Below are 110,016 nucleotides of genomic sequence, written 5' to 3'. Positions count from 1 at the left end.
TAAGCGGGGAGGGTAAAAAACGCAGGCAAGAAAAAAGGGCTTACCTTGCGGTAAGCCCTTTTTAGTACTTGGTGGCTACACAGGGACTTGAACCCCGGACCCCAGCATTATGAATGCTATGCTCTAACCAACTGAGCTATGTAGCCAAGTGGCGCGCATTATTCGCCTGAAACGGATTTGTGTCAACACTCTTTTTCAAAAAAATTAACGCGCGATCAACCGCTTAGCCGTAAACCGGCTCAGAAGTCGTATTTGAACGTGGTCATCAGGTTACGCGGCGCCCCGTAGTTGCCGTACGACGACGCCATGGAGTAATACTCGCGGTCGAAGACGTTGTTGAGGTTGAGCGTGGCGCTGAGGTTTTCGCTGATGTTGTAGCGCGCCATCAGGTTGACCAGTGCGTAGCTGCCCTGGTCGAAGCTGTGCAGGTCCGTGCCAACCTTGCTTTGCCAGTTGACGCCGCCACCCACGGTGACCTTGTCGAGCACCCCGGGCAGGCGGTAGCTGGTGAAGGTCTTGAGGCTGTGGCGCGGGTACACAGTGGCAATGCGCTCATCCTGGTTGTCGGTGGTCAGGGTGTAGGTGTATCCGGCCGACACCTGCCAGCCTTCGGCCAGCTCGCCGTTGAGCTCCATCTCCAGCCCTTTGGAGGTGGTGTCCTGCTTGGCATCATAGACGTTGTCGTGCAACCAGATCGCCAGGTTGTCCTGTTCGAGTTTGAACAGCGCCAGGCTCGAGCTCAGCTTGCCGTCGAAATGGCTGCCCTTGACGCCCATTTCGTAGCCGACGCCCTGCATCGGATCGAGCGGCTTGTTGTTCTCGTCGGTGACCCAAGAGGCTTGCGGGTTGAAGATCTTGGTATAGCTGGCATACAGCGCCCAGGTTTCATCAAGGTCGTAGACCACCCCGGCATAAGGGATGAAGACCCCCGTTTCCTTGCGATTGACCTCGGTTTTTTCGCCGCCGTAAGGGCGATCTTCGGTGTCACGCTTCCAGTCGATCACCCGGCTGCCGAGTATCAGGTTGAGGTCGTCGGTCAGGTGCAGGCGCGAGGTGAGGTAGGCGGCGTACTGGGTTTCTTCCATCGAGGATTTGCCGCTGATGGTCCAGTCCGGCTTGGGCTGCTTGCCGTCCCAGTCGAAGATGTTGTCGACCGACGCGCCGGGCGTTGCGTTGTAGTCATAGCGCCAGCCGCCCCAACTCGGTACGTTTTCGTTGTACTTGGACAGGGTCACGCCGCCGATCAGTTCATGCTCGCGACCGAACAGGCTGAACGGGCCGGTCAGGTACAGGTCCAGGTTGTCCTGGCGCGGTGTGCCGGAAAACCGCGTCGGCAACTGGCTCAGGCCGCTGCCGTCGGGCTGCAGGTCGCCCATGAGGAAGCCGAACACTTCGTCGAACTTGTTCTCGGAATGGCTGTACTCGATCTTGCCGCTCCAGCCGTTGCCCAGTTGCTGCTCGACCGAAGCGAAATAACTGGTCTGTTCATGGTCGTTGTAGGACCAGTCCGGAGCCATGTTGATCGAACGCTTGAGGTTGCTGCGTTCGCCGGTGCTGAAGCGGGTTGGCAAGCCAGTACGCAGCGGCGAGTCGACGTCAGTGCGTTGGTAGCTGAAGCCCATAGTCAGCAGGGTGTCTTCGCTCAGGTCGAACTCGGTGATGCCATAGAGCAGCTGGCTTTCCAGCTTGTAGCGGTCAACCCAGGCGCCTTCGGTCTTGTAGTCGGCGACCAGGCGGCCACGCACGTTGCCGCTTTCGGTCAGCGGCCCGGAGACGTCGAAGCCTGTGCCATAGCGGTCCCAGGTGCCCGCCGAGCCGGTGACGCTGGCCTGGCCCTCGGCGGTCGGCCGTTTGCGGATCAGGTTGATGGTCGCCGACGGGTTGCCCATGCCGCTGATCAGGCCGCTGGCGCCGCGCACGATCTCGATGCGGTCGTACATCGCCATGCTCTGGGTGTAGTTGTCCATCCGCGTGACGGTCGGCACGCCGTCGATCTCGTAGTTCTGGATGACAAAGCCGCGCGAGTAGTAGCTGTCGGTCTCGGCACCCAGGCCGTCGCGTACGACAATCACTCCGGGGGTCGCTTCCAGGGCATCGCTGAGGTTGGTCAGGCGCTGGTCATCCAGGCGCTGGCGGGTCATCACGGTCAGCGACTGCGGGGTTTCCTGCGGGGTGAGGTTGAGTCGCGTCGAGCTGCTGGAGGAGTAGGTGGTGTACAGCCCGGTGCCTTCGGTGGTGGAGCCCGGCGCCTTGCCGGAAATGCTCACGGCATCCAGTTGCAGGGCGCTACCCAGTTCCATCGGCAGGTCGATGACAAAGCTGCTGGTGTTCGGCTGGCTCAGGCGTGCATTGCTGCCGGCGGTCAGGGCCTGCAGCGCCTGGGTCGGGCTCATGCGCCCCTTGGCGCCGGGGGACGAACGCCCGCTCAGTTGGTTGGCGTCGTAGATCACCTGTAGCCCGGTCTGGGCGCTGAACTGGTCCAGGGCATCGGCCAGGGGCTGCGCCGGGATGTTGAAGTCCTGCGACTGGGCCTGGGTCTGGGCAGACTCGGCGGCCTGCACCGGCAGGCCCAGGGTTACGGAAAACAGGCTGGCCGCCAGGATGGCGCGGGCCAGCGGTTGACGACGGAATACGAAATCGCGTGGGTACTGCATGTGTCCTCCCCCAGAGAATACAAACGATAATGCTTCTTATGTGGAGGTGTGACGCAGCAGAAGCGGCAATTACCGCACGCGTGGCAAATAATTTTTTATAGGCTTAGCGCACGATGATCCATTGTCCGGCCAGGTTGCTCACGCTCAGGTTCTGATTGCGTGCCAGGGCATCGATGGCACTACCGGCCTGGTCGAGGTTGAAGCTGCCGCTGACCGAGCGTCGGCCAACCTGTTCATCGATGTACAGCAGGCGGCTGCCCTGGTACTCGGCAAGCTGTTCCAGGACCTGGCGCAACGGCACCTCGCGGACCCGAAGTTGCCCCTCGCGCCAGGCCAGCAGGCGTTCGGCATCGACCTTCTCGACCTGATCCAGGCGGCTGCCGCTGAGGGTCACGCGTTCACCGGGAGCGAGCATGCGTTTGTCGCCGGCGCTGCTGACCTCGACCTTGCCCTTGAGCAGCACCACTTCATCGTGATCGCGGCCACGGCTGACCGAGAACCGCGTACCCAGCACCTGGACCTGGGCATCATCGATGTCGACGATGAAAGGCCGGCCATCGTGGGTGACCTCGATGAACATTTGCCCTTGCACCAGGCGCAGCGTGCGCACCGGGCCGCGCAGGTCGACATCGACGGCGCTGGCGCTGTCGAGGGTCAGCCGCGAGCCATCGGCCAGCTGGATCTGCCGGCGTTCGCCAACGGCGGTGGCGACATCGCTGTTCAGGCGCTGCAGCAACGGCAGTTGCAGCATTACCAGGCCGCTGATCAGCAAGACGCTGGCCGCCACTGCCCAGCCGCCCCAGGAGCGAGGCGCGGCGCGGCGTTCGAGCTTGTGCAGGCGCCGTGCCGGCAGCTCCAGCTGTTGCCAGAACAACTCGACCTCGGCAAAGGTCCGGGCGTTTTCGGGCGTCTGGCGCCAGTGCTCGAAGGCCTGGCGCTGTTCGAGGCTGAGGTCGTCGGCGCGTAGCCGGGTGAACCAGTCCAGGGCTTGCTGTTCCCGGTCGCCAGGTTCGTTCGGATGGGTGGAGGTTGGCGATGGGTTCATGGCAGGTCAGTCTTGTTTCGGTTATGCAGGGCAGCCGCGGCGCAATGGCTCAGGGCTTTGTTCAGATGACGCTCGACCGCGCGCGGGTCGAGCCCCAGGCGCGCGCCGATGTCCTTGTAGCTTAATTGCTCGACCCGGGCGAGCAAAAACACCTCGCGGGTCGGCGAGGGCAGGCCGTCGATCAGCCGTTCGAGATGGTCAAGGGTGTTTCCGGCCACGGCACTGCGCTCGGGTGAGGTTTCGTTGAGCAGTTGCTCCAGCGCCTGCTCGTCATTGACCCCGCGTACCTGGCTGCGCCGAGCATGGTCGATGCTCAGGTTGTTGGCGATGCGGTACAAAAAGGCCCGCAGGTTGCCAACCTCGCCACGCTCACTGTGCATCAACCGGACGAAGGCGTCCTGCAGCAGGTCGCGGGCGGTTTCCCGACAACGCACGCGGCGGGTCAGGAAGGCCAGCAGTTCACTGCGGTGATGCTGATAGAGCAGCGACAGGCTGCGATTGTCCTGGTCATCGGACATGGTGTGTGCGGGCCTCGGATAGGCAGGCAGTGGAGTCTGTGAAAACGCCGTCGATGCTAACGTTATTGAGAATTATTAACAAGTACGTCAAAAGCACGTTGGTCGAAAAGAATAGTGCGCTTGCTAACGATTTCTGGATAATTGGATCCCGCCCACCGGATGGAAGCTTTTGTCATGGCTGTGAGCAGTGCCTCGTCCACTTCAACCGCAAGCGCCGCGCCTGCCCAGAGCAGCCCGCTGGTGATGCGCATCATCGCTGCCTGTGCCCTGGCGCACTTGATCAACGACCTGATCCAGTCGGTGCTGCCGTCGATCTATCCGCTGCTCAAGGCCAACTACGGCCTGACCTTCACCCAGGTCGGGATGATCACTTTGACCTTCCAGATCACCGCCTCGTTGCTGCAGCCGTGGGTCGGCTTCTACACCGACCGCAAGCCGATGCCGAACCTGCTGCCGCTGGGCACCCTGTGCACCCTGGTGGGCATTGTCATGCTCGCTTATGTCGGTAGCTTCCCGATGATACTGCTGGCCGCGGCGCTGGTGGGCATCGGCTCGTCGACCTTCCACCCGGAAACTTCGCGTATCGCCCGGCTGGCTTCAGGCGGGCGCTTTGGCCTGGCGCAATCGAGCTTCCAGGTCGGCGGCAACGCCGGCTCCGCCTTCGGCCCGTTGCTGGCGGCGGCGATCATCATTCCCTTCGGCCAGGGCAATGTGGTGTGGTTCGGTCTGTTTGCGGTCTGCGCCGTGCTGGTCACCTATGGCCTGAGCCGCTGGTACCGGGAACACCTGAACCTGTTCAAGGCCAAGCAGGGCCAGCGCGCCACCCATGGCCTTTCCCGCCAGCGGGTGATCGGTGCCCTGGTGGTGCTGGGGCTGCTGGTGTTCTCCAAGTACTTCTACATGTCCAGCTTCACCAGCTACTTCACCTTCTACCTGATCGAGAAGTTCGATCTCTCGGTGGCCAGCTCGCAGCTGCATTTGTTTCTGTTCCTCGGCGCGGTAGCGGCCGGGACCTTCTTCGGCGGACCGATCGGTGACCGCATTGGGCGCAAGGCGGTGATCTGGTTCTCGATCCTCGGCGTGGCGCCGTTCACCCTGTTGCTGCCGTATGTCGACCTGTTCTGGACCAGCGTGCTCAGTGTGATCATCGGCTTCATCCTCGCTTCGGCGTTCTCGGCCATTGTCGTGTATGCCCAGGAACTGGTGCCGGGCAACGTCGGCATGATCGCCGGGATCTTCTTCGGCCTGATGTTCGGTTTTGGCGGCATCGGTGCGGCGGCGCTGGGTTATCTGGCCGACCTCAAGGGCATCGAGTACGTCTACAGCCTGTGCTCGTACCTGCCGCTGTTCGGCCTGCTGGCGATCCTCCTGCCGGCCACCGCCAAGCGCTGAGGCCGTTCAGCGATGCCGGTGGGCGCAGCTCATCGGCTGCCCGGCCAACTCGCCGATCAGCGCCGCCAGGCGTTCGGCCTCGGCGCGGTTCAGGCGGTCGCTGCGCAGTACTTGCTCGCCAACGCTGAAGCTGAAGTCCCAGTTCAGGTCCATCAGGTAACAGGCGCTGCCATCGACCGGGTTGAGCCATGTCGTGTGCGGCGCTTGGATGGCGTCGTCCATGAACTGCATGAAGGTTTCCTCGTCCACCTGCGCTTGCTGGTACTGCGCGGGCAGGGTGAAGTTCTCGCCCGCGCAGACGAACGGCTGGCCGCGCTCGAATTCAAACAGGCGCACGACCTGCTCAGGGTCAGGCTCGATCCCTAGACGCTGGAACAGCTCGGCACTCGGCCGGTACAGCGGGCTGCACCAGAGGCTGGCGTCGCTGTCGCCGGTTTCATCCACGGCATCGGCCGCGGCGGACTCCAGCCAGCCCAGCGCCAGCAGCTGTCGCTCCAGGGCTTTCCAGTCCGCTGCGGGCAGGTGGCGATAGCGGGGGAAAATGAACTGATGATGCTCGGACATGCGCTGAACCTCTTCCATGATGGCGCGAGAGTAGCACGGCGAGATTGACGTCTGGCCCGGGCTTCACCTAGAGTGCCGACCTTCCTTTTTGCCTGTAGTCGACCCATGAACCGCTTTTCCCGTCCACGCGCCATCCAGCCGGCTGTTATCCAGGCCGTTGTGTGCGACTGGCCGTGTGACACGGTGCTCAAGCGTCGGCGCAGCGTGTTGTTCGCCTTTACCTTCTCGCCTCACCGTCACACCTCCTGACCTGGCAGCTGTATGCCCGGCATTTTGCCGTGGCTGGCGCGCCTGTATGCGAATCTTTTTACGGTCATGTATGCGCCTGCGCAGGTGCGATGTCGCGCCTGTGCCGGTGGGTTTGGAGTGGTAATGAATACGCGTTTGTTGCTCGGCTTGTTGTTTGCGGTTTCGGTGGTCGGTTTCAGCCTCGGGGCGAGTTTGCCGCTGGTGTCCCTGCGTTTACTCGACGCCGGTGCCAGCACTTTGCAGATCGGTATCGTCTCGGCGATTCCGGCGGCGGGGATGATGCTTTCGGCGTTCATGGTCGATGCCTGTTGCCGGCACCTGACCCGGCGCACCATCTACCTGCTGTGCTTCGGCCTGTGCACCCTGAGTATCGGCCTGCTCGAATGGGGCTTCTCCTCGATCTACCTGCTCGGCCTGTTGCGCCTGGGCCTGGGTATCGGCATGGGTATCGCGATCATCCTCGGTGAGTCGTGGGTCAACGAGCTGAGCCCGGAGCACAACCGCGGCAAGATCATGGCCCTGTACGCCACGGCCTTCACCGGTTTCCAGATGCTCGGCCCGGCGATGCTGGCGTTGGTCGGGGCGCAGAGCACCTGGGTGACCACGGTGGTGACTGGCTGCTACGGCCTGGCCCTGCTGTGCATCGTGCTGACGGTGCCCAATGACCATGTCGAGCATGGCGAGGAGGGCGGCAAGAGCTTTTCCCTGGCGGGCTTTTTCCGCGTCGCGCCGGCCCTGTGCATGGGCGTGCTGTTCTTCTCGTTCTTCGATGCGGTGATTCTCTCGCTGCTGCCGGTGTATGCCACCAACCACGCATACGCGGTGGGTGTAGCGGCGTTGATGGTGACGGTGATCCTGACCGGCGACATGCTCTTCCAGTTGCCGATCGGTTGGCTGGCCGACCGCTGCGAGCGCACCACCGTGCACCTGGTGTGCGGCGTGGTGGCAATGCTGATCGGCCTGGCGCTGCCGTGGCTGATCGGCATGCAATGGTTGCTGTGGCCGGCGCTGGTGGTGCTCGGCGCGGTGGCGGGCGGGGTCTATACCCTGGCGCTGGTGCTGATCGGTCAGCAGTTCAAGGGCCAGGACCTGGTCACCGCCAATGCCAGCGTTGGTTTGCTCTGGGGTGTCGGTAGCCTGCTCGGCCCGCTGCTCAGCGGCGCGGCCATGGATGTCGCCCCCCATGGCCTGCCGATGGCGTTGACGGCCATGGCTGCGCTGTTCGTGGTGTTCGCCCGCAGCGCCCGGCGTCGGGCCTTCCGGGCAGCGGGGGCCCTTTAGAAGAGCTCGGGCACCAGGCGCGAGGTGTAGTTGGCGCTTTTGTAACGGCCGATTTTACCGCGCTTGGGCAGCTCGATCTTTTGCTTGTGGGTGATGTCCTCGTAGGGAACCTGCTTGAGGAAGTGGCTGAGGATGTTCAGCCGCACCCGTCGCTTGTCCTCTGAACGTGCCACGTACCAGGGCGCCCACGAGGTATCGGAGGCGGCAAACATGTCATCGCGGGCGCGGGTGTAATCGTCCCAGCGGGTGAAGGACTTGAGGTCCATGGGCGTCAGCTTCCAGATCTTGCGGCCATCGGTGATGCGTTCCTTCAGGCGCCGCTCTTGCTCCTGAGGGCTGACCTCCAGCCAGTACTTGATGAGGATGATCCCGGACTCGACCAGCATTTTTTCGAAGGACGGTACTACCGAGAGGAATTTTTTCGATTGCTCTTCGGTACAAAAGCCCATCACCCGCTCGACGCCGGCGCGGTTGTACCAGCTGCGATCGAAGATCACCACTTCGCCCGCCGAGGGCATGTGCTGGATGTAGCGCTGGGCGTACATTTGGCTTTTTTCACGCTCGGTGGGCGCGGGCAGCGCCACGACCCGAAACACCCGCGGGCTGACGCGCTCGGTCAGGGCCTTGATGGTGCCGCCCTTGCCGGCGCCATCGCGGCCCTCGAAGACGATGCAGACCTTCAACCCCTTGGCCACCACCCACTGCTGCAGTTTGACCAGTTCGATGTGCAGGGCCTTGAGTTGCTGCTCGTAGTCCTTGCGTTGCAGACGTTCGCTGCTGCTTTGCTTTTCCTTCTTTTTGGCCATGCGCCGATACCTGCTCAGTGGAGGAGGGTTGCTTGAAAACGAGCTTGAGTATAGACATGGCTTGCCGGCGCCGCTGTCGGCAGCAGTGGCTTGCGCGGGCAAAGAAAAACCCCTTGAGGCGAGGCCTCAAGGGGTTTCGGATGCATCAGGATGCTGGGTCAGACGTTGAAACGTAAGTCTGAGCTACAGGTCCCGTTCTGCAAGGGGTCTGTGCGCCATCCCGCAGAATATAGTCACCCTCGTATACACTTTGGCTTTTGCTACCCTCTTCGCAGCTCTAGAAGCCAGGCTGGTACCGCGTCCTTCATCGAGAGAGCGAATCACGGATTTTCGAGAAGTGAAAATAATAAAATGAGACTCCGTGACTTGGGAATGACCGCTGCTGACACTGCATGCAACTGATAAAGCGCAGAGGTAGTCATGCAGATCATTCGCCGGAAAGCCGTTTGCAAAAAGCTAGGGGGCATCAACCCTTCAACACTTTGGCGTCTCGAGCGTAACGACCCTTCATTCCCACCATCGGTGCAATTAAGCGGCGGGATAGTAGGCTGGTTCGAGCATGATCTTGATCATTGGCTCGAATCCAAAGCAACCAAACGGCCCCCGATAGCCGAATCCGCCGCTCGGCAGAATCCCTGAATGCAGAAGCCCGCTTTGGCGAGCGGGCTTCTGGTGACTACAGCAGGGGTGTGTCGCATTCTTCAGCTTGGCGGCTGAAGAACCACAAAACGATGCAACTGTCGACAAGTTAGCATCCTAGCTCCCATCCCTGCTGTTCGCAAGTAGGTGTGCTCTGACGCACAAGAGGCGAGTGTGCCCGATGGGAAATTCAATAAAATTCAATCCGATGTCTCATCGTTATAACGGTGGAAGCAATACGTGTGCACTGAATCGGATTAGACAGATTGCTCAGTACAAGCCGGGGTGCGTTGGAGGTGAGGGATGACCTACCGCAAAGCTGTCCGGCTTTTACCTTCCAATCCGCATTCTGCGCTGCGCTGCCCCGCGCGCCCTATGCCTGCCCAGTACGCAGCCCCTCGGCACCTCTCCGATCAGCAGCTCAAGAATCCGCTCATCCGTTCAGCCTACGAGCGTCTTAGCAACATGGTCGGCTACCGAGGTCAGTACCTGCGTCGGCTTGATACGGTGCACGGTGATCGACGTACCCGTGTTGAGAAATTTCAAGTGATCGAACGAGTAGCAGAGCAGTTGCTGGTGCGCTTGGACTTGGCCACCGGGATACTGGGATACATCGATCCTGAAGCTGGGCGATATGTGCTCAACACCCAACGCAAAATTGCCGAAGACTCCGAAGGCGTCTCAGCCCCGGTGCTGTGCCGGCTGTTCAAGACCCTCGACGATGCCGGCTACGTCTACCGTCGAATTGAGCGAATCCGCCTTGATGAAAAAGACGAAGGTGGCTTGCACTTGGTGCGCACACGCGTGCTTATCCGCTTCACCAAACTCTTCTGGAAAGACCTTGGGTTACTGCATGTGTTTGAGCGTGTGCAGAACTCCGCGCGTAAACGTCGCCAGGTTCAATTGAATGTGATTGGCCAGCGCCGTCTTGACGACATGGAGCGCCATTCGAAGGAGCTGCTGCGTCGTGAAGTGTCCCGTAATCGTTGGCGTGCCAAGGAAAGCCGCGAATCAGACGACCTGCCGGCATCAGTGAGACGACCCTCAGATGAGGGGCCATCGAGGCCGCAGGCGGTGACTGGTAACCAGGTTACTGACAGGTTGAGCAAGCTGCTGGCCAACGTCGCTGTCAAGGCGTCAGGCTAAGGCCCAAAACTACCCTCCCTCTCCTTTTTTCTATATCCGCTCACGCGGAGGCCGCTTCACGCCTGTGATTTGTGCGTGTCCAAGGGGTAGTTGGTCAGCTCTCGAAAAACCACCGATTCGCTGGCGGAGCCGACATTTTTGGTGCCGTTTCTAGAGTCTCTCGAGGGGCCCGGCCGAAGCTTTTAAATAAATGAAATTTTATATCCCTTTCAGTTTCCCCCTACGGGTAAAAACAGAGCTTTACGAGGTGTACCTCAGATAGCGCCCGTGCAAAGTCGTGCCTCCGGCACGGCACGGTAAAGAACATGGGGCTACTCGCCCCAAACTCCGGCAGAGGCCTGCGGCCGCTGACTGGAAGCAAACCGACTAGCGCGTAACAGCCTGTCTAAGCGGCTCAGGGCGATAGAGCTGCCCTGTCCTGGCCTCCGGCCACCCTGCGGGCGCTAAGACCCGGATAAATCGCCCCAGGACGGCAAGCCGCCCCGCGCCTCAACCGGGCGCGTGTGCGCGCAGGCTCATTTGATGGATAGAAACGCGAATGCTGTCATGTGCCTTCGGTGAAGGCATTGATTTTTAGGTTTCCGACCAGATCCCAAACCCTTGCTATGAGGGGAGCCCCCAGAATTCGAAAAAAATCGTACGCTAAGGCTCTTCAGGCAGACTACCGGCCTTGCCACCAGACGTAATCGCCGAACACGATGGTGGGCCCTTCCACTGCGCAGCAGCGGTTCCGCCGAACCTCTTGGCATATGTAAGTAACTGCTTGTTGAGGTCATTGGCATATGGTGCATAGTGCGCTTCGCGGTGACAACACGGGCACAGGGCCACGCAGTTGTATACACGGTCTGACTTCTCGGCCCCTAAGATGTGATGAACATCCAGGAAGCCAGGGAAGTCCCGGCGCTTGCCACAATCCTCACGCTCACACGCAAACCCGGCCCTTTCGAGTACGGCTCGACGTACGTGGGGGTCGCGACGAACCTCCGAGCGAAGCACGGGCGCGCGCTCGCCTTCATCCCGGCCCAGAGACGAGTAGTCCGGAGCCGGGCAGTCGTCGTAGGTATCGTCGACTACTACCGACTCCACCACATGGGGAATGAGCGTGGCTAAGTCGATCACACCCGGCCACTGCCACAGTGCATCGGCCACCTCGTGTCCATCAGGTGTCCGGTCATCCTGTAACCACAGAGTCGGGCTGGTACCGTTCTGAGCGTGATTCTTCTTGGCCCGCCCCTTCAACTCACGGCGTTGTAGGTCATCGCTGACCTCGCGCTGGCGGTTCCAGATGGCATGGAGGCTTTCGATAGGAATGAGCGCGGCAAAGATAATTGCGCCTTCGTCACGCTGCACGAGCAAATTGTGAGTGAGCCCGCGCTTCGTATCTCGCGATGTGATGTGCTCCAGCGTCGCATCCCATCCACCTTGCCGCAGGTGCGCCGCCAACTGAGCCGCTGCGTATTTCTTCTCGTTGGGATTTCGTCCATCGCGCCGCCAGCACAGCCGGACGCGCATGCTCAGTATCTGACTATCAGGAGTACGGATACTGATGAACTGCTGAGTGGCCACGCCCGTTTGAATTCGCTTGTCGGCAATAACAACGTAACCTCGATCATTCAGGAATGGCGCTAGTGCATCCCTGGATAGTTTTTCGGCAGCATGACTTTCTGGCCCCCGGAAAAGGCGATCTCCTTTCGACATTTTGACACCCCTGCTGTTGATCTATGACGAAGCCATGCCAGGTTTGGGCCGCTAGCCCGCTCAGCCATACCCAGCACGCGCATCGGCGATGTATTGCAGGGCGTCGGCTTTGCGCTCAGCCGAGCAGTCGGCGTGCTTCACCAGCGTTTCACAGAAGCCATAGTCTGTATTGACCAGAGCGCGCAGCAGACCCGTGCACAAAAGAACTTCATCGTCGTAATCGTCCTGCAACTGCTGATTCTGCGCTTTCAACTCGCTAATACGTGCTTCAAGCTGTTCAGAGTGGTTCTCGATATCGGCCATGTCGTGGGATTCCTTTCATTACTACACGTTGGCTGCGAACATATTGACCGATTCAGTATAGGCCACAGCCCGCGGGCTTTCGGGAGCCAGACGGATAGAGGTGGGTAAGCTCTAAATCTGGCGCGCCACTAGAGTTCGAAACCTTAGCGTATGATTTTTTCCGAATTCTGTAGGCGCCCCAATGAAGCCATTTTCACGAGTAGCGGCTGGTGGACGCAGTGCTTCTGGATTTTCAGTTGAGCCGGACAGCGAAGCCGGGATAGCGAAGCATTCCCGGCTTTGTCGTCCGGCCGACAACGAGCGAGCGAGGCGTCAGTTGCGATCGGAAGTCAGGCACAAGGAATTATTTGCGTTTCAGCGTGGATAACCAGGTTGAAAAAAACATTGCAATTGTCCTATTCGATTCAGCCAGATAAGCCTCCGCTCGGCTTCCTTAGCGGTTTTCTTACGGTCCCAAATTGATCAAGTCGGGTCGATCACATGGTGAGCTACCCTTAGCTCACATTTGAGCGCTATCGATCAAGGTGTAGTGGTCTAATGATTCCGGACACCCATTTAGGCGAGAATGCTCGCCACAGAGAGGTGTCTGATGACCAAGCAACGCCGTACCTTTACGCCCGAGTTCAAGCGAGAAGCCGCCAGCCTGGTGCTCGATCAGGGCTACAGCCATATCGAAGCAGCTCGCTCACTAGGGTTGGTTGAGTCTGCCCTGCGCCGCTGGGTCAACCAGCTCCAGCAAGAACGAGGCGGTGTCACTCCGACCAGTAAGGCGCTCACGCCCGAGCAGCAAAAAATCCAGGAGCTGGAAGCTCGGATCAATCGGCTGGAACGGGAAAAAACTATATTAAAAAAGGCCACCGCGCTCTTGATGGCCGAGGAACACGAGCGTTCGCGTTAATCGATCAGCTCCGCTCTGAAGAGCCTGTTGATCTGTTGTGCTCGGTATTTGAAGTCACCCGATCTTGCTACTACGCGCACTGCCGAAAACGGCGAACTCCCGACGTTGAGCGGCTGGTTTTACGCAGCCGTGTAAACGAATTGTTCACCCAAAGCCGCAGTGCCGCAGGCAGTCGAAGCATCATGTTCATGATGCGCGAGGACGGCATAGAAATCGGGCGTTTCAAGGTGCGCAAGCTGATGAGCGAAATGAAGTTGATCAGCAAGCAACCCGGCTCACATGCCTACAAAAAGGCGACGGTCGAGCGGCCGGATATTCCGAACGTGCTGGATCGAGCGTTCAGCGTATCGGCACCCAATGAGGTCTGGTGTGGTGACATCACGTATGTCTGGGCTCAAGGTCGCTGGCACTATTTGGCGGCTGTGATTGATCTGTTCGCCCGCCGCGTGGTGGGCTGGGCGTTTTCATCGAAGCCCGATGCCGACTTGGTGATCAAGGCCTTGGACATGGCCTATGAACAGCGTGGTCGGCCACAGAGTGTGCTGTTTCACAGCGATCAAGGCAGCCAATACGGCAGCCGAAGCTTCCGCCAGCGACTGTGGCGTTATCGCTTCACACAGAGCATGAGTCGGCGCGGAAACTGCCACGACAATGCGCCGATGGAAAGGTTGTTTCGCAGTCTGAAAACAGAATGGGTACCGAGCGTGGGCTACATGAGCGCTACGCTGGCACAGCAGGATATCGGCCGGTTTTTGATGCAGCGCTACAACTGGCAACGGCCACATCAATTTAACAGCGGGCTGGCGCCCGCTGTGGCCGAGGAGAAACTTAACGCAGTGTCCGGGATTAGTTGACCACTACAGCTCTCAGGGTCGCGACAGCTAATTCGAATACTGCCGACATCGTGCGTTTAGCTTCCGCCGCAACGGATGGTGCGCCACGCCTAACCGTCCTGTTAAGAATGTCTAAAACGTGCGCCGGCTTGATAGTCCGCACAGGGAGTTTTCCAATTGATGGAAACACAACTCTTTTGAGCATCCCTAGGCGACGTGTTTTCGTCACAGGCTCCCAGTCTTTCAATGCGAGCCATTCCGAGGCGACTGATTCGAACGTATTCGAGGCATCAAGCTCTCGCGTAATTTTCTCCAATTGCCGATTCTGTACTGGGCTAATTCCCTGTCTGACTAGCCTGCGAGCCTCGTCGCATTTCTCGCGAGCATTTGCCAGCGAGATACTAGGGTAGTCGCCTAGAGCGAACCAGGAGGCCTTTCCACTCAGTTTGAATCGGTAACGCCAAGCGCGCACGCCGTTCGGTTTCACCTCTAGGTAAAGGCCTCTAGCATCGTTGATGCGGTACAGCTTGGCTTTGGGCTTGGCAGCCCGGCAGTGAGCGTCCGTAAGCATCCAGGCACTGTCCCTTTCCGGAAAATTGCCATCGTATACACCTAATCGAGGGCTGTCCAAGAACCGTATACACCGGTGTAGTCGTTTTTTTGTGCATGCTGCTGCAATCTCATGCATGCCATAGAAACACGAAAGCCCCCATATATGGGGGCTTTCGGGATGATTAAAGGACTGTCTCGCAACCCTAAGCAATCACCTGCAATGCCAGCTACAATTTAGACGTTGAAGCGGAAGTGCATCACGTCACCGTCCTTGACGATGTAGTCCTTGCCTTCCAGACGCCATTTGCCAGCTTCTTTGGCGCCGCTTTCACCCTTGTACTGGATGAAGTCGTCATAGGCGACCACTTCGGCGCGGATGAAGCCTTTCTCGAAGTCGGTGTGAATCACGCCGGCCGCTTGCGGGGCGGTGGCGCCGACGCGCACGGTCCAGGCGCGGACTTCCTGCACGCCGGCAGTGAAGTAGGTCTGCAGGTTGAGCAGCGAGTAACCGGCGCGGATCACGCGATTCAGGCCTGGCTCTTCGAGGCCCAGGGCTTCGAGGAACATGTCTTTCTCTTCACCGTCGTCGAGCTCGGCGATCTCTGCCTCGATCTTGTTGCACACCGGCACCACGATCGCGCCTTCTTCTTCGGCGATGGCGCGGACCACGTCCAGGTGCGGGTTGTTGTCGAAGCCGTCTTCGGCAACGTTGGCGATGTACATCACAGGCTTGCTGGTCAGCAGGTGGAAGCCGCGAACCAGGGCCTTCTCGTCGTCTGCCATGTTCTTCATCAGGCTGCGCGCAGGCTTGCCTTCGGTGAAGTGCGGGATCAGTTTTTCGAGGATGGCTTTCTGCGCCAGGGCGTCCTTGTCACCGCCCTTGGCGTTGCGCGCGACTTTCTGCAGTTGCTTCTCGCAGCTGTCGAGGTCGGCGAAGATCAGTTCCAGGTCGATGATCTCGATGTCGCGCTTGGGATCGACGCTGTTGGAGACGTGAATCACGTTCTCGTCTTCGAAGCAGCGCACCACGTGGGCGATGGCGTCGGTCTCGCGGATGTTGGCGAGGAACTTGTTGCCCAGGCCTTCACCTTTCGAGGCGCCGGCAACCAGGCCGGCGATGTCGACGAATTCCATGGTGGTCGGCAGCACGCGGTTCGGCTTGACGATGGCCGCCAGGGCGTCCAGACGTGCATCGGGCATTGGCACGATGCCGCTGTTCGGCTCGATGGTGCAGAACGGGAAGTTCTCAGCGGCGATGCCGGATTTGGTCAAGGCGTTGAACAGGGTGGACTTGCCGACGTTGGGCAGGCCGACGATGCCGCAATTGAAACCCATGGTGAATCCCTCTTCGTGGAGTCAGGCCTTTTGGCTGTGCAGCTCTCTCATCGCACGCGTCCAGTCGCCGGCGAGGATGTCCGGCAGCACGCCGAGGGCAAAATCGATACTGGCGTCCAGCTTCTCCTGCTCGGCGCGTGGCGCCTTGCCGAGGACGAAACCGGAGACCCTGCTGCTGTCACCCGGGTGGCCGATGCCAAGCCGCAGACGGTGAAAGTCATTCTGGTTGCCGAGCTGGGCGATGATGTCGCGCAGCCCGTTGTGCCCGCCGTGGCCGCCGCCCTTCTTGAGCTTGGCGACGCCGGGAGGCAGGTCGAGTTCGTCGTGGGCCACCAGGATGGCATCTGGCGGGATGCGGAAAAAATTCGCCAGTGCAGCAACGGCTTGGCCGCTGCGGTTCATGTAGGTGGTCGGAATCAGCAGACGAACGTCGTTGCCCTGATGGCTGAATTTAGCCGTCAGGCCGAAATACTTGCGGTCGGCGGTCAGGTTGACGCGCTGGGCGCTGGCAATGCGTTCTACGAAAAGAGCCCCTGCGTTATGCCGGGTCTGTTCGTATTCGGGGCCGGGGTTTCCCAGGCCGACGATCAGTTGGATGGCGGTCACGTCAGGGGCTCTTCCTTGGAGTTGTGGGTTACAGCGCTGGGCACTGTAACCCGGTCAACGCCGGCGTGCTGAGTAGATTACTCGGCAGCGCCTTCTGCAGCTTCAGGCGCAACACGCGGAGCGTGAACGTTGGCAACAGCCAGGTCGTTACCGTGAGCCAGAGCGACGAACTCAACGCCTTTCGGAGCTTTGAGGTCCGACAGGTGGACGATCGCGCCGACTTCGGCGTTGGCCAGGTCGACTTCGATGAACTCAGGCAGGTCTTTGGCTTCGCAGGAAACTTCGATCTCGTTGACAACGTGGGAGATCTCGCCGCCTTTCTTGACCGGAGCTTCTTCGTTGATGAAGTGCACTGGTACTTTGGCGGTCAGTTTCTGGCCAGCAACAACGCGGACGAAGTCAGCGTGCAGGATGAATTGCTTGGCTGGGTGACGCTGCATCGCTTTAACAACGACGTTTTCTTTCTTGCCGTCGATGTTCAGTTCGATAACGTGGCTATAAGCAGCTTCGTTTTCGAACAGCTTGGCGATTTCCTTGGCCACGATGGTCAGGGATTGAGCTTCTTTGTCACCACCGTAAACAACGGCAGGGATCTGGGCGGCGAGACGACGCAGGCGGCGGCTCGCACCTTTCCCCAGGTCGGTACGCGCTTGGGCGTTCAGAGTGAAATCAGTCATTTTGTATCTCCAAAATAGCCATCTCCCGCAGGCGTTTGCGACCAGCGCCAAACGGGGTGGGCAAAAAAGCCCCGCCCCAACAACCAGTGTTGGGGCGGGGCGCTTTTCGTCAACGAGAGATTCGCGAGGGTAAAACCCTCAGCGGAACATCGCGCTGATCGATTCTTCATTGCTGATGCGGCGAACCGCCTCGGCAACAACCGGTGCGATATCCAGTTGACGGATACGGTCACAGGCTTGTGCTGCAGCGGACAGCGGGATGGTGTTGGTCACCACCAGTGCGTCCAGCACGGAGTTCTCGATATTCTCGATCGCCCGACCCGACAGGACAGGGTGCGTGCAGTAGGCGTAAACCTTGGCAGCGCCGTGTTCTTTCAGGGCTTTGGCCGCGTGGCACAGGGTGCCGGCGGTGTCGACCATGTCGTCGACGAGAATACAGGTACGTCCTTCGACGTCGCCAATGATATGCATCACTTCGGAGTGATTGGCCTTTTCACGGCGTTTGTCGATGATACCCAGATCAACGCCCAGGGACTTGGCAACAGCACGTGCACGCACGACGCCGCCGATGTCCGGGGACACGATCATGAGGTTCTCGAAACGCTGGTCTTCGATGTCATCCACCAGAACGGGGGAGCCGTAGATGTTATCTACCGGAATATCGAAGAAACCCTGGATCTGGTCAGCGTGCAGGTCGACGGTGAGAACACGGTCGATACCTACGACGGTGAGCATGTCAGCGACGACTTTGGCGCTGATAGCTACACGCGCCGAACGCGGACGGCGATCCTGGCGGGCATATCCGAAGTAAGGAATCACGGCAGTGATTCGGGAAGCTGAGGAGCGGCGGAAGGCATCGGCCATCACTACCAGTTCCATCAGATTATCGTTGGTTGGCGCGCAAGTCGGCTGAATGATGAAAACGTCCTTACCACGAACATTTTCATTAATCTCAGTGCTGATTTCGCCGTCGGAGAACTTTCCGACAGAAACATCACCCAGTGGGATATGCAGCTGACGTACGACACGCCGAGCCAGATCGGGGTTAGCGTTCCCCGTAAAGACCATCATCTTGGACACGCGCAGTACCTGAAGGCTGAGGGTATACCTGGATGAGTATAAGGAAAATGGCAGGGGCGGCTGGATTCGAACCAACGCATGGCAGGATCAAAACCTGCTGCCTTACCGCTTGGCGACGCCCCTGTATCTGTTGCTGCGAGTACCTGGTACTCGATTCCTAGAGCAGACTCTGCAGCTTGCGATGCAACATCGAAACGTTGCTTCCCTTAGCTACAAACCCTGTTTGGGTCTCTGCAAGAAGGGCCAAAACTTTATCAGCTTCAGCTTTGTTTGGGAAGGCCCCAAACACACAACTTCCAGTGCCGGTAAGCCGAGCGTCAGTGAATTCGTTTAACAAATTCAACGATTTGCGTACCTCTGGGTAACGCTGCTCTACCACCGGTTGGCAGTCATTTCGACTGTTTCCCTTGGGAACGGGGCGCATCTTAAGGGGCAAGGAATCACGTGTCAACAGCGGATCTGAAAAAATTTCTGCTGTGCTAACAAATACTTGCGGGACCAGCACAACGTACCAGGGCTCTTCGGGGTCGACCGGGGTCAGCTTCTCGCCCACGCCCTCGGCGAACGCCGCATGGCCGCGCACGAAAACCGGCACGTCGGCGCCCAGGCTCAGACCCAGTTCGGCCAGTTGGTCTTCGCTCAAGCCCAGTTGCCACAAATGGTTGAGACCGAGCAGGGTGGTGGCGGCGTCGGAGCTGCCACCGCCAATGCCGCCGCCCATGGGCAGGATCTTTTTCAGCCAGATATCCACGCCCTGGCTGCAGCCGGTCAGGGCCTTGAGCTTGCGCGCGGCCTTGACGATCAGGTTGTTGTCATGGGGAATGTTGTCGATCTCGCTGAGCAGGCGAACTTCACCGTCTTCGCGCAGGGCGAAGGACAGTTCGTCGGCGTGGTCGAGAAACTGGAACAGGGTTTCCAGCTCATGGTAGCCGTCAGGGCGGCGACCCAGAATGTGCAGCATCAGGTTGAGCTTGGCCGGTGCCGGCAGGGTCAGGGTTGCAGTGTTCATAGATCAGTGGCCCAGTCGCCGAGGTTGCCAGTCCTTGACCACCAGGGTCACGTCGAGGTTTTGCCCGTGCAGCTTGATGCGTTCGGGCAGCCAGTAGCCGTTCTGTTCAGCGTAGCTCAGGTACTGCACGTCCCAGCCATCCTGCTTGAGGCTGGCCAGGCGGCTGTCGCCATCGAGGGTCAGCTGGCTCTTGCTGTCGGGGGCGGGCAGGCCGCGAATCCACCAGACCAGGTGCGAAACCGGCAGCTCCCAGCCCAGTTGTTCTTCGAGCAGGGCTTCCGGGCTTTGCGCCTCGAAGCGACCCTGGTTGGCGACTTCGAGGGTGACGCCGCCGGGGCGCCCGGTCAGGCGTGCGGCGCCCCGACCCAGCGGGCCGGACAGGCGGATGTCGTAGTAATCCTGGCGTTGCAGCCAGAACAGCGTGCCGCTGCCGGAGTCTTTCGGCGCGCGGATACCGACCTTGCCGTTGATCTGCCAGCCATCGAGGGTGCTCAGTTGTTGCTTGTGCTCGCGCCACAGTTGGGGGCTCCCTTCGCCCCGCAGGGCCTCGCGGGAGCCGAAGCCGGCACAGCCGGCAAGCAGGGCGATCAGGCAGAAGGTGATGCAGTGGCGCAAAAACATAGGCTTATAGAGTCTCGGATCCGGTCAGGCGCAGGACGGTCTTGCGCAGGATAGGGCTGTCGGGCTGGGCTTCGAAGCCTTTGGCCCAGACTTGGCGGGCTTCGCGGCGCTTGCCGTTGGCCCAGAGCACTTCACCCAGGTGGGCGGCGACTTCGTGGTCGGGGAAGCGTTCGAGGGCCTGGCGCAGCAGGCGTTCGGCTTCATCGAGGTTGCCCATGCGGTAGTTGACCCAGCCGAGGCTGTCGAGCACCGCCGGATCGTCCGGGGTGATCTGGTGTGCCTTGTCGATCAGGGTCTTGGCTTCAGCGTAACGGCTGGTGCGGTCGGCCAGGGTGTAGCCCAGGGCGTTGAGGGCCATGGCGTTTTCCGGCTCGCGGCTGATGATGCTGCGCAGGTCTTTTTCCATCTGTGCCAGGTCGTTGCGTTTTTCCGCCAGCATGGCGCGGGTGTACAGCAGGTTCAGGTCGTCCGGGTATTGCTTGATCGCTTGCTGCAGCACCTGCTCGGCTTGGGCATTCTTGTCATTGCTGCCCAAGGCTTCGGCTTCGATCAGGTACAACTGGATGGCGTAGTCGGGCTGGGCGTCACGGGCTGCGGCCAAGCGCCGCGAAGCTTCGCTGCTGCGGCCATTGGCGATAAGGATATCGGCCTGGCGCAGCTGCGCCGGCAGGTAGTCGGTGCCGGGGCCGACCAGGGCATATTCGTTCAGGGCGCTTTCGGGGTCGTTGCGCTCCTCGTGGATGCGGCCCAGGTTCAGGTGCGCGGCATCGACATGGCTGTCGCGGGCGATCAGCTCTTCGAGGTAGCCGGCGCCTTCGTCCCAGTCCTTGGTTTCCAGGCTGACCAGGGCCAGCGAGTAACGCAGCTCGTCGTCATCCGGGTACTGCTGGACCAGGCTGACGAACTCGGCCTTGGCATCGGCCAGGCGATCTTGCTCAACCAGCATGCGCGCGTAGGTCAGGCGCAGGCGCTTGTCGTCGGGGTACTGGCGAATGGTTTTTTGCAGCAACGGCAGGGCTTCCTTGCCGCGGTCCAGGCCTTGCAGCAGGCGGGCGCGCAGCAACACCGGGGCAATCTCGCCAGCCTCGGGCGGGTGCGCTTCGAGCAGGTCGAGGGCGGCCTGGGCCTTGCCGTCCTGTTGCAGCAGCAGGGCCTTGCCGAACACCAGTTGACCGTTGTCGGGGTATTTCACCAGCAAGCGGTCGAAGCTGTTTTGCAAACCGGCGCGGGTGTCCGGGTCGGTTTCGAGCGCCGACAGGGCGAGGAAATCGAAGTGCGTGTCGCCCTGGCCCTGGAGGACTTTCTCCATGAACGCCATCGACTCGTCATAGCGACCGCCACGGGCCAGCTGTATGGCAGCGGCGCGCTGGGCGTCGAGGTTGTCCGGATCGTTTTTCGCCCAGATCAGCGAGGTGTCCAGCGCGGCCTGGTCGGCGCCGAGGTATTCGGCGATGCGGTAGGCGCGCTCGGAAATGCCCGGGTCCTGGGTCTTGATCGCCTGGCTGACATAGTTGTCCAGGGCGATATCGAAGCGATCGCGCTGGCCGGCAAGTTCTGCGCTCAGCAGGCTGTACACGGTGTCCTGGCTGAACGACCCGTAGACGATAGGCTTGGCCGGTTGCACCGGGGCGGCATCTGCAGGCGCCTTGGCATCCGGTGAATCCGGGGCCAGGGTCTGACAGCCCTGGAGCAAGGCAAGGGCAAGGAGCAACGCGTAGGATCTATTCATAATCGGGATTTGGGCGGCTTACCAGCGGTCGGATCATCATGACACAAGCGCCGGGGCAAACCCATAAGCGAAGGTCTCGGTAGGGGTAGACTATAGAGACAATAGCGAGCGGTGGTTGTTCTGCGCTCTGCGAAGTAGGACAATTATCGGCTTCTCGTCACAATCAGCGACCTTGCATGGCCTTTCTTGCCCTCGGTATCAACCATAAGACTGCCTCGGTAGACGTACGCGAGCGCGTGGCGTTTACCCCTGAGCAGTTGGTGGACGCCTTGCAGCAGCTCTGCCGACTGACCGCCAGCCGCGAAGCCGCGATCCTTTCGACCTGCAACCGCAGCGAGCTTTATATAGAGCAGGACCACCTGGCTGCAGAGAGCATCCTGCGCTGGCTGGCCGAATATCATCAGCTGAGCCTGGATGAACTGCGCGCCAGTGCCTACATCCATGAAGATCACGATGCCGTGCGGCACATGATGCGGGTGGCCTCGGGCCTCGACTCGCTGGTGCTGGGTGAGCCGCAGATCCTCGGGCAGATGAAATCGGCCTACGCCGTGGCCCGCGAAGCCGGCACCATCGGCCCGCTGCTCGGGCGCCTGTTCCAGGCCACCTTCAGCGCCGCCAAGCAGGTGCGTACCGATACCGCCATCGGTGAAAACCCGGTGTCGGTGGCCTTTGCCGCCGTGAGCCTGGCCAAGCAGATCTTCAGTGACCTGGGCCGCAGCCAGGCGCTGCTGATCGGCGCCGGTGAAACCATTACCCTGGTGGCCCGTCACCTGCACGAGCAGGGCGTGCGGCGCATCGTCGTCGCCAACCGGACCCTGGAGCGCGCCAGCACCCTGGCCGAACAGTTCGGCGCCCATGCGGTGCTGCTGGCCGACATTCCCCAGGAGCTGGTCAACAGCGATATCGTCATCAGTTCCACCGCCAGCCAGTTGCCGATCCTCGGCAAGGGCGCGGTGGAAAGCGCCCTGAAACAGCGCCGGCACAAGCCGATCTTCATGGTCGACATCGCTGTGCCGAGGGATATAGAACCGCAGGTTGGCGAGCTCGATGACGTGTACCTGTACACCGTCGATGACCTGCACGAAGTGGTCGCCGAGAACCTCAAGAGCCGCCAGGGCGCTGCCCAGGCCGCCGAAGAACTGGTTTCGGTGGGCGCCGAAGATTTCATGCTGCGCCTGCGCGAGCTGGCGGCGGTGGATGTACTCAAGGCTTACCGTCAGCAGAGCGAACGCTTGCGCGACGAAGAGCTGCAAAAGGCCCAGCGCCTGCTGGCCAATGGCGCCAGTGCCGACGACGTGCTGGTGCAACTGGCCCGTGGCTTGACCAACAAACTGCTGCATGCGCCCAGCGTGCAGCTGAAAAAGCTCTCTGCCGAAGGCCGCCTCGATGCGCTGGCCATGGCCCAGGAACTCTTTGCCCTCTCCGAGGGTTCGACGGATAAAACCCCGCAATGAAAGCGTCGCTGCTCAATAAACTGGACACGCTCCAGGACCGTTTCGAGGAACTGACCGCCCTGCTGGGCGATGCCGAGGTCATTTGCGACCAGACTCGCTTTCGCGCCTATTCCCGTGAATATGCCGAAGTCGAGCCGGTAGCCGTTGCCTACGCGCAGTGGCGCAAGGTCCAGGATGACCTGGCCGGTGCCCAGGCGTTGCTCAAGGACAGCGACCCGGACCTGCGCGAAATGGCGGTGGACGAAGTGCGCGAAGCCAAGGAGCAACTGGCGCTGCTGGAAAACCAGCTGCAGCGTATGCTGCTGCCCAAGGATCCCAACGACGGGCGCAACGTGTTCCTGGAAATCCGCGCCGGTACCGGCGGTGATGAAGCGGCGATCTTCTCCGGCGACCTGTTCCGCATGTATTCGCGTTACGCTGAGAAACGCGGCTGGCGCCTGGAGATTCTCTCGGAGAACGAAGGCGAGCACGGCGGCTACAAGGAAATCATTGCTCGGGTCGAAGGCGACAGCGTTTACAGCAAGCTGAAGTTCGAGTCCGGCGCCCACCGCGTCCAGCGTGTGCCCGAGACCGAGTCCCAGGGCCGTATCCACACCTCGGCCTGCACCGTGGCGGTGCTGCCGGAGCCTGATGAGCAGGTGGCGATCGAGATCAACCCGGCGGACTTGCGTGTCGACACCTACCGCGCCTCCGGTGCCGGTGGTCAGCACATCAACAAGACTGACTCGGCGATCCGCATCACCCACTTGCCCACGGGCATCGTCGTCGAGTGCCAGGAAGAACGTTCCCAGCACAAGAACCGGGCCCGGGCGATGTCCTGGCTGTCGGCCAAGCTCAACGACATCCAGACCAGCGCGGCGCAGAATGCCATGGCCAGCGAGCGCAAGCTGCTGGTTGGCTCGGGTGATCGTTCCGAACGAATTCGTACCTACAACTATCCACAGGGGCGGGTGACCGATCACCGTATCAACCTGACCCTGTATTCCCTGGATGACGTTCTGGCCGGTGGGGTGGACGCGGTAATCGAGCCGTTGCTGGCCGAGTACCAGGCGGATCAACTGGCTGCACTGGGTGAGTAAATGACGATTATTGCCAGCTTGCTCCGCGGTGCGCAGCTGCCAGATTCGCCGACGGCGCGTCTGGATATCGAACTGCTGTTGGCTGCGGCCATCGGCAAGTCGCGCAGCTACCTGCACACCTGGCCGGAGCGTATTGTCACCAGCGAAGCGGCGCTGACCTTTGCCGACTACCTGCAACGCCGCCGCGCCGGCGAGCCGGTGGCCTACATTCTGGGGCAGCAGGGGTTCTGGAACCTCGACCTGGAGGTGGCCCCGCATACCTTGATCCCGCGGCCAGAAACCGAACTGCTGGTCGAAACCGCCCTGCGGTTGCTGCCGGCCAGCGCCGTCAAGTTGCTCGACCTGGGCACCGGCACCGGCGCGATTGCCCTGGCCCTGGCCAGTGAACGTCCGCTGTGGCAGGTCACCGCCGTCGACCGCGTGCTCGAAGCCGTGGCTTTGGCCGAGCGCAACCGCCAGCGCCTGCAACTGAACAATGTCACAGTGCGCAGCAGCCACTGGTTCGATGCCCTGGCCGGCGAGCGCTTTGAGCTGATCATCAGCAACCCGCCGTACATTGCTGCCGCCGACCCGCACCTGGTGGCTGGTGATGTGCGCTTTGAGCCAAGCAGTGCGCTGGTCTCCGGCGCAGACGGGCTGGACGATCTGCGCAGCATCGTCAGCCAGTCGCCGGAGCACCTGCTGCCCGCTGGCTGGCTGCTGCTCGAGCACGGTTATGACCAGGCCGCCGCCGTGCGCGAGCTGCTGGCCAAACATGATTTCGAGCAGATCGAAAGCCGCCTCGACCTCAACGGCCACGAGCGCATCACCCTGGGACGGCTGTCGTGCTGACCGACCAGGAGCTGTTGCGCTACAGCCGGCAGATCCTCCTGGCGCAGGTGGACATCGACGGTCAGCTACGCCTGAAAAACAGCCGGGCGTTGATCGTCGGTCTCGGTGGCCTCGGTTCGCCAGTGGCGCTGTACCTGGCAGCGGCCGGTGTCGGCGAGCTGCACCTGGCCGATTTCGACACGGTGGACGTCACCAACCTGCAGCGCCAGGTATTGCACGACAGTGCCTCGGTAGGCCTGAGCAAGGTCGATTCGGCGATTGCCCGCCTCACGGCGATCAACCCTGAAATCACCCTGCAGGCCCATCGCAGTGCCCTCGATGAAGACTCCCTGGCCGAAGCGGTCAAGGCCGTGGACCTGGTGCTGGATTGCTCGGACAACTTCGCCACCCGCGAAGCGGTCAATGCTGCCTGTGTCGCCCACGGCAAGCCGCTGGTCAGCGGCGCGGCCATTCGCCTGGAAGGGCAGTTGTCGGTGTTCGACCCGCGTCTTGCGCATAGCCCCTGCTATCACTGCCTATACGGGCATGGCAGCGAAGCCGAGCTGACCTGCAGCGAAGCCGGTGTCCTCGGCCCGCTGGTCGGGCTGGTCGGCAGCCTGCAAGCACTTGAGGCGCTGAAGCTGCTGGCCGGTTTCGGTGAGCCGCTGGTAGGGCGCTTGCTGCTGATCGATGCCCTCGGTAGTCGCTTCCGTGAGCTGCGGGTCAAGCGTGACCCGGGCTGCAGCGTGTGTGGCAAGCATCATGGCTGACGTTGCGGCGGCGCCGGTCGGCGTTTTCGATTCCGGAGTCGGCGGCCTGTCGGTGCTGGCCGAGATCCAGCGCCTGCTGCCCAACGAGTCGCTGCTGTACGTCGGCGACTGCGGGTACATTCCCTATGGCGAGAAGTCGCCGGAGTTCATCCGTCAGCGCTGCCGGATGGTCGCCGAGTTCTTCCGTGCACAAGGCGCCAAGGCCATGGTCCTGGCCTGTAATACTGCGACAGTGGCGGCGGTGGCTGATTTGCGCGAACAGTATCCGCGCTGGCCGATAGTAGGGATGGAGCCGGCGGTAAAACCCGCCGCGGCGGCAACCCGCAGCGGTGTCGTCGGAGTGCTGGCCACCACCGGTACCTTGCAGAGCGCCAAATTCGTCGCCTTGCTCGATCGCTTTGCCAATGACGTGCGCGTCGTCACCCAGCCCTGCCCGGGCCTGGTGGAGTGTATCGAGGCGGGCGACCTGAACAGCCCGGTAGTGCGCGAGATGCTGCAAGGCTATGTAACCCCCTTGCTCGATGCTGGTTGCGACACCCTGATCCTGGGCTGCACCCATTACCCCTTCCTCAAGCCTTTGCTGGCGCAAATGATCCCGGCCTCGGTAGCCATCATCGATACCGGCGCTGCGGTCGCCCGGCAGTTGCAGCGCTTGCTGGGTGAGCGTGAACTTCTGGCCGCCGGGCCGGCGCGTGATGCGCAATTCTGGACCAGTGCCAGCCCCGAACATTTGCGAAACATCCTTCCAATGTTGTGGAATAAGTCTGACAGTGTGCGAAGCTTCCCAATGTGAAAAAAGTGTGAAAAGCACTCAACATTGACTGAACTAACGCAACGCTGTCGATTTCTATTTATTGTCTGGTGAGACAGAAAAACCAACAACAGCATTAGGAAAAAGGACGTTTCTCATGAAGAAACTGCTTTGCTTGGCTGCGCTTGCAGCCGTAACCCTGGGGCAATCTTTTACAACTCAAGCGGCGGACGTGTCGTTCTCGGTCGGGCAGACCGGCGACTCGACCATGACCTATCGCCTCGGTCTGCAATCGAACTGGGATGCTAGCTGGTGGCAAACCAGCGTAGGCCGTATCACCGGCTATTGGGATGGTGCCTACACCTTTTGGGATGGCGACGAGACAGCAAGTAACCACAGCCTGTCATTTGCGCCGGTGTTCGTTTACGAGTTCGCCGGTGAGTCGGTCAAACCTTATATCGAAGCCGGAATTGGTGTCGCCGCGTTCTCCAGTACCGAAGTCGAGAGCAGCAAGCTGGGCTCTTCTTTCCAGTTCGAAGACCGTATCGGCTTTGGTCTGCGCTTCGCTGGCGGACATGAAGTTGGCGTGCGCGCGATCCACTATTCCAACGCCGGGCTGAAAACGCCCAACGATGGGGTGGAAAGTTACTCGCTGCATTACCGCATGCCGCTCTGATCCTGCATCAAGCCCTGTGCTTTACACAGGGCTTGCAGGTTGTTCGGGCAGTGGCCAGAGGCTGTTGAGATTGAGGGCTTCGAGCAGAAGCTCAGGGGCACGCTCTGGCAGTCGCTGGATGATCACATCCGCGGCGCTTTGCGGCGTCCACTGTTCAGGCCGGACCTGAACCGCCACCAGCGGCATTTTCAACGCCTGGGGCGCGACCACGGTCAAGGCGATGCCTTTGCTCTCCAGCATCTGTCGCTCAGCGCGAAACACCTGTGCCAGGTTGTTGTCCGGCGTTGCCGGTTGGCTTGGCTCATAAAGTTGCAGCGCCGAATAGCGGCTGAGCACCGCCAGGACTTGCGGCGCCTGGCCTTTTTCCAATAACGGCACAGCAACGTTCAGGCAGTGGATCGAGGCGCTCAGATTGCTGCTGGCGATGGCTTCGAAAATTGCCGTCGGCGGGAGGCTGGCGTCCAGGTAATCGCAGGTGCCGGCATTCACCAGCAGGCAATCGAGGGCGCCCCAGTGAGCCTGGAGTTGCTGGCCGGCTTGCACCGCCTGCACGCCATCATCCAGATTGCCGTCAAGCAACAACAACTGCTCGGGGTTGAGCTGCGACAGTCCCTTCAATTCAGGCGATGCGCGTCCGCTGGCAGCGACTTTCCAGCCTTGCTCAAGCAGTTGCTGCACCAACGCAAGGCCCAGGCCGCTGCCTGCGCCGGTGACCCACACCTTACGCGCGATGGGTTCGCTCACCTTACTGCCCTCTCTTCCTGCCGCGTGGGTAAATTCTTGAATGCATCCAACGCACGTTGGCGACTGCTGCCGAGGTCCACAATGGGCTGTGGATAAAGAATAGAAGCAAAAAGATCGTCAGTAATCACTGGGTTGTGGATTTTTTTTTCATCCAGTTCCGCCAGTTCCGGCAGCCATTGCCGAATGAAGCTACCGCCTTCATCGAAGCGTTGCGACTGGCTGAGCGGATTGAAAATACGAAAGTACGGCGCGGCATCGGTACCGGTTGATGCGCTCCATTGCCAGCCGCCGTTGTTGGCGGCCAGATCACCATCGATCAGGTGGCGCATGAAGAAGCGCTCGCCTTCGCGCCAGTCTATCAGCAGGTTCTTGGTCAGGAACATGGCGACGATCATGCGCAGACGGTTGTGCATCCAGCCGGTGGCGAGCAATTGGCGCATGGCCGCATCGATGATCGGGATACCGGTCTGCCCTTGCTGCCAGGCCTCGAGTTCGTCCGGCGCATGGCGCCAGGGCAGGGCTTCGGTTTCCCGGCGGAAGGCACGGTGCATCGAAACCCGCGGGTAGCCAGCCAGAATGTGCTTGTAGAACTCCCGCCAGAGCAGCTCGTTGATCCAGGTCACCAGGCCGCGGTTGCCACTGTCGAACTCGCCGAAGTTGTGGTTTAGCGCGGCATGCAGGCACTGGCGCGGCGAGATCACCCCGGCTGCCAGGTAGGCTGACAACTGGCTGGTACCGGCGACTGCGGGGAAGTCACGCTGCACCTGGTAGTCTTCGGCGCATTCGTCGATGAAGCGTTGCAGGCGGCGCTGTGCTTCTTCTTCACCCGCTGGCCAGTGCGCGCGCAAGGACTGTGTGGGTGCCTTGAAACCGGCAACTTCATCAGGCACCGGGTCGCTGGCGACCGTTGTCGACGATTGCGCCTTGATCACGTTGGCCAGGGGCGGCAAGCCCAGGTGCAGGCGCTCGTAGCAGACCTTGCGGAACTGGCTGAAGACCTGAAAGTAGCCGCCGCTGCGGGTCAGGATGCTGCCGGGCCTGAACAGCAACTGGTCGAGATAGCCGTGCACGGCGATGCCTTGCTGACCAAGGGCGGTCTGTACCGCCTGGTCGCGGGTGCTCTCATTGGCGCCATATTCCTCGTTGAAATGCACCGCCTGGACCTGATGCTCACGGCACAGTTTCAGCAGGGTCTGCGGCGCCTGTTGCCAGGTGTCGGCGTGGCGGATCAACAGGGGAATGTTCAATTGCGCCAGCGCTGTGCTCAGGCTTTGCAGGTTGCGCAACCAGAAGTCGACCTTGCATGGCGCATCGTCATGACTCTGCCACTGTCCGGGGCTGATCAGCCACACCGCCAGGGTCGGGCCGCGTTCGCAGGCCGCTGCCAGTGCAGTGTTGTCGAGTACGCGCAGGTCGCTGCGCAGCCAGATCAGTTGCATGGTGTTCCTTTACCGTTGACGGTGGTGTTCAGGCGTGCGCCCACTGAGTTGTTGCAGGCAGTGCAGCGCCGCCTGGGGCGAGTCGAGGGCAAACAGCGTCTCGTCCGTCCAGGCCTGCAGGGCATGCTTATGAATGCTGACTGCGCGGCCACACAGGAGTTTCGGAATTTCGACGTTGGCCAGGTTGCGTTGCAATCGACTGATGTCGAGTGACTTGTCGAGGCTCAGCAGCAACGCCCATGGCTGCAGTTGGGCGACCGCCAGGCTCAGCTCGTTGCCGGGCGGCGGCCAGTCGAACACCTGCACCGGATACCCGGCATTGCTCGCCAGCCAAGCGCACAGCCACAGCCGTGGATCGAAGGCCAGGTCCGAGCCGTTGACCAGCAGCAACGGGGCGCCGCCAAGTTGATGGTTGTTGTGGTAGATCCGCGTGCCCAGTTTGCTGCGCAGCCAGGAATGAAAGAACACTTGCTCAAGGCCCGCGGCAAACTGGCCCTGCCAGCGCAGTTCCAGATCGGCAAGCAACGGCATCAACAGCTGTTCGCAGAGCGTTGCCGCCGGGTATAGGGTCATGGCCTGGTTCAGCTGTTGCTCAAGCCGGCGCTCGGCGAGGGCGGCGATTGCGTCCTTGAGTTGCTCGCGCAGGTTTTGCCAGTCACTGCCCGGCGACTGCGCTTCACAGGGTGGGGTCTCCAGCAAGGTTTTGACCTGGCTGACCGCAGCGCCGCGGTTGAGCCAGGTGAGAATCTGCTGGATACACTGGACGTTTTCCTGGCTGTAGAGGCGATGGCCCTTACCGGTGCGCTGCGGCACGATCAAACCGTAACGGCGTTCCCAGGCGCGCAGGGTGACCGGGTTGACTCCGGTCAGGCGTGTCACCTCGCGGATCGGCAGCAGGGCTTCAGATGGCATTGCGCAGACTCAGGTTTTCCGGGTGCGGTTGCAGGTACACCTGCTGCGCCAGATACGGGTCGGGGTGGTTGCGCAAGTGATGCTTGAGCAGGGTCAGTGGCACCACCAGCGGCACTACCCCAGCATGGTACTGAGCGATCAGTTGCTGGATTTCCTGCTTGTCGTCGCGGCTCAGGGCATCGCGCAGGTAACCGCTCAGGTGCAGCAGCACGTTGCTGTGCGTGCCGCGGCTGGCGCAGCGACGCAGGGCCTGCATCAGCTGGCTGAAATAATGCGGGGCGAGTACTTCGGGGTCGTCGTCACGGCTCATGCTACCCAACAGCTTGCCCAGGGTCTTGTATTGCTGCGGGTTGTGCGCCATCAGCTGATATTTGTAGCGGGCATGAAAAGTGATCAGGGCGCCGCGACTGATCCCATTGGCAATCACCTGTTGCCAGTCGGCGTAGGCGTACACCCGGGTGATGAAGTTCTCGCGCAACACCGGATCACAGAGCCGGCCATCTTCCTCCACTGGCAGGTCGCGCCGTTGTTCACAGAATGCGGCGGCGAACAGCCCACGGCCGCCTTCACGCGCCGGGTAGCCATTGGCCTGGTAGACCTTGACCCGCTCCAGGCCGCAGGAGGGTGATTTGTGCATGAAGATGTAGCCGCAGATGTCGTCGAGGTCCTTGGCCATCTGCTGACCATAGGCGCGCAGCGGGCCGGACAAATCCAGGCCGGGGTCGCGACTGCAGACGGCCTGCGGGTCGGCAGGGTCGCCAACCAGGCGAATAGGTGCACGCGGCACGCCCAGGCCGATGGCGACCTCTGGGCAGACCGGGACGAAATCGAAATGTTCGCTGAGGATCTCGTTGCACAGCCGCGAGGCTTTGTGGCCGCCGTTGAAGCGTACCTCTTGACCGATCAGGCAGGCGCTGACAGCGATGCGGGGTTTGCGCGGCAGGTCACGAGCGTCCATGAACAGATCCTGAAAAAAGATTGTACAAAAATATAATTATGTACAGGTAAATCCCATCATAGAGATAAACCTATGCAAGTCAAATTACTTGTACAGCCTTTGTGCAGGGTGTCGAAAAACGTCGGGAGGGGCTGGCCAGAAGCGGCCCCAGAAGGTGTTACTCCAGGTGTTCCAGCAGGCGTCGGGCAGCTTCCTGGCCGCTGAGCCAGGCGCCTTCGACCCGGCCGGACAGGCACCAGTCGCCGCAGGCATACAAACCCAGATCAGCGTCGGCCAAGGCGCCCCATTCGTGGTTGCTGGCCGGGCGGGCATAGAGCCAGCGGTGGGCGAGGGAGAAGTTCGGCGCCGGCACCACGCAGCCGACCAATTCGGCGAAGTCGCCCCATAGCTGTTCGATCACGGCCTCCTTGGCCAGGTCGATGTGTTGCTTGCTCCAGCTGGAGGTGGCATGCAGTACCCAGGTGTCCATGTGCTCATCGCGTCCGGGTTTGCTGCGGTTGCGTGCCATCCAGTCGAGGGCACTGCCTTGCACGAAACAGCCCTGCATCGGGGTGTCGAGCGGGGTGTCGAAGGCCAGGGCAATCGCCCAGGTCGGGTCCATCTGGACACCGGCGGCCGCTGCGGCGAGCTTGGGCGCAGAGGCCAGCAGCGGGGTTGCCTGGGGCGCCGGAACCGCCACCACCACCCGACTGAAAGGGCCATGGCTGCAACCGTCGGTGTCCTGCAGGTGCCAGTACTTCTGGCCGCGATAGACCTCGGCGATGCGGCAACTGAAATTCACCGTGACATCCTTGAGCAGGCCGCGGGTAATGGCGCTCATGCGCGGTACGCCGACCCAGCGCGTCTGTTCGTCGGGGGAGGGGCTGAGCACGCCATCCTGATACTGGTACAGCTGCGGCTTCCACTCGGCTGCCCAGCCAGCGGCCACCCATTGCTGGAGCTGGTCGACGAAGCGCCGGTCGCGGGCAGTGAAGTACTGGGCGCCAAGATCAAGGGCACCTGCATCGCTGCGCTTGCTGGCCATGCGCCCGCCGCTGCCGTGGCCCTTGTCGAACAAGTGAACGGTCTGCCCGGCCTTTTGCAACGCCTGGGCGGCGGACAGGCCGGCGATACCGGCCCCGATGATGGCAATTGGTACAGTCATGATGGCCTCTTCGAACCTGATGGTTGCAGACTACGCTGCTCGGCAAACCTGTACAATGCATGAATCTTGTATAAGATGATTCCGCTCGTTACCACAGGTTGGCCTATGTTTATCCGAGAGCGATCGGTCAAAAAAGTGCCTTGTTGTTAAAAATAGACCACTGGCGCGCCATGTGAGGACACAGCCATGCATATATTGCTGACCGGCGGTACCGGGTTGATCGGCCAACACCTGTGTCAGCACTGGCTGGCCCAGGGGCATCGGTTGACGGTCTGGAGTCGACGCCCTGAGCAGGTGGGCAGGTTATGTGGTGCTGGCGTGCGCGGCATTGCCCGTCTCGATGAGCTGGACGATGACGATAGCGTGGATGCGCTGATCAACCTGGCCGGTGCGCCGATCGCCGATCGGCCCTGGAGCTCCAGCCGTCGCGCCTTGCTCTGGGCCAGCCGTATCACCTTGACCGAGCAACTGCTGGCGTGGCTGGAGAGGCGCCAGCAGCGCCCCGAGGTGCTGATCTCGGGCTCGGCGGTAGGCTGGTATGGCGATGGTGGCGAGCGTGAACTCACCGAAGCCTCGCAGCCGGTCAAGGAGGATTTTGCCAGTCAGCTGTGCATCGCCTGGGAAGAAACTGCCATGGCCGCGCAGCCGCTGGGGATCCGTGTGGTGCTGGTGCGTACCGGCCTGGTGCTGTCGAGCGAGGGCGGCTTTTTGTCGCGCCTGCGCCTGCCGTTCAAACTGGGGCTGGGCGGGCCTATCGGCGATGGTCGCCAGTGGATGCCGTGGATCCATATACACGACCAGATCGCCCTGATTGATTTTCTCTTGCAGCACAAGGATGCCAGCGGTCCTTATAATGCCTGCGCCCCGGAGCCGGTGCGCAACCGCGAGTTTGCCAGGCGTCTGGGCCGGGCCATGCATCGCCCGGCGTTCATGCCGCTGCCGGCGCTGGTGCTCAAGGCCGGGCTTGGCGAGTTGTCGACCCTGCTGCTGGGTGGGCAACGGGCGCGGCCGGTACGTTTGCTGGCTGCCGGTTTCACCTTCCGCTTCAATGATCTGCAATCGGCCCTGGATGAACTGTCCAGCCGCCTCTGAAATAGGACGTTGCATGACCGATCACGCTTTGCTGCTGGTCAACCTGGGTTCACCGGCCTCCACCTCTGTCGCCGACGTGCGCCGGTACCTCAATCAGTTTCTCATGGACCCCTATGTCATCGACCTGCCGTGGCCGGTGCGGCGTTTGCTGGTATCGCTGATCCTGATCAAGCGCCCGGAGCAGTCGGCCCACGCCTATGCCTCGATCTGGTGGGACGAGGGCTCGCCGCTGGTGGTGCTGACCCGCCGCCTGCAGGCAGCCATGCGCGAGCAGTGGAGCCACGGTCCGGTGGAAATCGCCATGCGCTACGGCGAGCCTTCGTTGCCGACGGTACTGGCGCGCCTGGCCAGCCAAGGCGTGAAGAAGGTCACCCTGGCGCCGCTGTACCCACAGTTTGCCGACAGCACGGTGACCACGGTCATCGAACAGGCCAGGCAAGTGATTGCCGAGCAGAAGCTGCCGCTCGAGATGGCGATTCTGCCGCCGTTCTACGACAAGCCTGAATACATCGATGCCCTGGTGGCCAGCGCGCAGCCTTATCTGCAGGAGGATTACGATCACCTGCTGCTGAGCTTCCATGGCCTGCCCGAGCGGCACCTGAAAAAACTCGACCCCACCGGCAAGCATTGCTTGCAGGACGCTGATTGCTGCCGTGACGCGTCGCCCGAGATGCTTGCAGTCTGCTATCGCGGCCAGTGCCTGCGCACCGCTCAGGCGTTCGCGAAAAAAATGGGCATCCCCGATGGCAAGTGGTCGGTGTCGTTTCAGTCACGGCTGGGGCGGGCGAAGTGGATCGAGCCCTACACCGAAACCCGGCTGGATGAACTGGGCAAGTCAGGCGTGAAAAAGCTGCTGGTGATGTGCCCGGCGTTTGTCGCCGACTGCATCGAGACCCTGGAGGAGATCGGTGATCGTGGGCGTGAGCAGTTTGTCGAGGCGGGTGGCGAGGAGTTGGTGCTGGTGCCGTGCCTGAATGATCACCCGCAATGGGTGCAGGCGTTGAAGGGGATGTGCGAAAAGGCTTGAGTGCCTCATCGCGGGGCAAGCCCGCTCCTACAGTAGGAGCGGGCTTGCCCCGTGATGGATTTCAGATCAAGGCAACTGATCGTCCAGCGCCTTGTTCTTCCAGCTGTCGTTACCCGGCAGCAGCAGGTTCAGCGCGATAGCCACCACGGCGCACAGGGCGATGCCCTTCAGGCCCCAGTCATCCGGGCCGGTGCCGCTACCGATCAGCACGCCGCCGATACCGAACACCAGGGTCACCGAAACGATCACCAGGTTGCGCGCCTCGCTGAGGTCGATCTTGTGCCGGATCATGGTGTTCATGCCCACCGCCGCGATCGAGCCGAACAGCAGGCAGAGGATGCCGCCCATTACCGGTACCGGAATGCTTTGCAGCAGCGCGCCGAACTTGCCGATGAAGGCCAGGGTGATGGCAAAGACTGCCGCCCAGGTCATGATCTTCGGGTTGTAGTTCTTGGTCAGCATCACCGCGCCGGTCACTTCGGCGTAGGTGGTGTTGGGCGGCCCGCCGAACAGGCCGGCGGTGGTGGTGGCGATGCCGTCACCGAGCAGGGTGCGGTGCAGGCCAGGCTTTTTCAGGTAGTCGCGGCCAGTCACGCTGCCTACCGCAATCACCCCGCCGATGTGCTCGATCGCAGGCGCCAGGGCTACCGGTACGATGAACAGGATCGCCTGCCAGTTGAACGCTGGCGCGGTGAAGTGCGGCAGGGCCAGCCAGGGGGCGGCGGCGATCTTGGCGGTGTCGACCACACCAAAGTAGAACGACAGGGCAAAGCCTACCAGCACGCCGGCGATGATTGGCACCAGGCGGAAGATGCCTTTGCCGAATACCGCGACGATCAGGGTGGTCAGCAGCGCCGGCATGGAGATCATCATGGCGGTGCTGTAAGGCAGCAACTCGGCGCCGTCACCGGCCTTGCCCATGGCCATGTTGGCGGCAATCGGCGCCATGGCCAGGCCGATGGAGATGATCACCGGGCCGATCACTACCGGTGGCAGCAGGCGGTCGATAAAGCCGGTGCCTTTGATTTTCACCGCAAGGCCGAGGAAGGTGTAGACGAAGCCTGCCGCCATGACCCCGCCCATGGTTTCGGCCAGGCCGAACTGGCCCTTGGCGAGGATGATCGGGGTAATGAAGGCAAAGCTCGAAGCCAGGAACACCGGCACCTGACGGCCGGTAACCACCTGAAACAGCAGAGTTCCCAAACCCGCAGTGAACAGCGCGACGTTGGGGTCGAGGCCGGTAATCAGCGGCATCAATACCAGCGCGCCGAAGGCGACGAAGAGCATCTGCGCGCCGGAGACGACCTGGCGCCAGAGCGGGTCGTTGAACTCATCCTGCATGTTCAGGCGTCCTTCTGCTTGGTACCGAAGATCTTGTCACCGGCATCGCCCAGGCCTGGGATGATGTAGCCGTGCTCGTTCAGGCGCTCGTCGATCGAGGCGGTGTAGATCTGGACATCCGGGTGCGCTTTCTCGACCACGCTGATGCCTTCCGGTGCGGCGACCAGTACCATGGCGCGAATGTCCTTGCAGCCGGCTTTCTTGAGCAGGTCGATCGTTGCAACCATCGACGCGCCGGTGGCCAGCATCGGGTCGATGATCAGCGCCAGACGCTCGTTGATTTCCGGTGCCAGTTTTTCCAGGTAGGTGTGCGCTTCGAGGGTTTCCTCGTTGCGGGCGACGCCCACGGCGCTGACCTTGGCGCCCGGAATCAGGCTGAGCACGCCGTCGAGCATGCCGATGCCGGCGCGCAGGATCGGTACTACAGTGATCTTCTTGCCAGCGATTTTCTCGACCTGGACCTTGCCGCACCAGCCATCGATTTCATAGCTTTCCAGGGGCAGGTCTTTGGTCGCTTCGTAGGTCAGGAGCGTGCCGACTTCCTGGGCGAGCTCGCGAAAGTTCTTGGTGCTGATATCGGCACGGCGCATCAGGCCGAGCTTGTGGCGGATCAGCGGATGGCGGATCTCACGGGTAGGCATAAGGAAAAGCTCCGGGGGGGGGCGGGCAAAAAAACCGCGCTAGATTAATCTATTCAGCCATGCATGTCCTCAGGCTTACTGGACGTTAGTCCAGAAATGCTTGATCTGACGCGATTGGATGCGTACCTTTGCCCGCTTTTCTCAATTGCCGCCCCTTGGAGAGCGCCATGTCCGCCGATCTCGAGCACATCCGTCAAGTCATGCGCGAGGCTGACTGCCTGCACACCGAAGCCGAAGTCGAGGCAGCCATCGCCCGCGTGGGCGCGCAGATCACCGAAGTGCTGGCCGACAGCAACCCGGTGGTGTTCTGCGTGATGAACGGCGGCCTGATCTTCGCCGGCAAACTGCTGACCCATCTGCAATTCCCGCTGGAATCTTCCTATCTGCACGCCACCCGCTACCGCAACCAGACCAGTGGCGGCGACCTGTTCTGGAAGGCCAAGCCGGAAGTCTCGTTCATTGATCGCGATGTGCTGATCATCGACGACATTCTTGACGAAGGTCATACCCTCAGCGCAATTATCGATTTCTGCAAACATGCCGGTGCCCGCGCCGTGCATACTGCCGTGCTGATCGACAAGGACCATGACCGCAAGGCCAGCGCCGACCTCAAGGCCGATTTCTGCGGCCTGAGCTGTGTTGACCGTTATGTGTTCGGTTACGGCATGGACTACAAAGGTTACTGGCGCAACGCCAATGGTATTTACGCCGTCAAAGGTCTCTGACGTCCAGCAGTGGGGCAAGTCGACCCGGCTTGCCCGGTGAGCGCAACCCCATGCTAGAGTGCCAGGCTGCCCCCAAGGAGCCTGTCATGCGAGCACTTTTCCCCCTGTTGTTCCTGCTGAGCCTGCCGCTGGCCGCAGCGCCCCTGCACAGCCAGTTCCTGCCGCCCGATGACCTTGGGGTGCGCAAGGAAACTGCCGATTCGCAGCAGTTGCTGCAGGTCACCAGCTACTCGGTGGTGGTGGGCAATCAGCGCCAGTCCAACCAGCAACCGATCCCCGTCACTTCGCCGTTGATCCTGCGCCTCAAGGGCAAGCCGCTGAGCAAGGGCGCGACCATCAGCCAGGTATTGATCAGCTTCGATGCCGAAAGCAAAAGCCTGAAAAAGCCGGTGTTCGACGACAAAAGCAAGACCCTGACGCTCAACTATCCGCTGGCCCAGTACCGGGTGATGCTCGATCTGTTGCGCAACGATACCGTCTATGTGCAGTTCCTCAGTTACCCCAATGGCCATATCTGGGCCGATCTGCACACCGGCAGCGTACGCGCGCGTTGAGTGCCGGCGCTGCCCGGGGGTAAACTGCCGACCTGTGAAAATGTCCGTGATGGTCCAGTTGGAGTCGGCAATGCGTAAAGACAAGAAGCAAGTGATTGGTGATGAGATCAGCGACGACTACATCAAGTCGTTCCTCCAGTACGAGCCGGCCGATAACGTTACTTCGCCGTCGCATCACAAGCTGATCAAGGGCTATCGCGGCCTGCGCATCGATGACTTCGAGCGCTATGTCGGCTTTTTCGTCGAAGCCGGTTATGACCTTGACGGCAAGGACGAGCACGGCCAGACCTTTATCGAGGCCATCAAGGATCAGCGCAGCGCCGCCGAGTACATCGAGATCATCGACAAGGCCCGCAGCTGATACCAGCGCCCATAAAAAACGCCCCGAAGGGCGTTTTTTTATGCCGGCAGGTTATGCGTAGCTTTGTGCCGGGCTGCTTTCGACCAGGCCCAGGGCCTCGTCGTTGTACGCACTGATCTTGTGGTACAGGGCAGCGTCGGCGGCCAGGACCTTTTCCCGCGCCGGGAAAATTTCCTTGAGCTTGGCAGCCCAGGCGCCCTTGGACTGTTCGGGGAAGCAGCGCTCGATCAGTTCCAGCATGATCGAGACGGTCACCGAAGCACCTGGCGAAGCGCCGAGCAGGGCGGCCAGGGAGCCGTCCTTGGCTGCAACCAGTTCGGTACCGAACTGCAGGATGCCGCCTTTTTTCGGGTCTTTCTTGATGATCTGCACGCGCTGGCCAGCCACTTCCAGGCGCCAGTCCTCGGCCTTGGCCTCGGGGTAGAAGCGGCGCAGGGAGTCCAGGCGCTGCTCCATCGACTGCATCACTTCGCTGACCAGGTACTTGGTCAGGTCCATGTTGTCGCGGGCCACGGCCAGCATCGGGCCGATGTTGCCCATGCGAACCGACAGCGGCAGGTCGAGGAACGAGCCGTGCTTGAGGAACTTGGTGGTGAAGCCGGCATACGGGCCGAACAGCAGCGAGGTCTTGCCGTCGACGACGCGGGTATCCAGATGCGGTACCGACATCGGTGGCGAACCTACCGCGGCCTGGCTGTAGACCTTGGCCTGGTGGCGCTTGACCACTTCCGGGTTGTCGCAACGCAGCCACTGGCCGCTGACCGGGAAGCCGCCGAAGCCCTTGCTCTCTTCTATACCCGACAGTTGCAGCAGCGGCAGGGCCGCGCCACCTGCGCCGAGGAACACGAAGCGGGCGTCGACTTCACGGCTGCTGCCGCTGTTGACGTCCTTGATGCTGACGGTCCAGCCACTGCCGTTACGGCGCAGGCCGGTGACCTTCTTGCAGTATTTGACCTGTGCCTCAGGCGCGTTGGCCAGGTGCTTGAGCAGCTTGTTGGTCAGCGCGCCGAAGTTGACGTCGGTGCCTTTCATGACGCGGGTGGCGGCGATCTGCTGGTCGGCAGGGCGACCCGGCATCATCAGTGGCATCCACTCGTTCATCACCGCCTTGTCTTCGGTGTATTCCATTTCGCTGAAGGCGTGGTGCTGCTTGAGCATCTCGAATCGCTTCTTGAGGAAGCTGATGCCCTTTTCGCCTTCGACGTAGCTCAGGTGCGGCACGGGGTTGATGAACGCCCGTGGCGAGCTGAACGCGCCTTTCTTGCTCAGGTAGGCCCAGAACTGCCGGGACACCTCGAACTGGGTATTGATATGCACCGCTTTCTTGATATCGATGCTGCCGTCGGCGGCCTGTGGCGTGTAGTTCAGTTCACACAGCCCGGCATGGCCGGTCCCGGCGTTGTTCCACGGGTTGGAACTTTCCGCGGCACCCGAATCCATCAACTCGACGACTTCCAGCTTGATCGCCGGGTCGAGTTCCTTGAGCAGTACGGCCAGGGTGGCACTCATGATGCCTGCCCCTACCAGTACTACATCGACTGCTTCGTTCTGCGCCATGTAACGCGTCTCCAAAATCTTCAGCACCAAATTGACAGCATAGGATCCCTGGCTTGCCAGGATCGCCATGTCCGATTCTTCGCAGTTTTTGCAACTTCAGCGGACACCGCCAACCGGGCTTTGCGTTGCCTATGAACGCATTTTACAGCCGGTGCGGCAATTCGACTTATGGTCAAGGTATCCGTCGTGCGTTATGGACCGGCTTCAGTCACCCATGCGAGATGAGCGCTGTTGCCAGCTGTTCAGGGCTGATCGGGACACTTTAGGTGCTATTGCACATGCCAGACTGTTCATTGCTCGCCACACTCTTGTGAAGTTGTGAAAACCCGTTTTTTCACGCTCTTTTGGAGACGTGAACCTCAAAATGGACTGCGCGATGGCAGACCCGGCAGGTTCAGGCAGAGCAGAGGGCCGGATGACGCAGGCACACTGGCTGGTGCAAGACCTGTGTGGAAGGCTCTCTGTGGGCGGTGCGGGGGAGGCGCAATGCTGGGCATTGGCGGTACTGCGAGGCCCGATCAGGAGACGTCCTTATAATCGGGGGGAGATTATAGCGATGTCGCGGGCAGAAAAGCTCTTTATTAGCGACTTTTATTGAGGCAAAACTCAGGCTGCGAGGCTGCGTTGCAGCCAGTTTCCGCTGACACGCTTTGAAACACGGGCGCTGGCGGGCAGCGGCCGGTTGAGCCAGGCCAGGCGAATTTCGTTGATTTCCACCCAACCACTGGTCGCCGGGGCCTGCGCGCACTGCTTGAAGGCCTGGCAATGGCCCAGGGCGTCGAGGCGGGCGAAGCAACGTTGTGGATTGCGTTTGAACAGCAGGGCCAGGAGCGAGGACATGGCGGGTATCCCTGTGAAGAACTGAGGCAAGGATAACCGGGCACTGATGAAACGATTGTGACAGCGAACCGGAGCCGGGCATGCCTGTCTTATTCACTAATGGCACGCCGATAGCTGGGCTGCCCCGTGCTGGTTATACTGGCGGCCTTTGCTGCCTATTCTGGAGAGATGAGCATGTTGCAACGTTTGTTGTTCGGTTTGATCGCGGTGACCAGTCTGACCCTGGCCGGTTGTGCCCACAGCCCGCAACAACTCAGCCCGCAACCAAAACTCAACGCCCAACTGGCACCGGTCGGTCATGGCCAGCCGGTGGTGGTCAAGGTGGTCGATGGCCGTGCTTCGCAAACCCTGGGCACCCGTGGCGGCCTGTACCCTGAAACCAGCGCCATTACCGTGACTGGCAACGACATCCTGCCAAAACTGCAGGCCCAGGCCGAAGCGGCTGTGCGCCTGCTGGGCTTCACCCCGACACCAAATGCCTACAACGCGCCACAGCTGACCGTGACCCTGGCCGAACTCAAGTACCAGTCGCCCAAAGAGGGCATGTACGTGACCGAAGCCACCATCGGCGCGACCTTCAAGGCTGACGTGGCCAACGCCAACCGTCGCTACAGTGGCCGTTACGGCGCTTCGCTGGACCAGCGCTTCGGCATGGCGCCCAACCAGGAAACCAACACCAAGCTGGTGGGTGATGTGCTCAGCGACGCGCTGACCCGTCTGTTCAAGGACCAGGCCATCGGCCAGATCCTCGGCGAATAAGCCTGCACAACAAAAAGCCCGATGTCTGCGTGGCAGGCATCGGGCTTTTGCTTTTCTGGAGTTTCAGGCGGCTTCGACGTAGAAGTCCAGTACGCTGATGCCCGTCGGGCCGTCGACCTCGGGCAGGTGCTCATGAGCATGCCCGCCCAGGGCGCAGTACACCAGCCATTGGCGGTCCTGGACGTTGAACGCCAGGCCGTCGATCAGTGCCTGTTGCTCGTCGCTCTGGGCGATCAGGTAGAGGCGGTCCTGGTTTTCGGCGTGCAGCATGACAAGCTCCGGTGGTTGGCGACGGCCGATAGAGTGGCGTGTCTAGATGACGAGCGTGTGACGGCGCGAATTAATCGTCATTTGTCGCAAAGCACAGGCAGGGGCACGGCGCTTGGGTAGAATGCCCGCCGTGTCGAAAGTATCGATGTACTTCTTTTGAGGTTTTGCGATGTCGTTGCAAGTGATCTGGGGGCTGTTTGCCGCCCATCCGGCCAAGCTGATCAACCTGCTGGCCCTGGTGCTGACCTGTCCGGGCGGCCTGCTGCTGCACAGCGCCCGTCGCCGCACGGCGCAAACCCTGGCGGGCATGGCCGCCGATGAAGCGGTGGTCGATGGTATGAGCCTGCGCATCAACCGCTTCTATTACATTCTCGGCTTTGCCTTCCTGGCGTTGGCCTTGTTGCTGTCCTGGTTCAGTACCTGGGTGTAATCCATTCGCGCGGCAAGCCCGCTCCCACCGGTAATGTGGGGGCGGGCTTGCCCCGCGATAAATTTACAACGCCAATCCCGCCTTGACCCGGTACTGGTTACGTACCGGCATCGCATACTGCTGCACCAGGTACGGCCGCTGCTCGGCCGGGCAAGCGTCCAGGCGGCGCTGCCACTCGGCCTGGGCGCGGGCCAGTTCATCGGCCGGGAATACCTTGGCCGCCGCCGGTACTTGCAGTGCCGGGTCGACACCGGTCCACTGCGCATAGGCCAGGTAATGCACCGGGAACAACCGGTAGCCGGCCAGAATCTGCCGATCAATCTCCGCTGCCAGTTGCTTGGTGTCCTCGACGAACTCGGTCACCGGCGGGGCAAAGTTGATGTGCACGCGGCCTTTGTAGCCGGTGATGCCTTGGGCGATGCTGATGTCGTCCTCGCCCGGCGCCTTGCTGTAAGTACCGGTGGTGGCGCGGATGTACAGCTCGCGGGCCTTGGCCTGGTCGCACGGGTCGTACTCGTAGCTGATCGACACCGGGCTCAGGTTCAGCGACTGGATCACGGCGCCGAACGGTTCGTCCTTGCGGCTCATGTGGAACATTTTCAGGATCGCCGAATCGGTACGGTCATCACCATCCTTGGCCCGGCCTTCAGCCTGGGCGATCCAGATCGACTGGCCGTCGTTGCGGATCGAGTGGTTGATGTAGGCCGATAGCAGTTGATAAGCCGCAAGCTTTTCCCGGCGCCCGGTGATCGAGCGGTGCACGATAAAGCTCTTGTTCAGACGCATCATGTCGCTGACGAACGGCTTTTGCAGCAGATTGTCGCCGATGGCGATGCGCGGGGTCGGCAGGCCGGCGTGGTACACGGCATAGTTGACGAAGGCCGGGTCCATGACGATATCGCGATGGTTGGCCAGGAACAGGTAGGCGGTACCGGCCTTGAGCTGCTCGACGCCGGTGTAGGTCACGCCGTCCGTCGCCCGCTCGATGGTATGGTCGACGTAGTACTCGACCTTGTCCTGCAGGGTCGAAACGCAACTGACCCCGGCAAACTCTTTGCGCAGGCGCCGGGCGATCAGCGGCTTGAGCAGCCAGCCGAAAGCCCCGGCCATGCGCGGGAAGCGGAAGTGGGTGAGGATATCGAGGAATGCCGGGTCGCTGAGCAGCCGTGCCAGAACGGCAGGGACTTCAGCGTCGTCGTACGGTCGGATGGCATCGAATTCGCCCATCATGCTCTCTTGTTGGAAACGGCTAGGGTAATAGGTAGGGCCGGGGTCTGAAAAACGGCTCAGACACACTCAGGGCCTGTAAATAGACCGGCAATTATACGCACAAGTCACTCGGGAGGCCGCGATGCTGGAACCAGCGATCTACGATTGTCCTTATTGTGGTGAAGAAGTCGAGACGACGGTGGATCTGTCGGGTGGCGACCAGGAGTACATCGAGGACTGCCAGGTGTGCTGCAAGCCGATCAGGTTCGTGCTGCAGGTGCATGGCGAGGAATGGATGCTGGACGTTTATGGTGAGAATGACTGATGCAGCGAATCTACGACCCTGAAAGCCTGCTGGAGGCGCAAATGCTCATCGGTATGCTTGCCAGCGAAGGCATCACCGTGCACTTGGTCGGCCGCGACCTGATGGGGGCCATGGGCGATCTGCCGATGCACGGATTGCTTGGCCTGGCAGTGGCCGATGAGCAGGCCGCCTGCGCACGCGAGCTGATCGCCGCGTACAATAGCGCCCAGCCACTTGCGGGCGACGAACCGGAGAACATCCCCGGAACCCTGATTTGCTAGGTTTTTGCCCTCATGTGTGGACGTTATGCGCTGTTTCGCTGGTCTGCGGCCTTTGCTGCCTTGCCGGGATTCCCCAGTGACCAGCAGGCACAATGGAATATCTCCCCCGGCGCCTCGGTGCTGATCCAGCGCCGTCTCGAGGACGGCCAGATGGAGCTGGCGCGGGCGCGCTGGGGGTTGACCCCGGCCTGGCTCACCGACCTGTCGCGCACCCCGGCCCATGCCCGGGCCGAAACCCTGGCCGAACAGCCCATGTTCCGTGAAGCGTTTCGCCTGCGCCGCTGCCTGCTGCCGGCCAACGGGTTTTACGAATGGCGCGGTACCCAGCGCAAGCGGCCCTACTGGCTGACACCGGGGGAGGGCTCTTCGCTGTTTTTTGCCGCGATCTGGGAGGCGTATCCGGTACAGGATCAGGTCTGGCTGAGTACCGCAGTGGTGACCCAGGCGGCGATGAGCCAGCGCCGGCCGCTGATTCTCGATGCGGCCGGGCAGGCGACCTGGCTTGATCCCGAAACCCCGCCAGCGCGCTTGTACGAGCTGCTGGCGAGCAGCCAGGCAGCGCTGCGTGAGCGGGTGCTGGCCAATATGGTCAATGATCCGAAGCTCAATGGGCCGGAGTGCTTGACCCCGGCCTAAAAGCATCGCGGGTCACACCCTGAACTGATTGATCAAACGCCGCTGCTGCTCGGCCAGCTTGGTCAGTTCGGCACTGGCGGTGCTCGACTCATCTGCGCCGCCAGCCACCTCGTTGGCCACCTGGCCGATATTGATCACATTGCGGTTGATGTCTTCGGCCACCGCGCTCTGCTCTTCGGCGGCACTGGCAATCTGCGTGTTCATGTCGTTGATCACCGACACCGCCTGGGTAATGCTCTCCAGTGCCTGGGCGGCGCGCGCGGCCTGTTGCACGCTGTCGTCGGTCTTGCCCTGGCTGTCTTCCATCACCCGCACTACATCGCGGGTACCCTGCTGCAGTTGCTGGATCATCTGCTGGATTTCTTCAGTGGCCTGCTGGGTTTTCTGTGCCAGGTTGCGCACCTCGTCGGCCACCACGGCAAAACCACGGCCCTGTTCACCAGCGCGGGCTGCCTCGATGGCGGCGTTGAGCGCCAGCAGGTTGGTCTGCTCGGCGATCGCACGAATGGCAGTGAGGATGGCGTTGATGTTCTCGCTGTCGCGGGCCAGGGTTTGCACCACGCCGACTGCGCGGCCGATTTCCTCGGCCAGGGCGCTGATCGAGCTGGACGTATCGCGCACAATGGCCAGGCCCTGATGCGCTGCCTGGTCAGCGTTGCTAGCCGCCTGGGCGGCATGGGTGGCATTGCGCGCCACGTCCTGGGCGGTGGCAGTCATCTCGTGCACGGCGGTGGCCACCAGGTCGATCTCGGCCATTTGCTTGTGCACGCCCTGGTTGGTGCGGATGGCGATATCGGCGGTGTGCTCGGAGGAGTCGCTGACCTTCTGCACCGAGGCCACCACCTGGCTGATCATCGCCTGCAGCTTGCTCAGGAAGGTGTTGAAGCCCGTGGCGATCGAGCCCAGTTCGTCGGCACGGTCGCTGCTCAGGCGGCGAGTCAGGTCGCCTTCGCCCTGGGCGATGTCGTCGAGCATCGCCACCATCTGCCGCAGTGGCCGGGCAATACCGTGGGCCAACAGCCAGATCACCAGCAGGCCAAGGGCCGCGATGCCCAGGCCGACGACCGTCATGCCGGTGATGTCGGTACGGCGCTGGGCACTGAGGTCGCTTTGCAGCTTCTCGACATCGGCCATCACCGCGCTGATCGGCAGTTCCAGCAGCAAGGTCCAGCGCGCGTCGGTATGGGCGATCTTGAAGGGCAGGTACAGCTCGATGCGGCCGGCTGCCTGATCGACTTCGTAGTGCAGGTTTTCGCCGCTCAGTTGCGCCAGGGTGCCGGCGGCATTGGCGTCGAGGACGTCGCTGGCTTTCTCGCCGAACTTGCTCGGGTCCTTGGTAAAGGCCACCAGGCGGCCGTTGCCGGACACCAGCGCCAGTTCGCCGGCACCGTCATAGAGCTGGCGGTCGGCGGTATTGAGCAGTTCCTGAATGAAGTTCACCGACAGGTCGGCGCCAGCGATGCCCTGGAACTTGCCGTCGATCATGATCGGCTCGACGAACGAGGCGAGCATTACCACCTTGTCGCCTACTTTATAAGGCGCTGGGTCGATCACGCAGGCTTTCTTCGAATCCCGTGGGCACAGGTAATATTCACTGGTGCGCACACCAGTGGCGAGGATGGTCTGGTCGTTGACGTCGGCCAGCTTGTCCAGGCCCAGGCTGCCGTCTTCGTTGCGGAACCACCAGGGCAGAAAGCGCCCGGTGGCGCTGTCGATACCGATGACTGACGTGCCGACGAAGCGGGCGTCATCGTGGTCCAGGGCATTGGTTTCCCAGCCCAGGTAGGTGCCGAGGATCAGCGGGTTGGTCAGCGCCGTCTGCTTGAGCAGGGCGATCAGTTGTTCGCGTTCGATCTTCAGCAGCGGCTTGCCGCTGGCATCCGGCATGCCGAGCATGGCGTTGCTGGTGGCCAGGCCCTTGGCTATCAGCAGCGGTGCTTCCAGGCCGCGCTGGATCTCGCTGACCTGGGTCCGCGCCAGGGCGGTCAGGCGCTGCTCGATCACTGCCTCGAACTGCTGCTGGGTGCGGCTTTGCACCAGCTCCTGGGTACGTTCACCGGAATACACGGCGTAGAGCACCAGGGCGGCGACAATGCTCAGGACAATGGCGCCGGCAAGGGCAGCGACGGAAAACTGGATCGACCGGAACTTCATGAAGGGGGCTCCAAGCGCAAGGAAAGGCGTCTGCCTTGCGTTATCGGCCCGGCGGGGCGAAAGCATGAGCACCGTCTGGAGAAATCTTCATCACGGATATGGCGGGCTCAACCGAGTCGGCCTAGGATACGCGGCATGTTCGAAGGGAGTGTTTTCATGCGTAAGTCATTTGTAATCGGTGCATTGAGCGCCAGCGTCCTGCTCGCTGGCTGCCAGGCGGTGAACACCACCAGCGGCGGCGCCGTGGGTGTCGAGCGTAAGCAATACATGTTCAGCATGTTGTCGACCGATGAAGTCAACCAGATGTATGCCCAGTCGTACCAGCAAACCCTGGGCGAGGCGTCGAGCAAGGGTGTGCTCGACAAGAGCAGCGCCAATGCCAAGCGTGTGCAGGCTATCGCCAACCGTCTGATTGCCCAGGCGCCGCAGTTCCGCCCGGATTCGGCGCAGTGGAACTGGGAAGTGAACCTGATCAAGAGCGACGAGCTCAACGCCAACTGCGGGCCTGGCGGCAAGATCTTTGTCTACAGCGGCCTGATCGAAAAGCTCAAGCTGACTGACGACGAGCTCGCTGCAGTCATGGGTCATGAAATCGCCCACGCCCTGCGCGAGCATGGTCGTGAAGCGATGTCCAAGGCCTATGGCGTGCAGATGGCTCGCCAGGGCGCCGGTGCCTTGCTGGGCCTGGGCCAGGACAGCATGGCGATTGCCGACACCGTGGTGCAGTACAGCATGACCCTGCCCAACAGCCGTGCCAACGAAAACGAAGCCGACCTGATCGGCCTGGAGCTGGCCGCCCGTGCCGGCTACAACCCGAATGCGGCAATCAGCCTATGGGACAAGATGGCCCAGGCCTCGGGCGGTTCGCAGCCGGAGTTCATGAGTACCCACCCGGCCTCGGCCAGCCGTCAGTCTGCGTTGCAGGCGGCGATTCCGAAGGTGATGCCGTTGTACGAGCAGGCCCGCAAGTAAAAATCGCGGGTCAAGCCCGCTCCCACAGGCCCCTGTAGGAGCGGGCTTGACCCGCGATTGTGATCAGCCTATCCAGCCACTGACCTGCATCGCCGAATACACCGCCACCGCGGCCAGGACGAAGAACGCGGCCGAAGCCAGGCGGCGGATCAGGGTCAATGGCAGTTTCTCGGCGGCAAAGTTACCCGCCAGTACCACCGGCACGTTGGCAATCAACATGCCCAGGGTGGTGCCGATAATCACCATGATCAGGTGCGGATACTGCGCCGCCAGCATCACCGTGGCGACCTGGGTCTTGTCGCCGATTTCAGCGATGAAGAACGCGATCAGGGTGGTCAGGAACGGGCCGAAGCGCCGCGCAGTGCTGGCTTCGTCATCGTCCATCTTGTCCGGGATCAGTGTCCACAACGCCGTGGCGGCAAAGCTTGCAGCGAGAATCCAGTGCAGGGTAACGGCGCTGAAGAAGGTACTGACCCAGGCGCCGACTGCGCCTGCAGCGGCATGGTTGGCCAACGTGGCGGCGATGATACCGGCGATGATCGGCCAGGGTTTGCGAAAGCGCGCGGCAAGGATCAGCGCGAGCAATTGGGTCTTGTCGCCAATTTCGGCGAGGGCCACGATCGCGGTGGGGACGAGCAATGATTCCAGCATCAGGATTCCTACGGGGGCGGGTCGACACGGCTATGACACGTACAGCCTTCCCGCCCCGGGTAAGGTGTTCGTGTCATAGGTCTTGTCAAACCCTGGGTCCGTCTGTGCGGACCGTGGGTCGCACGCGCCATGGTCTGTTGACCAAGTATGTTGACGCGTACCGGGCGAGCTGGGTGCTCGCGGGAGACTACTCCCCTAGGACGGAGCGGATTCTGCCTAGGCAAACCCGATTCGGCAAGCGCTCTTTTTAACCGCGTGTTGCCTGGTAGATGCGAAAGCCTTGCCCCTCATCGCGGATCCGACAGTTGCCCAGGGCTTCTTCGATCAGCGGCTGGTAGCGCAGGAAGCTGTTGGCAACCAGGCGCATTTCGCCGCCTTTTTTCAGATGATCGGCGGATTTTCGCAGCAGATTTTCCGAGGCCTGGTAATTGGTGTGAACGCCCGTGTGGAACGGCGGGTTGCTGATGATCACGTCCAGCTCGCGCGGCGCGGCATCGATGCCGTCGCCGCTGATCACCTCACCTTCAAGACCATTGGCGGCCAGGGTCAGACGACTGCTGGCCACGGCAAAGGCATCGACATCGAGCAAGGTGATGCGGTTTTGCGGATAGCGGCGTTTGATCGCCGCACCGAGCACGCCCGCGCCACAACCAAAATCCAGTACGTGGCCGCTCGGCAATTGATCGAGGTTCTCCAGCAGCAGGGCGCTACCACGGTCCAGGCGGCCGTGGCTGAATACCCCCGGCAGGCTGACGATCTGCAGCGGGCCATCGGCCAGCTCCAGTTGAAACTGCTCGGCCAGGCTTTGCAGGGGTTTGGCTTCAGGGGCGTGTTCCACGGTGACCTGCCACAACTGGCAGTGTCGGGCGCTGTCGAGTTTGCGCGGCTTGCCAAAGGCATGCAGCTGCTTGGCCGCGCCTTCGATGCCGCCGCGTTTTTCGCCGACCAGGTAAAGCTCGCGGCCGGCCAGGCGCGAGGCCAGGGCGTTGAGCAGGTAGTTGGCCAGGTCGCGGGACTTGGGCAAGAACAGCACGGCGGCATCGAAGGCTTGGGCCGGCGCTGCTACGCCGAAGTGGCTGCGCCCGGCGAAGCGCGCATCGAGTGCCGTCTGATCGCCGGCGTGCCAGCTCCAGCCATGGGCCGCCGGCAGTTTGCCGAGCAGGTCGTCGGCAGGCAAACCGGCCAGCAACAGCGAGCCCTGAAAAAGATCGGCCTGACGAAGCAACACTTCACTGCGCGGGTCCATGGACGGCGACTCCTGAAAAAAGTGGCGCAGTTTACCAGAGCCTGGCCTGGCTTAGACCTGGCGGCGAGGGCTGCCGGCGAAAAACGCCTCGGCGTTCTCGCTCAACTGTTCGACGATTCGCTGGCGTGACTCGACCGCGCCCCAGGCAGTGTGCGGGGTGACGATCAGGCGCGGGATGTCCGCCGCCAGCAGCGGATTGCCGTTGACCGGGGGCTCGACACTCAGCACATCGGTCGCCGCGCCGCCCAGGTGGCCAGCACGCAAGGCGTCGGCCAGGGCCTGCTCGTCGATCAGGCCGCCGCGAGCGGTGTTGATCACAAAGGCGCCGGGCTTGAGCAGGGCCAGTTGGCGAGCGCCGATCAGGTTGCGGGTATGTTCGTTGAGCGGGCAGTGCAGGCTCAGGGCATCGACCTGCGGCAGCAGCTCGTCCAGCGCCAGGCGGTCTTCGCGAGGCGGGCGACCGGGCAGTTGGCCGAGCAGTACGCGCATGCCGAAGGCTTCGGCCAGGCGCGCCACTGCGCCACCCAGCTCACCATGGCCGAGCAGGCCGAGGGTCTTGCCCTCCAGCTCGACGATGGGGAAGTCCAGCAGGCAGAACTGCTTGGCCTTGGCCCATTGGCCATCGGCGACGGCCTTTTGATAGTCGCTCAGGCGTGTGGCCAGCGCCAGCAGCAGGGTCAGGGTGTGCTGGGCCACCGACGGCGTGCCGTAGCCCTGGCAGTTGCTGACCACCACACCCTGGGCGCGGGCCGCCTGCAGGTCGACATTGTTGGTGCCGGTGGCGGCGACCAGAATCAGCTTCAGCTCGGGGCAGGCCGCCAAGGTGGCAGCATCGATCATGACTTTGTTGCTGATCGCCACCGTTGCGCCCTGAAGGCGTTCGGTGACTTGCTCGGGGGCGGTTGCCGGATAGAGTTGCAGCTCATCGAAACAGTTCTTGAGCCGATCCAGCGCCAGGTCACCCAGGTCCAGAGAGCTATGGTCGAGAAACACGGCGCGACGGGAGGTGGACATTAGGGCGGCTCCAATGGGCTCAAGCGTTGTAGTCGAAGCAATCGTAATGGCTTTGCTCGAGACTGGTTTCCAGTTCGAGCAGGCCTTGATGCTGTTGCTGCAGCGCCTGGATCTGCGCCTGCAACTGGGCTTTCTTGCCGGCAATCGCCTGGCGCACCCGCTCGATCGGCAAGCCGGCCTGCTCTGCACTGACCAGCATCTGCATCTCCTTGAGGCTGAAGCCGAGCTTTTGCGCGCACTTGATCAGGCTCAGCAGAGTGACGCTCTGCTGGTCATACAGGCGATAGCTGCCCTGGCGCCTGGGCGCCGGCAACAGGCCGATGCGCTCATAGTGGCGAATGCTCTTGATGGTCGCTCCGGACAGTTGCGCGGCTTTGCCGATGTACATCGAACGTCCTGTTAATGCCGGTGAGCCAGCCTGCGCGCCTGTTGCAGCCAGGTTTCGCGTTGGCGTTCGCTCGAGCTGATGATGGGGCCAAACGTTAACGTCTTTTGCGCCCTGATTCCACAGAAGCCCAGGGTAGTACGACGCATCTGCTGCAGGGCCGGCATGCGATAGACCCAGCGGTAATACCACGGTGGCGTGTCCATGCTCACCAGCAGGTCGGCGCTGCGGCCCTTGAGCAGTTGCTCGGGGAAGGGCGAGTCGCTGCGGTACTTGAAGGCGAAGCCAGGCAGCAGGATGCGGTCGAAGAAGCCCTTGAGCAGCGCTGGAATGCCGCCCCACCAGACCGGGAAGACGAACACCAGGTGTTCGGCCCAGCGGATCAGTTGCTGGGCATGCAGCAGGTCGGGTTCCAGGGTTTGTATCTGTTGATAGCCGTCATGCAGGATCGGGTCGAAGGCCAGGCTGCCGAGCTCCAGCAGGCGGACGTCATGGCCGTTGTCGCGGGCACTGTTGAGATAGCTGTCGCTCAATGCGGCGCAGAAACTGTTAGGCGAAGGGTGGCCGAGTATCACCAGGATTCGTTTGCTCATCGAAGGCCGCTCCAGGGGCAAAAGCGCGAAGGCTAACGCCTGCCCTTAGGAGGAGAGTCAAGCCTGTTTTTGCTAGTAACGGGCTATTGCCTGACAGGGCGAAAGCGTAATGTAGCGCCCCCGATTACCTTCTTTGTCGCAAGGAGCCCCCATGTATTGGGCCGAATTTCTGACTGTCGCGTTGATTCACCTGCTGGCGGTGGCCAGCCCCGGCCCGGATTTCGCCGTGGTGGTGCGCGAGAGTGTTACCCATGGCCGGCGTGCCGGTACCTGGACGGCCTTTGGTGTCGGGACCGCGATTTTCCTGCATGTGGGCTATTCCCTGCTGGGCATAGGCTTGATCGTGTCGCAGTCGATCATGCTGTTCAATGCCCTGAAATGGCTGGCGGCCGCTTACCTGTTGTACATCGGCTTCAAGGCCCTGCGCGCCCGGCCGGCCGCGCCTGGCAGCGACAATGTCCAGGCCTCGACGGTTGAGCGCACGCCACGAGCGGCATTTGTCGCAGGTTTCATGACCAACGGCCTGAACCCCAAGGCGACGCTGTTTTTTCTGTCGTTGTTCACCGTGGTCATCAACCCGCACACGCCGCTGGCGATCCAGGCCGGCTATGGTGTGTACCTGGCCGTGGCGACCGGTCTGTGGTTCTGCCTGGTGGCCATGCTGTTCAGCCAGCAGCGGGTGCGCGCCGCTTTCGCGCGTATGGGCCACTGGTTCGACCGTACCATGGGCGCGGTACTGGTTGCCCTGGGTGTGAAGATCGCGTTCACCGAGATGCACTGACCGTGATAGTTAAACGCCACTAGTTCCTGCGCCGGCCAAATCATTCCTTTGGCTGATTTGGCCGCTGCTGTGGCGTTCTAGAGTAGGACATGTCTTGCTTAGCCTGTGCACTCTAGAAAAGGGACTCCTATGTTGCAGACTCGCGTCATTCCTCCCGCCGAGGGCGCCTACCAGTTTCCACTGTTGATCAAGCGTTTGCTGCTATCTGGCAGCCGCTACGAGAAAACCCGCGAAATCGTCTATCGCGATCAGTTGCGCTACAGCTACCTGACCCTCAGCGAGCGCATCGCGCGGCTGGCCAACGTGCTTACCGAGGCGGGAGTCAAGGCCGGTGACACCGTGGCGGTGATGGACTGGGACAGCCATCGCTACCTCGAATGCATGTTCGCCATTCCGATGATCGGCGCGGTGGTGCACACCATCAACGTGCGCCTGTCGCCGGAACAGATCCTCTACACCATGAACCACGCCGACGACCGCTTCGTGCTGGTCAACAGCGATTTCGTCGGTCTCTACCAGGCCATCGCCGGGCAATTGACCACGGTGGAGAAAACCGTGCTGCTGACCGACGGCGAGCAGAAAACCGCCGACCTGCCGAACCTGGTCGGTGAGTACGAACAACTGCTGGCGGCGGCCAGCCCGGTGTATGACTTCCCCGATTTCGACGAGAACTCGGTAGCCACCACCTTCTACACCACCGGCACCACCGGTAACCCCAAGGGGGTGTATTTCACCCACCGGCAACTGGTACTGCACACCCTGGCGGCAGCGACGGTCACCGGCAGCATCGACAGCGTGCGCCTGCTCGGCAGCAACGATGTGTACATGCCCATCACCCCGATGTTCCACGTGCACGCCTGGGGTATTCCCTACGTGGCGACCATGCTCGGGATCAAGCAGGTTTACCCCGGACGCTACGAACCGGAAATGCTCTGCGAGCTGTGGCGCAAGGAGAAGGTAACCTTTTCGCATTGCGTACCGACCATCCTGCAGATGTTGCTCAACGCCAAGGGCGCCCAGCAACAGGACTTTGGCGGCTGGAAAATCATCATCGGCGGCAGTGCCCTGAACCGCGCCTTGTATGAGGCGGCCAAGGCCCATGGAATTCAGCTGACTGCCGCTTACGGCATGTCCGAGACCTGCCCGCTGGTGTCCTGCGCCCACCTCAATGACGAGCTGCTGGCCGGTAGCGAAGACGAATGCATCACCTACCGGATCAAGGCCGGGGTGCCGGTGCCACTGGTGGAAACCGCGATTGTCGACGGCAACGGCAACTTCCTCCCGGCCGATGGCGAGACCCAGGGCGAGCTGGTGTTGCGCGCGCCGTGGCTGACCATGGGTTACTTGCGCGAAGCCGAGAAGGGCGCCGAACTCTGGCAAGGCGGCTGGCTGCATACCGGTGACGTCGCCACCCTCGACAGCATGGGCGTGATCGATATCCGCGACCGCATCAAGGATGTGATCAAGACGGGCGGCGAGTGGATCTCGTCATTGGAGCTCGAAGATTTGATTAGCCGTCACCCGGCGATCCGCGAAGTGGCGGTGGTGGGGGTTGCCGATCCGCAGTGGGGCGAGCGGCCGTTTGCCCTGCTGGTGATTCACGACGGCCAGAGCATCGACGCCAAGACGCTCAAGGAACACCTCAAGCCATTCGTGGAACTGGGGCACATCAACAAATGGGCGATCCCCAGCCAGATCGCCCTTGTTACTGAAATTCCCAAGACCAGCGTCGGCAAGCTCGACAAGAAGCGCATCCGCCTGGATATCAGCCAGTGGCAAGCCAGTAACAGCACTTTCCTTTCGACCCTGTAAAACCTGGTGGGGCGCGCCTGATCGGGCGCGACCCGCAGGCCAGACGCATGGGCGCCTTGTCAAATGACGAAATTCAGCCATTCTTCCCCCTGCCAGCGTAGTGGCCGGTCATGCAGACCACGCCAGAGGGGTTGGGATGCAAATCACACTTTAGAGGGATCAAGCAGTTCAACCTGCTGGCTATAGTCGGTTCAGGGGATTTTCAGGAACGGGGGATCGCACATGCATGTGCCCAGCCACTCGCTCGAGCAAAAGGTGCGCTCACACCGCTCGACCGATGCGTTTCTGCAAAGGACTCACTGCCATAAAAATAAAGTACATGGAGTAGCGTCGATGACATCAGCAAATCTGTTCTGGCGCCGGGCGAAACTGCCCCTGGCCGTCAGCCTCGCTTCTACGCTCGCCGGTCCTGCATTCGGCGTCAGTTTCAACATCGGTGAAATCGAAGGCTCGTTCGACTCGTCGCTGTCGGTGGGGGCGAGCTGGTCGACAGCCAGCCCGAACAAGGATCTGATCGGCGTCAACAACGGCGGCAAGGGTCTGTCGCAGACCTCCGATGACGGCCACCTGAACTTCAAGCGCGGTGAAACCTTCTCGAAGATCTTCAAGGGCATCCATGACCTGGAGCTCAAGTACGGCGATACCGGGGTATTCGTCCGTGGCAAGTACTGGTACGACTTCGAACTCAAGGATGAGCATCGCGAGTTCAAGGACATCAGCGACTCCAACCGTAAAGAGGGCGCGCAATCGTCCGGCGGGCAGATTCTCGACGCCTTCGTCTACCACAACTACTCGATTGCCGACCAGCCGGGCTCGGTGCGCCTGGGCAAGCAGGTCGTCAGCTGGGGTGAAAGTACCTTCATCGGTGGCGGTATCAACTCGATCAACCCGATCGACGTGGCCGCCTTCCGCCGCCCAGGCGCCGAAGTGAAGGAAGGCCTGATTCCGGTCAACATGTTCTATGTGTCCCAGAGCCTGACCGACAACCTCTCGGCAGAAGCTTTCTACCAGATCGAATGGGACCAGACTGTCGTCGACAACTGCGGAACCTTCTTCTCCCAACCGGACATCATTGCCGATGGCTGTGCCGACAACCTGCGCGTGCTCAACAGCAGCCGCACGGTGCCGGGCGCGGCCCAGCAGTTCCTCGCCTCCCGTGGCGTGAACATCAACGAAGAAGGCGTGCTGGTACGGCGCGGCGCGGATCGCGATGCGCGTGACAGCGGTCAGTTCGGGGTGGCTCTGCGCTATATGTACGACCCGCTGGGTACCGAGTTCGGCGCCTACTTCATGAACTACCACAGCCGTGCGCCGATCTTCAGCGCCACGGGTGCGCCGCCGTCCGTGTACGGCGGCCTGGCTGGCCTGCCGGCGGCGTTGCGGCCGTTGGCACCGCTGATCGTCGCGGGCAACTCGCAGTACTTCGTCGAGTACCCGGAAGACATCCGCCTGTACGGCCTGAGCTTCTCCACCACCCTGCCTACCGGTACCGCATGGAGCGGTGAAATCAGCTACCGTCCCAACGCGCCGGTGCAGTTGAACACCACCGACATCCTGTTCGCCGGCGTGCGTCCAATCGGTGGCGCGCTGGCCAACGCCTCCCTGCTCAATGGCGTGCCAGGGCAAGACCTGAATGGCTACCGCCGCAAGGAAGTCACCCAGTTCCAGACCACCCTGACGCACTTCTTCGACCAGGTGATGGGTGCCAGCCGTCTGACCGTGGTCGGCGAGCTGGGGGTGACCCATGTCGGCGGTCTGGAAAACGCCCGCGAAGTGCGTTATGGACGTGACCCGGTCTATGGCCCGGGCCCACTGCCAGCCACTGGCGGCCAGGATACCTGCTTGGCGCTCAACACCGGCACCATCGGCGGTGCGGGTCCGGGTGCCTCCACTGCCAACCTGAGCCGCAAGTGCGAAAACGACGGCTATACCACCAGCACCTCCTGGGGCTACCGCGCCCGGGCGATCTGGGACTACAACGACGTGTTCGCCGGGGTCAACCTCAAGCCGAACGTCGCCTGGTCTCATGACGTCTCCGGTTATTCGCCAGGCCCAGGCGGCAACTTCGAGGAAGGGCGCAAGGCGATCAGCCTGGGCCTGGACGCCGAGTACCAGAACACCTACACCACCAGCCTGTCGTACACCAATTTCTTCGACGGCAAGTACACCACCGTGGATGACCGCGATTTCATCGCTCTCAGCTTCGGCGTGAACTTCTAAGAATTCGGATTCAGGACGACCATGAAGATGAAAACAACCAAGACTCTGCTGCAAGCCGGTGTACTGGGCCTGTCCCTGTTGGCGACCAGTGTCATGGCGGCGGTTTCCGCCGACGAGGCGGCCAAGCTGGGCGCGAGCCTGACACCGATGGGCGCCGAAAAGGCCGGTAATGCCGACGGTTCGATTACTGCCTGGAAGCCGTTGGCCAAGAGCGCCGGTAGCGCCGATGCCAAGGGGTTCCTTTCCGACCCGTATGGCAACGAGCAACCGAAGTTCACCATCACCGCGCAGAACGTCGACCAGTACAAGGACAAACTGTCCCCAGGTCAGGTCGCCATGTTCAAGCGCTACCCGGACACTTTCAAGATTCCGGTGTACCCGACCCACCGGGGCGCCACCGTGCCGGATGCGGTGTTTGCCGCGATCAAGAAAAACGCCACCAGCACCAACCTGGTAGGGGGTGGCAACGGCCTGGAAAACTTCGACACCGCCGTGCCGTTCCCGATTCCGAAAAGCGGCGTGGAAGTGATCTGGAACCACATCACCCGCTACCGCGGCGGCAGCGTGACCCGCCTGGTGACCCAGGCCACGCCGCAACAAAACGGTTCGTACAGCCTGGTGTATTTCCAGGACCAGTTCGTCTTCCGTGACCGGATGAAGGACTACGATCCAGCCAACCCGGGCAACGTGCTGTTCTACTTCAAGCAGAAGGTGACGGCGCCGGCGCGTCTGGCCGGTACCGTACTGCTGGTGCACGAAACCCTGGACCAGGTCAAAGAGCCACGCAAGGCCTGGGTCTACAACGCCGGCCAGCGCCGGGTACGGGCAGCGCCACAGGTTTCCTATGACGGCCCCGGTACCGCTGCCGACGGCCTGCGCACCTCCGACAACCTGGACATGTACAACGGCGCGCCGGATCGTTACGACTGGAAGCTGGAAGGCAAGAAAGAGATGTTCATTGCCTCCAACAGCTACAAACTCGACGATCCTAAGCTCAAGTACGCCGACATCATCAAGGCCGGGCACATCAATCAGGACCTCGCCCGTTACGAGCTGCGCCGGGTATGGCATGTGGTCGCGACCCTGAAGCCGGGCCAGCGCCATATCTACGCCAAGCGTGACTTCTACATCGACGAAGACACCTGGCAAGCCGCGGTGATCGACCAGTACGACGGTCGCAACCAGCTGTGGCGCGTGTCCGAGGCCCACTCCCAGGATTACTACAACGTCCAGGTGCCGTGGTACACCCTGGAAGCCATCTACGACCTGCAGTCCGGTCGCTACCTGGCCCTGGGCATGAAGAACGAGGAAAAGAGAGCCTACGACTTCGGCTTTACTGCCTCCAAGGCCGACTTCCAGCCTGCAGCGCTTCGCCAGGAAGGTGTGCGCTAAGCTTCAAACCTCCGTGTGATCTCCCAGAACGCCCCGGCTTGCCGGGGCGTTTCTGTTTGTACGCCGTTAGCGGCCCAGGTTTGTCGTTTTTTGTTGTAGTCTTTTTTCCGCAAAGCGGGGCAATCATCTTCAAATGTGCCATTTAAACCGCTAGTCTGCCCTGATCCGTACTGCCGAAGATTCTCTAACTAAAACGAGCCGGCCATGACTGATCTGTCCCGTACGCAAGGGTTCGCCAGCCAGGCCATGAGCGTCCTGGAGGGCCGCTTCTTTCGCCCGCCATTGCCCGACGGTCACGTACCGCGCCCGCGCTTGTGCCAGCGTCTGCACGCGGGGCTCGGTGGGCGCTTGCTGCTGGTCAATGCACCGGCGGGGTTCGGTAAAAGCTCGTTGGCAGTGGAGTTCTGCCAGGGTCTGCCCAGCCATTGGAGCAGCCTGTGGCTGGGGTTGAGCCGGCGCGACAACGACCCCGGACGTTTCCTTGAGCGCCTGCTCGAAGGTTTGCAGCAGTACTGCCCGGCGCTTGGCGGCCAGGCCCTGGGCCTGCTGAAGATGCGGCAGCGGCACCAGCCGTTTGCCTTCGAAGAATGGCTCGACGGTCTGCTCGACGAGCTCGCTCGTCACCTGCAACCGCACAACCCCTTACTGCTGGTGCTGGATGACTATCATCTGGCCCAGGGCCCGGTGCTCGACCGCTGCCTGCAGTTCTTCCTCAATCACCTGCCGCCTGGCCTGGTGCTGCTGGTCACCAGCCGGCAACGGCCGGACTGGCACCTGGCGCGCCTGCGCCTGTCGCGCCAGTTGCTTGAACTCAACGAACAGGACCTGCGTCTGACCACCGATGAGTCCCTGGCCGTACTAGGCCAGCAACCGACGGTATTGCGCGGCCAGGCGCTGGACAACCTGATCCAGCGCAGCGATGGCTGGGTCGCCGGTTTGCGTTTCTGGCTGCTGGCAGCCAACGAGGCCGGTGCCGACAGCGTCTTGCCCCAGGCCCTGCACGGTGGCGAGGGACTGATTCGCGACTACCTGCTCGAAGAAGTCATCGAGATACTGCCGGTCGAAGTGCAGGGTTTTCTCTACGACACCGCCTGCCAGGAACGCTTTTGCGCCGAGCTCTGCGATGCCCTGCGCGAAAGTCATGACAGCGCCGAGATCCTCCGCTACCTGCAGGCCCATCAGGTGTTCCTGGTGCCGCTGGACGAACATGGGCGCTGGTTCCGTTATCACCACCTCTTCTCTGACCTGCTGCGCAGCCGTCAGGCCAGCCTGCCACTGTCGAGCCTGCATTTACGCGCCTGTCGCTGGTTCCACGGCCAGGGCCTGCTCGATGAAGCGGTGGAGCAGGCCCTGCGTGCCGGGCATCTGGACGTGGCCGCCAACCTGGTGCAGAACCTGTCCGAAGAACAACTGCTGGCCGAACAGAACGTCGGCATGCTCCTGCGCTGGAAGATGGACCTGCCCGACAGCCTGCTGATCAGCACGCCGCGGCTGATCGTGCTGTACAGCTGGGCCCTGGGCCTGGCCGGGCAGCTGGATGCCGCCGAAGAGCTGGCCAGCCACCTGAGCCGCTTCTTGCCGGCGCCTTCGGCCACCGCACAGAAATCCATGCTGGCCCAATGGCTGGCGCTCAGCGGGGTGATCGCCCGTGGCCGCGGCGACCGCCAGCGGACCCTCCAATACTGCTCCGAAGCGCTTAACAGCTTGCCGTTCAAACGTTACGGGCAGCGCCTGGTGTGCCTCTCGACTTTGTCCAACCTGGCCATTGCCGATGCTGACTTCTGGCGTGCCCGTGGCTGGAACCGCGAGGCGCTGGAGCTGGCCCAGCGGGTTGGCAATCCCCTGTTCGAAGCCCTGGCCCATTACGACCGGGCGCGGGTACTGCACGCCCGAGGCGAAGTGTTGCGCGCCCTGGATGAAGTCCGCCAGGGCCTGCAACGCCTGCAGGGTTTGTCGGCGCAACGGTTGTACGCGGCGCGCGCACGGCTGACCCTGTACGAGGGCTACCTGCTGGCGGCCCGGCTGCAACCGGAAGCCGGGCGTAACCGCCTGCGCGCCGGCCTGATCGAGGCACGCGCCTGTCGTGACATCAGCGTACTGATCGGCCATTGCGTGATTGCTTCGCTCGATGGCCGCGAAGGGCGCTTCGCCGAAGCTTTCGCCGAACTTGCCGAAGCCGAGCGGCTGATGCACATCTGGGATGTGCCGCCGATTTTCTATCTGGCGATGATCACCCTGGTCAAATGCGAGTTGTGGCTGGCCCAGGGCCGTACCGATCTGGCCGAGTCCTGGCTGCTGCGCCTGGGCCAGACTTACGGCGGCGAACAGGCGGCTGCCGCTCCCGAGTTCCACCCGTTGTTGCCGCTGCATATCGAACTGCAGCAGGCTTTGCTCGAACGCACCCAGGGCCGGCTCGAGCAAGCCGGGCGGCGCTTGCAGGGGTTGGTGGAACGCGGCCAGGCCAGCGGCGGGCAGATGTTGTGTGTCACTGCGCTGTGCCAATGGATGGTTCTGCTGCTGGCCAGCAATAACGAGGTACAGGCGCGGGGCCTGTTGATCCTGGCCCTGGAGTCCGCGCGCGGCGGCGCCCTGCAACCCTTCCAGCGGCTGTTGCAGGATCACCCTAAATGGCTGCGCGAGCAGTTGCTGCAAAACCCTCAAGGGCCTGCCCAAAACAGCTTGCTGGGCTTGCTGCCGACGTTTGAACCGGTCGAGTCGACGGCGGGCAACGAGTCGTTGAGCAGCCGCGAGATGGCGGTGCTGGAGCTGATCGCCCAAGGTTGTTCGAACCAGGAAATCAGTGAGCGTCTGTTCATTTCCCTGCATACGGTGAAAACCCACGCCAGCCACATCAACGCCAAGCTTGGCGTCGAGCGTCGGACCCAGGCGGTGGCCCGGGCCAAATCCCTGGGGATGTTGCAATAGTGATACCCGGTGATTGCAGCGCAACCGCCCTTGACGTAAAAGGAAGGCAGCCGCTTGCCCCGCCGACCTTTGCTGGCGTGGGTCTTGCTTGAATCGGGATACCGATCCGGAGCAGCCGATGAGCCCGCAAAAAACAACAACGATTGCACTACCTGCCAGTACACGCCGGGCCCGGGAAATGCTCGCGGTGGACGGCCAGGTGCCGGAAGGCGTGCTGCGTGCCGAAATCGACGCTTCCTGGCGGCGCAGCCTTGATCATGGCGTCGGTGTGCACAGCCACAATGAGCTCGGTCTGGCGCCGATCGCCAACCTTGATTTGTTACTGGCCAACAACCGCCTGCTGCTCGATGCCGCCACCGCCGAGCTCGATTACTTGAGTGGGCACCAGGGCCAGGACGCCTTGATCATCCTGGCCAACGCCGATGCGACCATCCTCGCCGTCGAAGGCCCGGCCGAGGTGGTGCGCCACAGCACCGAGGCGGGGATTGCCCCAGGCACCCGCTGGAGCGAAGCCGAACGCGGTACCAATGCCCTGGGCACGGCGCTGGTGGAGGCGCGCACGGTGCAGATTGATTGCGGTGAACATTTTCTCGAACGGCTCAGCGATTATTCCTGTACCTCAGTGCCGATCCACTGCCCACAAGGCGATCTGTTCGGCGTGCTCGACCTGACGCGCCAGGGGCCCCTGGGCCGCTTGCAAGACCGTACCGCCTTGCTCGCCCTGGCGGTCAGCCAGATCGAAGGCAAGCTGTTCACCAGCAGTTATCCGCAGCACATCGTGCTGGCCTTCCACAGCCGCCGGCAATACCTCGGTTCGCCCTGGCAGGGCCTGCTGGCGTTGGGGCTGGACGGGCGTATCCTGGCCGTCAGCAACCAGGCCTGCCAACTGCTCGGCAGCCGCCGCGACGAGCTGCTCGGCCAGCACTGCGACAGCCTGCTCGGCATGCGCCTGGAGCAGTGGCTGGCACGGGTGCAACTGGGCAAGGTCGAGAGCATCGAAACGGCCAAGGGCGGTTTTTTCTACAAGACCCTGCAGGTGCCGCAACGGCCGCTGAGTATTACCCTGGCGCCTGCGCGCCCGCCTCGGCAAAGCCCTCAACAGCCAGACCTGGAGCGCCTGGGCGCGGGCAACAGCCGCCATGCCCGGGCGTTGCGCATGGCCCGCCAAGGCTTGGCCAACGGCCTGCCGGTGGTGCTGTTGGGCGAGACCGGCAGCGGCAAGGAGGTGGTTGCCCGCGCCCTGCATCAGGACAGCGCGCGCGCCGACAAACCGTTCGTGGCGGTGAACTGCGCGGCGATCCCTGAAGGCCTGATCGAATCGGAGCTGTTCGGCTACCGCGAGGGGGCGTTCACCGGCTCGCGGCGTGGCGGCATGATCGGGCGCCTGCAGCAGGCCCATGGCGGCACGCTGTTTCTCGACGAAGTTGGCGATATGCCGCTGGCCTTGCAGGCGCGCTTGTTGCGGGTGTTGCAGGAGCGCAAGGTGGCGCCGCTGGGCGCAGGCCAGGAGCAGGACCTGGACATTGCGCTGATCTGCGCCACCCACCGCGACCTCAAGGCCCAGGTGCAAAGCCAGCAGTTTCGTGAAGACCTTTATTACCGTATCCATGGCATCAGCGTGCAACTGCCGGCCCTGCGTGATCGCGAAGACCTTGCGGCGCTGGTGCGCAACCTGCTGGATCACCTCGGCGGCCACGGCGTCGAGCTTTCGTGTGAACTGAGTGCACTGTTTGCCGACTATCACTGGCCGGGCAACATTCGTCAGCTGGAGATGACCTTGCGCTTGTTGCTGGCCATGCGTGAAACCGATGAACAGGAACTGGGCCTGGATCATCTGCCCGACAACCTGCTCGATGAGTTGCGCGACAGTGCCCAGCCGCCCGGCACCAGCATGCGCGAAAGCCAGAGTGTGCTGATTCGCCAGGCCCTGGAGCGCCATGCAGGCAATGTCACCGCAGCAGCCGAAGCCCTGGGCATCAGCCGCGCAACCCTGTACCGCAAGCTCAAGCAGACGCAGCCTTGATCCAGCGCCTGCTGGCCCGCTTGATCGACCATGCCGACCCGCCGGCACTGGATGCGGCGCTGCGCTGGTTGTACGGCTTCGTTCGCCCGCAGCGTCTGGCGATCGCCGGTTTGCTCGGCTTGTCGCTGTGCGCCACCTTGTTGGTGCTGGTGCAGCCGTGGCTGACCAAGCTGCTGATCGACGATGGCCTGCTTGCGCGCGATTTTCCCACCCTGGCAACCATTGCCGGCCTGATGGTGGTGGCCGGGATCCTCGGCACCCTGTTGTCCGGGCTCAACCGTTACCTGCATACGCGCCTGTCCGGGCGCATGCTGTTTGCCTTGCGCGACGAGATCTACCGGCACCTGCAGGGCCTGTCGCCGAGCTTCTACGGCAAGCGGCGGATTGGCGACCTGATGTCGCGCCTGGATGGCGATGTCGCCGAGATCCAGCGCTTTGCCGTCGACTCGTTGTTCTCGGCCGTGTCCAGTGTCATTGGCCTGGTCTGCGCCCTGGCGATGCTGCTGGCGCTGTCGTGGCAGCTGTCGTTGCTGGCGCTGTTGCTGATTCCCCTGGATGTCTTGTGGCTGCGCTGGATGCGGCGCAAGGTCGAACGGGAAGTGCGCCAGTTGCGTGAGCGTTCGGCGGATGTTTCCTCGTTTCTGGTCGAGACCTTGCCGGCGATGAAGTTCATCCAGGCCGCTGGCCAGCAGCAACGCGAGGCCCGACGCCTGGACGGTCTGGGGCAGGGCTACATGAACCAGCTGCTGCGGGTGCAGGTCACCGAGTTCTTTACCCAGGCGGTGCCTGGCACCCTGACCTCGCTGTCGCGTGCCTGTGCCTTTCTGGTCGGTGGCTACTGGGTCGTGCAGGGCACCTGGCAACTGGGCGCGCTGATCGCTTTTTCCACCTACCTGGGCATGGCCGTAGGGCCGGTGCAGAGCCTGCTGGGCTTGTATGTGGCGATGCAGCGCATGAGCGTCAGCCTTGGCCGGGTCATGGAATTGCGCGGCGAAGTGGCGCAGGTCAGCAGCCCTGCGCAACCGCTGGCGGTGCCGGCGCGAGCGGATCTGCAGCTGCAAGGCGTGAGCTTCGCCCATCCGGGGCGGCCGCCGTTGCTGTGCGAGGTGCAGGCCGATATTCCCCACGGCAGCAAGGTGGCTTTGAGTGGCGCTTCCGGGGTCGGCAAGACGACATTGATCGACCTGCTGCAGCGCTTCTACGACCCGCAGGCCGGGCGCATCCTGCTCGGCGGTTGCGACCTGCGCGAGCTGGACCTGTTCGAGCTGCGTCGACGGGTGGCCGTGGTCAGCCAGGACATCGTGCTGTTTCGTGGCAGCCTGGCGGACAACATCGCCTATAGCGTGCCCGAAGCCAGCCGCGAGGCGATTGGCGAAGTGGCGCGCCTGGCGCAACTGGACAGCCTGATCGCGAGCTTGGCCGAAGGCCTCGACAGCCCTTTGGGCGAGCGCGGCCAGCAGTTGTCCGGTGGTCAGAAACAGCGCATCGCCATTGCCCGCGCGTTGCTCCAGGACCCGCTGATCCTGGTGCTGGATGAGGCCACCTCGGCAGTCGATGAAGCCACCGAGCGGGAAGTCATCGCCGCCATCGACGACCTGTTCAGTCAGCGTACCCGCATCCTGATCAGCCATCGTCCTTCAACCCTGGCCGATGCCGATGTGCGTCTGGAACTGCGCGACGGCCAACTGCGCGTGCGCCAGGGGCAGCCCGATGAAGCCTGAACTGCTGGTCGGTGTGGTCGACAGTGGGCATGCGCCGGGTACGGCCAACATTGTTGCCTCGTGCCGCTTCGAGCTGGGTAGCCTGGGGGTTGATGCCAGTGAGAGCATTGCCGATGCCCTCGGCCATGGCTCGGCGGTTGCCGCGGCCATCGCTTTACGGGCGAGCGAGGCAGGTTTGTGCATCGCGCAGGTGTTCGATCAGCGCGGGGTAACCAGCGCCTTGCAGGTCGCGGCGGCTATCGATTGGCTGCTGGAATGCAAAGTACGCCTGATCAACCTCAGTCTGGGCCTGCGTGAAGATCGCCTGGCCTTGCGCCAGGCTTGCCTGGCGGCGGTCGACGCCGGGGTGCTGGTGTGTGCATCGAGCCCGGCCCAGGGCGCGCCGGTGTTTCCGGCGGCCTATCCGGGTGTGGTGCGGGTCACCGGTGACGCTCGCTGCGCGCTGGATCAATGGTCGTGGCTGGGCTCGCCTCAGGCTGATTTCGGCGCTTGTGTGCGTAGCGCCGATGCACGCTTGTCTGGCGCCAGCCTTGGATGTGCGGCATTGACCGGGCATATCGCCGGCTACCTGCAACGGCAGCCGACGGCCAATAACCAACAACTGCTCGACTGGTTGCATGAGCAGGCCAGCTATCGCGGCAGCGAACGCCGAGGCGAGCCATGAGCCGGGTGCTGATTCTAGGCGCCGGTCCCGCGGGTGCTGCCGTGGCGCTGGGCTTGCGCCGGCTGGGCCATGAGGTGTGCGTGGTCAGTGAGTGGCGGCGCTTTGCGGCCCTGGAAGGGGTGTCGCAACGGGTGCTTGAAGGCCTGCGTGGTGCCGGGCTGCAAAAGGCACTGCAGTGCGCCAGTGGCGCTTCATTGCGCCAGGTGAGCTGGAATGGCGAGATTGCTGCACGCAATCATGAGTACCTGCTCGATCGACCGACATTCGACCGCGGGCTGCGCGCTGACCTGCATGCTGCCGGTGTCACCTTGATAGAAGCGCGGGTGCTGACGGTTCAGCGTGACCATGGGCGCTCAATTGTGCAGCTCGATGGCGCGCCTGAACTGTCGGCTGACTTTATCGTCGAGGCGCGCGGCCGGCAGGCGCCGCAGGCGGACAAAGACGCCCAGGGCAAAGCCTGGCGCGGGCCGCAAACCCTCAGTTTGCTCAACCGCTGGCAAGGCTCGCCCGGCGCTGCTGTCAGTGCGCTGGAGAGTGTGGCCGATGGCTGGGTGTGGATGGCTCGGCAAGCCGACGGGCGTTGCTACTGGCAGATGACCCTGGATGTCGCCAGCAGCGCATTGCCAGGTAAAGACGGGCTGCTCGACTACTGTCGCCAGCGCCGCCAGCAGTCGCAGTTTGCCCAGCGCTTTTTTGCCGACGCTCAAGAGCACGACCTGCAATTACATGCCCGCAGCAGCACGGCAATCTTGTCGCGGCACAGCTGTGGCGATGGCTGGATTCGGGTTGGCGATGCCGCCATGGCCGTTGACCCCTTGTCGGGTAACGGTATTTTCCAGTCATTGTCGTCGGCCTTGCAGGCCCCGGCGGTGATCAACACCTTGCTCAGCCTGCCCGAGCGTGCCGTCTTGGCCCGTCAGTTTCATCAGCAGCGGGTGGAGCAATTGTTCTGGCGTTTTGCGCGCATGGGCCGCGACTTCTATGCCCAGGAGCAACGTTGGCGCGGGCAGCCATTCTGGCAAGCCCGAAGTGGCTGGCCGGATGCCCAGCCGCTGCATCCGCCCACCGATTTCGCTGCCTTGCAGGTGCAATGGGCGCCGGTGCTACGCGACGGCCTGGTGGACCGCGCGCAGGTGGTGGTCAGCCCCGATCAACCCTTGGGCATCTGGCACTTGCAGGGCGTGGAGCTGGCGCCGCTGCTCAGCCGCCTGCGGCATGAGCCGGCCGTGCAGGTGCTGGCCGGCCTTGCGCCCGAGCAGGCGCAGCAGGTGCGCCGCTGGCTGCTCAGTCAGGGCTATCGGCCCTGAGGGTTACAGTTTGATCAGCACCGACTTGAGCTCGGTGTAGTGCTCGATAGCTGCCGCGCCCATTTCCCGACCCACCCCGGACATTTTGTAGCCGCCGAACGGCAGGGCCGGGTCGAGGGCGCTGTGGCAGTTGACCCACACCGAGCCGGAACGGATCTGCGGGATCATCCGGTGCACCGCGCCGAGGTTGTTGGACCAGATACTCGCACCCAGGCCGTAGGGGCTGTCGTTGGCCATGCGAATGGCATCAGCCTCGTCATCGAACGGAATGGCCACCAGCACCGGACCGAAGATCTCTTCCTGCACCAGCGAGTGACGCTGATCGACATCGACGATCACTGTCGGCTTGACGAAATAACCGGGGCCGAACTGTTCGCCACCGCAGGCGATGGTCGCACCGCTGCTGCGGCCTTGCTCGATGTAGTCGTAGACGCGTTTCTGTTGGCGCGCGGAAATCAGCGGGCCCATGTCCACGCTTGGGTCCAGGCCGTTACCGAGCTTCATGGCATTGGCGATGCCGGCGATATCGGCCACCACATTGTCGAAGTGCTTGCGCTGCACGTACAGGCGCGAACCGGCGCAGCACACCTGGCCCTGGTTGAAGAAGATCGCGCTGGCGGCGCCGGCGGCAGCCGTGGCCAGGTCGGCGTCGGCCATGACGATGGTCGGTGATTTGCCGCCCAGTTCCAGAGTCACCCGGGTCATGGAGTCCATGGCGATCTTGCCGATGGTCTTGCCCACGGCGGTGGAGCCGGTGAAGGTCAGCTTGTCGACCAGGGGGTTGCGGGTCAGGGCGTCGCCGGCGACCAGGCCGGTGCCGGTCACCACGTTGAACACACCCGCCGGGTAGCCCGCTTCCAGGACCAGCTCGGCCAGCTTGAGTACGCTCAACGGGGTTTCATCCGCCGGCTTGAGCACCATGGTGCAACCGGTGGCCAGGGCCGGGCCGAGTTTCCAGCAGGCCAGCAGCAGCGGGAAGTTCCAGGCGACGATGGCACCGACCACGCCCACCGCCTCACGGCGGACGAAACCGTGGAACTGATCGGCGGGCATCAACGGCATCGACACCTCGACGGTACTGCCTTCGATCTTGGTTGCCCAGCCGGCCATATAGCGCAGGAAGTCGATCGACAGCTGCACGTCCATGGCCCGGGCCACTACCGCACTCTTGCCGTTGTTCAGGCATTCGAGCTGGGCGAGGATTTCGCCGTCGCGCTCGAGCAGGTCGGCCAGGCGCCACAGCAGGTTCTGCCGCTCGCGTGGGCGGGTTCGGCTCCAGGCGGAATCATCGAAGGCCTGGCGTGCGGCGAGTACCGCGCGGTCGACATCGGCCGGGGTGGCAGCGGGCACCTCGCAGAGGTTTTCGCCGGTGGCTGGGTTGCGCAGGGTCAAGCGGGCGCCATCGCTGGAGTCGACCCAGTCGGCGCCGATCAGCATGCGTGGGGCGCGGCGAAGGAAGGCTTCGACGTCAGGGTGCAGGGGGGCAGTGGTGGACATGGCAAACCTCGTTGTTGTGAGTGAGTGCCGGGTGTTCGCAACGCTTGTGCCAAGGTGGCGAAGTCCCTGTTTTCAGGCGCCGAGGAGCCCGGATGGCAGGGGGTGGAAGGGAGGCTGCGTCTCATTTTGAGACAGCGTTGAGACGCACCTGAGATATGAAGGGTAGAGCCCAAACGCCTGTCGCAGAGTGTTACAGCTGTCGCGAAATTAAACGCCGTCACTGCTCAGGGATCGGTGCAAAGCCCTGAAATCAAGGCTGCCGGGTCTTGGCACACAATATGTATCGTCTGCTCAAGCGCGATAACGATAAGAACAATATCCCGTGGGAGGTCAGAGATTGATGAAGAGAACACTCCGCGTCGCCAGTGCCAGTGGCCTGCTGGCACTGGTTGCAGGGCTGGCCCTGCAGCCACAGTTGAGCCAGGCCCGTGAGGCCCAGGCGATCCTGCGCGAAACTTGTCAGGGTTGCCATCTGCCCGAGGGCGACAACGCCTATAGCCGCATCAGCCATCAGCGCAAGACCCCCGAGGGCTGGCTGATGACCATCGCGCGGATGCAGACCATGCACCAGGTGCAGATCAACGACGAAGACCGTCGCACCCTGGTCAAGTACCTGGCCGATACCCAGGGCCTGGCGCCGAGCGAAACCGAGGGGGTGCGCTACGCCCTTGAGCGGCGCCTGAACACCGTCGAGCAGTTCGACGACCAGACCAAACAGATGTGCGGCCGCTGCCACTCTGGTGCGCGTCCGGCCTTGCAACGGCGGCCGGCGCAGGAGTGGCAGCACCTGGTGAACTTCCACCTGGGGCAATGGCCTTCGCTTGAATACCAGGCGCTGTCCCGCGACCGTGACTGGCTCGATTTGGCCCTCAAGGACATGGTGCCGCTCCTGGCCAAGCGTTATCCGCTGGACAACCCGGCCTGGCGTGACTGGCAGCAGGCGATGCCCAAGGCCGGCGCGCTGGCTGGCGACTGGAGCTTCAGCGGTCACCTGCCGGGCAAGGGTGAGCTCAACGGGGTGATGAAGGTCAGCGCCCAGCCGGGTGACCGGTTCACGGTCAGCGTCGACGGCCAGTACGCCGACGGCACGCCGTTCAAGGGGCAGGGCAGCGCAGTGCTGTACAGCGGCTACGAATGGCGCGGCAGTGTCAGCATCGATGGCGTCAGCATGCGCCAGGTGTTCAGCGTCAATGGCGGTGAGATGAAAGGGCGGATGTTCGACAAGATTCACGACGAACGCGGCCTGGACTTTGTCGCCGCGCGCCAGGACCAGCCACGCTTGCTGGCCGTCCAGCCGGGCTACCTCAAAGCCGGCAGTGAAGCGCAGATCAGCCTGATCGGCAGCGGCTTGTCCGGCACGCCACGCTTTGGCGCTGGCATCGAGGTGCTCGAGGTGCTTGAGCAGAGCCCGCAGCGCATCAAGGTGAGGGTCAAGGCCGCAGACAGCGCGGTGGCCGGTGTGCAGACGGTCGCTGTCGGCAAGCTCGATGGCCCGCAACTGGCGATCTACCGCGACATTGCGCAGGTCAAGGTGGTCCCGGCGTTCTCGGTGGCGCGTATCGGTGAGGGCGGCGGTTCCACGCCCAAGGTCCAGGGCCGGTTCGATGCCGAAGCCTGGGGGGTGGGCGCCGATGGCAAGCCGTATCGCATTGGCCTGTTCCCGGCCAAATGGCGCGTCGAACCGTTCGATGAACGTGCCCGTGAAGACCAGGACGTCAAGTTCGCCGGCACCATGCAGGCTGACAGCGGGGTCTTCACCCCGGGCGATGCCGGGCCGAACCCGGCGCGCAAGATGTCGACCAATAACGCCGGCAATCTCAAGGTCATCGCTGCGGTCAGCGATGGCGGCAAGGCGCATACCGGTGAAGGCCAGATGATCGTGACCGTGCAGCGTTGGAACAACCCGCCCATCCCGTAAGGGCGGTGAAGTATCCAGGCCACCAGGTGTACACGAGGAGGTTGCGATGGGCGTTATTCTGAATCTGGTTGAACGTAATCTGCATGAGGTGCACGTCGATGCTGCACGCATGCTGTTCCATATCCCCAGCAGTTCGCTGTTTGCCAGCGACGACCTGACCGGGGAAATCATCGATGCGCTACGTACCGAAGGCTGTTCCAGCGAGGACTTGGTGCAGCGCCTGGGCGCGCGCTTCGACGGCACACAAGTCAATGAAACCTTGCGCGAGCTGATCGCCCTGGAGCTGGTCAGCGACGGCTCGCCGCTGAGCCCCGAGGTGGCACTCAAGCGGGTCGAGCGTACCGCGCTCAACACCGTGGTACTCAACGTCAACACCGGCTGCAACCTCAGTTGCACCTACTGCTACAAGGAGGACCTGGACAAGCCTTCGGCCGGCAAGCGCATGGAGGTCGAGACTGCGGTGGCCTCGGTGGAGATGCTGCTCAAGGAGTCGCCCGACGAGCCGGTCTACACCGTGGTGTTTTTTGGTGGCGAGCCGTTGAGCAACCGCAAGCTGATCGAGTACATGGTCGACTACTGCGAGCAGCGCTTCAGTGCCGCGGGCAAGCGCGTGGAGTTCGTCATGACCACCAACGCCACACTGCTCACCGAAGAAATCGTCGACTACCTCAACGCCCACCGCTTTGGTTTGTCGGTGAGCATTGACGGGCCCAAGACCGTGCACGATCGCAACCGCATCACTGTCGGCGGCCAGGGCACCTACGATGTGGTACGGCGCAAGGCCGACATGCTGCTGGCGCGCTATGACAGCCGCCCGGTCGGCGCGCGGGTGACCCTGACCCGTGGCGTCACCGATGTCGAGACCATCTGGAACCACCTGTTCAACGAAATGGGCTTTGCCGAGGTTGGTTTTGCCCCGGTCACCAGTGGCGACATCAGCGACTACAACCTCAGTGGTGACGAGCTGATCGAGGTCTTCGCCAACATGAAAGCCCTGGGGCGCAAGTACCTGGAGGCGGCGCTGGAGCATCGCAATATCGGCTTCTCCAACCTGCACCAGTTGATCACCGATATCCACGAAGGGCACAAGAAAGCCCTGCCGTGCGGCGCCGGGTTGAAGATGCTGGCGGTCGATCACAAGGGCGAGCTGAACCTGTGCCATCGTTTCACCGGTTCGAGCCTGCCGACCTTTGGCAACGTCCACAGTGGGGTCAAGCAGGTCGAACTCAACGACTTTTTGTCCCAGCGCCTGGACCGCACCGACACCGGCTGCGACAGCTGTCGCATCCGCAACCTGTGCTCCGGTGGCTGCTACCACGAGAGCTATGCCCGCTACGGCGACCCGGCCCACCCGACCTACCACTATTGCGAACTGATGCGTGACTGGGTGGACTTCGGCATCGAGGTCTACAGCCGGATCATGGCCGTCAATCCGGCGTTCATCAACCGCTACATCACCCCGCGCAAGGTCCACTGACATGAAGCATCTCAAGCCCATCAACAATAAAGCGCTCAAGCTCGAACAGGCTGCCGACGAGAACCGCATCGAAGAAGTGTTGGCGATGAACTCCGTGGCCGGCTGCGCCTCGACCACTGACCCGGGGTGGGAGATCGACGCCTTCGGTGGCGTCTCGTCGTTGTGCCAGCCGATGGAGGCCGACCTGTATGGCTGCTCCGACCCTTGCTGGTGGCCGGCCCAGGTGCCGGACATGATGAGCACCTACCCGGACTGGAACAAGGATGCCCAGGCGTCCAACGACAATTGGCGCAACCTGGGCACCGTGTTCCCGGATGACAAATGAGCCCCGAGCCGAACAAGAGGGATATCCGCATGCTTCAGATTGCAACCCGCGGCCTGGCCGCCCTGGCGCTGTGCGCCGCGAGTTCCGGTGCGGCGCTCGCCGATCCGGGCAAAGCCCTGAACCCGGGCCACGAGTATCTGGTGACCACCAACTACCCGAACAACCTGCACATTCTCGACCTGGCCGACGACAGCCTCTACAAGACCTGCCAGATGCCCGACGCCTTCGGCCCCGGAACCGTGCAGTTGTCGCCGGACCGGCGCATCGCCTACGTGCTCAATAACCACTACGCCGACATCTACGGCGTTGAACTGGACAGTTGCAAACAGGTGTTCCACGCCAGTATCAGCCAACTGCCGGGCGAGAAGGCGCGTTCGATGTTCTCTTTCACCGTCAGCCATGACGGCAAGGAGATCTACACCGTCGCCAACCCGACACGCATGCTCAACGACCATTACGTGGTGCAGCCGCCGCGCCTGGATGTCTATGCCAGCAATGCCGGGCTGGACGCCAAACCGCTGCGCAGCTTCCCGGCGCCGCGCCAGCTGACCATCATGCAGAGCGGTGACGACGGCAGCCTGTACGTGGCCGGGCCGGACCTCTACAAGGTCAACGTGCAGACCGGCAAGTTCGACGTGCTGGTGCCCAGCCGCCACTGGCAGCGGCCGCTGTACAGCGCGCCGGACGTGCTCTACGTGTGGAACCAGCAAACCTACCGCCACGACTTCTCGCTGCTCTACACCACGGCGAAATTCAAGGATGACAAGCGCGACCCGGCCAGCGCAGAAAACCTCTATGGTTTCTTCAACATTGACCTTGCCACCGGCAAGACCCAAACCGTCGATTTCGGCCCGCTGACCGAGGTCTACTTCAGCGGCATGATCTCGCCCAAGGACCCCAACCTTGTCTACGGCGTGCTCAATCGCCTGGCCAAGTACGACATCAAGCAGAAGAAGCTGGTCAAGGCCGCAACCCTCGAGCACAGCTACTACTGCATTTCCTTCAACAAGGCAGGCAGCAAGATCTACCTGGCCGGCACCTACAACGAAGTGGCGATATTCGATGCCGACAGCCTTGAGCCACTGGGCAAGATCAAGTTGCCAGGCGGCGACATGGCAATCACCACGGCGCAGGTGTTTACCCGCTGAACTTGCCGCCAGCGCCGTTGCCCGCCGTTGGGCCGCGGCGCTTTACTCGGTGTGTGGCATGAACGATGATGTCTTAATGCCATTATCTGTTTCGTTGCCGCTACCAACGTCCAGCAAATATGCGCAGCGCAAGCCTCAAGCTATCGCCCTGTGTGGCCGATACTCTGCGAGTGCGGCCCGATTAATCGCCGCAGCGAATCTCCCGCGAAGCCGAGCCTGTCCGTGAAGGTGTCTCTGCGTCTATTTTTTTATTTGCCATGACAGGTTTCGTGGATGCAGGTCTACAGCCAAAAAAGCTTTCTGATCGTCGATGACTTCTCCGATTTTCGCAGCTCGGCCCGCTCGATGCTGCGCGAGCTGGGCGTGCGTGATGTCGACACTGCCGACAGCGGCGAGCAGGCGCTGCGCATGTGCGCGCAGAAGCGCTACGACTTCATCCTCCAGGACTTTCACCTGGGCGACGGCAAGAAGAACGGCCAGCAGGTGCTTGAAGACCTGATCCTCGACAAGCTGATCAGCCATGAGTGCGTGTTCCTCATGGTCACCGCCGAAAGCAGCCAGGCCATCGTCCTCAGTGCCCTGGAGCACGAGCCCGACGCCTACCTGACCAAGCCGTTCAACCGCATCGGCCTGGCCCAGCGTCTGGAAAAGCTGGTGCAGCGCAAGACCCTGCTCAAGCCGATCCTCCAGGCCCTGGACCGCGGCCGCCCGGCCGAAGTGCTGGCGGCCTGCGCCGAGCTGTGCAAGAAGGACCCGCGCTTCGCCCCGCTGTGCCTGCGTTACCGCGCCGATGCCCTGCGGGATCTGAACCGCTTCGATGAACTGGAGAAGTTCCTCACCACCATCATCGCCAGCCGTGCCACGCCCTGGGCTTATGCGGCGCTGGGCAGCCTGCTGTTCAAGCGCAACCAGTTGGCCCAGGCTCAGGGTGTGTACGAACAGGCACTCAAGGCCTTCCCGATGATGCCTGGCCTGTACGACGGCCTGGCTGAAGTGCTGGTGGCCCAGGGTGAAAGCAAGCGCGCCCAGGGCGTGCTGGAAGAGGCCGTGCGCCTCTCGCCCCTGGCTGTGCGCCGGCAGATGATGCTGGGCAAGCTGGCCCTGAGCAACGATGACTACGACACCTCGTCCAAGGCCTACCGCCACGCCGTCAACCAGGGCCAGAGCTCGCGCTACAAAGACCCGGAAAGCAACCTCGGGCTGGTTCAGGCGCTGATGAACAAGAACGCCGGCAACGGCCTGGATGCGCGCACCCGGGTCGAGATCAATACCGTGCTCAGCGAAGTGGCCAAAGAGAACGTCGAAGACCAGGGCTTGCAGGTGCGTGCGCGGCTGATGAAAGCCGCCAGCCTGCAGCAGGCCGGCGACGCCGAAACCGCCGCCAAACTGACCGAACAGGCCATGGCCCGGCTGGAGAAAATGGACCAGTTCTTCTCGGTTGAGGCGGCGCTGGTAGTGGCCACGCAACTGCAGAAACTCGGCCAGGAGTCGGCCGGTACCTCGATCCTCAAGGGCTGTGTAGAAACCTACGGTGACGACCCCAAGGTGATGCAGAGCGTGGCGCAATTGACCGATGACCCCAGCGTGCTGGGCGCGGTGACCGAAGCGGTCGATCTTAACCGCCAGGGCGTGCGCAGCTACCAGGCTGGCCAGCTCAGCGAAGCGCTGGCGCAGTTCCGCCGGGCCCTGACGCTACAGCCAAAGAACATCAGTATCGCCCTCAACACCGCCCAGGCGCTGTTGCGCATCGGTGGCGAGACCCCGCCGCCGGCGATCATGGACGAGTGCCGCGCTTGCCTGGGCAGCGTCACCGGCATCCCGAAGAGCGACAACCGTTACGATCGCTACCGCAAACTGCACATCCGGGCTTTTGGCGCATGAACCAGGACAACCAGGGGCTGGATTTTTCCACGGTGATCGCCTCCACCGTACACGACATGAAGAACTCCCTCGCCGCCCTGACCCAGGCCCACAGCCAGTGGCTGGCGCGCCTGCCCGAAGCCCTGCGCAGCGGCAGCGAGCAGGGTGTGATGGAGCACGAGTTCAGCCACCTCAACGGCATGCTGGTGCAGTTGCTGGGCCTGTATAAACTGGGCGTCAACCAGTTGCCCATGTGCCCCGACTACCACGAGCTTGACGACTTCATCGAAGCCCAGCTGGCCGCCCAGCAGAACCTGCTGCAGCACCGCGACATCCTCGCCAGCTGGCGCATCGAAACCGCCAGCCCGTTGGGCTTTTTCGACCGCGAACTGGTCGGCTCGGTGGTTACCAACATCCTCAACAACGCCATTCGCTATGCCGGACACACCTTGCTGATCAGCGTCAGCGACGAAGGCGAGCAACTGGTGCTGAGCATCAACGACGATGGCCCGGGCTTCCCCGCGCGCATGCTCGAACGTCAGCAGGAGTATGTGCAGGGTATCGACGGCAAGAGCGGCAGTACCGGCCTTGGCCTGTACTTTGCCGCGCGGATCGCCGCGCTGCATGAGCGCAACGGCGTGAGGGGGCGGATCGAGATTGCCAATGGCGGGGTTCTGGGCGGCGGGCTGTTCCGGCTCTATCTGCCCTGACGCTTGTCGAGCCTGTTTCAGGCGTGAGGTGACGAGCGTCGTCGCAGGCCTTACCCGCCTGTGCGACACTCTGTTATTTGCTCCTCAGGATTGCTCCGATGAACCCGGCTAACCCCGCCCTGATCCGCGAAACCTTCCCCGTCGGTCCGTTGCAGTGCAACTGCACCATCATCGGCGACCCGATCAGCAAAAAGGCCATCGTCGTCGACCCGGGCGGCAACCCTGAGCAAATCCTCGCCCGCCTCGATGCCCATGGCCTGAAGGTGGTGAGCATCATCCATACCCACGCGCATCTGGATCACTTCCTCGCCTCCGGGCAGTTGAAGGAAAAGACCGGCGCCACCCTGCACCTGCACAAGGACGACCAGTTCCTCTGGGACAACCTGGAAATGCAGTGCCAGATGTTCGGTGTGCCCTACATCCCGGTACCGCCGCCGGACCGCTGGCTGGCCGATGATGAAGAGCTGGCCTGCGGCTGTGGCGTGGCCTTGCACACCCCCGGGCACACGCCGGGCTCGATGAGTTTCTGGTTCGCTGATGCCAAGCTGCTGATTGCAGGCGATACGCTTTTTCGACGTGGGATTGGTCGCACCGATTTGTGGGGTGGCGATCAAGCGACTATCGTTCGTTCGATCAAGCAGCGCCTGTACAGCCTGGATGAAGAGGCCACGGTGGTGACTGGCCATGGTCCGGACACCCGCCTGGGCGATGAGATGCGCCAGAACCCGTTTGTGCGCGCCTGAGGCGCAAGGGAATTTTTCTGCTTTGCTGCAATCCAAGGCTGGCATAGATCCGAATCAGATCCGCTGCACTTTCGAATTACAGTAGGAGCTTGTCCATGTTCACCATGCGTCGTTTGATTATCGTCGCTACCGCTGCCGCGCTGATGTCCGGTTGTGCCAGCCCCAACCCGTATGACAGCCAGGGTCAGGCGCAGCAGGGCTCCACAGGGATGAGCAAAACCGCCAAGTACGGCGGCCTGGGCGCGCTGGCCGGTGCCATTGCCGGTGCCGCCATCGACCACAACAACCGCGGCAAGGGTGCGCTGATCGGTGCTGCCGCCGTGGGCGCCGCCGCTGCCGGTTATGGTTACTACGCCGACAAGCAGGAAGCCGCGCTGCGTGAAAGCATGGCCAACACCGGTGTCGAGGTGCAACGCCAGGGCGACCAGATCAAACTGATCATGCCGGGCAACATCACCTTCGCCACCGACTCGGCCAACATCGCCCCGAGCTTCTACTCGCCGCTGAACAACCTGGCCAACTCCTTCAAGCAGTTCAACCAGAACACCATTGAAGTGGTCGGCTACACCGACAGCACCGGCAGCCGCCAGCACAACATGGATCTGTCCCAGCGTCGGGCGCAATCGGTGGTCACCTACCTGACCTCCCAGGGTGTCGATGGCAGCCGCGTCAGCGCCCGCGGCCTGGGCCCGGACCAGCCAATCGCCAGCAACGCCGACGCCAACGGCCGCGCGCAGAACCGTCGGGTAGAGGTCAACCTCAAGCCGATTCCTGGGCAGCAGTACCAGTAAGTTGCAGGATGTGAAAAAGGGGAGCCGGGCTCCCCTTTTTTGTGCCTGCAGTGGCCTCATCGCGGGTCAAGTCGGGTCGCCGCAACGCCGCTCCCAAGAGGCCTGGCTAGCATCCTGCAACAGCCTTGGGCTGGTAGTTTAAGTCTCCTAGGACCTATCCTACGAACTCTGTCGCCCTGCAGATGATTGCTCCGGGGGAAGTACGCCACTAGGCTCACCAGGTCGCTGATGTATCAGCGATCGGGTTTGGCGACCTGGAGCAAACAAAAGACTGCACCATTGTGAATGGTTGTCGGCGTTACGTTGCGCTGACAGCACTTAATGGTGGCTGTGCGCGGGAGGGCTTCGGCCCTGCCGGGTTTTCCTTTTGGCTCGGTTCGCCAATCCGCGTACAGCCGCCACCCCTTTGTTTGGCGACGAGTTGGTGGCTGCTCCATTCCAAAAGGAGCTCCATCATGAAAAAGATCGTTCCAGATCCACCTGAATTCCACCTTCTCGAAACCACAGAGACGCCCTTCGGCCTCTGCGATGTCGGTCATCCACAGTTATTCGCCGTGCGCGCCGGGGTCAATGTCGAAGATGCGCTGGTGCATGCGTCGCTGTATCTGAAATGCGCGAGCCTGACCGGGCCGCTGGCGGTTGAGCATACCCGTGAGCCGGGGCGAGGGTTTCTTCAGGCGACCCTGCATTCCCATGAAATGGCCAAGGCATTGATTGATGCGTTGCTCGATGGGCTGGAGAGCCGGGCAATCAAGGCTTGAGGCGGCTGATCGCGGGGCAAGCCCGCTCCCACAGAGACAGCACAAAATCCTGTGGGAGCGGGCTTGACCCGCGATGTACTTAGCTTGGGCTTCTGGTGGTGATCGTCAGCACATCGGTATAAACGATGACGACAGTCTGGCCGATTTTGAGGTTCTTCATGCGCTCCTGAAGTTCAGGGTCTTCGACCTTCACGACCTTTTGCGGGCCTTCAGGTGGCATCAGCGTGACTTCGTGGGTTTTCAGGTCAATCTTGGTGATCTTCGAGGTGACCTTGATCTGACGGAACGCCTCGCCACCAGGGTTAGGGTTGTCTTGAGTGGCACGGATTACCCCGGCTTCCTTGCTCACGCCAGGTGCACCGCCAACGGTGGTATCGAGCACGGTAGCAACCGAGCGGTTGACCGTGATCTTGACCAGGTCACCGACCTTGAGGTTATGCAGGTCCTTGGCCTTGTCGCTCAGCTGGATAGGCACCTCAGAGTTCTCAGGCCCTGCCACGGTAACGATGCGCTTGTCGAGGTCAATGGCAAGGACTTTGGTGTCCACCACATCCTCAGTGGCGATAGCGTCGATCAGTTTCTCTTCTGCCTGCACCGTGAAACTGGCTGCAGACAGAAGTGAAACAACAGCAAAAGCATGGGCAAAGCGGCGCAGCGGTTTCATAGGCTTACGTTCCTTGTGATTGCTAGTGAAATCATCGTAGGAAGTGAGCATAGATGCTGTCCGGTAAATTACCCGTCGGCGTTTTGTCGCAGCCGTTCCAGCAAGGCGTCCTTGTCGCTCCACAGCTGGTTGATCCATTGCTGGAAGGCCAGGCGATAGGTCTCATCCTGGTCGTAGTTCCTGCCCAGGAACTCGGCAGGGATCGCCAACTCCTCGAAGTGCACGACGAAGTGCTTCACCCGCCCACACAGCAGATCCCAGAAACCTGGCGCACCGTTTGGATAATGAATGGTGACGTTGATGATCGATTGCAGCTGCTCGCCCATGGCATCGAGCACAAAGGCAATGCCGCCGGCCTTGGGCTTGAGCAGGTGCTTGAACGGTGACTGCTGCTGGCGATGCTTGGCTTCGGTGAAGCGCGTGCCTTCGGCGAAGTTGAAGATCGCCGTCGGCTTGCCGCGAAACTTGGCGCAGGTACGGCGCGTGGTTTCCAGGTCCTTGCCGGCCTTTTCCGGGTGCTTGGCCAGGTACGCCTTGGAGTAGCGCTTCATGAACGGGAAGCCCAGTGCCCACCAGGCCAGGCCGATTACCGGCACCCAGATCAGCACCTGCTTGAGGAAGAACTTCAGCGGGCGGATACGGCGGTTGAGCACGTACTGCAGCACCAGGATATCGACCCAGCTCTGGTGGTTGCTGGTGACCAGGTAGCTGTGCTGGTAATCCAGCCCAGCCAGCCCCTCGACCTGCCAGCGGGCCTTGCCCAGCAGGTTGATCCAGGCATTGTTGTTGCTGATCCAGGCTTCGTGGATGTGGCGCATCAGTTCATCGGTAAGCCGCTGCGCCGCGGCGAACGGCAACAGCAGCTTGAACAGGCTGACGATGAACAACGGGGTGCAGCAAACGATGGTGTTGAGCGCCAGCAGCAGCGAGGCGATAACCCCGCGCAGCGGCGCGGGAAGCAATCCGAGCATGTTCAGCTATCCAGTGAGCGGTTGGCCTGAATGGCGGTCAGGGCGATGGTGTAGACGATGTCGTCGACCTGGGCGCCGCGCGGCAGGTCGTTGACCGGCTTGCGCAGGCCTTGCAGCATCGGCCCCAGGCTGACGCAATCGGCGCTGCGCTGCACGGCCTTGTGAGTGGTGTTGCCGGTGTTCAGGTCGGGGAACACGAACACCGTGGCGCGGCCGGCCACCTGGCTGTTGGGCGCCAGTTGCCGGGCGATGTCCAGGTTGGCGGCGGCGTCATATTGCAGCGGGCCGTCGATCAGCAGGCTGCGCTGGGATTGCTGGGCCAGCAAGGTGGCTTCGCGGACCTTCTCGACCTCTTCGCCGCTGGCCGAATCACCGCTGGAGTAGCTGATCATCGCCACCCGTGGGGCAATGCCGAAGGCTTCGGCGGAGTCGGCGCTCTGCAGGGCGATTTCCGCCAGTTCATTGGCCGTCGGGTGCGGGTTCATCACACAGTCGCCGTACACCAGCACCTGCTCGGGGAACAGCATGAAGAACACCGACGACACCAGGCTGCAACCCGGCGCGGTCTTGATCAGTTGCAGGGCCGGGCGGATGGTGTTGGCGGTGGAATGCACCAGGCCCGAGACCAGGCCGTCGACCTCGTCCAGGGCCAGCATCATGGTGCCGATCACCACCGGGTCTTCCAGCTGCTGTTCGGCCATCGGTGCGTTGAGGCTCTTGCTCTTGCGCAGGCTGACCATCGGCTCGACGTAACGCTCGCGGATCAGGTCCGGGTCAAGGATCTCCAGGCCTTCGGGCAGGCTGATGCCCTGGGCGCGGGCCACGGCCTGAACGTCATCAGGCTTGGCCAGCAACACGCAGCGGGCAATGCCGCGTGCCTGGCAGATGGCGGCGGCCTGCACGGTCATCGGTTCGGCGCCTTCGGGCAGGACGATGCGCTTGTTGGCCTGCTGGGCGCGCTGGATCAACTGGTAGCGGAACACCGCCGGCGACAGGCGCAACTCGCGCGGCGTGCCGCAGCGCTGGTGCAGCCAGTCGGCGTCCAGGTAGCCGGCGACGAAATCGGTGATCAGCTCCGCGCGCTCGCGGTCATCCACCGGGATTTCCTTGTTCAGGCCGTTGAGCTGGTTGGCGGTGTCGTAGGAGCCGGTGCTCACCGAGAGGATCGGCAAGCCGGCCAGCAGCGCGCCCTGGCACAGTTCGAGGATGCGCGGGTCGGGCTTGCTGTCGCTGGTCAGCAGCAGGCCGGCCAGCGGCACGCCGTTGATCGCTGCCAGGCTCACGGCGAGGATGATGTCGTCACGATCGCCCGGGGTCACCACCAGGGTGCCGGGCTTGAGCAGCGGCACGGTATTGGCCACGGTACGGGCGCAGATGATGATCTTGTTCATCCGCCGGGTTTCGTAGTCGCCGGCATTGAGCACCTGGGCACCGAGCAGTTCGGCCACGTCGCGCGTGCGCGGGTCGTTGAGGCCGGCCTGGAACGGGATGCAGCCGAGCAGGCGGAAGTCGCCGCCGCGCAGCAGCGGCGAATGCTCGGTCAGGCGTGCGGCAAAGGCGTTCATGTCCTCGTCGGTGCGCACCTTGTTGAGGATGACCCCGAGCACTTTCGGGTCGCGCGGGCCACCGAACAGCTGGGCCTGCAACTCCACACGCCCGGACAGCTCGGTGAGCACTTCGTTTTCTGGCGCCGACACCAGGATCACCTCGGCATCCAGGCTCTTGGCCAGGTGCAGGTTGACCCGTGCGGCGTAGCTGGCGTGGCGGGTGGGGACCATGCCTTCGACCACCACCACGTCCTTGCCGATGCAGGCCTGCTGGTAGAGGGTGATGATTTCTTCGAGCAGTTCATCCAGCTGGCCGTCGCCGAGCATGCGCTCGACATGGGCCAGGCTCAGCGGCTGTGGCGGCTTGAGACCGTGGGTGCGGGCAACCAGTTCGGTGGAGCGTTCCGGGCCGGTATCGCCCGGGTGTGGCTGGGCAATCGGCTTGAAGAAACCGACCTTCAGCCCGGCGCGCTCCAGGGTGCGCACCAGGCCCAGGCTGATTGAAGTCAGGCCGACACCAAAATCGGTCGGCGCGATAAAAAATGTCTGCATGCGAGCGTCTCGAAATGAGCTGTGCAAAAGAATCAATTGCCAAGGGTATCGCTATCGACCCCCTGAGCGCACCCGCGGTAAATATCCGGCAACCCGTTTGTCCGGGTTGCGTTCGCTTTCAGGCGATGCCTTGGTTACACTTGTTCGTTCTACATTCTTATGCAAAAGGTCTCGCCCCATGCTGATCGCCGCCAACAAGGCTGTCTCCATCGACTATACCCTGACCAACGACGCTGGTGAGGTCATCGACAGCTCCGCCGGCGGCGCTCCGCTGGTCTACCTGCATGGCGCAGGCAACATCATCCCGGGCCTGGAAAAAGCCCTGGAAGGCAAAACCACCGGTGACGAGCTGGAAGTTGCCGTTGAGCCGGAAGACGCCTACGGCGAATACCTGGCCGAGCTGGTCAGCACCCTGAACCGCAGCATGTTCGAAGGTGTCGACGAGCTGGAAGTGGGCATGCAGTTCCACGCTTCGGCGCCGGACGGCCAGATGCAGATCGTCACCATTCGCGACCTGGACGGCGACGATGTCACCGTTGACGGTAACCACCCACTGGCTGGCCAGCGCCTGAACTTCAAGGTCAAGGTCGTCAATGTGCGTGACGCCAGCGAAGAAGAAGTAGCCCATGGCCATGTCCATGGCGAAGGTGGCCATCACCACTGATTTTCTGCGCTAAGCTCAGAGAGTCGCGAAGGCGCCCGGGCAAGTCCGTCGCACTCCAGCAGGGGAAGACGGCTTGGCAGGGGCGCCTTTTTAATGGGCTGGTTTTACTGATTGCAGCCCGCAGCGGCAACCGGGATCTGGAAAGGGGAGTACGTCATGAGTGCATTTCACGACCTGAAGTTGACAGCGCTGGATGGCCAGGAGTTGCCTCTGGCGCCGTTCAAGGGCCAGGTGGTGCTGGTGGTCAATGTCGCCTCCAAGTGTGGCCTGACCCCGCAGTACGCGGCGCTGGAAAACCTCCATCAGCAGTACAAAGGCAAAGGCTTCAGCGTGCTGGGCCTGCCGTGCAACCAGTTTGCCGGGCAGGAGCCGGGCTCTGAAGAAGACATCCAGAAGTTCTGCAGCCTGAACTACGGCGTGACCTTTCCGTTGGGCAGCAAGCTGGAGGTCAATGGCCACGACCGCCATCAGTTGTACCGCTTGTTGGCCGGCGAAGGCGCCGAGTTCCCCGGCGATATCACCTGGAACTTCGAGAAGTTCCTGGTCGGCAAGGACGGCCGGGTACTGGCGCGCTTCTCGCCACGTACCGCGCCGGATGATCCGACGGTGGTGCAGGCGATCGAGAAGGCTTTGGCCTGATCGGCCCCATCGCGGGGCCAGCCCGCTCCTACACTTCTGTAGGAGCGGGCTGGCCTCGCGATGCTGTTCAATCACCCAGATCAATAGTACTGGGCCACCCGAACGGCTCACCCTATTCTCAGGCGCATTCCCTATTTCCAGGAGCGCCGCATGTCCGCCACCGCACTGTTCATTCCCTTCCAACTGGGCACCCTTGAACTGCCAAGCCGTGTGGTTATGGCACCGATGACCCGCACCTTCTGCCCTGGCGGCGTACCCCATGCTCAAGTGGTCGAGTACTACCGCCGCCGCGCGGCCGCAGGCGTTGGGCTGATCATCAGCGAAGGCACCACCGTCGGACACAAAGCCGCTAACGGCTATCCGAACGTGCCACGCTTTTACGGTGAAGACGCTCTGGCCGGCTGGAAGAACGTCGTCGACGCCGTTCACGCCGAAGGCGGGCGCATCGTGCCGCAGCTCTGGCACGTGGGCAGTGTGCGCCGCCTGGGCACCGAGCCGGATGCCAGCGTGCCGGGCCATGGCCCGAGCGAGAAGCTCAAGGACGGCCAGGTCGTGGTGCACGGCATGAGTCAGGCGGATATTCGCGAAGTGATCGAGGCTTTCGCCCAGGCCGCTCGTGATGCCCAGGCCATTGGCATGGATGGCGTCGAGATCCACGGCGCCCATGGCTACCTGATCGACCAGTTCTTCTGGGAGGCCAGCAATCAGCGCACGGACGAGTACGGCGGCGATCTGGCAGGCCGTTCGCGTTTTGCCATCGAACTGATCCAGGCGGTGCGCGCAGCGGTGGGGCCGGACTTCCCGATCATTTTTCGCTTCTCGCAGTGGAAGCAGCAGGACTACAGCGCACGCCTGGTGCACAGCGCCGACGCCCTCGGTGCGTTCCTGCAGCCACTGGTGGATGCCGGTGTGGATATCTTCCATTGCTCGACCCGGCGCTTCTGGGAGCCGGAGTTCGAAGGCTCGGACCTCAACCTGGCCGGCTGGACCCGTCAGCTCACCGGCAAACCAACCATCACCGTCGGCAGTGTCGGCCTGGATGGCGAGTTTCTGCAGTTCATGGTGGCAACCGACAAGGTGGCGCAGCCGGCCAGCCTTGAGAACCTGCTCAAGCGTCTGAACAATGACGAGTTCGATCTGGTGGCGGTCGGCCGGGCGCTGCTGGTCGACCCTGAATGGGCTGCCAAGGTGCGCGACGGCCGTGAACAGGACATCCTGCCGTTCAGCCGCGAGGCGTTGACGACCCTGGTTTGATCGCAAGTGTTGCCCGGGCTGGGCGCGCAACGCTGCCCGGGCCCTGGCGACAGGCTGCCTGCAGGTGCGCTTCGAACTGCTCGACAATCGCCGGCCAGCCCTGGCGGCTGGCGTGTTGGCGGGCATTGAGGCGCACCCGGCGCAGGGTTTCCGGCTCTTCCAGCAACCAGCAGGCAGCATCGATGAACGCCGCCGCATCCCCCGGCATCGCCAGCGCACCGCTGTGACCGTGGCGGATGTGCTGGGCTGCGGCGGCTTCATCGTAGGCGACCACACCCAGGCCTGAGGCCAGGGCTTCGAGCACCACGTTGCCGAAGGTTTCGGTGAGGCTTGGAAACAGAAAAATATCCCCCGAGGCATAGTGCTCGGCCAGGCGTTCGCCGCGCTGAGCGCCGCAGAATACGGCGCCAGGCAGGCGTTGTTCGAGCGCGCTGCGCTGCGGTCCGTCACCCACCACGATCAGCCTGATACGCCGCTGTGGGTAGTGTTGTTGCAGGGCGTCCAGACAGTGTTGCAGCAAACCGAGGTTCTTCTCTGCGGCCAGGCGCCCGACATGCAGCAAGGCGATATCCTCAGCACCCAGGCCCCATTGCTCACGCAAGGCCTGACTGCGCCTTGCCGGGGTGAACAGCTGGCTGTCGACCCCCCGGGCCATCAGACTGAGGTTGTCGAAACCGCGCCGTTCCAGCTCCAGGCGTTGGCTGAGGCTGGGCACCAGGGTGGTGTGGGTGCGCCGGTGGAACCAGCGCAGGTAGTGGGTCAGCAGGCGTGCCAGCAGACCCAGGCCGTACTCGCTGGAGTACTGCTGGAAATTGGTGTGAAAACCGCTGACCACGGCGATCCCCAGGCGCCGCGCGGCACGCAGGGCGCTCAGGCCCAGCGGGCCTTCGGTGGCGATGTACAGCACGTCGGGCCGCTGCCGGCGCCAACGGCGCAGCAACTTGTGCATCGACACCTGGCCCCACTGCAAGCCCGGATACCCCGGCAACGGCCAGCCTCGGCACAGCAGCAGGTTTTCGTCGCTGGCCGAGGGCTGTTCAGCCGCTTGCCGGGGACGTACCAGGTCGACCCGATGGCCGCGCGAACGCAAGCCATCGCTGAGGCGGCCAAGGGTATTGGCCACGCCGTTGATCTCCGGTGGGAAGGTTTCGCTGATCAGGGTGACATGCAGGGGCAGTGTGCTCATGAAGCCAGTGTCGACCGCCCGGATTGCCACTCTGTGACCGCTAAATGACAGATCAATGACGCCTGATTATCGGCGTTTTGCCGCACTCAAATATTTCCCAGCACGCGACTCAAGATTGTCTGCTGATCAGCCGATGCAGAAGCATTCGAATGACTGATTTCGCTCCGGGAGAGCGTCATGTTCAACAGCAAACTCAAGCAAGAAATCCTCCGGCTGCGTGAAGAACTGCAATTGGTGGAGCAGGTAAAGAGCAGCCTCGACAGCGAGATGCTGGTGCTGCAGCTCGACCCGCAGGGGCGAATCGAATCGGTCAACGGCAACTTTGAAAAAGAGATGCTTTACAGCAGCCATCAGCTGATTGGCCGCAACATCGAGGAAATCGTCCCTCCCCACGTCAAGCAGCTCGACTTTTACCAGCGCATGAAGCACGCCATCACCCGTGGCGAGCATCTTAATGGTGCCTTCCGTCTGCTGCGTGGCAATGGCGACGAAGCCTGGCTGCGCTCCATCCTGCAGCCGGTAAAAAACAATGAAGGGCGGATCAAGTACTTCTCGCTGCACTCCAGCGACCTGACCCGCACCATCGAAACCTCTCGCGAGCACGAGAGCCTGATCAAGGCGCTGATGCGCTCCACGGCGGTGATTGAATTCAACCTCAACGGTGAAGTGCTGACCGCCAACGACCGATTCCTGCAGACCATGGGCTACAAGCTCGACCAGGTCGTGGGCAAGCATCACCGCTTGTTCTGCGAGCCGGAGGATTACAACTCGGTGGGCTACCAGGCCTTCTGGGACAAGCTGCGCCGCGGTGAATTCGTCGCCGAACGCTTCAAACGTATCGATGCCCACGGGCGTGTGGTGTGGCTGGAGGCGTCCTACAACCCAATCATCGACGCCCATGACGTGCTCTACAAAGTGGTCAAGTTCGCCACGGTGATTACCGATCAGGTCAATCAGGAAGCGGCCGTCGCCCAGGCTGCGGACATCGCCTACACCACCTCGCTGGAAACCGACGCCTGTGCGCGCAAGGCCACCGAGGTAGTGACCCAGACCGTGGACGTGATGCGCGGCCTGGAAACCTACATGCAGGAAGCCGCCGAAGGCATCGAGGCACTGGACAAGCAGTCGCAGGTGATTGGCTCGATCATCAAGACCATCAGTGACATCGCCGGGCAGACCAACCTGCTGGCCCTTAACGCCGCCATCGAGGCTGCGCGTGCCGGCGAGCAAGGCCGGGGCTTCGCCGTGGTGGCCGACGAGGTTCGGCAACTGGCCTCGCGCACCAGTACCGCCACCGAGGAAATCGCCCGGGTGGTGCAGCAGAACGAACAGCTGGCCAAGGCGGCGGTGGACATCATCGACAGCAGCAAGCGCCAGGCCGAACAGGGCCTGTCACTGGCCGGGCAGACCGGTACGGTAATCGTCGAGATTCAGGACGGTGCGCAGAAGGTGGTGAATGCGGTGGGGCAGTTCTCCAACCAGCTGTCGAACTGATGGAGATGCCGCATAGCCGGGCGGCTACGCGGCAATACCTCAGGTGCGTTCGCGCACCCAGAACAGCGTGGCACCGGCCACCGCCGCCGGCATCATCAGGATGTTGAGGAAGGGCACCAGCAACACCAGGTACACCGAGCCGCCAAAACCCAGGCTCTGCCAGCGCTTTTCGCGCAGCCAGGCGAGCATGTCCTGCCAGCTCAACTTGTGGTTGTCTGCTGGGTAGTCGATGTACTGGATGGCCATCATCCAGATACCGAACAGCAGCCACAGCGGTGCGGCGATGATGTTCACCACCGGGATCAGCGAAAGAATGAACAGGCCGATCGCCCGCGGCAGGAAGTAGCCCAGCTTGCGCGCCTCGCGGCCCAGGGTGCGTGGCACCATGGCGGTGAGTTCGGCCCAGCTGAAGGCGGGGAAATCATCGGTGCCGCGTACCACCACTTCGACCTTTTCCGCCAGGAAGCCATTGAACGGCGCCGCGATGATGTTGGCCAGCATGGTGAAGGTGAAGAACACCATCAGCCCCACCAGCACCACGAACAGCGGCCATAGCACGTAGTTGAGAAAGTTCAGCCAGCTCGGCAGGCTGGGCATCAGCGAGTCGACCCAGAGGCTGAACTGGTGGCCGGCAAAGTAGATCAGGCCGACGAACAGCAGCAGGTTGACCGCCAGCGGCAGCAACACGAACAGGCGCAGGCTCGGACTCAGGACCAGTTTCAGCCCTTCACGCAGGTACTGTGGGCCAGAGAGGACAGGGGCTTGCATATAAGGGAAGGCTCCGGGTAAGGGCAAACGCGCTGACCTTACCGAGTTTGCGCGCCGGGCGAAAGCGCGGTGCAGAGCGAGAAACGGGCTGTAACAAAACCTCGGCAGCATCTGCAACCGGGCTTCATAGATAAACCGCGCGTGCTTTTATTGATGAATAGAGCCGGCCTATAAGGTGGATTGTCTAAGGATATTTCCTTAATCTCTGCCACCTCGCTAAAGTGCGCACATCTTTTCAACGCCTTCGAATTCTGACTTTCAAGGAGTTTCCATGAGCATTCTGGTCAACAAGCAAGCCCCTGATTTCGATGCGGCGGCAGTGTTGGGCGACGGTTCGATCGTCGACAGCTTCAAGCTTTCTTCCCTGCGCGGCAAATACGTCGTGCTGTTCTTCTGGCCGCTGGACTTCACCTTTGTCTGCCCGTCGGAAATCATTGCCCACAACAACCGCATGGACAAGTTCCGCGAGCTGGGTGTGGAAGTGGTCGGTGTTTCCATCGACTCGCAATTCACCCACCATGCCTGGCGCAGCACCCCGGTCGAGAAGGGCGGGATCGGTGCGGTGGAGTTCACCATGGTCGCCGACGTCAAGCACGAGATCACCCGTGCCTATGGCATCGAGCACGATGACGGCGTGGCCCTGCGTGCCTCGTTCCTGATCGACCAGCAAGGCGTTGTCCAGCACCAGGTGGTCAACAACCTGCCGCTGGGCCGTGAAGTCGACGAGATGATCCGCCTGGTCGAAGCCCTGCAGTTCACCGAACAGCACGGTGAAGTCTGCCCGGCCGGCTGGCGCAAAGGCCAGAAAGGCATGAAGGCTGACGCCAAGGGCGTTGCCGACTACCTGGCCGAGAACGCCGCCAGCCTGTAAGGCTGCCCTTTAACGCTTTTCAGGACCTGCGGCCAAAAGCCTTCCCCAAGTGCTTCGCAGGTTCTTTTTTATTCCAGCCGGCGATCCCGGCGAAACGATGCTGGCCAGTGAGCGCCAGCTCGACAGGAGTGTGACATGTCTGAAGTACGCCATTCGCGAGTGATCATCCTCGGTTCCGGCCCTGCCGGTTACAGCGCCGCCGTCTACGCCGCACGCGCCAACCTCAAGCCGCTGCTGATCACTGGCATGCAGGCCGGCGGCCAGCTGACCACCACCACCGAAGTCGACAACTGGCCGGGCGACGCCCACGGCCTGACCGGCCCGGCGCTGATGCAACGCATGCAGGAACACGCCGAGCGCTTCGAGACCGAAGTGGTGTTCGACCACATCAACGCCGTTGACCTGGCCAGCAAGCCGTTCACCCTCAAGGGCGACAGCGCCACCTACACCTGCGACGCACTGATCATCGCCACCGGCGCCAGCGCTCGCTACCTGGGCCTGCCATCGGAAGAAGCGTTCATGGGCAAGGGCGTTTCCGCCTGCGCGACCTGCGACGGTTTCTTCTACCGCAACAAGCCGGTAGCCGTGGTCGGTGGTGGTAACACCGCCGTTGAGGAAGCCCTGTACCTGGCCAACATCGCCAGCAAGGTCACCCTGGTCCACCGCCGCGAGACCTTCCGCGCCGAGAAGATCCTGGTCGACAAGCTCAACGCCCGCGTGGCCGAGGGCAAGATCGAACTGAAACTCAACGCCACCCTGGACGAAGTGCTGGGCGACGACATGGGCGTCACCGGTGCGCGCTTGAAAAACAACGACGGCAGCTTCGACGAAATCAAGGTTGATGGTGTGTTCATCGCTATTGGTCATACCCCGAACACCTCGCTGTTCGAAGGCCAGCTGACCTTGAAAGACGGTTACCTGGTGGTCAATGGCGGCCGCGACGGCAACGCCACGGCGACCAACGTTGAAGGTGTGTTCGCTGCCGGTGACGTGGCTGACCACGTTTACCGCCAGGCCATCACCTCGGCCGGTGCCGGTTGCATGGCGGCGCTGGATGTCGAGCGTTACCTGGATGGGCTGCAGAACGCAGCGCTCTGAGGGCTGCGCAGCAGCCCTGTTCTGATCCAAAAAAAACCGGCCTGATGGCCGGTTTTTTTGTGTCTGCAATCTGCCTCAGAGGCTTAGGCGCATGGACAGGTCCACCGCCTTCACATCCTTGGTCATCGCCCCGATCGAGATGTAGTCCACACCTGTCTCGGCGATCACCCGCAGGGTGCTTTCAGTCACGCCGCCACTGGCTTCAAGCTTGGCCTTGCCGGCATTCAGGCGCACCGCTTCGCGCATGTCATCCAGGCTCAGTTCATCGAGCATGATGATGTCGGCGCCCGCAGCCAGCGCTTCTTTGAGCTCACTCAAGCTCTCGACTTCGATCTCCACCGGCTTGCCCGGGGCAATGCGGTGGGCTGCGGTGATCGCCTCGGCGATGCCACCGCTGGCGGCGATATGGTTTTCCTTGATCAGAAAGGCGTCGTACAGGCCGATGCGGTGGTTGTGGCAGCCGCCGCAGGTCACCGCGTACTTCTGCGCCAGGCGCAGGCCGGGCAGGGTCTTGCGGGTGTCGAGCAGCTTGACCTGGGTGTCGGCAACCTTGTCGGCAAGGAACTGCGCGTGGGTAGCGACGCCCGACAGCATCTGCAGGAAGTTCAGTGCCGAGCGCTCGCCGCTGAGCAGTGAGCGGGCCGGGCCTTCAAGGTGGAACAGCGCCTGGTTGGCGCTGGCGCGGTCGCCATCCTTGACCTGCCAATGCACCGCCACCCGTGGGTCGAGCTGGCGGAACACCGCGTCGACCCAGGCCGTGCCGGCAATCACGCAGTCATCGCGGGTAATGATGGTGGCCTTGGCCAGGCGCTCGGCCGGGATCAACTGGGCGGTGATGTCGCCGCTGCCGATGTCTTCGAGCAACGCACGGCGCACGTTGGCTTCGATTTCGGCGGTCAGGTCGGCGAGGCGTAAATTCGGCATGGCGGGCTCCACAAGCTAAGTGCCGGCGATTATAGGGCAGGGCAGCCCGCGCTTGCAGCAAACACTGCAGTGGCGGCCAAAGCTTGACCTTTGGTCAGACCGAATGAGCTTTTCGCCCAGGCGTCGGTCTATCAGCAGCGGCATGTGCGCACTGGCGACTGAAGTGTTTTTACTCGATAATGCGCCTTGTATTTGGCGTCATAGCTTTGACGACCCTTTTAAAGAGCTCAAAACCGAACCTGCAAGGAGACCAGGATGCACAACGACGGGAAGGTGGTGCCGATCAAGGCCATCACCGATCAGGCGCACAATGTGCCCCTCGCTCGTCTGCCGGTGGTGCTTCTGCAGGTACGTGACAAGGCCGCGCTACAACTGCGCCAAGGCCTGCAGGCGTTGTTCGACAATGCCGACGACACCCTGTTCGAGATGGCCGACAAGGCCGCCAACAACGTTGAACAGAACATCCTTTTCGAAGCCATGCGTGACCTGCGCCTCAAGCGCAAGAACATCGAGCGTGGCTATCTTGACCACTTCTATGAAGCCTTCGTGCAGATCGGTCAGGCCGATGCCTTGCCGGCCCTGCGCAGCTATGCCTACGATCGCCTGGCGCTGGTGGTCAATGATGAACTGGAACGCACCGTGGCGCTGGATGCCATGGTCGCGCGGGTGCTGGCCCGCGACGGCATTGCCCTCAATCAGTTGACCCTGCGTTTCAGCGCCTTGGTAGGCCAGGCCCTGGACGATCCGCGCAACCCGTTGGGCCCGGCGATGCTCTGCGATTACTTTTTGCGTGCCGGGCGCAGCCTGGGCGTGGGGATCAAGGTCAAGCTGATCATTCTCAAGCTGTTCGAGCGCTACGTGCTGCACGATGCCGACCAGTTGTACGGCGAAGCCAACCAGCTGCTGATTGCCACCGGCGTGCTGCCCGAACTCAAGGCCGTGCCGCGGCGCCGCGCCCAGGACCGGCCGCAGGCTGAACGCGAGGCTGGGGCCAGCGCCGCCGACAACGAAGCGCCCAATGACCCGCTGGATGCCAACGGCCAGGCGGTATTTACCGCGTTGCAGGCCCTGCTATCGCCAGTGCGTGGGCGTGTAGCCCCGCGCCTGGAGGCGTGCGAGCAGGTGCAGGCGATCAGCACCCGCGACCTGTTGCGCCTGCTCTCGCACCTGCAGCACTACGTGCCGCCGACGCCTGAGACCGACGACTTCGACCTGCACCAGCAGCTTGAACAACTGCTGACCCGGGTCAGCGTCAAAAGCGGTACCTATCGCAAGATCGAGGTGGGCGACGAAGATGTCATCAACTTGATCGCCATGCTCTTCGAGTTCATCCTCGCCGACCGCAACCTGCCGCCTTCGCTGCGCGCCCTGATCGGCCGCATGCAGATCCCGATGCTCAAGGTCGCAGTCCTCGACAAGAGCTTTTTCAGCCGCAGCAGCCACCCGGCCCGGCGCCTGCTCAACGAGATTGCCACGGCGGCCATGGGCTGGGGCGCCAGCGATGACTGCCAGCGCGACAGCCTGTATCTGCGGGTGGAGAAAATCGTTCAGCGCCTGCTTAGCGACTTTGTCGACGACCCGGCGATTTTCTCCGAACTGCTTGCCGAATTTCTCGCCTTCAGCAGTGATGAGCGCCGTCGTAACGAACTGCTCGAGCAACGCACCCGCGACGCCGAAGAAGGCCGCGCGCGCACCGCCCTGGCGCGCCAGCGGGTGCAGCAAGAGCTCAACCGGCGCCTGCTGGGGCGTTCGTTGCCGCGCTTAGTGGTGCGCCTGCTCGAAGAGGCCTGGAGCCAGGTTTTGCTGCTGGCTTGCCTCAAGCATGGCGACACTTCCAGCCAGTGGCTTGAAGCCCTGGAGACCATGGACGAGTTGATCTGGAGCGTGCAGCCACACACCGAAGATCAGGCGCGCCTGCGCCTGCTGGAGCTGGTGCCGGGCCTGCTCAAGGCCTTGCGCGACGGCCTGGCCAGCGCTGCGTTCGATCCCTTTGCTACCAGCGAGTTTTTTGCCCGGCTCGAAGCCCTGCATGTGCAGATGTTCGATACGCCGGTAGTGGGCGGGCGGGTTGTCGACAACGACGCCTGCGAGCGGGTGCTGGTGCTCGATGAAATCGTCCTGCGCGCGCCCGAGGCCGGCGAGCCGCAAGCGCCCCAGGTGCGCCTGGCCGATGACGACCCGGCATTGCTGCAGGTCGAGCGCCTGCGCATCGGCGCCTGGGTGGAGTTGCTCGATGAAGACGAAGTGCAGCGCTGCAAGCTGATCGCCCAGATTGACAGCACCGACCGCTTCATCTTCGTCAACCGCACCGGCCTCAAGGTCCGCGAATGGTCGCGCATGGCGCTGGCCGTGGCCTTGCGCCGCGGGCATGTGCGCCAGCTGGACGACACCCTGTTGTTCGACCGGGCCCTGGACTCGGTGCTCAGCCAGTTGCGCCAGGCGCAAGCACGCTAGGTTCCTACGCGTTTTAACGATGCATCCAGCGTCACCACGGGGCATACTGAGCCCGTGCCCCCGTGTCTCAGGATTTTCTATGCAACTGGACCGCGCTACTGGCTGGTTCGCCGGCGTCCGCCATTGTCCTTCGCCCAACTGCAATGCCCGCGCCGAGGGTGAAGTCATCTCTCTGCTGGTTATCCACAATATCAGCCTGCCCCCGGCGCAGTTTGGTACCGGCAAGGTCCAGGAATTCTTCCAGAACCGCCTGGATGCCAGCGAACACCCGTATTTCGAAGACATCCAGCACCTGCGCGTGTCGGCGCACTTTCTTATCGAGCGTGACGGCAAGGTCACTCAGTTTGTCTCTTGTCTGGACCGCGCCTGGCATGCCGGGGTTTCCTGTTTCGAGGGGCGCGAGGCGTGCAACGACTTTTCCATCGGCATCGAGCTTGAAGGCACCGACGAGCTGCCTTTCACCGACGCACAGTATCAGGCGTTGCAAACATTGACCCGGCAGATTCAGGATGCCTGGCCGGCCATTGGCACTGAACGGATTCAGGGCCACAGCGATATCGCCCCGGGACGCAAGACCGACCCCGGGGTTGCTTTTGACTGGCCACGCTACCGCGCCGGCCTCAAGGACAAGGAGGATCAAACATGAGTTTTCTGGTGCTGTTGCTGGTGCTGTGGTTCGAGAAGTTCTCGGCTCTGCGTCAGCGTCTGCAACGCGATGGTTTTTTTACCACCGAGCTTGCGCGGTTGGAGCGTGACGGTCGGCGTCATCCCTGGTGGGTACTGATCATCCTGGTGTTGCTGCCGGTGGCGCTGCTGGCCTTGCTGCTGTACGTGCTAGAGCCGGTGGCCTATGGCTTGCTGGCTTTGCCGGTGCACCTGCTGGTGTTGATCTATAGCCTCGGCCGTGGTGATATCAAGGCGGCGCATGGACCGTTTCGCGATGCCTGGCGACGCGGGGACGAGCAAGCGGCGGTGCATGTCGCCGAGCGTGACCTGGGCTTGACCGCCGACGAGGCCCAGGCCCTGCTGGAACGGGTCCAGGGCAACCTGTTGTGGCAGGCCTACCAGAGCTTTTTCGCGGTGATTTTCTGGTACTTCCTGCTCGGCCCAGCGGCGGCCCTGGCTTATCGGCTGCTGGCACTGACCGCGGAGCATGCGCGTACCCCTTCGCTGCGCGACCATGCCTTGCAACTGCGCCACGCCTTCGACTGGGCTCCGGTGCGCGTGCTCGGTGTAAGTTTCGCCCTGGTCGGCAACTTCGTGGCGGTCAGCCGGGTGATGCTGCACGAGCTGCTCAACTGGCACATCAGCGCCGCCGGCCTGATCGGCGCGGTCGGTCGTGTCGCCGGGGACTTGCCGGCCAGCACCGCAGCCGGCCCCGAAGGTTTGCTCGGGTTGGATAACCTCTGGGAGTTGTTGCTGCGCTCGGCAGTGCTCTGGTACGCCTGTTTCGCCCTGTGGACCGTGCTTGGCTAAAGCCTGTCGCGGAGCGGCCGTTGGTCGCTCCGCCAGCGGTTAACCTTAAGTTACAAACCCCCGATCCGATATGCGCTATACAGGTGCTGCTGAATACACTGAGTGGCCTTGTGCTACTGCGCGCAGAACAATAAGAATCGGAGGGCACCACCCGTGAAGAGCCTGTTGTATCCGGCCGTCGCGCTGATGAATCGACTGAGCTTCGGCATGAAGTTCAGCCTGATCAGTATTCTGTTTTTCCTGCCCATGCTGGTGACCAACTTCTACCTGGTCCGCGATTCCTATGCGCAGTTCCATGCCACCCGCACCGAGCTGCAGAGCCTGGAGCTTTTGGGCAGCAGCCTGGCCTTGCGCGGCGAGGTGGAAACCCTCGGCAACCTGGTGCAGATCAACGCCGTGCTGGGCCAGTCGGGCAAAGCTGCTGAGGTCGAGGCGCAGATCGCCAGCGTCGAGCAACAGGTGCAGAGCCGCCTGTCCGCTTTGACGGCAATGACCGGCGACGAGGCGCAGGCCAAGGCCTTCGACACCAAGCGCAGCGAGATGCTCGAGACCCTCAAGGCCGCCCAGGGTGAGACGTCGCTGTCCAGCAAAGTGGCGTTTTTCGACAAGCTGCTGGGTCAGGCGCAGGTGCTCAGCAAGGTGGTTGCCAGCCAGGCCGGGCTTAGCCAGGACAGCGACTCGGCGATCCGCCAGCTCAGCGAGCTGATGACCACGGTCACCCCGCAGGTGACCCAGACCCTCGGTGAAGGACGGGCAATCGGCGCCTATTCACTGGGCCAGGGCTTCGTCAATTCGGCCTCCAGTGCGCGCTTCGATGACCTGCTGGCGAAGCTGGAAAAGCTTGGCGCCGACTATGCCATCCGCCTGGATGAGGCGCTGGTCACCGAGCCCGGTGCGCAAGCCCGGCTCGGCAGCCTGGCCAACAGCAGCCAGGCGTCTCTCAAGCAGGCCAGCGAACTGATCGAAGAACAGGTGGTGGTGGCTGATACCCTCGACAAGCCTTGGCCCGGGTTCTATCAGCAGATTACCGGCTTGATGGAGCAGACCTACAAGCTCAACTCCGCGATTGGCGAATTTCTTGGCCTTCAGTTGGAGCAACGCCTGGCTGAGCACCGCTCGCACATGATCCTGCAGGTCTGTGCAATGGCTGCGGTGTTTCTGCTGATCGTCTATCTCTACAGCGGCTTCTACGCCTCGACCCGCAACACCCTCAAGAGCCTTGGCGCGGTGATGGACAAAGTCGCTGCCGGCGACATGACGGTGAACTTCCAGGCCAGCAGCCGCGATGAGCTGGGTGAGCTGGGCCAGGTGTTCAACGGCACCGTGCGGCGTATTCATGACCTGATCGAGCAGGTCGGCCATACCGTCGCCGAGGTCGAGCGCCAAGCCGAACAGGTACACGCGGTGTCGGCGCGCAGCAACCAGGCGGTCAGCGGCCAGCGCGGGCAGATCGAGCAGGTGGCCACGGCCATGAACCAGATGTCGGCCACCGCCCAGGAGGTGGCGCGCAGCGCGGCAGCGGCGGTCAATAGCGCCCACAGCGTCAATCAGGAAACCGTCAGCGGCCGCGGCCTGGTGGAAACTCAGCAGGGCAATATCGCCCGCCTGGCCGGCGAGATCGATCAGTCGGTGGCGGTGATCAACCAGCTGGCCAGCGACAGCCAGGCTATCAGCCGGGTGCTGGAGGTGATCAAGAGCATCGCCGAGCAGACCAACCTGCTGGCCCTTAACGCCGCCATCGAGGCGGCCCGGGCAGGCGAGCAGGGCCGTGGCTTTGCCGTGGTCGCCGATGAGGTGCGTACCCTGGCCAAGCGCACCCAGCAGTCCACCGAAGAAATCGAGCAGATGATTTCGCGTCTGCAAGGTGGGGTCGGGGCCGCAGTCAAGGCCATGGACAGCAGTCACCAGATGGCCTCGGGCACGGTTGGCGAGTCGCAACAGGTGCAGCAGGCGCTGGAAAATATCCTCGGCGCCATCGGCAGCATCGTCGACCAGAACCAGCAAATCGCTGCAGCGGTGGAGCAGCAAACGGCGGTGGCCCACGACATCGATCAGAACATCGTCGAGATCAACCGGGCGGCGGAAAACACCACACAGGGCGCCCACCAGACCGAGGACGCCAGTCGCCAGCTGTCGACCCAGGTGCTGGAGCTCAAGCGCCTGATCGGTGCGTTCCGGGTCTGAGATCAGCGGTTGCTGAAGTTTTCCGCGCTGTGACAAAGTAGCGCCCTGAAGGATTCCAGGGGGGCCGGATGTGTCGGCAACGCTGCGGGTGTAGTCTCACCCTCACAGCAAACGGAACCTCGAGTCCACGCGATTCGGCTCCCTCAGCAAATTCACTGACGAGGTACAGACATTGGCCATCATCCATCCCAAAGTCCGCGGTTTTATCTGCACCACTACGCATCCCAAAGGTTGCGAGCTGAACGTACGTGATCAGATCGAAGCCACCCGCAAGCTGGGCGTGCGCGAGGATGGTCCGAAAAAGGTACTGGTGATCGGTGCTTCCAGCGGCTACGGCCTGGCAGCGCGCATCACCGCCGCGTTCGGTTTCAAGGCCGATACCCTGGGCGTATTCTTCGAAAAACCAGGCACTGAAACTAAATCGGGTACTGCCGGCTGGTACAACGCTGCCGCTTTCGACAAATTCGCCAAGGCCGAAGGCCTGTACAGCAAGTCGATCAATGGCGACGCCTTCTCTGACGAAGCGCGGGCCCAGGTCATCGAGCTGATCAAGAACGAAATGGGCGGCCAGGTCGACCTGGTGGTCTACTCCCTGGCATCGCCGGTACGCAAGCTGCCTGCTTCTGCCGGCGAGCGCGCAGGCGAACTGGTCCGCTCGGCCCTCAAGCCAATCGGCCAGCCGTACAAGTCGACCGCCATCGACACCAACAAGGACACCATCATTGAGGCGTCCATCGAGCCTGCCAGCGAGCAGGAAATTGCCGACACCGTCACCGTCATGGGTGGTCAGGACTGGCAGCTGTGGATCGACGCGCTGGACGCCGCCGGTGTTCTGGCACCGCAAGCGCGCACCGTGGCCTTCAGCTACATCGGTACTGAAATCACCTGGCCGATCTACTGGCACGGCGCGCTGGGCAAGGCCAAGATGGACCTGGATGCAACTGCCCAGCGCCTGCAAAGCAAGGTCGCTGGCGGCGCCAACGTCGCGGTGCTGAAGTCCGTGGTTACCCAGGCCAGCTCGGCTATCCCGGTGATGCCGCTGTACCTGTCGATGGTCTTCAAGATCATGCAGGAAAAGGGCGTTCACGAAGGTACCCAGGATCAGCTCGACCGTCTGTTCCGTGACCGTCTGTACCGCGCCGACGGCGCGCCAGCGGCACTGGACGAAGAAGGCCGCCTGCGCCTGGACGACTGGGAACTGCGTGACGACGTACAGGATGCCTGCAAGGCCCTGTGGCCGCAGGTGACCACCGAAAACCTGTTTGAGCTGACCGACTACACCGGCTACAAGAAAGAGTTTCTCAAGCTGTTCGGTTTCGAGCGTCAGGATGTTGACTACGACGCCGATGTCGCTACCGACGTACGGTTTGACTGCATCGAGCTGTAATTAGCCGTTGCTAAGCTCTTGTTGCCGCACCTGTTTTCCTAGGGTGCGGTGACAGTTTCAAACTTGAGACACAATTTGAAACAACTAAGTCAGTGGCCCTTTGCTACCCCCTCCTCGGCGCTGATCTATACCACTCATTCAAATGCCCTTTAAACCGTCAAGGTTTCGACAGGAGGCACCATGAGTGGACTACAAAAACTAAAAGAGCGGATCAGGCAAAAGGGTCTGCAAAAGGTCCTCAAAACCCTGTGTGAGCGTTACATCTACTTCCATTGGGAGTTGCTGTGGATGGAGCGCGACCTGGTCAGCCCGGTACCGCCGCACAACCAGCGCGAGCATCCCCCGGTACGCCTGGTCGAGATCACCGAGGACAACGCCGACGCCTTTGCCCGCTATTTCGGCGACCGCGTGCAGACCATGCGTGAGCTGGCCGCCGAAGGCCATACCGGGCACATGTACCTGGATGAGCAGGGCGACGCCGTGGCGTTCATCTTCGCCAGCATGCGCGACTATTACGACCGTCATTATTACGGCTGCACCTTCCCGGTGAAGCCCGGTGAGTTCTTTGAATTCGGCGGTGAAATGACCCGCGCCTACTTCGGCACCCGGCTGTCGGTGGATGCCCAGATCAGCCTCTGGGACGCCATGCGGGCCAAGGGCTGCCACACGGTGGTGGATGTCTGCGAAACCCACAATATTCCGGCACTCAAGTTGCATTTACGCATGGGCTATCACGAGCAGGGCCGGGTGATGCACGTGTATGGATTGTTCGGACGCTGGCGCCTGTTCCGCGAAACCCGTTACGATGGGTCGCGACTGAGCGGCTTGCGCAAGGTCCCTGCACCGCAGGTAGCGGCGTCGGCATGACAGAGGTCGATGAGCAGTCTCGAAGCATTCCCGGCTTTGCCTATTGTCAGCAACAGCGGCCAAGCCTTTCGTGAGACCACCGCCGATGGTTACTCCCTCGGCGGTTTCTGTTGGCGCCAGCGGGTGTCGGACACCGCGCGAGCGCTGGTGATCATCAACGCCGCGACGTCGGTGTGCTGCAGCTATTACGCCCGTTTTGCCCACTACCTGTTCGCTCATGGTTTCGATGTCATCACCTATGACTATCGTGGCATTGGTGAGTCGCGCCCGGTGTCCATGCGCCATTTTCAGGCATCCTGGACCGACTGGGGCGCGCTGGATTTCGAAGCCATCCTGCAACGCGCCCAGCGCGAGTTTCCCGGCCAGCCCATCGACGTGGTCGGGCACAGTTTTGGTGGCTGCGCGGCAGGGCTGGCGCCTTCGGCCGATCAACTGCGTCGGCTGGTCACGGTGGGCGCGCAGTTTGCCTACTGGCGCGACTACGCCGCCGACAGTCGCTGGCAACTGTTCGGCAAATGGCATGTGCTGATGCCGCTGCTGACGCGGGTATTCGGTTATTTCCCCGGCAAGCGCCTGGGCTGGCTGGAAGACACCCCGGCTGGGGTGGTACAGGATTGGAGCACGCTGACGCCGGCTTATGAGCAACGCCCAAGCGGCCGGGCACTGAGCAGATTGCCCTTCGCCCGGGTCAGGGCGCAAACCCTGGCCATCAGCCTGACCGACGACCCGTTCGGTACGGTGGCCGCCATCGAGCGTTTACTGGGGTACTTCGAGGCCAGTGAGCGCAGCCATCTGCGCATCGCCCCAGGGGATATCGACGAGACCCGGATCGGTCATTTCGCTTTCTTCCACAGCCGCTTCCAGCCCAGGCTGTGGCCAATTGCCCTGCACTGGCTGCAGCACGGGCAACTGGCCGAAGGCACGCCGGGGCGCTTGATCAGCCCAGACGCTTGAGCGGCTGCTCGGCGAAATTGACGCCAGCCAGGCCGTGCGCGATCAGTGCGCGGATATTGCCGTGGTCGCTGTCTTGTGGGGTGGCCAGTACCGAGCGGTAGTGCTCGCCGAACGCCAGCAGGGCTTCTTCATCGCTCAGGCCTTCAAGCAGGGCCAGGCCCAGGGTCTTGCACGAACCTTCGTTCTGCCCGGCAGCGTTTTCCACGCCACCGTTGGTGAAGGCTTGTGGCTGATAGCTGTAGTTGGCGGCGATGAAGGCCAGGGTGTCGGCGAAGACGTGCTCGCCGGATTTCAGGCTGGCGCGCAGGGTGTTCAGATCAGTCATTGGGCTTTCCTTTGGCGAACGCCGCTTGTTGTTCGGCGCTGGCTTCTTGCTGGTAAAGGGCTTTCCATTCGGCGTAAGGCATGCCGTAGACCACTTCGCGGGCCTCATCCATGCTCAGCTCGATCTGCTTCTCGTCGGCGGCGGCCTTGTACCATTTGGACAGGCAATTACGGCAGAAGCCGGCGAGGTTCATCAGGTCGATGTTCTGCACGTCCTTGCGGCTGTCCAGGTGGGCAACCAGGCGGCGGAAGGCGGCGGCTTCAAGTTCGAGTTTCTGTTGATCGTTCATGGACGTTCTCGTGACAGCGGTAGATCAGTCTACCGCGATGCGGTTTTTCAGGTGGCGGCCACCGTTGATGACCAGGCTGCTACCGGTGCTGTACTGGCTGTCGAGCAGAAAACGCACGGCATCGATCAGCGGCTGGGCGCCGGGTTCGAATTCCAGCAGGGCCTTTTTCAGGGTTTGCTGGCGGTAGGCCTCGTCGCTGTTTTCCTTGAGGATCAGCAAGCCCGGGAGGATCGCGTTGACGCGAATGTTCGGCGCGTACTTGGCGGCGAACGACAGCACCATGTTCTGCAAGGCGGCCTTGGTGGCGGCATAGCCGATATGGCTGCCGCTGCCACGCGAGGAGGTTTCGTCGCAGATATGGATGATGTCGGCTTTGTCGACTTTGGCCAGTTGCGCACCCAGGGCCAGGTTCAGGTGGTAGGGCGCCTCGACGTGCAGCTTGAACATGGTATTGAGGTTGGCGAGGTCATCGTCGAGCCACAACGAGGCGTTGTGGACGATGGCGCGCAAGCCTTCGTAGCTGCCTTGCAGGTGCTCGATCAGGGCCAGGCGGTCGTCTTCCCGGCACAGGTCGGCCTGGAATTGGATGATGTTCGGGTGCTCGGCCTCGGGGCTTTTGCTGCGGCTGGCGCTGACCACGGTATGGCCGGCCTGCGCCAGGTTCAGGGCCAGCGCCAGCCCGACTCGCTGGCTGGCTCCGGTGACAAGAATTGGGCTGTTCATGGTGGGGGCGGTCAACTTTTACTGGTTCGCTTGGATAACCCCCAGCATACCCGAACTAGGCGGGATTGCGCGCGCCCTGCGGCCCCGGGCGGGCGGGGCTGGCGTTCAGCCAGTTGGCCAGCAGGCGGGTCGACAGCGGAATGAACAAATACACCATCAACGGCGTCAGGCCCAGGGTGCTGAGGAGAATGCGCGGCACCAGCTCCAGTGCGCCCAGCCAGTGGCCGAACAGCACATTGAACAGCAGTGACACCGGAAAGAACGCCAGCCAGATCGCCACCGCCTGCTTCCAGCGTGGCGGGCGCTGTACCGGGTTGTTGCCGAACCAGCCTTCCAGGCCGCTGACCCGCTGTTCCGACGGCTCGGCGAACAGGCCATTGCCGCGCGCCAGCCACGCCTTGCGCGAAGCCGAATGCTCCCAGGCATGCATGGTTTGTTCATTGGTGAAGCGGAAGATGATCTGGAATTCGTCGCCTTGCGGGGGCGGGGCGAGCACACCCGAGCCCAGGTAGCCGGGAAAGTCGGTGGCCAGTTGTTCGCCTTCGTGCAACCAGGCCATCAGGTCCTGGTAACGACCATCGGCGACGCGGCGGGTAACCATCAGGGTTACGGGTGGGGTAGACATGGTAAATCTCCTGGCAACTGGGCGTGGCGGGTAGGCCTGCCCCTTGAACGCCGCCCGGGGTGGTGGGCGGTATTCGCTTCTTTGCAAGAATCGATGCAAGAATCGGGCGCGGATTATTCCTTAAATAAGCTGACTCGTCAGTGCTGGCGGTCGCCGACCTGATAGAAATGCCAATGGTCGTGTGGGTGATAGGCGGAGTAGAATGGATATTGGCCCATAAACCCGCGGTTTCCCGACAATGATCGAACCTGACCAGCCTTCATTGAGCACGCGTGAGTTGGACCACGAAGAACTGTTCCCGATCCGCGAGGTGTCGCGCATGACCGGTATCAACCCGGTCACCCTGCGTGCCTGGGAGCGCCGTTATGGGCTGATCCAGCCCACGCGCACCGAAAGTGGGCACCGTTTGTATTCGCAAGCCGATATCGATGAGGTGCGCAGCATCCTCGGCTGGATCGAACGCGGTGTCGCTGTCAGCAAAGTCGGGCGCATCCTGGCCAAAAGCCAGAACCTCAAGGCCGAAAGCCAGTCACAGCGCAGCGAAGAATCCCAAGCCGATTTCAACCAATGGCAAGCACAGTTGCGCCAGGCCGTGAGGGCATTCGACGAGCGTCGCCTGGAGCAGGTGTACGGCCAGGTGTTCAGCAGTTATCCACAGCTGGCGGTGTTCCAGGACATCCTCATGCCGGTCTGGCAGGAGCTGCGCAGTACCCACGAAGCCTTCGGCCAGGCCAGTGAATGGCTGTTTCTCGATAGTTTCCTGCGCGGACGGGTGTTGCAGCGTTTGCAACTGACGCGTGAGCAGCAGGAAGTGCGCGTGCTGCTGGCGGCGATTCCCGGGCAATGCCGGGAGCTTGAGTTGCTGGTGGCGGCGCTGTTGCTCGGCACCAGTGAAACCGCCATCAGCGTGCTCGGCCTGGGCCAGCCACTGGAAGAGTTGAGCCTGGTCTGCGAGCGCATGACGCCCCACGCCCTGGTGCTGTTTTCCAATCATCCACCGACCAGTGACTTGCCCAAGCGCCTGGCGCGCCTGGCACTGGCACTGGAATGCCCGTTATTGCTGGCAGGCGAAGCAGCAGATCTGGCTCAGGACAGCCTGATCGGTTCGCAAGTCGCGTGTCTGGGCAGTGAAGGGCGGTTGATGCGCCGGCGGCTGCAGCAATACCTGGCCGGTCACCTGGATTCTTGAGGGTGCAACTCGGGGTGGGCGCGGCGGTGGGCCTGGAGGATGTACTCGCGTAGCCGCTCGATTTCAGCTGGCAGGCTCTGGCCCAGGTTATAGGCAGCCAGGCGTTCGCCGGTGCGCCGTTGCAGGGTGCCGTGCAGGGCAATGGGGGCATCGCCGTCGGGGCTGAACCACAGGTCGAAGTGCTTGGGCGGTTCGGGTTGCTCACGCACTTCCAGCAGCACACCCTTGAAGGATACTTCCCGTACCCACAAACCGGTGCTCAGGCCCAGCTCGTCTTCCAGGGCTACCGGTTGCTCCAGGGTCAGGCGCCAGGGGCGGACCACCGCGCCTTCTTCATAGATGTTCGGGGCACCCAGCTGCAGGTGCAGGGCATGGAACTCGTCTTCGACCAGTTGCAGCGGGAAGGTCATCTGCTGATTGTTGAACTGTGCCTGCAAGGTCACCTGCTCGTCGGCGATCAGCCGGGTCAGCAGGTTCTTGATTTCGCTGCCGCCATTGACCATCAGGTGCGGCGCCGGTTCAGCCGGGAGGGGCTGGGGCGCGTGCTGCATGGACCGGATGAACTCCAGTTCATCCTGGGTCAGAAGGGCATCTGCTTGCATGGTCGAACTCGAAGTTTCAATCGTGAATGCGTTTCTTCACCGTCATGGACAATCAAACGGCGTGTTTGTTAAGACCGTTGGTCGGCTTCCAGTGCAGCGATGCGCGCCTGGGCTTCGGCCAGTTGACGCTCAAGCTCGATCACCCGCTGTTCGGCTTCGACCTGGCGACTGACGTTCTTCTGGATACCGATGAAATACTTGCGCTTGTCAGCTTCGTTCAGCACCGGGGTGATCGACAGTTCGTTCCAGAACGCGCTGCCGTCCTTGCGGTAGTTGCGCAGGATTTCCCGGCTCGGCAGGCCATCCTTGATCGCCTGGCGGATCAATGCCCGGGCGCTCTGGTCGCGATCGTCGTTCTGCAGGAAGCGGCAGTCACGGTAAAGGATGTCGTTGGCATCGTAGCCGGTCAGACGCTCGAACGCCGGGTTCACGTAGATCAGGATGGTGTCATCGTCGCCTTCCTGTTCGGCCACCACGATCCCGTCGTTGGAGGCGTCAATCATGCGCTGCAGCAGTGTGGCATTGATCATCTTGTTAGGTCCGCAAGGGCTGTAGATCGGGCATGCTGGCTGATTCTAGTGGATTGGCCGTCGCTGTACAGCGGCAGATTAAGGCCTTTTGCCAGTGCCTGATGCTAGTATCCTACGTTTTTACTCAGTTTCGGAAACCTCTATGAAAGTCGCCATCCTTTCCGGTTCGGTCTACGGCACCGCCGAAGAAGTTGCTCGGCACGCCGAGAAGTTACTCAACGCCGCAGGTTTCGAGGCCTGGCACGCTAACCGGGCTACCCTGCAAGACGTCCGGGGCTTTGCGCCGCAGGCGTTTCTGGCGGTGACCTCGACCACTGGCATGGGCGAGTTGCCGGACAACATCATGCCGCTGTTCAGTGCCATCCGTGATGTGCTGCCCGCCGAGTGGCGCGGGCTCAAGGGTGCGGTGATCGGCCTGGGCGATTCCAGCTATGGCGATACCTTTTGCGGCGGCGGCGAGCAACTGCGCGAGCTGTTCGCCGAGATGGGCCTGGTCGAAGTGCAGCCGATGCTGCGCCTGGATGCCAGCGAATCCGTTACCCCGCAAACCGATGCCGAGCCCTGGATTGCCGAGCTTGTGACTAAACTGCGCGGCTGATCACTGCGGCTGTGGCTGCTCGCGCAGCAGCTGCAGCCAGGCCTGGGCGGCACGCGACAGGTAGGCGCCCTGGCGCCAGATAAAGGCAATGTCCCAGCGCAAGTCTGTCGGTTCGCTCAAGGCCAGGCGCACCACCCCGGGCCGCTCCAGGCCTCGGGCAACCACACTCGGCAACAACACCACCCCTTGGCCTGCCGCCACCAGCGCGGCGAGAAAGTCGGCCTGGCCGCTGCGCCCGCCTTCCTTGGGGACAAAACCCAGTTGCTGGCAGGCACCCAGCAAGCGGTCATTAAGTACAAAGCTGCGTTGATAGAGCAGGAAGGGCGTGTCGGCCAATTGCGCCAGGCTGACCTGCCCGGCAGTTGCCAGTGGATGATCGATGGGCAACAAGGCATCCAGCGGTTCGTTGCAAAACGGCTGGCAGGCGAAGGCCGGGTCGCTTGGCGTCAGGCTGCCGCCCAGCTCCAGCTCACCGCTGAGCACGGCCTGCTCGACACTGCGACTGCCGCCTTCAAACAACTGAATGCTGATGTTCGGGTAACGCCGCCGGTACTCGGCGAACAACCGCGCGAACAGCGCATCACTGCCCAGCAGCGGCAGGCCCAGGCGCAGCTCGCCGCGCGCCAGCTGGCTCAGATCATCCAGTTCGCTCAGCAACTCCTGGCGCAAGCGCAACATGGCTTCGCCGCGTTCGAGCACGATCTTGCCGGCGGCGGTCAGGTGCAGTTGCGAACCCTGACGCTCCAGCAGCGGCACGCCCAGGTCCTGTTCCAGTTGCGCGACCTGCTTGCTCACGGCGGACTGGCTGATGTGCAACGTCTGCGCGGCCTGGGTAAAGCCACCACGGTGCACCACTTCGAGAAAACTGCGTAGCTGTTTGAATTCCATTGCCTGAATTCCAATCTGGAATAGTTGGCAGTCTAACAATTCGCTTTTGGCGTGGGGAGCGGGCTCTTAAAATGAAGGCTTGAGAGGACCCCCGCGATGAAACCCCCTGCGTTAAACCGATTTGTCCGCCTGCTCGCCGAGCTTGCGGTGTTGCTTGCGCTTTATAAGGTCGGTGGTTTGCTGGCCGCCTGGTTGGCCTGGCCGATTCCCGGCGGGGTCATCGGCATGGCGCTGTTGTTGCTGCTGTTCGCCGCCGGCGTGCTCAAGCCGGCCATGTTGCAGCTGGGCGCCGGGGTGCTGATGGCCGAGATGCTGCTGTTCTTTATTCCGGCGCTGATGAGCCTGCTCGATTACGGCAGCCTGCTGCGCGATGAAGGCTGGCGGATCCTGCTGGTAATTGGCCTGAGTACCTTGCTGGTGATGGTGGTGACGGCGGTGACTGTGGAGTGGATCTGCCGCTGGAGGCTGCGCCATGACGCTTGAGCCGATGCCGCTGTTCTGGCTGGCCCTGACCCTGCTGGCTTATCTGGCCAGCCGCTGGTTGTACCGGCGCACCGGGCGCTACCTGTTGTCACCGTTGATCCTGGTGCCGGCTGTGCTGCTGGCGATTGCCGTGCCGCTGCATACCGCCTATGCCGAATATGCGCGCAATACCCACTGGCTTATGTCGGTGCTGGGCCCGGTCACCGTGGCCTTTGCCGTGCCGATCTGGCAACAGCGCGCCTTGTTGGCCCGGCACTGGCCAGCCCTGACGTTGGGCATGCTGGTCGGCAGTGCCGCCTCTATCGGCAGTTCCTGGGGCCTGGCGCATCTGCTGGCGCTGGACAGCTCGGTCAGCCTGTCGCTGGTGCCGCGCTCGATCACCACGCCTTTTGCCATGCCGCTGGCCAAGGACCTGGGCGGCGTGCCGGAGCTGACCGCAGTGTTCGTGATGTTTACCGGGGTGCTCGGGGCGATGTTCGGTGGCGTGCTGCTCAAGTACCTGCCGCTGCGCACGCCACTGGCCCGCGGTGCGCTGTTTGGCGTCGGCGCCCATGGGGCAGGCGTTAGTCGTGCTCATGAGGTGGGCGGCGAGGAAGGTTCGGTGGCCGGTCTGGTCATGGTCCTGACCGGCCTGCTCAACCTGTTTGCCGCGCCGTTACTGACTTTGCTGCTGTGATTCACTTCGCTATTTTGCGCACTGACTCCAAAGGTCAATAAGCTGGCTGCCAACGCAACTCTCGGGTGGGGCTTGGCTGACTAGACTGTCGATCAATAGAGCACACGAATGTGCCGAGGTGATTGCAATGATCGCAGCCTTGCCAAACACGACGACCAACAACCCACCGGGACCACTGTGATGCCTTTGGCCGAAATTCCATTGTGCGTCTGGCGGACCCGCGGCCTGAATTTCTCGTTCCGCGGCCAGACCATCCGCTACTGGACCGCAGGACAGGGCGAACCGCTCCTGCTCATCCATGGCTTTCCCACCGCCAGTTGGGACTGGCACTACCTGTGGGCGCCGCTGGCCCAGCGTTTTCGGGTCATTGCCTGCGACATGCTCGGCTTTGGCGATTCGGCCAAGCCGCTGCACCATGAATACAGCCTGCTGGAGCAGGCCGACTTGCAGCAGGCGCTGCTGGCGCACCTGCAGGTCGAGCAGCCGGTGCATCTGCTCGGGCATGACTATGGCGGCAGCGTCGCCCAGGAGTTGCTCGCCCGCCACCATGAGGGCCGGGCGCAAATCGCCAGTTGCGTGTTCCTCAACGGTGGTCTGTTCCCTGAGCGCCATCGACCGCTGCTGATCCAGAAGCTGCTGCTCAGCCGCCTGGGCTGGCTGGTCGGGCGCTCGTTCGGGCGTGATGACCTGGTACGCAGCGTCACCCAGATCTACGGCCCTTGTACCCATCCCAGCGAAAGCGCGCTGGACGATTACTGGAGCCTGATTGCCTCTAACCGGGGGACGCGGATCATGCACAAGCTGATCAACTACCTGCCCGAGCGGGTCGCCCACCGCGAGCGCTGGGTCGGCGCCCTGCAGGTCGAAGGTGTGCCGCTGCGGCTGATCAACGGCGCGGTCGACCCGATTTCCGGGGCCCATATGCTTGAGCGCTACCAGGAGCTGGTACCCAATGCCGATACCGTGATGCTCCAGGGGATCGGCCACTATCCGCACACCGAAGCACCGGTACAGGTGCTGCGCCATTACCTGGCGTTTCGTGCGCAACCCCTGGTGAGTGTGCCGCAGAAAGTCGCCTGGTCCTGAGCGACCGGGTGTGCGCAATCATCGCCTGGCCTTATCGCCTGCCATTCAGCGCCTGCCCGCTTGATTGTGTGCCAGCCAGCGCTGGCCGACACTCGGGCATCCCTCCCTTGTTCTGCAGGAGAACTGAGCATGACGATTCGCTTGGACGATAAAGTAGTGATTGTCACCGGCGCCGGTGGCGGCCTGGGTCGCGCACATGCCCTGCTGTTTGCCCGGCATGGCGCCCGGGTGGTGGTCAACGATCTGGGCGGTTCAACCCATGGCGAAGGCGCCAGCGCCTCGGCCGCCGACCGGGTGGTGGCGCAGATTCGCAAAGCGGGCGGCACTGCCGTGGCCAACCATGACTCGGTCACCGACGGCCAGCGCATTGTCGAACAGGCCCTGGACAGCTTCGGCCGTGTCGATGTGCTGATCAACAACGCTGGCATTCTGCGCGACAAGACTTTCCACAAGATGGAGGACAGCGACTGGGAGCAGGTCTATCAGGTTCACCTCCAGGGGGCCTACAAGGTCACCCGCGCCGCCTGGCCGCACCTGCGCGAACAGAACTGGGGGCGGGTGATCTTCACCGCCTCGACCTCGGGCATCTATGGCAACTTCGGCCAGGCCAACTATGGCGCGGCCAAGCTCGGCCTGTACGGCCTGACCCGCACCCTGGCCATCGAAGGACGCAAGAACAGCATCCTGGTCAATGCCATCGCTCCCACCGGCGGCACGCGCATGACCGAAGGGCTGATTCCGCCGCAGGTGTTCGAACAGCTCAAGCCGGAGCTGGTCAGCCCGCTGGTGGTGTACCTGAGCAGTGACGACTGTCAGGACAGTGGCGGTCTGTATGAAGTGGGCGGCGGCTGGGTCGGCAAGGTGCGCTGGGAGCGTAGCCTGGGTGTTGGCTTTGACCCGCGCGAAGGCTTTACAGCAGAAGATATCGCCGCCAACTGGCAGCAAATCGGCAGCTTCGACAATGCCGTGCATCCCAACGACAGCCTCGAAGCCCTGCAGCAAATGATGGCCAACCTGCAGAAGTACCCACAGGGCTGAACCTACCGCAAGGTTGTGGTCGCCCGTTGAAGTTGCCTATGCTGGGCGGCCACCTTGGTTGCAGGAGCACAGTGGATGTACGAATCCAGAACGGACGCTGTCATCTCTACCCGACAGTTTGGCTTTCGCCTGATGTGGCATGGTGTTGCTGCCTGCCTGTTGCTGATCGGCTCGATTCTGTTTGGCGTGGTTGGCCATCTGTACTTCGAGCCGCAGGTGCCCTGGCACGATGCGGTGTTCAATGCCACCTTGCTGCTGGGCGGGGTAGGGCCGGTGATCCTGCCCGAGACGATCGGCGGCAAGCTGTTTTTCGCCGGCTACGGCTTGTATGTCGGCCTGGTGTTCGTCGCCAGCATCGGCCTGATCCTGGCGCCCATTGCCCACCGATTGTTGCACCGTTTTCACTTTGACGATGATGGCGACTGAATCGCGGGCATAAAAAGGTTCTTCACGGAATCCCGGGGGCTATGATTCTTGGGTTGGGTTGCGGGCTTATCCATTCGGTGTGGCGCCGCTGTTGGCCCCACACTGAATGGATAAACTCGCAGCCTCAACATCCCAACCCTGGATTCCGTGAAGAGCCATAAAAAAGGCCGCTGCAGTGCAGCGGCCAAGTAAGACGCAGATCAAGGAGCTTCAAAATCAACGTCGGTGAACCTGGTCTTGCCGGTCGCAGGGGGCGGGGTGTTCACGCTCAAAAGGCCCGGATTAGACAGCTGGCTTGAGAGTTTGGCCAGTGCTGTGCAAGTGAGTTCAGGATAAGCCGCTGACCGGTGTGGAAAAATAGCCGATTGTGACATTCACTGTTACAACTCTAGTAACAGTGCCCGCTGGCTAGCTTAAGTGCTGGCGTGATGAAAGACTGTGATCGTCTGTGAAGAAGTTTACTCGGCAGGTGCTTCTTCGTAGCCCATGCGCCAGCTGATCAGCTTCGTCGCTGCCAATAGCCGCTGCGCTGCCGGCCCCTGCTCGTCGGCATGGAAGATCGAGGTTGGCCCGACCACGGTCAGCACCGCGGCAATCTTGCCCACCGCATTGAACACCGGTGCCGACAGCGCATCGACGCCCGGCATCAGCAGGCCATGAACATGGTGCAGGCCGCGCTGGCGGATCGTTGCAAACAATGCTTGGTAGTCGCTGAAGCTGTGGCCGGAAGCGGCCAGCTCCTGCTCGCGCAGTTCGATGGTTTCGCGCTCCGGCAGGTAGGCGCCGAACACCAGGCCGGTCGAGGAGGTGAGCAAGGGCAACACCGAACCGATCTGGGTCACCACGGTAACTGCGCGCACCGCCGGCTCGATATTGACCACGGTCGCGCCCTGATTGCCCCAGACGGCAATGAAGCAGCTTTCGTTGAGCTCATCGCGCAGTTGCGACAGCGGCAGCGTCGCCTCTTTCAACACGTCCATCCCGCCCAGTGCGGCCAAGCCCACGCGCAGGGCTTCGCGACCCAGCCCGTAATGGTTGGTGGCCGGGTTCTGTTCGGCAAAGCCGCTGGCAATCAAGGCCTGCAGGTAACGGTGA

General features: G+C 62.3%; 108 protein-coding genes, 2 tRNA genes, 5 pseudogenes and 1 riboswitch (2 of these 116 only partly in view). Of the genes and pseudogenes, 64 read left to right on the top strand and 51 right to left on the bottom strand.

Features of this window, described 5'->3' with window-relative positions; all coding sequences use genetic code 11:
* Positions 1–3 carry the final stretch of a LysE family translocator gene (locus tag F8N82_RS21150; protein WP_038997202.1) on the top strand. 612 nt of this gene lie to the left of the window's left edge, so 3 of the gene's 615 nt are visible here — the last part of the coding sequence; the start codon falls outside the window, past its left edge; the stop codon is at positions 1–3.
* Positions 4–69: 66 nt separating this feature from the next.
* Here the strand turns inward: F8N82_RS21150 and F8N82_RS21145 are convergent.
* From F8N82_RS21145 to F8N82_RS21130, 4 genes are all read right to left on the bottom strand, one after another.
* Positions 70–146 (bottom strand) — tRNA-Met (locus F8N82_RS21145).
* A 93-nt stretch (positions 147–239) separates the two neighbouring features.
* A complete protein-coding gene (locus F8N82_RS21140) occupies positions 240–2,654 on the bottom strand; it encodes a TonB-dependent siderophore receptor (RefSeq protein WP_080764806.1) in 2,415 nt (804 codons plus the stop codon).
* 103 nt (positions 2,655–2,757) lie between these two features.
* Complete coding sequence (locus F8N82_RS21135) at positions 2,758–3,699, bottom strand: FecR family protein (RefSeq protein WP_038997201.1); 942 nt, start codon at positions 3,697–3,699, stop codon at positions 2,758–2,760.
* Entirely contained in the window at positions 3,696–4,217 is a 522-nt protein-coding gene (locus F8N82_RS21130; protein WP_052251588.1) for an RNA polymerase sigma factor, read from the bottom strand. Before F8N82_RS21130 ends, F8N82_RS21135 begins: the two co-directional genes overlap by 4 nt.
* A gap of 174 nt (positions 4,218–4,391) precedes the next feature.
* Here F8N82_RS21130 and F8N82_RS21125 point away from each other — a divergent pair, with 174 nt between their 5' ends.
* Entirely contained in the window at positions 4,392–5,609 is a 1,218-nt protein-coding gene (locus tag F8N82_RS21125) for an MFS transporter (protein WP_038997199.1), read from the top strand.
* A 6-nt stretch (positions 5,610–5,615) separates the two neighbouring features.
* Here F8N82_RS21125 and F8N82_RS21120 read toward each other — a convergent pair whose 3' ends face one another.
* Positions 5,616–6,173 carry a hypothetical protein gene (locus F8N82_RS21120; RefSeq protein WP_038997197.1) on the bottom strand — a complete coding sequence of 186 codons (558 nt, stop codon included), beginning with the start codon at positions 6,171–6,173 and terminating at the stop codon, positions 5,616–5,618.
* A gap of 105 nt (positions 6,174–6,278) precedes the next feature.
* Here F8N82_RS21120 and F8N82_RS21115 point away from each other — a divergent pair, with 105 nt between their 5' ends.
* Both F8N82_RS21115 and F8N82_RS21110 read left to right on the top strand, forming a co-directional pair.
* Positions 6,279–6,422 carry a hypothetical protein gene (locus F8N82_RS21115; RefSeq protein WP_176470440.1) on the top strand — a complete coding sequence of 48 codons (144 nt, stop codon included), beginning with the start codon at positions 6,279–6,281 and terminating at the stop codon, positions 6,420–6,422.
* A gap of 123 nt (positions 6,423–6,545) precedes the next feature.
* The gene (locus F8N82_RS21110) at positions 6,546–7,703 is read left to right on the top strand and encodes an MFS transporter (RefSeq protein WP_038997196.1); all 1,158 of its coding nucleotides are present in this window, start codon (positions 6,546–6,548) and stop codon (positions 7,701–7,703) included.
* Here F8N82_RS21110 and ppk2 read toward each other — a convergent pair.
* Complete coding sequence (ppk2, locus tag F8N82_RS21105) at positions 7,700–8,509, bottom strand: polyphosphate kinase 2 (protein WP_038997194.1); 810 nt, start codon at positions 8,507–8,509, stop codon at positions 7,700–7,702. The two genes, F8N82_RS21110 and ppk2, sit on opposite strands and share 4 nt — an antisense overlap.
* Before the next feature lie 420 nt (positions 8,510–8,929).
* Between ppk2 and F8N82_RS21100 the strand changes: the two genes are divergently transcribed.
* Together F8N82_RS21100 and F8N82_RS21095 are read left to right on the top strand one after the other, a co-directional pair.
* Positions 8,930–9,148 (top strand): helix-turn-helix transcriptional regulator, encoded by a 219-nt coding sequence (locus tag F8N82_RS21100; protein WP_080764805.1) that lies wholly within the window; start codon positions 8,930–8,932, stop codon positions 9,146–9,148.
* A 375-nt stretch (positions 9,149–9,523) separates the two neighbouring features.
* On the top strand, positions 9,524–10,294 hold the full coding sequence (locus F8N82_RS21095) for a hypothetical protein (protein ID WP_038999630.1): 771 nt from the start codon (positions 9,524–9,526) through the stop codon (positions 10,292–10,294).
* Positions 10,295–10,936: 642 nt separating this feature from the next.
* On the opposite strand, the gene F8N82_RS21090 is transcribed toward F8N82_RS21095, so the two are convergent.
* Together F8N82_RS21090 and F8N82_RS21085 are read right to left on the bottom strand one after the other, a co-directional pair.
* Positions 10,937–11,992 (bottom strand): HNH endonuclease signature motif containing protein, encoded by a 1,056-nt coding sequence (locus F8N82_RS21090; protein ID WP_224793878.1) that lies wholly within the window; start codon positions 11,990–11,992, stop codon positions 10,937–10,939.
* 60 nt (positions 11,993–12,052) lie between these two features.
* On the bottom strand, positions 12,053–12,295 hold the full coding sequence (locus F8N82_RS21085; RefSeq protein WP_038997192.1) for a hypothetical protein: 243 nt from the start codon (positions 12,293–12,295) through the stop codon (positions 12,053–12,055).
* A gap of 589 nt (positions 12,296–12,884) precedes the next feature.
* Here F8N82_RS21085 and F8N82_RS21080 point away from each other — a divergent pair.
* A protein-coding gene (locus tag F8N82_RS21080; protein WP_338918746.1) for an IS3 family transposase occupies positions 12,885–14,047 on the top strand; the annotation gives its coding sequence in 2 pieces (ribosomal slippage) (positions 12,885–13,140 and positions 13,140–14,047; 1,164 coding nt in all).
* 7 nt (positions 14,048–14,054) lie between these two features.
* Here the strand turns inward: F8N82_RS21080 and F8N82_RS21075 are convergent.
* The 9 genes and pseudogenes from F8N82_RS21075 to F8N82_RS21035 all read right to left on the bottom strand — a co-directional run.
* Positions 14,055–14,597, bottom strand: a pseudogene (locus tag F8N82_RS21075) (tyrosine-type recombinase/integrase); the annotation flags it as partial.
* Between the two features lie 215 nt (positions 14,598–14,812).
* Positions 14,813–15,913: a redox-regulated ATPase YchF gene (ychF, locus tag F8N82_RS21070; RefSeq protein ID WP_038997181.1), complete on the bottom strand. Its 1,101-nt coding sequence runs from the start codon at positions 15,911–15,913 to the stop codon at positions 14,813–14,815.
* Between the two features lie 21 nt (positions 15,914–15,934).
* On the bottom strand, positions 15,935–16,519 hold the full coding sequence (pth, locus tag F8N82_RS21065; RefSeq protein WP_038997179.1) for an aminoacyl-tRNA hydrolase: 585 nt from the start codon (positions 16,517–16,519) through the stop codon (positions 15,935–15,937).
* A gap of 77 nt (positions 16,520–16,596) precedes the next feature.
* Positions 16,597–17,196 (bottom strand): 50S ribosomal protein L25/general stress protein Ctc, encoded by a 600-nt coding sequence (locus F8N82_RS21060; protein WP_038997178.1) that lies wholly within the window; start codon positions 17,194–17,196, stop codon positions 16,597–16,599.
* A 138-nt stretch (positions 17,197–17,334) separates the two neighbouring features.
* On the bottom strand, positions 17,335–18,276 hold the full coding sequence (locus tag F8N82_RS21055; RefSeq protein ID WP_010225730.1) for a ribose-phosphate pyrophosphokinase: 942 nt from the start codon (positions 18,274–18,276) through the stop codon (positions 17,335–17,337).
* Positions 18,277–18,324: 48 nt separating this feature from the next.
* A tRNA-Gln gene (locus F8N82_RS21050) sits at positions 18,325–18,399 on the bottom strand.
* 34 nt (positions 18,400–18,433) lie between these two features.
* Positions 18,434–19,285, bottom strand: a complete 852-nt coding sequence (gene ispE / locus F8N82_RS21045) for a 4-(cytidine 5'-diphospho)-2-C-methyl-D-erythritol kinase (protein WP_038997177.1) — start codon at positions 19,283–19,285, stop codon at positions 18,434–18,436.
* Between the two features lie 3 nt (positions 19,286–19,288).
* On the bottom strand, positions 19,289–19,906 hold the full coding sequence (gene lolB / locus F8N82_RS21040; RefSeq protein ID WP_038997176.1) for a lipoprotein insertase outer membrane protein LolB: 618 nt from the start codon (positions 19,904–19,906) through the stop codon (positions 19,289–19,291).
* A 4-nt stretch (positions 19,907–19,910) separates the two neighbouring features.
* Positions 19,911–21,635: a tetratricopeptide repeat protein gene (locus F8N82_RS21035; RefSeq protein WP_038997175.1), complete on the bottom strand. Its 1,725-nt coding sequence runs from the start codon at positions 21,633–21,635 to the stop codon at positions 19,911–19,913.
* 176 nt (positions 21,636–21,811) lie between these two features.
* Here F8N82_RS21035 and hemA point away from each other — a divergent pair, with 176 nt between their 5' ends.
* From hemA to F8N82_RS21005, 6 genes are all read left to right on the top strand, one after another.
* Positions 21,812–23,089 (top strand): glutamyl-tRNA reductase, encoded by a 1,278-nt coding sequence (gene hemA, locus F8N82_RS21030; protein WP_038997174.1) that lies wholly within the window; start codon positions 21,812–21,814, stop codon positions 23,087–23,089.
* Positions 23,086–24,168, top strand: a complete 1,083-nt coding sequence (gene prfA, locus F8N82_RS21025; protein WP_038997172.1) for a peptide chain release factor 1 — start codon at positions 23,086–23,088, stop codon at positions 24,166–24,168. The genes hemA and prfA overlap by 4 nt, the downstream gene beginning before the upstream one ends.
* Positions 24,169–24,999 carry a peptide chain release factor N(5)-glutamine methyltransferase gene (gene prmC / locus F8N82_RS21020; RefSeq protein ID WP_038997171.1) on the top strand — a complete coding sequence of 277 codons (831 nt, stop codon included), beginning with the start codon at positions 24,169–24,171 and terminating at the stop codon, positions 24,997–24,999. It abuts the gene before it with no gap.
* Positions 24,993–25,748 carry a molybdopterin-synthase adenylyltransferase MoeB gene (locus F8N82_RS21015; RefSeq protein WP_038997170.1) on the top strand — a complete coding sequence of 252 codons (756 nt, stop codon included), beginning with the start codon at positions 24,993–24,995 and terminating at the stop codon, positions 25,746–25,748. Before prmC ends, F8N82_RS21015 begins: the two co-directional genes overlap by 7 nt.
* Positions 25,741–26,541, top strand: coding sequence for a glutamate racemase (murI, locus tag F8N82_RS21010; protein WP_038997169.1), 801 nt, complete (start codon positions 25,741–25,743; stop codon positions 26,539–26,541). Before F8N82_RS21015 ends, murI begins: the two co-directional genes overlap by 8 nt.
* 115 nt (positions 26,542–26,656) lie before the next feature.
* On the top strand, positions 26,657–27,175 hold the full coding sequence (locus tag F8N82_RS21005) for an acyloxyacyl hydrolase (protein ID WP_038997168.1): 519 nt from the start codon (positions 26,657–26,659) through the stop codon (positions 27,173–27,175).
* Between the two features lie 21 nt (positions 27,176–27,196).
* Here F8N82_RS21005 and F8N82_RS21000 read toward each other — a convergent pair whose 3' ends face one another.
* From F8N82_RS21000 to F8N82_RS20980, 5 genes are all read right to left on the bottom strand, one after another.
* Positions 27,197–27,919, bottom strand: coding sequence for an SDR family NAD(P)-dependent oxidoreductase (locus F8N82_RS21000; RefSeq protein WP_038997167.1), 723 nt, complete (start codon positions 27,917–27,919; stop codon positions 27,197–27,199).
* Positions 27,916–29,358: a deoxyribodipyrimidine photo-lyase gene (gene phrB / locus F8N82_RS20995; RefSeq protein WP_038997166.1), complete on the bottom strand. Its 1,443-nt coding sequence runs from the start codon at positions 29,356–29,358 to the stop codon at positions 27,916–27,918. Before phrB ends, F8N82_RS21000 begins: the two co-directional genes overlap by 4 nt.
* 9 nt (positions 29,359–29,367) lie before the next feature.
* Entirely contained in the window at positions 29,368–30,270 is a 903-nt protein-coding gene (locus tag F8N82_RS20990; RefSeq protein ID WP_052251586.1) for a MerR family transcriptional regulator, read from the bottom strand.
* Entirely contained in the window at positions 30,260–31,228 is a 969-nt protein-coding gene (locus F8N82_RS20985; RefSeq protein ID WP_038997164.1) for a YbgA family protein, read from the bottom strand. The genes F8N82_RS20990 and F8N82_RS20985 overlap by 11 nt, the downstream gene beginning before the upstream one ends.
* A 157-nt stretch (positions 31,229–31,385) precedes the next feature.
* Positions 31,386–32,372 (bottom strand): NAD(P)/FAD-dependent oxidoreductase, encoded by a 987-nt coding sequence (locus F8N82_RS20980; RefSeq protein ID WP_038997163.1) that lies wholly within the window; start codon positions 32,370–32,372, stop codon positions 31,386–31,388.
* Between the two features lie 186 nt (positions 32,373–32,558).
* Here F8N82_RS20980 and F8N82_RS20975 point away from each other — a divergent pair, with 186 nt between their 5' ends.
* A complete protein-coding gene (locus F8N82_RS20975; protein ID WP_038997161.1) occupies positions 32,559–33,464 on the top strand; it encodes a TIGR01777 family oxidoreductase in 906 nt (301 codons plus the stop codon).
* 13 nt (positions 33,465–33,477) lie between these two features.
* A complete protein-coding gene (gene hemH, locus F8N82_RS20970) occupies positions 33,478–34,491 on the top strand; it encodes a ferrochelatase (RefSeq protein WP_038997160.1) in 1,014 nt (337 codons plus the stop codon).
* A 66-nt stretch (positions 34,492–34,557) separates the two neighbouring features.
* Here hemH and F8N82_RS20965 read toward each other — a convergent pair whose 3' ends face one another.
* On the bottom strand, positions 34,558–35,832 hold the full coding sequence (locus F8N82_RS20965; protein WP_038997158.1) for a uracil-xanthine permease family protein: 1,275 nt from the start codon (positions 35,830–35,832) through the stop codon (positions 34,558–34,560).
* A 2-nt stretch (positions 35,833–35,834) separates the two neighbouring features.
* Positions 35,835–36,473: a uracil phosphoribosyltransferase gene (gene upp, locus F8N82_RS20960; protein WP_038997157.1), complete on the bottom strand. Its 639-nt coding sequence runs from the start codon at positions 36,471–36,473 to the stop codon at positions 35,835–35,837.
* A gap of 167 nt (positions 36,474–36,640) precedes the next feature.
* Here upp and F8N82_RS20955 point away from each other — a divergent pair, with 167 nt between their 5' ends.
* The 3 genes from F8N82_RS20955 to F8N82_RS20945 all read left to right on the top strand — a co-directional run bounded on the left by F8N82_RS20955 (position 36,641) and on the right by F8N82_RS20945 (position 38,113).
* A complete protein-coding gene (locus F8N82_RS20955) occupies positions 36,641–37,198 on the top strand; it encodes a hypoxanthine-guanine phosphoribosyltransferase (RefSeq protein WP_010225758.1) in 558 nt (185 codons plus the stop codon).
* 86 nt (positions 37,199–37,284) lie between these two features.
* Positions 37,285–37,752: a hypothetical protein gene (locus tag F8N82_RS20950; RefSeq protein WP_038997155.1), complete on the top strand. Its 468-nt coding sequence runs from the start codon at positions 37,285–37,287 to the stop codon at positions 37,750–37,752.
* Between the two features lie 70 nt (positions 37,753–37,822).
* Positions 37,823–38,113, top strand: a complete 291-nt coding sequence (locus F8N82_RS20945; RefSeq protein WP_038997153.1) for a PA4642 family protein — start codon at positions 37,823–37,825, stop codon at positions 38,111–38,113.
* Positions 38,114–38,164: 51 nt separating this feature from the next.
* On the opposite strand, the gene mqo is transcribed toward F8N82_RS20945, so the two are convergent.
* Entirely contained in the window at positions 38,165–39,670 is a 1,506-nt protein-coding gene (mqo, locus tag F8N82_RS20940) for a malate dehydrogenase (quinone) (protein WP_038999625.1), read from the bottom strand.
* A 606-nt stretch (positions 39,671–40,276) separates the two neighbouring features.
* Positions 40,277–40,510 carry a hypothetical protein gene (locus F8N82_RS20935; protein WP_038997152.1) on the bottom strand — a complete coding sequence of 78 codons (234 nt, stop codon included), beginning with the start codon at positions 40,508–40,510 and terminating at the stop codon, positions 40,277–40,279.
* 174 nt (positions 40,511–40,684) lie between these two features.
* Between F8N82_RS20935 and F8N82_RS20930 the strand changes: the two genes are divergently transcribed.
* Positions 40,685–41,269 (top strand): YajG family lipoprotein, encoded by a 585-nt coding sequence (locus F8N82_RS20930; RefSeq protein ID WP_038997150.1) that lies wholly within the window; start codon positions 40,685–40,687, stop codon positions 41,267–41,269.
* Between the two features lie 63 nt (positions 41,270–41,332).
* Here F8N82_RS20930 and F8N82_RS20925 read toward each other — a convergent pair whose 3' ends face one another.
* Positions 41,333–41,539, bottom strand: coding sequence for a hypothetical protein (locus tag F8N82_RS20925; RefSeq protein WP_038997149.1), 207 nt, complete (start codon positions 41,537–41,539; stop codon positions 41,333–41,335).
* Positions 41,540–41,708: 169 nt separating this feature from the next.
* Here F8N82_RS20925 and F8N82_RS20920 point away from each other — a divergent pair, with 169 nt between their 5' ends.
* The gene (locus F8N82_RS20920) at positions 41,709–41,969 is read left to right on the top strand and encodes a hypothetical protein (RefSeq protein WP_038997147.1); all 261 of its coding nucleotides are present in this window, start codon (positions 41,709–41,711) and stop codon (positions 41,967–41,969) included.
* A 63-nt stretch (positions 41,970–42,032) separates the two neighbouring features.
* Here F8N82_RS20920 and F8N82_RS20915 read toward each other — a convergent pair whose 3' ends face one another.
* Positions 42,033–43,196 (bottom strand): 1-acyl-sn-glycerol-3-phosphate acyltransferase, encoded by a 1,164-nt coding sequence (locus F8N82_RS20915; protein ID WP_038997146.1) that lies wholly within the window; start codon positions 43,194–43,196, stop codon positions 42,033–42,035.
* A 124-nt stretch (positions 43,197–43,320) separates the two neighbouring features.
* Here F8N82_RS20915 and F8N82_RS20910 point away from each other — a divergent pair, with 124 nt between their 5' ends.
* Genes F8N82_RS20910 through F8N82_RS20900 form a run of 3 tightly spaced genes read left to right on the top strand, consistent with a single transcriptional unit; the run spans position 43,321 to position 44,399 of the window.
* Entirely contained in the window at positions 43,321–43,503 is a 183-nt protein-coding gene (locus F8N82_RS20910) for a CPXCG motif-containing cysteine-rich protein (protein WP_038997144.1), read from the top strand.
* Positions 43,503–43,763: a putative signal transducing protein gene (locus tag F8N82_RS20905; RefSeq protein WP_038997143.1), complete on the top strand. Its 261-nt coding sequence runs from the start codon at positions 43,503–43,505 to the stop codon at positions 43,761–43,763. Before F8N82_RS20910 ends, F8N82_RS20905 begins: the two co-directional genes overlap by 1 nt.
* A gap of 12 nt (positions 43,764–43,775) precedes the next feature.
* A complete protein-coding gene (locus F8N82_RS20900; protein WP_038997142.1) occupies positions 43,776–44,399 on the top strand; it encodes an SOS response-associated peptidase in 624 nt (207 codons plus the stop codon).
* Positions 44,400–44,411: 12 nt separating this feature from the next.
* Here F8N82_RS20900 and F8N82_RS27700 read toward each other — a convergent pair whose 3' ends face one another.
* Together F8N82_RS27700 and F8N82_RS27695 are read right to left on the bottom strand one after the other, a co-directional pair.
* The gene (locus F8N82_RS27700) at positions 44,412–45,155 is read right to left on the bottom strand and encodes a methyl-accepting chemotaxis protein (protein WP_414602499.1); all 744 of its coding nucleotides are present in this window, start codon (positions 45,153–45,155) and stop codon (positions 44,412–44,414) included.
* Positions 45,156–45,266: 111 nt separating this feature from the next.
* Positions 45,267–45,470: pseudogene (locus tag F8N82_RS27695) on the bottom strand (HAMP domain-containing protein); the annotation flags it as partial.
* A gap of 1,239 nt (positions 45,471–46,709) precedes the next feature.
* On the opposite strand from F8N82_RS27695, the gene F8N82_RS20890 reads away from it, so the two are divergent.
* A complete protein-coding gene (locus F8N82_RS20890) occupies positions 46,710–47,525 on the top strand; it encodes a M48 family metallopeptidase (RefSeq protein ID WP_038999623.1) in 816 nt (271 codons plus the stop codon).
* Between the two features lie 63 nt (positions 47,526–47,588).
* Here F8N82_RS20890 and F8N82_RS20885 read toward each other — a convergent pair whose 3' ends face one another.
* The 5 genes from F8N82_RS20885 to F8N82_RS20865 form a co-directional block, all read right to left on the bottom strand.
* Positions 47,589–48,176, bottom strand: a complete 588-nt coding sequence (locus tag F8N82_RS20885; RefSeq protein WP_038997139.1) for a TMEM165/GDT1 family protein — start codon at positions 48,174–48,176, stop codon at positions 47,589–47,591.
* Between the two features lie 87 nt (positions 48,177–48,263).
* Positions 48,264–48,385, bottom strand: a riboswitch (yybP-ykoY riboswitch).
* A 38-nt stretch (positions 48,386–48,423) separates the two neighbouring features.
* Entirely contained in the window at positions 48,424–49,422 is a 999-nt protein-coding gene (locus F8N82_RS20880) for a class I SAM-dependent methyltransferase (protein ID WP_038997138.1), read from the bottom strand.
* 51 nt (positions 49,423–49,473) lie between these two features.
* Positions 49,474–50,436: a 2-hydroxyacid dehydrogenase gene (locus tag F8N82_RS20875; RefSeq protein WP_038997137.1), complete on the bottom strand. Its 963-nt coding sequence runs from the start codon at positions 50,434–50,436 to the stop codon at positions 49,474–49,476.
* Between the two features lie 19 nt (positions 50,437–50,455).
* Positions 50,456–50,824, bottom strand: coding sequence for a MerR family transcriptional regulator (locus F8N82_RS20870; protein WP_038997136.1), 369 nt, complete (start codon positions 50,822–50,824; stop codon positions 50,456–50,458).
* An 11-nt stretch (positions 50,825–50,835) separates the two neighbouring features.
* Entirely contained in the window at positions 50,836–51,414 is a 579-nt protein-coding gene (locus F8N82_RS20865; protein WP_038997135.1) for an NAD(P)H-dependent oxidoreductase, read from the bottom strand.
* 151 nt (positions 51,415–51,565) lie between these two features.
* Here F8N82_RS20865 and F8N82_RS20860 point away from each other — a divergent pair, with 151 nt between their 5' ends.
* From F8N82_RS20860 to qhpG, 9 genes are all read left to right on the top strand, one after another.
* A complete protein-coding gene (locus tag F8N82_RS20860; RefSeq protein ID WP_038997134.1) occupies positions 51,566–52,195 on the top strand; it encodes a LysE family translocator in 630 nt (209 codons plus the stop codon).
* A 129-nt stretch (positions 52,196–52,324) separates the two neighbouring features.
* On the top strand, positions 52,325–54,007 hold the full coding sequence (locus F8N82_RS20855) for a fatty acid--CoA ligase (RefSeq protein ID WP_038997133.1): 1,683 nt from the start codon (positions 52,325–52,327) through the stop codon (positions 54,005–54,007).
* A gap of 333 nt (positions 54,008–54,340) precedes the next feature.
* Positions 54,341–56,227, top strand: a complete 1,887-nt coding sequence (locus F8N82_RS20850; RefSeq protein ID WP_038997131.1) for a DUF1302 domain-containing protein — start codon at positions 54,341–54,343, stop codon at positions 56,225–56,227.
* Positions 56,228–56,254: 27 nt separating this feature from the next.
* Positions 56,255–57,619, top strand: coding sequence for a DUF1329 domain-containing protein (locus tag F8N82_RS20845; protein WP_038999621.1), 1,365 nt, complete (start codon positions 56,255–56,257; stop codon positions 57,617–57,619).
* A gap of 204 nt (positions 57,620–57,823) precedes the next feature.
* Positions 57,824–60,544: a LuxR C-terminal-related transcriptional regulator gene (locus F8N82_RS20840; RefSeq protein ID WP_038997129.1), complete on the top strand. Its 2,721-nt coding sequence runs from the start codon at positions 57,824–57,826 to the stop codon at positions 60,542–60,544.
* A 118-nt stretch (positions 60,545–60,662) separates the two neighbouring features.
* Positions 60,663–62,567, top strand: coding sequence for a sigma-54-dependent Fis family transcriptional regulator (locus F8N82_RS20835; RefSeq protein WP_038997128.1), 1,905 nt, complete (start codon positions 60,663–60,665; stop codon positions 62,565–62,567).
* Positions 62,567–64,288 carry an ABC transporter ATP-binding protein gene (locus tag F8N82_RS20830; protein ID WP_038999620.1) on the top strand — a complete coding sequence of 574 codons (1,722 nt, stop codon included), beginning with the start codon at positions 62,567–62,569 and terminating at the stop codon, positions 64,286–64,288. Before F8N82_RS20835 ends, F8N82_RS20830 begins: the two co-directional genes overlap by 1 nt.
* Positions 64,278–64,952: a subtilisin-like serine protease QhpE gene (gene qhpE, locus F8N82_RS20825; protein ID WP_038997127.1), complete on the top strand. Its 675-nt coding sequence runs from the start codon at positions 64,278–64,280 to the stop codon at positions 64,950–64,952. The genes F8N82_RS20830 and qhpE overlap by 11 nt, the downstream gene beginning before the upstream one ends.
* On the top strand, positions 64,949–66,259 hold the full coding sequence (gene qhpG / locus F8N82_RS20820; RefSeq protein ID WP_038997126.1) for a flavin-dependent monooxygenase QhpG: 1,311 nt from the start codon (positions 64,949–64,951) through the stop codon (positions 66,257–66,259). The genes qhpE and qhpG overlap by 4 nt, the downstream gene beginning before the upstream one ends.
* Before the next feature lie 3 nt (positions 66,260–66,262).
* Here qhpG and F8N82_RS20815 read toward each other — a convergent pair whose 3' ends face one another.
* Positions 66,263–67,756: an aldehyde dehydrogenase family protein gene (locus tag F8N82_RS20815; RefSeq protein ID WP_038997125.1), complete on the bottom strand. Its 1,494-nt coding sequence runs from the start codon at positions 67,754–67,756 to the stop codon at positions 66,263–66,265.
* A gap of 340 nt (positions 67,757–68,096) precedes the next feature.
* Here F8N82_RS20815 and peaA point away from each other — a divergent pair, with 340 nt between their 5' ends.
* From peaA to F8N82_RS20770, 9 genes are all read left to right on the top strand, one after another.
* A complete protein-coding gene (gene peaA / locus F8N82_RS20810) occupies positions 68,097–69,674 on the top strand; it encodes a quinohemoprotein amine dehydrogenase subunit alpha (protein WP_038997124.1) in 1,578 nt (525 codons plus the stop codon).
* 46 nt (positions 69,675–69,720) lie between these two features.
* Positions 69,721–71,151 carry a quinohemoprotein amine dehydrogenase maturation protein gene (gene peaB, locus F8N82_RS20805; protein ID WP_038997123.1) on the top strand — a complete coding sequence of 477 codons (1,431 nt, stop codon included), beginning with the start codon at positions 69,721–69,723 and terminating at the stop codon, positions 71,149–71,151.
* 1 nt (position 71,152) lies between these two features.
* Positions 71,153–71,476, top strand: a complete 324-nt coding sequence (gene qhpC, locus F8N82_RS20800) for a quinohemoprotein amine dehydrogenase subunit gamma (RefSeq protein ID WP_028944146.1) — start codon at positions 71,153–71,155, stop codon at positions 71,474–71,476.
* A 29-nt stretch (positions 71,477–71,505) separates the two neighbouring features.
* Positions 71,506–72,624, top strand: a complete 1,119-nt coding sequence (gene peaD, locus F8N82_RS20795) for a quinohemoprotein amine dehydrogenase subunit beta (protein WP_038997120.1) — start codon at positions 71,506–71,508, stop codon at positions 72,622–72,624.
* A 273-nt stretch (positions 72,625–72,897) separates the two neighbouring features.
* Entirely contained in the window at positions 72,898–74,505 is a 1,608-nt protein-coding gene (locus tag F8N82_RS20790) for a tetratricopeptide repeat-containing response regulator (protein WP_038997119.1), read from the top strand.
* A complete protein-coding gene (locus tag F8N82_RS20785; protein ID WP_038997118.1) occupies positions 74,502–75,194 on the top strand; it encodes a sensor histidine kinase in 693 nt (230 codons plus the stop codon). The genes F8N82_RS20790 and F8N82_RS20785 overlap by 4 nt, the downstream gene beginning before the upstream one ends.
* Positions 75,195–75,292: 98 nt before the next feature.
* On the top strand, positions 75,293–75,937 hold the full coding sequence (locus tag F8N82_RS20780) for an MBL fold metallo-hydrolase (protein WP_038997116.1): 645 nt from the start codon (positions 75,293–75,295) through the stop codon (positions 75,935–75,937).
* Positions 75,938–76,032: 95 nt separating this feature from the next.
* Entirely contained in the window at positions 76,033–76,728 is a 696-nt protein-coding gene (locus F8N82_RS20775; protein ID WP_038997115.1) for an OmpA family protein, read from the top strand.
* Positions 76,729–77,183: 455 nt separating this feature from the next.
* Positions 77,184–77,489 carry a DUF3077 domain-containing protein gene (locus tag F8N82_RS20770; protein WP_080764802.1) on the top strand — a complete coding sequence of 102 codons (306 nt, stop codon included), beginning with the start codon at positions 77,184–77,186 and terminating at the stop codon, positions 77,487–77,489.
* A 79-nt stretch (positions 77,490–77,568) separates the two neighbouring features.
* On the opposite strand, the gene F8N82_RS20765 is transcribed toward F8N82_RS20770, so the two are convergent.
* The 4 genes and pseudogenes from F8N82_RS20765 to F8N82_RS20750 all read right to left on the bottom strand — a co-directional run.
* A complete protein-coding gene (locus F8N82_RS20765) occupies positions 77,569–78,153 on the bottom strand; it encodes a hypothetical protein (RefSeq protein WP_038997114.1) in 585 nt (194 codons plus the stop codon).
* A gap of 68 nt (positions 78,154–78,221) precedes the next feature.
* Positions 78,222–79,124, bottom strand: a complete 903-nt coding sequence (locus F8N82_RS20760) for an acyltransferase (RefSeq protein WP_038997113.1) — start codon at positions 79,122–79,124, stop codon at positions 78,222–78,224.
* A gap of 2 nt (positions 79,125–79,126) precedes the next feature.
* Positions 79,127–81,223: a phosphate acetyltransferase gene (gene pta / locus F8N82_RS20755; RefSeq protein ID WP_038997112.1), complete on the bottom strand. Its 2,097-nt coding sequence runs from the start codon at positions 81,221–81,223 to the stop codon at positions 79,127–79,129.
* Positions 81,224–81,316: 93 nt separating this feature from the next.
* Positions 81,317–81,433: pseudogene (locus F8N82_RS20750) on the bottom strand (DUF3565 domain-containing protein); the annotation flags it as partial.
* On the opposite strand from F8N82_RS20750, the gene F8N82_RS20745 reads away from it, so the two are divergent.
* From F8N82_RS20745 to F8N82_RS20735, 3 genes are all read left to right on the top strand, one after another.
* The gene (locus F8N82_RS20745) at positions 81,402–81,887 is read left to right on the top strand and encodes an FKBP-type peptidyl-prolyl cis-trans isomerase (RefSeq protein ID WP_038997111.1); all 486 of its coding nucleotides are present in this window, start codon (positions 81,402–81,404) and stop codon (positions 81,885–81,887) included. The pseudogene F8N82_RS20750 and the gene F8N82_RS20745 sit on opposite strands and share 32 nt — an antisense overlap.
* Positions 81,888–82,043: 156 nt before the next feature.
* Positions 82,044–82,526, top strand: a complete 483-nt coding sequence (locus tag F8N82_RS20740; RefSeq protein WP_038997110.1) for a glutathione peroxidase — start codon at positions 82,044–82,046, stop codon at positions 82,524–82,526.
* A gap of 150 nt (positions 82,527–82,676) precedes the next feature.
* A complete protein-coding gene (locus tag F8N82_RS20735) occupies positions 82,677–83,780 on the top strand; it encodes an NADH:flavin oxidoreductase (protein ID WP_038997108.1) in 1,104 nt (367 codons plus the stop codon).
* Here F8N82_RS20735 and F8N82_RS20730 read toward each other — a convergent pair.
* Positions 83,749–84,966 (bottom strand): glycosyltransferase family 4 protein, encoded by a 1,218-nt coding sequence (locus F8N82_RS20730; protein ID WP_038997107.1) that lies wholly within the window; start codon positions 84,964–84,966, stop codon positions 83,749–83,751. The two genes, F8N82_RS20735 and F8N82_RS20730, sit on opposite strands and share 32 nt — an antisense overlap.
* Before the next feature lie 177 nt (positions 84,967–85,143).
* On the opposite strand from F8N82_RS20730, the pseudogene F8N82_RS27690 reads away from it, so the two are divergent.
* Positions 85,144–85,917, top strand: a pseudogene (locus F8N82_RS27690) (PAS domain-containing protein); the annotation flags it as partial.
* A 111-nt stretch (positions 85,918–86,028) separates the two neighbouring features.
* Positions 86,029–86,460, top strand: a complete 432-nt coding sequence (locus F8N82_RS27685) for a methyl-accepting chemotaxis protein (protein WP_414602498.1) — start codon at positions 86,029–86,031, stop codon at positions 86,458–86,460.
* A gap of 39 nt (positions 86,461–86,499) precedes the next feature.
* Here F8N82_RS27685 and cysZ read toward each other — a convergent pair whose 3' ends face one another.
* On the bottom strand, positions 86,500–87,228 hold the full coding sequence (gene cysZ / locus F8N82_RS20720; RefSeq protein WP_038993852.1) for a sulfate transporter CysZ: 729 nt from the start codon (positions 87,226–87,228) through the stop codon (positions 86,500–86,502).
* 271 nt (positions 87,229–87,499) lie between these two features.
* On the opposite strand from cysZ, the gene F8N82_RS20715 reads away from it, so the two are divergent.
* Together F8N82_RS20715 and trxB are read left to right on the top strand one after the other, a co-directional pair.
* On the top strand, positions 87,500–88,099 hold the full coding sequence (locus tag F8N82_RS20715; protein ID WP_038993853.1) for a peroxiredoxin: 600 nt from the start codon (positions 87,500–87,502) through the stop codon (positions 88,097–88,099).
* Between the two features lie 135 nt (positions 88,100–88,234).
* The gene (gene trxB, locus F8N82_RS20710; protein WP_038993854.1) at positions 88,235–89,197 is read left to right on the top strand and encodes a thioredoxin-disulfide reductase; all 963 of its coding nucleotides are present in this window, start codon (positions 88,235–88,237) and stop codon (positions 89,195–89,197) included.
* Between the two features lie 75 nt (positions 89,198–89,272).
* Here the strand turns inward: trxB and nadC are convergent, their stop codons facing one another.
* Positions 89,273–90,121 (bottom strand): carboxylating nicotinate-nucleotide diphosphorylase, encoded by an 849-nt coding sequence (gene nadC / locus F8N82_RS20705; protein WP_038993855.1) that lies wholly within the window; start codon positions 90,119–90,121, stop codon positions 89,273–89,275.
* Between the two features lie 255 nt (positions 90,122–90,376).
* Between nadC and F8N82_RS20700 the strand changes: the two genes are divergently transcribed.
* The 8 genes and pseudogenes from F8N82_RS20700 to F8N82_RS20670 all read left to right on the top strand — a co-directional run bounded on the left by F8N82_RS20700 (position 90,377) and on the right by F8N82_RS20670 (position 99,443).
* The gene (locus F8N82_RS20700) at positions 90,377–92,575 is read left to right on the top strand and encodes a DUF1631 domain-containing protein (RefSeq protein ID WP_038997105.1); all 2,199 of its coding nucleotides are present in this window, start codon (positions 90,377–90,379) and stop codon (positions 92,573–92,575) included.
* 79 nt (positions 92,576–92,654) lie between these two features.
* The gene (gene ampD / locus F8N82_RS20695) at positions 92,655–93,221 is read left to right on the top strand and encodes a 1,6-anhydro-N-acetylmuramyl-L-alanine amidase AmpD (RefSeq protein ID WP_038997103.1); all 567 of its coding nucleotides are present in this window, start codon (positions 92,655–92,657) and stop codon (positions 93,219–93,221) included.
* Positions 93,218–94,051, top strand: coding sequence for a regulatory signaling modulator protein AmpE (gene ampE, locus F8N82_RS20690; protein ID WP_038997101.1), 834 nt, complete (start codon positions 93,218–93,220; stop codon positions 94,049–94,051). Before ampD ends, ampE begins: the two co-directional genes overlap by 4 nt.
* Before the next feature lie 186 nt (positions 94,052–94,237).
* Positions 94,238–95,380 (top strand): annotated as a pseudogene (locus F8N82_RS27680) (HAMP domain-containing protein); the annotation flags it as partial.
* Positions 95,381–95,521: 141 nt separating this feature from the next.
* Positions 95,522–96,235, top strand: coding sequence for a methyl-accepting chemotaxis protein (locus tag F8N82_RS27675; protein WP_414602497.1), 714 nt, complete (start codon positions 95,522–95,524; stop codon positions 96,233–96,235).
* 172 nt (positions 96,236–96,407) lie between these two features.
* A complete protein-coding gene (fabV, locus tag F8N82_RS20680; protein ID WP_038997098.1) occupies positions 96,408–97,622 on the top strand; it encodes an enoyl-ACP reductase FabV in 1,215 nt (404 codons plus the stop codon).
* Positions 97,623–97,802: 180 nt separating this feature from the next.
* On the top strand, positions 97,803–98,489 hold the full coding sequence (locus F8N82_RS20675) for a GNAT family N-acetyltransferase (RefSeq protein ID WP_038997096.1): 687 nt from the start codon (positions 97,803–97,805) through the stop codon (positions 98,487–98,489).
* A 9-nt stretch (positions 98,490–98,498) separates the two neighbouring features.
* On the top strand, positions 98,499–99,443 hold the full coding sequence (locus F8N82_RS20670; RefSeq protein ID WP_038997094.1) for an alpha/beta hydrolase family protein: 945 nt from the start codon (positions 98,499–98,501) through the stop codon (positions 99,441–99,443).
* Here F8N82_RS20670 and F8N82_RS20665 read toward each other — a convergent pair.
* Genes F8N82_RS20665 through F8N82_RS20650 form a run of 4 tightly spaced genes read right to left on the bottom strand, consistent with a single transcriptional unit; the run spans position 99,427 to position 101,405 of the window.
* On the bottom strand, positions 99,427–99,768 hold the full coding sequence (locus tag F8N82_RS20665; protein WP_038997093.1) for a HopJ type III effector protein: 342 nt from the start codon (positions 99,766–99,768) through the stop codon (positions 99,427–99,429). The two genes, F8N82_RS20670 and F8N82_RS20665, sit on opposite strands and share 17 nt — an antisense overlap.
* Positions 99,761–100,057 carry a DUF1244 domain-containing protein gene (locus F8N82_RS20660; RefSeq protein ID WP_038997092.1) on the bottom strand — a complete coding sequence of 99 codons (297 nt, stop codon included), beginning with the start codon at positions 100,055–100,057 and terminating at the stop codon, positions 99,761–99,763. Before F8N82_RS20660 ends, F8N82_RS20665 begins: the two co-directional genes overlap by 8 nt.
* Positions 100,058–100,081: 24 nt before the next feature.
* The gene (gene folM, locus F8N82_RS20655; RefSeq protein ID WP_038997091.1) at positions 100,082–100,780 is read right to left on the bottom strand and encodes a dihydromonapterin reductase; all 699 of its coding nucleotides are present in this window, start codon (positions 100,778–100,780) and stop codon (positions 100,082–100,084) included.
* A gap of 55 nt (positions 100,781–100,835) precedes the next feature.
* On the bottom strand, positions 100,836–101,405 hold the full coding sequence (locus F8N82_RS20650; RefSeq protein ID WP_038997090.1) for an antibiotic biosynthesis monooxygenase: 570 nt from the start codon (positions 101,403–101,405) through the stop codon (positions 100,836–100,838).
* A gap of 238 nt (positions 101,406–101,643) precedes the next feature.
* On the opposite strand from F8N82_RS20650, the gene F8N82_RS20645 reads away from it, so the two are divergent.
* On the top strand, positions 101,644–102,594 hold the full coding sequence (locus F8N82_RS20645; RefSeq protein WP_052251585.1) for a MerR family transcriptional regulator: 951 nt from the start codon (positions 101,644–101,646) through the stop codon (positions 102,592–102,594).
* Here F8N82_RS20645 and F8N82_RS20640 read toward each other — a convergent pair.
* A complete protein-coding gene (locus F8N82_RS20640; protein ID WP_038997089.1) occupies positions 102,579–103,196 on the bottom strand; it encodes a hypothetical protein in 618 nt (205 codons plus the stop codon). The genes F8N82_RS20645 and F8N82_RS20640 overlap by 16 nt on opposite strands.
* Before the next feature lie 68 nt (positions 103,197–103,264).
* A complete protein-coding gene (locus F8N82_RS20635; RefSeq protein ID WP_038997087.1) occupies positions 103,265–103,726 on the bottom strand; it encodes a PAS domain-containing protein in 462 nt (153 codons plus the stop codon).
* Between the two features lie 142 nt (positions 103,727–103,868).
* On the opposite strand from F8N82_RS20635, the gene F8N82_RS20630 reads away from it, so the two are divergent.
* Positions 103,869–104,324 carry a flavodoxin gene (locus tag F8N82_RS20630; RefSeq protein ID WP_038997085.1) on the top strand — a complete coding sequence of 152 codons (456 nt, stop codon included), beginning with the start codon at positions 103,869–103,871 and terminating at the stop codon, positions 104,322–104,324.
* Here F8N82_RS20630 and F8N82_RS20625 read toward each other — a convergent pair whose 3' ends face one another.
* Positions 104,325–105,212: a LysR family transcriptional regulator gene (locus F8N82_RS20625; RefSeq protein WP_038997083.1), complete on the bottom strand. Its 888-nt coding sequence runs from the start codon at positions 105,210–105,212 to the stop codon at positions 104,325–104,327. It lies immediately after the preceding gene.
* Between the two features lie 96 nt (positions 105,213–105,308).
* Here F8N82_RS20625 and F8N82_RS20620 point away from each other — a divergent pair, with 96 nt between their 5' ends.
* From F8N82_RS20620 to F8N82_RS20600, 5 genes are all read left to right on the top strand, one after another.
* Positions 105,309–105,695, top strand: coding sequence for a CidA/LrgA family protein (locus tag F8N82_RS20620; protein WP_038997081.1), 387 nt, complete (start codon positions 105,309–105,311; stop codon positions 105,693–105,695).
* Positions 105,685–106,371: an LrgB family protein gene (locus tag F8N82_RS20615; RefSeq protein ID WP_038997079.1), complete on the top strand. Its 687-nt coding sequence runs from the start codon at positions 105,685–105,687 to the stop codon at positions 106,369–106,371. Before F8N82_RS20620 ends, F8N82_RS20615 begins: the two co-directional genes overlap by 11 nt.
* Positions 106,372–106,551: 180 nt before the next feature.
* Positions 106,552–107,457 carry an alpha/beta fold hydrolase gene (locus tag F8N82_RS20610; RefSeq protein ID WP_038999615.1) on the top strand — a complete coding sequence of 302 codons (906 nt, stop codon included), beginning with the start codon at positions 106,552–106,554 and terminating at the stop codon, positions 107,455–107,457.
* Between the two features lie 129 nt (positions 107,458–107,586).
* Complete coding sequence (locus F8N82_RS20605; protein ID WP_414602470.1) at positions 107,587–108,495, top strand: SDR family oxidoreductase; 909 nt, start codon at positions 107,587–107,589, stop codon at positions 108,493–108,495.
* A 75-nt stretch (positions 108,496–108,570) separates the two neighbouring features.
* Positions 108,571–108,921 carry a hypothetical protein gene (locus F8N82_RS20600; RefSeq protein ID WP_038997077.1) on the top strand — a complete coding sequence of 117 codons (351 nt, stop codon included), beginning with the start codon at positions 108,571–108,573 and terminating at the stop codon, positions 108,919–108,921.
* A gap of 458 nt (positions 108,922–109,379) precedes the next feature.
* On the opposite strand, the gene F8N82_RS20595 is transcribed toward F8N82_RS20600, so the two are convergent.
* On the bottom strand, positions 109,380–110,016 hold the 3' portion of the coding sequence (locus F8N82_RS20595) for an IclR family transcriptional regulator (protein WP_038997076.1). Its footprint extends 155 nt past the window's final position; 637 of the gene's 792 nt are visible here — the last part of the coding sequence; its start codon lies off the right edge, out of view; the stop codon is at positions 109,380–109,382.

It is taken from the genome of Pseudomonas fluorescens, from assembly GCF_902497775.2.
Lineage (GTDB): Bacteria > Pseudomonadota > Gammaproteobacteria > Pseudomonadales > Pseudomonadaceae > Aquipseudomonas > Aquipseudomonas putida_F.
The sequence above is the reverse complement of the archived record's forward strand: the minus strand, read 5'-3'. Positions and strand labels throughout refer to the sequence as shown.

What these genes read in the sequence shown, in the direction of transcription:
- F8N82_RS21140 (WP_080764806.1), bottom strand. Translation starts at nt 2,654, where the DNA reads ATGCAGTACCCACGCGATTTCGTATTCCGTCGTCAACCGCTGGCCCGC.
- F8N82_RS21135 (WP_038997201.1), bottom strand. Translation starts at nt 3,699, where the DNA reads ATGAACCCATCGCCAACCTCCACCCATCCGAACGAACCTGGCGACCGG.
- F8N82_RS21130 (WP_052251588.1), bottom strand. Translation starts at nt 4,217, where the DNA reads ATGTCCGATGACCAGGACAATCGCAGCCTGTCGCTGCTCTATCAGCAT.
- F8N82_RS21125 (WP_038997199.1), top strand. Translation starts at nt 4,392, where the DNA reads ATGGCTGTGAGCAGTGCCTCGTCCACTTCAACCGCAAGCGCCGCGCCT.
- F8N82_RS21120 (WP_038997197.1), bottom strand. Translation starts at nt 6,173, where the DNA reads ATGTCCGAGCATCATCAGTTCATTTTCCCCCGCTATCGCCACCTGCCC.
- F8N82_RS21115 (WP_176470440.1), top strand. Translation starts at nt 6,279, where the DNA reads ATGAACCGCTTTTCCCGTCCACGCGCCATCCAGCCGGCTGTTATCCAG.
- F8N82_RS21110 (WP_038997196.1), top strand. Translation starts at nt 6,546, where the DNA reads ATGAATACGCGTTTGTTGCTCGGCTTGTTGTTTGCGGTTTCGGTGGTC.
- ppk2 (WP_038997194.1), bottom strand. Translation starts at nt 8,509, where the DNA reads ATGGCCAAAAAGAAGGAAAAGCAAAGCAGCAGCGAACGTCTGCAACGC.
- F8N82_RS21100 (WP_080764805.1), top strand. Translation starts at nt 8,930, where the DNA reads ATGCAGATCATTCGCCGGAAAGCCGTTTGCAAAAAGCTAGGGGGCATC.
- F8N82_RS21095 (WP_038999630.1), top strand. Translation starts at nt 9,524, where the DNA reads ATGCCTGCCCAGTACGCAGCCCCTCGGCACCTCTCCGATCAGCAGCTC.
- F8N82_RS21090 (WP_224793878.1), bottom strand. Translation starts at nt 11,992, where the DNA reads ATGTCGAAAGGAGATCGCCTTTTCCGGGGGCCAGAAAGTCATGCTGCC.
- F8N82_RS21085 (WP_038997192.1), bottom strand. Translation starts at nt 12,295, where the DNA reads ATGGCCGATATCGAGAACCACTCTGAACAGCTTGAAGCACGTATTAGC.
- ychF (WP_038997181.1), bottom strand. Translation starts at nt 15,913, where the DNA reads ATGGGTTTCAATTGCGGCATCGTCGGCCTGCCCAACGTCGGCAAGTCC.
- F8N82_RS21060 (WP_038997178.1), bottom strand. Translation starts at nt 17,196, where the DNA reads ATGACTGATTTCACTCTGAACGCCCAAGCGCGTACCGACCTGGGGAAA.
- ispE (WP_038997177.1), bottom strand. Translation starts at nt 19,285, where the DNA reads ATGAACACTGCAACCCTGACCCTGCCGGCACCGGCCAAGCTCAACCTG.
- lolB (WP_038997176.1), bottom strand. Translation starts at nt 19,906, where the DNA reads ATGTTTTTGCGCCACTGCATCACCTTCTGCCTGATCGCCCTGCTTGCC.
- F8N82_RS21035 (WP_038997175.1), bottom strand. Translation starts at nt 21,635, where the DNA reads ATGAATAGATCCTACGCGTTGCTCCTTGCCCTTGCCTTGCTCCAGGGC.
- hemA (WP_038997174.1), top strand. Translation starts at nt 21,812, where the DNA reads ATGGCCTTTCTTGCCCTCGGTATCAACCATAAGACTGCCTCGGTAGAC.
- prfA (WP_038997172.1), top strand. Translation starts at nt 23,086, where the DNA reads ATGAAAGCGTCGCTGCTCAATAAACTGGACACGCTCCAGGACCGTTTC.
- prmC (WP_038997171.1), top strand. Translation starts at nt 24,169, where the DNA reads ATGACGATTATTGCCAGCTTGCTCCGCGGTGCGCAGCTGCCAGATTCG.
- murI (WP_038997169.1), top strand. Translation starts at nt 25,741, where the DNA reads ATGGCTGACGTTGCGGCGGCGCCGGTCGGCGTTTTCGATTCCGGAGTC.
- F8N82_RS21005 (WP_038997168.1), top strand. Translation starts at nt 26,657, where the DNA reads ATGAAGAAACTGCTTTGCTTGGCTGCGCTTGCAGCCGTAACCCTGGGG.
- phrB (WP_038997166.1), bottom strand. Translation starts at nt 29,358, where the DNA reads ATGCAACTGATCTGGCTGCGCAGCGACCTGCGCGTACTCGACAACACT.
- F8N82_RS20990 (WP_052251586.1), bottom strand. Translation starts at nt 30,270, where the DNA reads ATGCCATCTGAAGCCCTGCTGCCGATCCGCGAGGTGACACGCCTGACC.
- F8N82_RS20985 (WP_038997164.1), bottom strand. Translation starts at nt 31,228, where the DNA reads ATGGACGCTCGTGACCTGCCGCGCAAACCCCGCATCGCTGTCAGCGCC.
- F8N82_RS20980 (WP_038997163.1), bottom strand. Translation starts at nt 32,372, where the DNA reads ATGACTGTACCAATTGCCATCATCGGGGCCGGTATCGCCGGCCTGTCC.
- F8N82_RS20975 (WP_038997161.1), top strand. Translation starts at nt 32,559, where the DNA reads ATGCATATATTGCTGACCGGCGGTACCGGGTTGATCGGCCAACACCTG.
- hemH (WP_038997160.1), top strand. Translation starts at nt 33,478, where the DNA reads ATGACCGATCACGCTTTGCTGCTGGTCAACCTGGGTTCACCGGCCTCC.
- F8N82_RS20965 (WP_038997158.1), bottom strand. Translation starts at nt 35,832, where the DNA reads ATGCAGGATGAGTTCAACGACCCGCTCTGGCGCCAGGTCGTCTCCGGC.
- upp (WP_038997157.1), bottom strand. Translation starts at nt 36,473, where the DNA reads ATGCCTACCCGTGAGATCCGCCATCCGCTGATCCGCCACAAGCTCGGC.
- F8N82_RS20955 (WP_010225758.1), top strand. Translation starts at nt 36,641, where the DNA reads ATGTCCGCCGATCTCGAGCACATCCGTCAAGTCATGCGCGAGGCTGAC.
- F8N82_RS20950 (WP_038997155.1), top strand. Translation starts at nt 37,285, where the DNA reads ATGCGAGCACTTTTCCCCCTGTTGTTCCTGCTGAGCCTGCCGCTGGCC.
- F8N82_RS20945 (WP_038997153.1), top strand. Translation starts at nt 37,823, where the DNA reads ATGCGTAAAGACAAGAAGCAAGTGATTGGTGATGAGATCAGCGACGAC.
- mqo (WP_038999625.1), bottom strand. Translation starts at nt 39,670, where the DNA reads ATGGCGCAGAACGAAGCAGTCGATGTAGTACTGGTAGGGGCAGGCATC.
- F8N82_RS20935 (WP_038997152.1), bottom strand. Translation starts at nt 40,510, where the DNA reads ATGTCCTCGCTCCTGGCCCTGCTGTTCAAACGCAATCCACAACGTTGC.
- F8N82_RS20930 (WP_038997150.1), top strand. Translation starts at nt 40,685, where the DNA reads ATGTTGCAACGTTTGTTGTTCGGTTTGATCGCGGTGACCAGTCTGACC.
- F8N82_RS20925 (WP_038997149.1), bottom strand. Translation starts at nt 41,539, where the DNA reads ATGCTGCACGCCGAAAACCAGGACCGCCTCTACCTGATCGCCCAGAGC.
- F8N82_RS20920 (WP_038997147.1), top strand. Translation starts at nt 41,709, where the DNA reads ATGTCGTTGCAAGTGATCTGGGGGCTGTTTGCCGCCCATCCGGCCAAG.
- F8N82_RS20915 (WP_038997146.1), bottom strand. Translation starts at nt 43,196, where the DNA reads ATGGGCGAATTCGATGCCATCCGACCGTACGACGACGCTGAAGTCCCT.
- F8N82_RS20910 (WP_038997144.1), top strand. Translation starts at nt 43,321, where the DNA reads ATGCTGGAACCAGCGATCTACGATTGTCCTTATTGTGGTGAAGAAGTC.
- F8N82_RS20905 (WP_038997143.1), top strand. Translation starts at nt 43,503, where the DNA reads ATGCAGCGAATCTACGACCCTGAAAGCCTGCTGGAGGCGCAAATGCTC.
- F8N82_RS20900 (WP_038997142.1), top strand. Translation starts at nt 43,776, where the DNA reads ATGTGTGGACGTTATGCGCTGTTTCGCTGGTCTGCGGCCTTTGCTGCC.
- F8N82_RS27700 (WP_414602499.1), bottom strand. Translation starts at nt 45,155, where the DNA reads ATGGCCGAGATCGACCTGGTGGCCACCGCCGTGCACGAGATGACTGCC.
- F8N82_RS20890 (WP_038999623.1), top strand. Translation starts at nt 46,710, where the DNA reads ATGCGTAAGTCATTTGTAATCGGTGCATTGAGCGCCAGCGTCCTGCTC.
- F8N82_RS20885 (WP_038997139.1), bottom strand. Translation starts at nt 48,176, where the DNA reads ATGCTGGAATCATTGCTCGTCCCCACCGCGATCGTGGCCCTCGCCGAA.
- F8N82_RS20880 (WP_038997138.1), bottom strand. Translation starts at nt 49,422, where the DNA reads ATGGACCCGCGCAGTGAAGTGTTGCTTCGTCAGGCCGATCTTTTTCAG.
- F8N82_RS20875 (WP_038997137.1), bottom strand. Translation starts at nt 50,436, where the DNA reads ATGTCCACCTCCCGTCGCGCCGTGTTTCTCGACCATAGCTCTCTGGAC.
- F8N82_RS20870 (WP_038997136.1), bottom strand. Translation starts at nt 50,824, where the DNA reads ATGTACATCGGCAAAGCCGCGCAACTGTCCGGAGCGACCATCAAGAGC.
- F8N82_RS20865 (WP_038997135.1), bottom strand. Translation starts at nt 51,414, where the DNA reads ATGAGCAAACGAATCCTGGTGATACTCGGCCACCCTTCGCCTAACAGT.
- F8N82_RS20860 (WP_038997134.1), top strand. Translation starts at nt 51,566, where the DNA reads ATGTATTGGGCCGAATTTCTGACTGTCGCGTTGATTCACCTGCTGGCG.
- F8N82_RS20855 (WP_038997133.1), top strand. Translation starts at nt 52,325, where the DNA reads ATGTTGCAGACTCGCGTCATTCCTCCCGCCGAGGGCGCCTACCAGTTT.
- F8N82_RS20850 (WP_038997131.1), top strand. Translation starts at nt 54,341, where the DNA reads ATGACATCAGCAAATCTGTTCTGGCGCCGGGCGAAACTGCCCCTGGCC.
- F8N82_RS20845 (WP_038999621.1), top strand. Translation starts at nt 56,255, where the DNA reads ATGAAAACAACCAAGACTCTGCTGCAAGCCGGTGTACTGGGCCTGTCC.
- F8N82_RS20840 (WP_038997129.1), top strand. Translation starts at nt 57,824, where the DNA reads ATGACTGATCTGTCCCGTACGCAAGGGTTCGCCAGCCAGGCCATGAGC.
- F8N82_RS20835 (WP_038997128.1), top strand. Translation starts at nt 60,663, where the DNA reads ATGAGCCCGCAAAAAACAACAACGATTGCACTACCTGCCAGTACACGC.
- qhpE (WP_038997127.1), top strand. Translation starts at nt 64,278, where the DNA reads ATGAAGCCTGAACTGCTGGTCGGTGTGGTCGACAGTGGGCATGCGCCG.
- qhpG (WP_038997126.1), top strand. Translation starts at nt 64,949, where the DNA reads ATGAGCCGGGTGCTGATTCTAGGCGCCGGTCCCGCGGGTGCTGCCGTG.
- F8N82_RS20815 (WP_038997125.1), bottom strand. Translation starts at nt 67,756, where the DNA reads ATGTCCACCACTGCCCCCCTGCACCCTGACGTCGAAGCCTTCCTTCGC.
- peaA (WP_038997124.1), top strand. Translation starts at nt 68,097, where the DNA reads ATGAAGAGAACACTCCGCGTCGCCAGTGCCAGTGGCCTGCTGGCACTG.
- peaB (WP_038997123.1), top strand. Translation starts at nt 69,721, where the DNA reads ATGGGCGTTATTCTGAATCTGGTTGAACGTAATCTGCATGAGGTGCAC.
- qhpC (WP_028944146.1), top strand. Translation starts at nt 71,153, where the DNA reads ATGAAGCATCTCAAGCCCATCAACAATAAAGCGCTCAAGCTCGAACAG.
- peaD (WP_038997120.1), top strand. Translation starts at nt 71,506, where the DNA reads ATGCTTCAGATTGCAACCCGCGGCCTGGCCGCCCTGGCGCTGTGCGCC.
- F8N82_RS20790 (WP_038997119.1), top strand. Translation starts at nt 72,898, where the DNA reads ATGCAGGTCTACAGCCAAAAAAGCTTTCTGATCGTCGATGACTTCTCC.
- F8N82_RS20785 (WP_038997118.1), top strand. Translation starts at nt 74,502, where the DNA reads ATGAACCAGGACAACCAGGGGCTGGATTTTTCCACGGTGATCGCCTCC.
- F8N82_RS20780 (WP_038997116.1), top strand. Translation starts at nt 75,293, where the DNA reads ATGAACCCGGCTAACCCCGCCCTGATCCGCGAAACCTTCCCCGTCGGT.
- F8N82_RS20775 (WP_038997115.1), top strand. Translation starts at nt 76,033, where the DNA reads ATGTTCACCATGCGTCGTTTGATTATCGTCGCTACCGCTGCCGCGCTG.
- F8N82_RS20770 (WP_080764802.1), top strand. Translation starts at nt 77,184, where the DNA reads ATGAAAAAGATCGTTCCAGATCCACCTGAATTCCACCTTCTCGAAACC.
- F8N82_RS20765 (WP_038997114.1), bottom strand. Translation starts at nt 78,153, where the DNA reads ATGAAACCGCTGCGCCGCTTTGCCCATGCTTTTGCTGTTGTTTCACTT.
- F8N82_RS20760 (WP_038997113.1), bottom strand. Translation starts at nt 79,124, where the DNA reads ATGCTCGGATTGCTTCCCGCGCCGCTGCGCGGGGTTATCGCCTCGCTG.
- pta (WP_038997112.1), bottom strand. Translation starts at nt 81,223, where the DNA reads ATGCAGACATTTTTTATCGCGCCGACCGATTTTGGTGTCGGCCTGACT.
- F8N82_RS20745 (WP_038997111.1), top strand. Translation starts at nt 81,402, where the DNA reads ATGCTGATCGCCGCCAACAAGGCTGTCTCCATCGACTATACCCTGACC.
- F8N82_RS20740 (WP_038997110.1), top strand. Translation starts at nt 82,044, where the DNA reads ATGAGTGCATTTCACGACCTGAAGTTGACAGCGCTGGATGGCCAGGAG.
- F8N82_RS20735 (WP_038997108.1), top strand. Translation starts at nt 82,677, where the DNA reads ATGTCCGCCACCGCACTGTTCATTCCCTTCCAACTGGGCACCCTTGAA.
- F8N82_RS20730 (WP_038997107.1), bottom strand. Translation starts at nt 84,966, where the DNA reads ATGAGCACACTGCCCCTGCATGTCACCCTGATCAGCGAAACCTTCCCA.
- F8N82_RS27685 (WP_414602498.1), top strand. Translation starts at nt 86,029, where the DNA reads ATGCGCGGCCTGGAAACCTACATGCAGGAAGCCGCCGAAGGCATCGAG.
- cysZ (WP_038993852.1), bottom strand. Translation starts at nt 87,228, where the DNA reads ATGCAAGCCCCTGTCCTCTCTGGCCCACAGTACCTGCGTGAAGGGCTG.
- F8N82_RS20715 (WP_038993853.1), top strand. Translation starts at nt 87,500, where the DNA reads ATGAGCATTCTGGTCAACAAGCAAGCCCCTGATTTCGATGCGGCGGCA.
- trxB (WP_038993854.1), top strand. Translation starts at nt 88,235, where the DNA reads ATGTCTGAAGTACGCCATTCGCGAGTGATCATCCTCGGTTCCGGCCCT.
- nadC (WP_038993855.1), bottom strand. Translation starts at nt 90,121, where the DNA reads ATGCCGAATTTACGCCTCGCCGACCTGACCGCCGAAATCGAAGCCAAC.
- F8N82_RS20700 (WP_038997105.1), top strand. Translation starts at nt 90,377, where the DNA reads ATGCACAACGACGGGAAGGTGGTGCCGATCAAGGCCATCACCGATCAG.
- ampD (WP_038997103.1), top strand. Translation starts at nt 92,655, where the DNA reads ATGCAACTGGACCGCGCTACTGGCTGGTTCGCCGGCGTCCGCCATTGT.
- ampE (WP_038997101.1), top strand. Translation starts at nt 93,218, where the DNA reads ATGAGTTTTCTGGTGCTGTTGCTGGTGCTGTGGTTCGAGAAGTTCTCG.
- F8N82_RS27675 (WP_414602497.1), top strand. Translation starts at nt 95,522, where the DNA reads ATGAACCAGATGTCGGCCACCGCCCAGGAGGTGGCGCGCAGCGCGGCA.
- F8N82_RS20675 (WP_038997096.1), top strand. Translation starts at nt 97,803, where the DNA reads ATGAGTGGACTACAAAAACTAAAAGAGCGGATCAGGCAAAAGGGTCTG.
- F8N82_RS20670 (WP_038997094.1), top strand. Translation starts at nt 98,499, where the DNA reads ATGAGCAGTCTCGAAGCATTCCCGGCTTTGCCTATTGTCAGCAACAGC.
- F8N82_RS20665 (WP_038997093.1), bottom strand. Translation starts at nt 99,768, where the DNA reads ATGACTGATCTGAACACCCTGCGCGCCAGCCTGAAATCCGGCGAGCAC.
- F8N82_RS20660 (WP_038997092.1), bottom strand. Translation starts at nt 100,057, where the DNA reads ATGAACGATCAACAGAAACTCGAACTTGAAGCCGCCGCCTTCCGCCGC.
- folM (WP_038997091.1), bottom strand. Translation starts at nt 100,780, where the DNA reads ATGAACAGCCCAATTCTTGTCACCGGAGCCAGCCAGCGAGTCGGGCTG.
- F8N82_RS20650 (WP_038997090.1), bottom strand. Translation starts at nt 101,405, where the DNA reads ATGTCTACCCCACCCGTAACCCTGATGGTTACCCGCCGCGTCGCCGAT.
- F8N82_RS20645 (WP_052251585.1), top strand. Translation starts at nt 101,644, where the DNA reads ATGATCGAACCTGACCAGCCTTCATTGAGCACGCGTGAGTTGGACCAC.
- F8N82_RS20640 (WP_038997089.1), bottom strand. Translation starts at nt 103,196, where the DNA reads ATGCAAGCAGATGCCCTTCTGACCCAGGATGAACTGGAGTTCATCCGG.
- F8N82_RS20635 (WP_038997087.1), bottom strand. Translation starts at nt 103,726, where the DNA reads ATGATCAATGCCACACTGCTGCAGCGCATGATTGACGCCTCCAACGAC.
- F8N82_RS20630 (WP_038997085.1), top strand. Translation starts at nt 103,869, where the DNA reads ATGAAAGTCGCCATCCTTTCCGGTTCGGTCTACGGCACCGCCGAAGAA.
- F8N82_RS20625 (WP_038997083.1), bottom strand. Translation starts at nt 105,212, where the DNA reads ATGGAATTCAAACAGCTACGCAGTTTTCTCGAAGTGGTGCACCGTGGT.
- F8N82_RS20620 (WP_038997081.1), top strand. Translation starts at nt 105,309, where the DNA reads ATGAAACCCCCTGCGTTAAACCGATTTGTCCGCCTGCTCGCCGAGCTT.
- F8N82_RS20615 (WP_038997079.1), top strand. Translation starts at nt 105,685, where the DNA reads ATGACGCTTGAGCCGATGCCGCTGTTCTGGCTGGCCCTGACCCTGCTG.
- F8N82_RS20610 (WP_038999615.1), top strand. Translation starts at nt 106,552, where the DNA reads ATGCCTTTGGCCGAAATTCCATTGTGCGTCTGGCGGACCCGCGGCCTG.
- F8N82_RS20605 (WP_414602470.1), top strand. Translation starts at nt 107,587, where the DNA reads ATGACGATTCGCTTGGACGATAAAGTAGTGATTGTCACCGGCGCCGGT.
- F8N82_RS20600 (WP_038997077.1), top strand. Translation starts at nt 108,571, where the DNA reads ATGTACGAATCCAGAACGGACGCTGTCATCTCTACCCGACAGTTTGGC.